The organism is Paenibacillus ehimensis NBRC 15659, from assembly GCF_004000785.1.
Classification (GTDB): domain Bacteria; phylum Bacillota; class Bacilli; order Paenibacillales; family NBRC-103111; genus Paenibacillus_G; species Paenibacillus_G ehimensis.
The window spans coordinates 172065-260719 of the sequence record NZ_BILX01000001.1 but is presented as its reverse complement, the minus strand read 5'-3'; the positions used below and the strand labels follow the sequence as shown (position 1 = coordinate 260719).

General features: G+C 56.9%; 80 protein-coding genes (1 of these 80 only partly in view). 41 read left to right on the top strand and 39 right to left on the bottom strand.

Annotated elements, in window-relative coordinates:
- Nucleotides 1-286: 286 nt before the first annotated feature.
- From tsaD to PEH01S_RS01145, 7 genes are all read right to left on the bottom strand, one after another.
- A complete protein-coding gene (gene tsaD, locus PEH01S_RS01175) occupies nucleotides 287-1354 on the bottom strand; it encodes a tRNA (adenosine(37)-N6)-threonylcarbamoyltransferase complex transferase subunit TsaD (RefSeq protein ID WP_025844584.1) in 1068 nt (355 codons plus the stop codon).
- A gap of 52 nt (nucleotides 1355-1406) precedes the next feature.
- On the bottom strand, nucleotides 1407-1910 hold the full coding sequence (rimI, locus tag PEH01S_RS01170; protein WP_127483639.1) for a ribosomal protein S18-alanine N-acetyltransferase: 504 nt from the start codon (nucleotides 1908-1910) through the stop codon (nucleotides 1407-1409).
- A gap of 16 nt (nucleotides 1911-1926) precedes the next feature.
- Nucleotides 1927-2790: a tRNA (adenosine(37)-N6)-threonylcarbamoyltransferase complex dimerization subunit type 1 TsaB gene (tsaB, locus tag PEH01S_RS01165; RefSeq protein ID WP_174807087.1), complete on the bottom strand. Its 864-nt coding sequence runs from the start codon at nucleotides 2788-2790 to the stop codon at nucleotides 1927-1929.
- The gene (tsaE, locus tag PEH01S_RS01160; RefSeq protein ID WP_127483638.1) at nucleotides 2787-3263 is read right to left on the bottom strand and encodes a tRNA (adenosine(37)-N6)-threonylcarbamoyltransferase complex ATPase subunit type 1 TsaE; all 477 of its coding nucleotides are present in this window, start codon (nucleotides 3261-3263) and stop codon (nucleotides 2787-2789) included. Before tsaE ends, tsaB begins: the two co-directional genes overlap by 4 nt.
- A 15-nt stretch (nucleotides 3264-3278) precedes the next feature.
- Entirely contained in the window at nucleotides 3279-4316 is a 1038-nt protein-coding gene (gene thiL / locus PEH01S_RS01155) for a thiamine-phosphate kinase (protein WP_127483637.1), read from the bottom strand.
- A gap of 295 nt (nucleotides 4317-4611) precedes the next feature.
- Complete coding sequence (locus tag PEH01S_RS01150) at nucleotides 4612-4794, bottom strand: H-type small acid-soluble spore protein (RefSeq protein ID WP_025844592.1); 183 nt, start codon at nucleotides 4792-4794, stop codon at nucleotides 4612-4614.
- Nucleotides 4791-5000 carry a hypothetical protein gene (locus tag PEH01S_RS01145; protein ID WP_127483636.1) on the bottom strand — a complete coding sequence of 70 codons (210 nt, stop codon included), beginning with the start codon at nucleotides 4998-5000 and terminating at the stop codon, nucleotides 4791-4793. The genes PEH01S_RS01150 and PEH01S_RS01145 overlap by 4 nt, the downstream gene beginning before the upstream one ends.
- Nucleotides 5001-5191: 191 nt before the next feature.
- Here PEH01S_RS01145 and ku point away from each other — a divergent pair, with 191 nt between their 5' ends.
- Nucleotides 5192-6052 (top strand): non-homologous end joining protein Ku, encoded by an 861-nt coding sequence (gene ku, locus PEH01S_RS01140; protein ID WP_025844596.1) that lies wholly within the window; start codon nucleotides 5192-5194, stop codon nucleotides 6050-6052.
- A gap of 48 nt (nucleotides 6053-6100) precedes the next feature.
- On the opposite strand, the gene PEH01S_RS01135 is transcribed toward ku, so the two are convergent.
- Both PEH01S_RS01135 and PEH01S_RS01130 read right to left on the bottom strand, forming a co-directional pair.
- On the bottom strand, nucleotides 6101-7636 hold the full coding sequence (locus PEH01S_RS01135) for an ABC-F family ATP-binding cassette domain-containing protein (RefSeq protein WP_127483635.1): 1536 nt from the start codon (nucleotides 7634-7636) through the stop codon (nucleotides 6101-6103).
- A 404-nt stretch (nucleotides 7637-8040) separates the two neighbouring features.
- Nucleotides 8041-8814: a TerC family protein gene (locus tag PEH01S_RS01130; RefSeq protein ID WP_127483634.1), complete on the bottom strand. Its 774-nt coding sequence runs from the start codon at nucleotides 8812-8814 to the stop codon at nucleotides 8041-8043.
- Between the two features lie 382 nt (nucleotides 8815-9196).
- Between PEH01S_RS01130 and PEH01S_RS01125 the strand changes: the two genes are divergently transcribed.
- Nucleotides 9197-10150, top strand: a complete 954-nt coding sequence (locus tag PEH01S_RS01125) for an ATP-dependent DNA ligase (protein WP_127483633.1) — start codon at nucleotides 9197-9199, stop codon at nucleotides 10148-10150.
- Between the two features lie 59 nt (nucleotides 10151-10209).
- Here the strand turns inward: PEH01S_RS01125 and PEH01S_RS01120 are convergent, their stop codons facing one another.
- Both PEH01S_RS01120 and PEH01S_RS01115 read right to left on the bottom strand, forming a co-directional pair.
- On the bottom strand, nucleotides 10210-11661 hold the full coding sequence (locus tag PEH01S_RS01120; protein WP_127483653.1) for a sensor histidine kinase: 1452 nt from the start codon (nucleotides 11659-11661) through the stop codon (nucleotides 10210-10212).
- Complete coding sequence (locus tag PEH01S_RS01115; protein ID WP_025844603.1) at nucleotides 11661-12344, bottom strand: response regulator transcription factor; 684 nt, start codon at nucleotides 12342-12344, stop codon at nucleotides 11661-11663. The genes PEH01S_RS01120 and PEH01S_RS01115 overlap by 1 nt, the downstream gene beginning before the upstream one ends.
- A gap of 180 nt (nucleotides 12345-12524) precedes the next feature.
- Here PEH01S_RS01115 and ligD point away from each other — a divergent pair, with 180 nt between their 5' ends.
- Complete coding sequence (gene ligD, locus PEH01S_RS01110) at nucleotides 12525-13430, top strand: non-homologous end-joining DNA ligase (protein ID WP_127483632.1); 906 nt, start codon at nucleotides 12525-12527, stop codon at nucleotides 13428-13430.
- A 143-nt stretch (nucleotides 13431-13573) separates the two neighbouring features.
- On the opposite strand, the gene cls is transcribed toward ligD, so the two are convergent.
- Complete coding sequence (gene cls / locus PEH01S_RS01105; RefSeq protein WP_025844605.1) at nucleotides 13574-15004, bottom strand: cardiolipin synthase; 1431 nt, start codon at nucleotides 15002-15004, stop codon at nucleotides 13574-13576.
- A 191-nt stretch (nucleotides 15005-15195) separates the two neighbouring features.
- On the opposite strand from cls, the gene PEH01S_RS01100 reads away from it, so the two are divergent.
- The 4 genes from PEH01S_RS01100 to PEH01S_RS01085 are packed head-to-tail and all read left to right on the top strand — an operon-like array spanning nucleotide 15196 to nucleotide 19684.
- A complete protein-coding gene (locus tag PEH01S_RS01100) occupies nucleotides 15196-16824 on the top strand; it encodes a spore germination protein (RefSeq protein WP_025844606.1) in 1629 nt (542 codons plus the stop codon).
- Nucleotides 16821-17993, top strand: a complete 1173-nt coding sequence (locus PEH01S_RS01095; protein WP_025844607.1) for a Ger(x)C family spore germination protein — start codon at nucleotides 16821-16823, stop codon at nucleotides 17991-17993. The genes PEH01S_RS01100 and PEH01S_RS01095 overlap by 4 nt, the downstream gene beginning before the upstream one ends.
- On the top strand, nucleotides 17990-18223 hold the full coding sequence (locus PEH01S_RS01090) for a hypothetical protein (protein WP_127483631.1): 234 nt from the start codon (nucleotides 17990-17992) through the stop codon (nucleotides 18221-18223). Before PEH01S_RS01095 ends, PEH01S_RS01090 begins: the two co-directional genes overlap by 4 nt.
- A gap of 30 nt (nucleotides 18224-18253) precedes the next feature.
- Nucleotides 18254-19684 carry a GerAB/ArcD/ProY family transporter gene (locus PEH01S_RS01085; RefSeq protein ID WP_127483630.1) on the top strand — a complete coding sequence of 477 codons (1431 nt, stop codon included), beginning with the start codon at nucleotides 18254-18256 and terminating at the stop codon, nucleotides 19682-19684.
- Here the strand turns inward: PEH01S_RS01085 and PEH01S_RS01080 are convergent.
- Nucleotides 19679-20059, bottom strand: a complete 381-nt coding sequence (locus PEH01S_RS01080; RefSeq protein ID WP_174807086.1) for a hypothetical protein — start codon at nucleotides 20057-20059, stop codon at nucleotides 19679-19681. The two genes, PEH01S_RS01085 and PEH01S_RS01080, sit on opposite strands and share 6 nt — an antisense overlap.
- A gap of 126 nt (nucleotides 20060-20185) precedes the next feature.
- Here PEH01S_RS01080 and PEH01S_RS01075 point away from each other — a divergent pair, with 126 nt between their 5' ends.
- The 6 genes from PEH01S_RS01075 (at nucleotide 20186) to PEH01S_RS01050 (ending at nucleotide 26777) form a co-directional block, all read left to right on the top strand.
- Nucleotides 20186-21190 (top strand): M23 family metallopeptidase, encoded by a 1005-nt coding sequence (locus tag PEH01S_RS01075; RefSeq protein ID WP_127483629.1) that lies wholly within the window; start codon nucleotides 20186-20188, stop codon nucleotides 21188-21190.
- On the top strand, nucleotides 21190-21591 hold the full coding sequence (locus PEH01S_RS01070; protein ID WP_025844613.1) for a bactofilin family protein: 402 nt from the start codon (nucleotides 21190-21192) through the stop codon (nucleotides 21589-21591). Before PEH01S_RS01075 ends, PEH01S_RS01070 begins: the two co-directional genes overlap by 1 nt.
- A gap of 244 nt (nucleotides 21592-21835) precedes the next feature.
- Nucleotides 21836-22594 carry an HAD family hydrolase gene (locus PEH01S_RS01065; RefSeq protein WP_127483628.1) on the top strand — a complete coding sequence of 253 codons (759 nt, stop codon included), beginning with the start codon at nucleotides 21836-21838 and terminating at the stop codon, nucleotides 22592-22594.
- A gap of 107 nt (nucleotides 22595-22701) precedes the next feature.
- The gene (shc, locus tag PEH01S_RS01060) at nucleotides 22702-24621 is read left to right on the top strand and encodes a squalene--hopene cyclase (protein WP_127483627.1); all 1920 of its coding nucleotides are present in this window, start codon (nucleotides 22702-22704) and stop codon (nucleotides 24619-24621) included.
- Between the two features lie 27 nt (nucleotides 24622-24648).
- The gene (locus PEH01S_RS01055) at nucleotides 24649-25338 is read left to right on the top strand and encodes a response regulator transcription factor (protein WP_216713069.1); all 690 of its coding nucleotides are present in this window, start codon (nucleotides 24649-24651) and stop codon (nucleotides 25336-25338) included.
- On the top strand, nucleotides 25335-26777 hold the full coding sequence (locus PEH01S_RS01050; RefSeq protein WP_127483626.1) for a sensor histidine kinase: 1443 nt from the start codon (nucleotides 25335-25337) through the stop codon (nucleotides 26775-26777). Before PEH01S_RS01055 ends, PEH01S_RS01050 begins: the two co-directional genes overlap by 4 nt.
- Before the next feature lie 23 nt (nucleotides 26778-26800).
- On the opposite strand, the gene PEH01S_RS01045 is transcribed toward PEH01S_RS01050, so the two are convergent.
- The 4 genes from PEH01S_RS01045 to PEH01S_RS01030 form a co-directional block, all read right to left on the bottom strand.
- Nucleotides 26801-28003, bottom strand: coding sequence for a DUF418 domain-containing protein (locus tag PEH01S_RS01045; RefSeq protein WP_246062748.1), 1203 nt, complete (start codon nucleotides 28001-28003; stop codon nucleotides 26801-26803).
- 154 nt (nucleotides 28004-28157) lie between these two features.
- Complete coding sequence (locus PEH01S_RS01040; RefSeq protein ID WP_164827609.1) at nucleotides 28158-31319, bottom strand: ATP-binding protein; 3162 nt, start codon at nucleotides 31317-31319, stop codon at nucleotides 28158-28160.
- Between the two features lie 77 nt (nucleotides 31320-31396).
- Nucleotides 31397-32926, bottom strand: a complete 1530-nt coding sequence (locus PEH01S_RS01035; protein ID WP_127483624.1) for a DUF4153 domain-containing protein — start codon at nucleotides 32924-32926, stop codon at nucleotides 31397-31399.
- A gap of 24 nt (nucleotides 32927-32950) precedes the next feature.
- Complete coding sequence (locus PEH01S_RS01030) at nucleotides 32951-33304, bottom strand: hypothetical protein (protein WP_025844626.1); 354 nt, start codon at nucleotides 33302-33304, stop codon at nucleotides 32951-32953.
- A gap of 154 nt (nucleotides 33305-33458) precedes the next feature.
- Here PEH01S_RS01030 and PEH01S_RS01025 point away from each other — a divergent pair, with 154 nt between their 5' ends.
- From PEH01S_RS01025 to PEH01S_RS01015, 3 genes are all read left to right on the top strand, one after another.
- Nucleotides 33459-35255: an ABC transporter substrate-binding protein gene (locus tag PEH01S_RS01025; protein WP_025844628.1), complete on the top strand. Its 1797-nt coding sequence runs from the start codon at nucleotides 33459-33461 to the stop codon at nucleotides 35253-35255.
- A gap of 105 nt (nucleotides 35256-35360) precedes the next feature.
- Nucleotides 35361-35912, top strand: coding sequence for a hypothetical protein (locus PEH01S_RS01020; RefSeq protein ID WP_025844630.1), 552 nt, complete (start codon nucleotides 35361-35363; stop codon nucleotides 35910-35912).
- A 183-nt stretch (nucleotides 35913-36095) separates the two neighbouring features.
- On the top strand, nucleotides 36096-36836 hold the full coding sequence (locus tag PEH01S_RS01015; protein WP_127483623.1) for a hypothetical protein: 741 nt from the start codon (nucleotides 36096-36098) through the stop codon (nucleotides 36834-36836).
- 59 nt (nucleotides 36837-36895) lie between these two features.
- Here PEH01S_RS01015 and PEH01S_RS01010 read toward each other — a convergent pair whose 3' ends face one another.
- The gene (locus PEH01S_RS01010; RefSeq protein WP_025844633.1) at nucleotides 36896-37291 is read right to left on the bottom strand and encodes a hypothetical protein; all 396 of its coding nucleotides are present in this window, start codon (nucleotides 37289-37291) and stop codon (nucleotides 36896-36898) included.
- A 412-nt stretch (nucleotides 37292-37703) separates the two neighbouring features.
- On the opposite strand from PEH01S_RS01010, the gene PEH01S_RS01005 reads away from it, so the two are divergent.
- A complete protein-coding gene (locus tag PEH01S_RS01005; RefSeq protein ID WP_025844635.1) occupies nucleotides 37704-39536 on the top strand; it encodes a PAS domain-containing sensor histidine kinase in 1833 nt (610 codons plus the stop codon).
- Between the two features lie 83 nt (nucleotides 39537-39619).
- Here PEH01S_RS01005 and PEH01S_RS01000 read toward each other — a convergent pair whose 3' ends face one another.
- Together PEH01S_RS01000 and PEH01S_RS00995 are read right to left on the bottom strand one after the other, a co-directional pair.
- Nucleotides 39620-40078, bottom strand: a complete 459-nt coding sequence (locus tag PEH01S_RS01000) for a GNAT family N-acetyltransferase (RefSeq protein ID WP_025844637.1) — start codon at nucleotides 40076-40078, stop codon at nucleotides 39620-39622.
- A gap of 103 nt (nucleotides 40079-40181) precedes the next feature.
- Nucleotides 40182-41954 carry a hypothetical protein gene (locus tag PEH01S_RS00995; protein WP_127483622.1) on the bottom strand — a complete coding sequence of 591 codons (1773 nt, stop codon included), beginning with the start codon at nucleotides 41952-41954 and terminating at the stop codon, nucleotides 40182-40184.
- 133 nt (nucleotides 41955-42087) lie between these two features.
- On the opposite strand from PEH01S_RS00995, the gene PEH01S_RS00990 reads away from it, so the two are divergent.
- Nucleotides 42088-42657: a thymidine kinase gene (locus tag PEH01S_RS00990; RefSeq protein WP_025844640.1), complete on the top strand. Its 570-nt coding sequence runs from the start codon at nucleotides 42088-42090 to the stop codon at nucleotides 42655-42657.
- A gap of 62 nt (nucleotides 42658-42719) precedes the next feature.
- Here PEH01S_RS00990 and PEH01S_RS00985 read toward each other — a convergent pair whose 3' ends face one another.
- The 3 genes from PEH01S_RS00985 to PEH01S_RS00975 all read right to left on the bottom strand — a co-directional run bounded on the left by PEH01S_RS00985 (nucleotide 42720) and on the right by PEH01S_RS00975 (nucleotide 47776).
- Entirely contained in the window at nucleotides 42720-43958 is a 1239-nt protein-coding gene (locus PEH01S_RS00985) for an aminopeptidase (protein ID WP_127483621.1), read from the bottom strand.
- A gap of 301 nt (nucleotides 43959-44259) precedes the next feature.
- Nucleotides 44260-45288: a phosphotransferase family protein gene (locus tag PEH01S_RS00980; protein WP_127483620.1), complete on the bottom strand. Its 1029-nt coding sequence runs from the start codon at nucleotides 45286-45288 to the stop codon at nucleotides 44260-44262.
- 49 nt (nucleotides 45289-45337) lie between these two features.
- Nucleotides 45338-47776 (bottom strand): O-antigen ligase family protein, encoded by a 2439-nt coding sequence (locus tag PEH01S_RS00975; protein ID WP_127483619.1) that lies wholly within the window; start codon nucleotides 47774-47776, stop codon nucleotides 45338-45340.
- Nucleotides 47777-47952: 176 nt separating this feature from the next.
- Between PEH01S_RS00975 and PEH01S_RS00970 the strand changes: the two genes are divergently transcribed.
- Entirely contained in the window at nucleotides 47953-48432 is a 480-nt protein-coding gene (locus PEH01S_RS00970; RefSeq protein WP_127483618.1) for a hypothetical protein, read from the top strand.
- 75 nt (nucleotides 48433-48507) lie between these two features.
- On the top strand, nucleotides 48508-49086 hold the full coding sequence (locus tag PEH01S_RS00965; protein ID WP_025844649.1) for a CatB-related O-acetyltransferase: 579 nt from the start codon (nucleotides 48508-48510) through the stop codon (nucleotides 49084-49086).
- Between the two features lie 11 nt (nucleotides 49087-49097).
- Here the strand turns inward: PEH01S_RS00965 and PEH01S_RS00960 are convergent, their stop codons facing one another.
- The 3 genes from PEH01S_RS00960 to PEH01S_RS00950 all read right to left on the bottom strand — a co-directional run bounded on the left by PEH01S_RS00960 (nucleotide 49098) and on the right by PEH01S_RS00950 (nucleotide 51858).
- Nucleotides 49098-50192, bottom strand: a complete 1095-nt coding sequence (locus PEH01S_RS00960) for a glycosyltransferase family 61 protein (RefSeq protein ID WP_025844651.1) — start codon at nucleotides 50190-50192, stop codon at nucleotides 49098-49100.
- A 45-nt stretch (nucleotides 50193-50237) separates the two neighbouring features.
- Nucleotides 50238-50915 carry a class I SAM-dependent methyltransferase gene (locus tag PEH01S_RS00955; RefSeq protein ID WP_025844652.1) on the bottom strand — a complete coding sequence of 226 codons (678 nt, stop codon included), beginning with the start codon at nucleotides 50913-50915 and terminating at the stop codon, nucleotides 50238-50240.
- A gap of 121 nt (nucleotides 50916-51036) precedes the next feature.
- Nucleotides 51037-51858 (bottom strand): hypothetical protein, encoded by an 822-nt coding sequence (locus tag PEH01S_RS00950; RefSeq protein WP_127483617.1) that lies wholly within the window; start codon nucleotides 51856-51858, stop codon nucleotides 51037-51039.
- A gap of 168 nt (nucleotides 51859-52026) precedes the next feature.
- On the opposite strand from PEH01S_RS00950, the gene PEH01S_RS00945 reads away from it, so the two are divergent.
- Both PEH01S_RS00945 and PEH01S_RS00940 read left to right on the top strand, forming a co-directional pair.
- Entirely contained in the window at nucleotides 52027-52815 is a 789-nt protein-coding gene (locus PEH01S_RS00945) for an ABC transporter ATP-binding protein (protein ID WP_127483616.1), read from the top strand.
- 3 nt (nucleotides 52816-52818) lie between these two features.
- Nucleotides 52819-54468 carry a hypothetical protein gene (locus PEH01S_RS00940; RefSeq protein WP_127483615.1) on the top strand — a complete coding sequence of 550 codons (1650 nt, stop codon included), beginning with the start codon at nucleotides 52819-52821 and terminating at the stop codon, nucleotides 54466-54468.
- 485 nt (nucleotides 54469-54953) lie between these two features.
- On the opposite strand, the gene PEH01S_RS00935 is transcribed toward PEH01S_RS00940, so the two are convergent.
- Entirely contained in the window at nucleotides 54954-55964 is a 1011-nt protein-coding gene (locus tag PEH01S_RS00935) for a LacI family DNA-binding transcriptional regulator (RefSeq protein ID WP_025844658.1), read from the bottom strand.
- Between the two features lie 230 nt (nucleotides 55965-56194).
- On the opposite strand from PEH01S_RS00935, the gene PEH01S_RS00930 reads away from it, so the two are divergent.
- The 9 genes from PEH01S_RS00930 to PEH01S_RS00890 all read left to right on the top strand — a co-directional run bounded on the left by PEH01S_RS00930 (nucleotide 56195) and on the right by PEH01S_RS00890 (nucleotide 67986).
- Nucleotides 56195-58324, top strand: coding sequence for an amylo-alpha-1,6-glucosidase (locus PEH01S_RS00930; RefSeq protein WP_127483614.1), 2130 nt, complete (start codon nucleotides 56195-56197; stop codon nucleotides 58322-58324).
- Nucleotides 58321-59604 carry an ABC transporter substrate-binding protein gene (locus tag PEH01S_RS00925; protein ID WP_025844660.1) on the top strand — a complete coding sequence of 428 codons (1284 nt, stop codon included), beginning with the start codon at nucleotides 58321-58323 and terminating at the stop codon, nucleotides 59602-59604. The genes PEH01S_RS00930 and PEH01S_RS00925 overlap by 4 nt, the downstream gene beginning before the upstream one ends.
- 115 nt (nucleotides 59605-59719) lie before the next feature.
- A complete protein-coding gene (locus tag PEH01S_RS00920) occupies nucleotides 59720-60625 on the top strand; it encodes a carbohydrate ABC transporter permease (RefSeq protein WP_025844661.1) in 906 nt (301 codons plus the stop codon).
- A gap of 13 nt (nucleotides 60626-60638) precedes the next feature.
- A complete protein-coding gene (locus tag PEH01S_RS00915; protein WP_127483613.1) occupies nucleotides 60639-61469 on the top strand; it encodes a carbohydrate ABC transporter permease in 831 nt (276 codons plus the stop codon).
- Between the two features lie 288 nt (nucleotides 61470-61757).
- Nucleotides 61758-62621 carry an ABC transporter permease gene (locus PEH01S_RS00910; protein WP_246062751.1) on the top strand — a complete coding sequence of 288 codons (864 nt, stop codon included), beginning with the start codon at nucleotides 61758-61760 and terminating at the stop codon, nucleotides 62619-62621.
- A gap of 12 nt (nucleotides 62622-62633) precedes the next feature.
- Nucleotides 62634-63521, top strand: a complete 888-nt coding sequence (locus PEH01S_RS00905) for a carbohydrate ABC transporter permease (protein ID WP_407669401.1) — start codon at nucleotides 62634-62636, stop codon at nucleotides 63519-63521.
- A 68-nt stretch (nucleotides 63522-63589) separates the two neighbouring features.
- Nucleotides 63590-65257, top strand: coding sequence for an extracellular solute-binding protein (locus tag PEH01S_RS00900; protein ID WP_025844667.1), 1668 nt, complete (start codon nucleotides 63590-63592; stop codon nucleotides 65255-65257).
- A gap of 82 nt (nucleotides 65258-65339) precedes the next feature.
- Entirely contained in the window at nucleotides 65340-66143 is an 804-nt protein-coding gene (locus PEH01S_RS00895) for a response regulator transcription factor (RefSeq protein ID WP_127483612.1), read from the top strand.
- The gene (locus PEH01S_RS00890) at nucleotides 66133-67986 is read left to right on the top strand and encodes a sensor histidine kinase (RefSeq protein WP_036712210.1); all 1854 of its coding nucleotides are present in this window, start codon (nucleotides 66133-66135) and stop codon (nucleotides 67984-67986) included. The genes PEH01S_RS00895 and PEH01S_RS00890 overlap by 11 nt, the downstream gene beginning before the upstream one ends.
- Nucleotides 67987-68028: 42 nt before the next feature.
- Here the strand turns inward: PEH01S_RS00890 and PEH01S_RS35740 are convergent, their stop codons facing one another.
- A complete protein-coding gene (locus tag PEH01S_RS35740; protein ID WP_127483611.1) occupies nucleotides 68029-68439 on the bottom strand; it encodes an AbrB/MazE/SpoVT family DNA-binding domain-containing protein in 411 nt (136 codons plus the stop codon).
- 387 nt (nucleotides 68440-68826) lie between these two features.
- On the opposite strand from PEH01S_RS35740, the gene PEH01S_RS00880 reads away from it, so the two are divergent.
- Entirely contained in the window at nucleotides 68827-69411 is a 585-nt protein-coding gene (locus tag PEH01S_RS00880) for an RNA polymerase sigma factor (RefSeq protein ID WP_127483610.1), read from the top strand.
- A complete protein-coding gene (locus PEH01S_RS00875; protein WP_127483609.1) occupies nucleotides 69392-70177 on the top strand; it encodes a DUF4367 domain-containing protein in 786 nt (261 codons plus the stop codon). The genes PEH01S_RS00880 and PEH01S_RS00875 overlap by 20 nt, the downstream gene beginning before the upstream one ends.
- A 36-nt stretch (nucleotides 70178-70213) precedes the next feature.
- Here PEH01S_RS00875 and PEH01S_RS00870 read toward each other — a convergent pair whose 3' ends face one another.
- The 3 genes from PEH01S_RS00870 to PEH01S_RS00860 form a co-directional block, all read right to left on the bottom strand.
- Nucleotides 70214-70675 carry a hypothetical protein gene (locus PEH01S_RS00870; RefSeq protein WP_025844677.1) on the bottom strand — a complete coding sequence of 154 codons (462 nt, stop codon included), beginning with the start codon at nucleotides 70673-70675 and terminating at the stop codon, nucleotides 70214-70216.
- A 210-nt stretch (nucleotides 70676-70885) separates the two neighbouring features.
- The gene (locus PEH01S_RS00865) at nucleotides 70886-72619 is read right to left on the bottom strand and encodes a DUF4179 domain-containing protein (RefSeq protein WP_127483650.1); all 1734 of its coding nucleotides are present in this window, start codon (nucleotides 72617-72619) and stop codon (nucleotides 70886-70888) included.
- Complete coding sequence (locus PEH01S_RS00860) at nucleotides 72600-73169, bottom strand: RNA polymerase sigma factor (protein ID WP_025844680.1); 570 nt, start codon at nucleotides 73167-73169, stop codon at nucleotides 72600-72602. Before PEH01S_RS00860 ends, PEH01S_RS00865 begins: the two co-directional genes overlap by 20 nt.
- A 192-nt stretch (nucleotides 73170-73361) precedes the next feature.
- Between PEH01S_RS00860 and PEH01S_RS00855 the strand changes: the two genes are divergently transcribed.
- The 5 genes from PEH01S_RS00855 (at nucleotide 73362) to PEH01S_RS00835 (ending at nucleotide 77158) form a co-directional block, all read left to right on the top strand.
- Complete coding sequence (locus PEH01S_RS00855; RefSeq protein ID WP_025844682.1) at nucleotides 73362-74690, top strand: phytoene desaturase family protein; 1329 nt, start codon at nucleotides 73362-73364, stop codon at nucleotides 74688-74690.
- A gap of 40 nt (nucleotides 74691-74730) precedes the next feature.
- Nucleotides 74731-75651: an RNA polymerase sigma-70 factor gene (locus PEH01S_RS00850; RefSeq protein ID WP_025844683.1), complete on the top strand. Its 921-nt coding sequence runs from the start codon at nucleotides 74731-74733 to the stop codon at nucleotides 75649-75651.
- A gap of 144 nt (nucleotides 75652-75795) precedes the next feature.
- Nucleotides 75796-76224 carry a DUF1284 domain-containing protein gene (locus PEH01S_RS00845; RefSeq protein ID WP_127483608.1) on the top strand — a complete coding sequence of 143 codons (429 nt, stop codon included), beginning with the start codon at nucleotides 75796-75798 and terminating at the stop codon, nucleotides 76222-76224.
- 119 nt (nucleotides 76225-76343) lie between these two features.
- Nucleotides 76344-76880 carry a histidine phosphatase family protein gene (locus tag PEH01S_RS00840; RefSeq protein ID WP_025844686.1) on the top strand — a complete coding sequence of 179 codons (537 nt, stop codon included), beginning with the start codon at nucleotides 76344-76346 and terminating at the stop codon, nucleotides 76878-76880.
- A 17-nt stretch (nucleotides 76881-76897) separates the two neighbouring features.
- Complete coding sequence (locus PEH01S_RS00835; RefSeq protein ID WP_025844688.1) at nucleotides 76898-77158, top strand: YqkE family protein; 261 nt, start codon at nucleotides 76898-76900, stop codon at nucleotides 77156-77158.
- Between the two features lie 272 nt (nucleotides 77159-77430).
- On the opposite strand, the gene PEH01S_RS00830 is transcribed toward PEH01S_RS00835, so the two are convergent.
- From PEH01S_RS00830 to PEH01S_RS00805, 6 genes are all read right to left on the bottom strand, one after another.
- Nucleotides 77431-79308, bottom strand: coding sequence for a sigma-54-dependent Fis family transcriptional regulator (locus tag PEH01S_RS00830; RefSeq protein WP_025844689.1), 1878 nt, complete (start codon nucleotides 79306-79308; stop codon nucleotides 77431-77433).
- 149 nt (nucleotides 79309-79457) lie between these two features.
- A complete protein-coding gene (locus tag PEH01S_RS00825; protein WP_127483607.1) occupies nucleotides 79458-80510 on the bottom strand; it encodes a 2,3-butanediol dehydrogenase in 1053 nt (350 codons plus the stop codon).
- Nucleotides 80511-80522: 12 nt separating this feature from the next.
- Complete coding sequence (gene lpdA / locus PEH01S_RS00820) at nucleotides 80523-81902, bottom strand: dihydrolipoyl dehydrogenase (RefSeq protein WP_025844694.1); 1380 nt, start codon at nucleotides 81900-81902, stop codon at nucleotides 80523-80525.
- Between the two features lie 18 nt (nucleotides 81903-81920).
- Nucleotides 81921-83222 (bottom strand): dihydrolipoamide acetyltransferase family protein, encoded by a 1302-nt coding sequence (locus tag PEH01S_RS00815; RefSeq protein ID WP_025844696.1) that lies wholly within the window; start codon nucleotides 83220-83222, stop codon nucleotides 81921-81923.
- Between the two features lie 34 nt (nucleotides 83223-83256).
- Complete coding sequence (locus tag PEH01S_RS00810) at nucleotides 83257-84291, bottom strand: alpha-ketoacid dehydrogenase subunit beta (RefSeq protein WP_025844697.1); 1035 nt, start codon at nucleotides 84289-84291, stop codon at nucleotides 83257-83259.
- A 22-nt stretch (nucleotides 84292-84313) separates the two neighbouring features.
- Nucleotides 84314-85309, bottom strand: a complete 996-nt coding sequence (locus PEH01S_RS00805) for a thiamine pyrophosphate-dependent dehydrogenase E1 component subunit alpha (RefSeq protein WP_025844698.1) — start codon at nucleotides 85307-85309, stop codon at nucleotides 84314-84316.
- A gap of 305 nt (nucleotides 85310-85614) precedes the next feature.
- Between PEH01S_RS00805 and PEH01S_RS00800 the strand changes: the two genes are divergently transcribed.
- Nucleotides 85615-85800: a hypothetical protein gene (locus PEH01S_RS00800; RefSeq protein WP_127483606.1), complete on the top strand. Its 186-nt coding sequence runs from the start codon at nucleotides 85615-85617 to the stop codon at nucleotides 85798-85800.
- Between the two features lie 22 nt (nucleotides 85801-85822).
- On the opposite strand, the gene PEH01S_RS00795 is transcribed toward PEH01S_RS00800, so the two are convergent.
- Nucleotides 85823-86503 carry an LrgB family protein gene (locus PEH01S_RS00795; RefSeq protein ID WP_127483605.1) on the bottom strand — a complete coding sequence of 227 codons (681 nt, stop codon included), beginning with the start codon at nucleotides 86501-86503 and terminating at the stop codon, nucleotides 85823-85825.
- The gene (locus PEH01S_RS00790) at nucleotides 86500-86871 is read right to left on the bottom strand and encodes a CidA/LrgA family holin-like protein (protein WP_127483604.1); all 372 of its coding nucleotides are present in this window, start codon (nucleotides 86869-86871) and stop codon (nucleotides 86500-86502) included. Before PEH01S_RS00790 ends, PEH01S_RS00795 begins: the two co-directional genes overlap by 4 nt.
- Before the next feature lie 109 nt (nucleotides 86872-86980).
- Between PEH01S_RS00790 and PEH01S_RS00785 the strand changes: the two genes are divergently transcribed.
- Together PEH01S_RS00785 and PEH01S_RS00780 are read left to right on the top strand one after the other, a co-directional pair.
- On the top strand, nucleotides 86981-87883 hold the full coding sequence (locus PEH01S_RS00785) for a LysR family transcriptional regulator (RefSeq protein ID WP_025850776.1): 903 nt from the start codon (nucleotides 86981-86983) through the stop codon (nucleotides 87881-87883).
- 26 nt (nucleotides 87884-87909) lie between these two features.
- Nucleotides 87910-88655: the 5' portion of an acrylyl-CoA reductase family protein gene (locus tag PEH01S_RS00780; protein WP_025850777.1), read on the top strand. Its footprint extends 247 nt past the window's final position; the window shows 746 of its 993 coding nt (coding positions 1-746); its start codon is at nucleotides 87910-87912; the stop codon falls past the right edge of the window.

The window sequence follows — 88655 nt, the reverse complement described above, 5'->3', positions numbered from 1 at the left end:
CATTTCCCAGCATTCCGATCGGCCAACTTCACCTCTCGAAAGCGACTTTTATATAATATCACATCTGCTCTATCAATACAAGCTTTTATTTTTTTCAAGATTCGAAAGTCTCTAGTTCTAAAAGCCCGCCGCAGAAGCGACAAGGAGTAATATATCAAATCTACAAACGGAAAGCAACCCTTTTTTGCATTGAATTTTTTTCCACTAGAATACATAGGACTCTAAATGATAAAAAAGCGGCGGCCATCCGGAACGACGGAGGCAGCCGCTTTGCAAAGAAATCATGTTAAACCGACCACGCTTCGAGCTTCAGCAGCGGCTCGGCTTTCATATCGAACGGGGCGAATTGCCCGCGCCGGTATTTCAAAAAAGCGGCGGCGGCGATCATCGCCGCATTGTCGGTGCACAGGCTGAGCGGCGGCGCCAGCAGCGGCACGCCCGCTTCCGCGCAGCGAGCCTCGAGCTCCGCGCGCAAGCCCTTGTTGGCGGCGACCCCGCCGGCAAGGATGAGCTGCTTCGCGCCGTAAGCGCGCACGGCGCGAAGAGCCTTCTCCACCAGGACGTCGATGACCGAGTCCTGGAAGCCTTTCGCCACGGCCTCCGGGGCCAGCGGCTGGCCTTTCATGGCGGCCTGATTCAGGGCCGCCAGCACCGCCGACTTCAGCCCGCTGAAGCTGAAGTCGTACGAATCCGGCTCCAGCCAGGCGCGGGGAAGCGTGACCGCTTCCCGGGCCTCATGCGCAAGCCGGTCGATATGCGGGCCGCCGGGATAAGGCAGCTTGAGCGCCCGCGCGACTTTGTCGTAAGCTTCGCCCACCGCGTCGTCCCGGGTCTGCCCGATGATGCGGAAGCGACCTTCGGCTTCCACAAAGACGAGCTCGGTGTGGCCTCCGGACACGACCAGCGCAACAAACGGGTATTCCAGCTCGTTCACGAGCTGATTGGCATAAATATGTCCGGCGATATGATGCACGCCGATCAGCGGCAGCTCCAGCGCGCAGGCCAGCGCCTTGGCCGCTACCATTCCGACCAGCAAGGAGCCAACCAGGCCGGGCCCTTGCGTCACGGCGACGGCAGCCAGTTCGGCAGGCTTCACATTCGCTTTGTCCAGAGCCTCTTCGATAATCCACGTGATGGACTCCACATGCTTGCGCGAGGCGACCTCGGGCACGACGCCGCCGAATCGTTGATGCGTCTCAATCTGGCTGGATACGACGTTCGCCAGAATGTCTTTGCCGTCGCGGACAATAGCTACGGACGTCTCGTCGCAGCTTGTTTCCACGGCCAATATATAAACGGGTCCGCCGTCCCGATCCGGGCGAACGGACACCGCTTCGTTCGATTGTTCGTTCATCGTCAATAAACCTCTCGTTTGTTATGAACCGCTCGCAGGCAGCCGTTTTCTTTTATTGGGAGAGCCGTTCCGATTTGGGCAGGTCCGCCCACATAATAATCGCATCTTCTTTATTGTCGGTATAATAGCCCCGTCGAATACCTACGGAACGAAATCCCATCTTCTCATACAAGCGCTGGGCAATCAAATTGGACGGGCGCACCTCCAGCGTCATGCGCAGCGCCCCATAAAAAACGGCCGTCTGCTGCATTTCCACAAGCAGCCGCTCCCCGAGCTTGCGTCCGCGGTATTTCTCGCGAATCGCGATATTGGTGACGTGCGCTTCCTCCATAATCAGCCACATGCCGCCGTAGCCCACAATTTCGCCTTCGTACTCCAACACGAGATATTTGGCGAAATTATTGCTGGTCAGCTCGTTGTAAAACGCCCCGGCCGTCCAAGGCGTCGCGAACGATTCCTGCTCGATCTCGCATATCACGGGGATGTCGTCCGTGTGCATAGGGCGAAAAAGCATAGCTCCGTCATAGACAGGTTGCGCTTCTCGTTTAGGTTCCATATCGGACAGGCCTCCCCTAAGATTTCTTGGCGAGAAGTTTGGCTTCCGCTTCCGCCAATTGCGTATAGTTCGGAACCAACCCGTGAACATCCTCCGTCTCCCCTCGCTTCCACCGCATCAGGCCAAGCTCGGCGGCATGGCGGGCACGCAGTTCGTGTGGAGCTTCCGTGACAGGTCCGTCCCACCGGGAGGCGAACGAACGAATCGCTTCCTGATGCAGCTCCAGCTCGCCCGTAAATACGACGCGGCCGGGTCCGGCTTCCGCCGAAGCAGCCAACAGAAGAAGCTCGTCCGTCCAAGAGGCGGTCAGGCGAATCCCGTCCGGCACCCGGCACTTCCAGCCCTCGGGCGAAACGGCGTACAGTGCCGTAAACGCCTGTCCTCTGCGGGCGTCGATCAGCGGAACGACCCATGTCGTTTCCCCTGTCACGCGCGCCGCGTCAAGCAAGAAATCCATCGCCTGAAGCGCCCCGCCCCGCACGGTTTCCCCGTCTTGAAGCGCGGTGTATTCTGAGGCGGAGCCGGCTCCGCCGAGTGCCAACGCTTCGAGCGTAGAGACGCCGAGCAAAGCCAGTTTCCGCGTCCAGGCAAAGGTTTTGGCCACCGTCACGCCGATGCGCACGCCGGTATAGGAACCGGGCCCGACGCCGACGGCGAACGCCGACAGCTCGTCCGGCCGGACGCCGCACTCCGCCATGAGCCGCTGCAAGGTCGGTACGAGGTAAAGCGAATGGTTCCGCTCCGCTTTCGAAGTAATTTCCCCGAGGATTTCCCGCCCCCGGGTCAACGCGGTCGTCATTGACACGGTTGACGTATCGACCGACAGCATAAGCTTGCCGTCGCCATATAAAGTCGAATCTGATGCCGTATTCTGAATCATTTTAACCATCCGTTCTGTTGTAGCTTCACGCACCATGCTTCATAAGGTTCACCTGACGGTTGGAGCGTAAAGCTTCGCCCGTTTTCTCCGTCGGACTCAATCCGGATCTCCAGCCGCTGCGGAGGCAAAATCTCTTCGATCAGCGAACCCCATTCGATAAGCGTAATGCCGTTTCCGTAAAAGTATTCGTCCAGCCCCAAGTCATCCGCTTCCTCCAAAGACAGCCGGTACACGTCCATATGGTAGAAAGGGAATTCCGATCCCTCGTATTCTTTGATGATCGTAAACGTAGGACTGTTCACAATGTCCTTGACGCCTATCGCCTTGGCTACCGCCTGCGAGAATGTTGTCTTGCCCGCCCCAAGGTCGCCGTCAAGCGTAATGACGGTTCCCGGGATAAACAACGAGGCCAAGCGTTCCGCCAATACGGAAGTATCGGCGACATGACGGGCTTGAAATGCATAAGTGGCCATGTCAGGATCGTCCCTTCATCCGGTAAAATGATTGTAGCCGCGCTTGGCGAGCGGCACCGCACCGCCGTCGCTTCGCACAAGCCGCACGCCGGAATGCGCCCCGTGGACATATCCGATCAGATAAAGCGGCAGCCCCGCTTCCTTAAACTGCATCTGCAGCTCGACGGCATGCTCGGCGGGCGCCGTTCCGATTAATTGATAATCTTCGCCGCCGTAGAGAATATAATCCAGCGGGTCCTTCCCTTGCCCTGAAGCAAACTCCAGCAATTCGTTCGACACGGGAATCCGGTCTTCGATCAGATCGATTCCGATATTCGACGCAGCGGCAATTTCCCACGCTTCGCTGGCGATCCCGTCGCTGACATCGTTAAGCGCATGGCAGAAGCCGGACCGCCGCAGCAGCTCGCCCGCCTCAATCTGCGGCTCGGGACGGCAGTGCGCCCGGATCAGTCCGGGATACCGCTTCAGCTCCGGATCGGCGTCCCATTCCTCCGACGGCCTGCTTTTCGATAGAAGCCATTCCAGTCCGGCCGCGGACTCTCCGGTAAACCCGGTAAGAAATACGACATCTCCCAGTCTGGCTGCCGAGCGGAGCAGCGCCTTGTCCGGTTCCGTCTCTCCGATGACCGTTACGGTCAGCGTCACGCCCCCGATACACGAGGTCGTATCTCCGCCCGCAACAACGACGCGGTAGCGATTCGCGCATTCGTACAACCCGTCGTACATCGCGCGCACACGCTCCACCGGCGTCGACTTCGGCATGCTCAGCGCCACGAGGGCATACCGCGGGGTCCCTCCCATCGCAGCGATATCGCTGACGGCGGAAGCCATCGCTTTGTACCCGATATCCGCATCGCGCATCGTCACTCGCTTGAAATGAATGTCTTCCGTCATCGTATCGCAAGTGAGGATCCACCGGCTATCCGAAGAGGCGCGAACGACGGCCGCGTCGTCCCCGATCCCTGTCTCTACACCGCCGGCCCGTTGAAAAGCGATCGTTTGCTTCCCGCCGTTCAGCAGGTCGATCAGCGTAAATTCGTCGACCGAGCTCACATCTACCCGCCTCCGCTTTCGTATTGACAACTATTATAGCCGTTCCTTTGTATCTAGACAAACATGCCGTTTTGCTATTATTCGAAGTGCGGGGTATCGTTCGAAACGCTCCATTGCTCCCCGATCTCTTGGTTATATCATACCACCGATCCTCTATGACTGACTATCCGCTCTGCCGGTTGCTTGAGCCCCGAAGCCGCTTTTCCGCAGCAAAAAAAGCTTCCCCAAGCCATGGGCCGTCTCGGCCTGTACGCTTTCGGAAAGCTTTTGCTAAAAACACGTTCCATTTCGGGAGCTATTGGACTTCCTGAAGCTCGCCGACCGGAACGACGCGGGTATCGGCAGGACGGTCTTCCACATGCACCTTGGCCAGTTCCTGCTCGGGGTCTACGCTGTCGATCCATACGGATACGCCGTTCAACTCCACGTTGATCTTTTCTTCGGCTTGTATAATTTCTTGAGCACGGTACACTTTCATTGCCCGTCTTCCCCCCTGCTGATGACCGATTCCGGATGATCCATCGTATCGGTCGTCGATTCCTCGATCAGTCCGTTATGGATCGTCACGTTGCCGCCGCCAAGACCTTCGTTGATCATCCGGTCGATATCCATAAAATTGGAGTCTCGCCCTTCATGGGCCGCATCATCCGTGAACTTGCCGCCGGACGTGTTTGCTTCGCTCATGATTCCTTTCCTCCTCTGATCGAAATGTTCGGGCCGGCATGACGATGCTTTTGGGCGATCCATGCAGCCTTCTTCTGTAGCATGTCCCAATTTCTTACGCCAACATTCGTGCGCGGTGTAATGGGACGCTTCCATTTTGCGTATACTGTATAGAAAGTAGACGGCCAGCTCAGGCCCCGGGAGGTACAGCCATGCATACGGTTTGGAAAGGCGCCATCAGCTTCGGCTTGGTGCACGTGCCCGTCAAGATGTTCTCGGCGACGGAAGACAAGGACATTTCGATGCGCATGATTCACAAGGACTGCAACACGCCGCTGAATTTCGTCCGCAAATGCCAGCACTGCGATCGCGAAGTGGAATGGGGGGAAATCGTCCGAGGCTATGAATACGAGCCGGGCTCGTTCGTGCTGTTCGAGAAGGACGAGCTGGAGAAGCTGACCGGCGAGATCACCAAAGAAATCAAGATTCTTGATTTCGTCGACCTGTCGGACATCGATCCGGTTTATTTTCAGAAAACGTACTACCTCGCTCCGAACGAAACCGGCGCCGGCGCGTACAGTCTCCTTCTCGAAGCGATGCGGCAAACGGGCAAAATCGGGATCGCCAAGGTGTCCATCCGGTCCAAAAGCAGCTTGGCCGCCATTCGCATCATCGACCGGTGCATTGCGATGGAGACGATTTTTTATCCGGACGAAATCCGTTCGGTGGAGCATGTGCCGAACCTCCCGGAGCAGAGCAACGTCAACGAGAAGGAGCTCGAGATGGCGAAGCTGCTGATCGGCCAGCTGGCGACGAAGTTCGAGCCGGAGAAATACAAGGACGATTACCGATCGGCCGTACTGCAAGCGATCGAGTCGAAGGTTTCCGGCCGGCAGGTCCGCGTCGCGCCGGAGCCGCATAAAGCGAACGTCATCGATCTGATGGCCGCGCTGCAGGCAAGCCTCGAGGCGGTCAAACCGGTCGTGACCGAGCCGACGCCGGGAAAGACCGAGAAAGCCAAAGCCGCGAAAACAAGAAAAGGCAAAGCGAAAACGAAAGAAACGATCGGCTAAGCGCCGATCGTTTCTTTGTGCCGGACAGGGATCTTTCTCGCCCCGGCCTTACTTCCTCCAGTCCTGCATGCGCCAAACCTGAGTAATCCAATCTCCGTAAAACTCCGGCTCATGGGAAACAAGCAGAATGGTCCCTTTGTATTCCTTCAGCGCTTCCTTGAACGCTTCCTTCGCCCGGACGTCCAAATGGTTCGTCGGTTCGTCCAGCACGAGAAGATTGCTGTCCGTCAGCATGAGTTCGCATAGGCGAACCTTCGCCTGCTCCCCGCCGCTAAGCGAGCTAAGGGGCTGACGGATATGCTTTTCGGTCAGGCCGGCCATGCCGAGCGTCTGCCGGATTTCCTTCTGCGTCTTTTCCGGCCGCAGCGACCACAGCCGCTCCAGCGCCGTTTCGTCCGAAAGCCATTGCTCCTGGGCGAAATAAGCCGGTTTGACCCGTTCGCCGAGCTGTACCGTCCCGCTTAACGGCGGGAGGAGGCCCAGCATCGTTTTGAGCATGGTCGATTTCCCGATGCCGTTGTACCCGACGACCGCCACTTTTTCCCCGCGCTTCAATTGCAGGTTTACGGGGACGGACAACGGCTCCGTATAGCCGAATTGCAGCTCTATCGCCGCCATCATCCGGCTCTCGGGCTCCACGTGAACATGAAACCGGTAGCGCGGCCGCGGTCCGGACGTCGGTTTCTCGATCCGCTCCAATCTTTCCAGCGCTTTTTCCCGGCTTTTCGCTTGCTTGGCTTTCCGGTTCCGGTTCTTTTGGATGAAGCTCTCCAGCCGGTCGATTTCCTTCTGCTGGCGTTCATACGCGTCCTGCCACTGCAGTCGGCTTAGTTCGTAATTTTTGACGAATGCGGCATAGTTTCCGGCATAGCGCTTGATGGTCTGATGCTCCAAATGAAAGATCGTCGTTGTAATTTCATTCAGGAAGGCTTCGTCATGCGAGACGACGAGATAGGCCTGCTCGTAACGCTTCAAATAGCCGGTCAGCCATTCGATATGCACGTCGTCCAAATAGTTGGTCGGCTCGTCGAGCAATAACACGTGCGGCTCCTCCAGCAGCAGCTTCCCAAGCAGCAGCTTCGTCCGCTGCCCCCCGCTCAGCTTGTCGACCTCCCGGTCTTTGCCCAGCTCAAGAATGCCTAATCCGGCAGCGACCTCTTCGATCTTGGCATCGATGCCATAAAAATCGGCATGCTCGAGCCGGCTCTGCAGCTCGCCGTACCGGATTAACAGCGCTTCGAGGTCGGCGTCCGCCGCGGCCATCTGCTCTGCGACCAGATGCAAGGTCCGTTCCAGCTCATAAAGATGTGCGAAAGCGCCCCGCAAGTAGTCCATAATCGTCATTCCCGCCTGCAGATCGGCATGCTGCTCCAAATAACCGAGCCGCGCTTGCGGAAGCCATTCGATCCTGCCCGCATCGGGAAGCAGTTGCCCCGCCAAAACGCGCAGCAAGGTCGATTTCCCGGCCCCGTTGCTTCCGACGAGTCCCGCATGCTCTCCCCGGAGCAACCGGAATTGGATATTTTGGAATATTTTTTTATCCCCATACGTATGGGTAAGCTGTTCGACGTTCAACATACTCATGAAAGCTCTCTCCTTTTCGCTTCGGGTTCGAAGCCAACCGGAGAAACAGCCGGACAAAGCTCTATTCAATTAGCTTAGGTTGTATGGAAAACAAAAAACGGGCAAGGCGAACACGCCCTGACCCGTTGCAAATTTTATCATTTGAACGAAAGGAATCGAGTTCTTTATCTACTGTTCTTCGGTTGGCTTAGGGTGAAAAATGGGCAGACTTCTCCCGTTTAAGCCAAATTCCGAATCAGAACAGTCGATAAGAAAAACATTTCCTTTCCACCTCGTTTACCAAAGTTAATCGTATTTCATCTTCAACTATACCGAGCCGCTGCCTGTGATGTCAAGCGCCATTCTCCGATGATCATCACCTGCGGCAGCTCATCAGGATGTTAACTATTCAGCACGATTATTTATTAGGCATTGCCTGCTTTAGAAGGTTTGTTGCGGGGTGCAAACCACCCTAGCAGCGCTATCGCCACCAAGACACCATAGAAGACGAAAGTCCAGCCCGTGCTATGAGGAAAATGAGGATCCAGAACCCCGATATCCTCATGGGCAAGCGTAATGACAGCAAGCTTTACCCCAACCCAGGCAACGATTGCATAAGCCGTTGTCTCAAGCGCCGGGCGTTGGCCAAGCAGCTTTACAAACCAAGTAGCCGCATATTTGATTAAAATTAAGCCAGCAATTCCGCCAAGCACTACTATAATAAATTGTCCGCCGTCCATACCGCCGAAATCGCCAAGCGGCGAGTCTGGCAGTCCAAGCGCAAGCGCTACCGCAGCGAGAATGGAATCAATTGCAAAGGCGAGATCTGCCAGCGCAATTTTTCCTACTGTAGGCCAAAAACCTTTTCCTGCCGATTCTTGCTTGAGGTCCTTGCGAATATTCTCATTCTTCTTACCGAAACGCGCTTGAATGATGTGCTTTAAACCCAGGTATAAAAGATAGGCTGCGCCGATGGCCTGCACCTGCCAAACATTCGCAATGAAAGAAATCGCAAAAAGAGCTGCAAACCGGAAAGCAAACGCCATAATGATACCGTAGTTGATTGCCTTTTTTTTCTGCTCATCCGGCAAATGCTTCGCGATCACCGCCAGCACTAGCGCATTGTCAGCCGACAACAACCCTTCCAACCCAATAAGGATTAGCAATGTCCACGCATATTCCAGCCAAAGCGATTCCACCTGAATACCCCCCCTTACCATGCTGAATATAGCCAATAAAAGTATCGTTTTGTAGATAATGTTTGCTTGTCCGGCAATAAGTATACCTATTATTTTCGCCGATGGACATCCTTCAACGAATCATGCCCTCCAAATTTTTATTGCCTTTATGCAAATCGAACAATCCCGCGCCTAAGAACTTTCAGAATCATTATTTCATGAAGATCGGTAATAGTTAGTATACTACACTTATTTATTTATAGATTTAGGGAAATCATTATATATAAAGCAAATGAGATCACTGCCCTTTGTGTATTAGGGGTTGGAGTAAACGATGCGAATTCCTCAAGGTTGTTGGAATATGATTCTGAGAACAAAACAATATTTAGGGGTTGCTTAATAGATGCAATTAAAACCAATATCCCCCTTTGAGCCAATAAGCACATCTTCACAGCCTGCAGGCGGCAATTGGGTCGTGCAAATAAAGTGGGACGGAGTTAGGGTGTTGCTCTACAATGATGGATCGCAAATACGATTGTTCAATCGTAAAAAGAACGAACGCACGAACCAATATCCCGAATTTCATGATAGCAAGTCCTTCTGCCATGCTAATTCCGTTATACTGGACGGAGAGATCATCGCTTTTGATCAAAGTAAACCTTCGTTTCATGAAGTGATGAGAAGAGATAGTTTGAAGCAACCTTTGAGGATTAAACAAGCTATAAACCAGGTTCCCGTAACTTATATGATTTTTGACATATTGTTTTATAACGGTGAATGGGTTACCGATGAACCTTTAAATAATAGGCAAAAGCTTCTTGAATCGATAATCACCCCTCGGCCGAACGTTCAGATCGTACAAAACTTTGACGATGGGGCAACTCTGTTCAATTTGATGAAACAACACCAAATGGAAGGAGTTATTTATAAGGACCTGAGTAGTACCTATAGCGTCAATGGAAAAGACGGCCGTTGGAAAAAACATAAGGTGATGAACGATTTATTCGCAGTTGTTGGCGGGGTTACATACAGAGGAAAGATTGTGAACTCCTTGCTGCTTGGAGTTTATACAAAGGAACAGGACCTGGTTTACATCGGCCATGCAGGTACCGGGAAACTAACCCAAAAAGATTGGGGATTCATAACGGAAGAGGTAACGAAAATGCAAATCGCTCAAAGACCCTTCATAAATGAACCCGAAAGATCAAAAGATGCTTTTTGGGTGAAGCCTGAACTTACTGTAAAAGTGGAATACCTGGAGTTTACCCCTGGCGGAACCATGCGACACCCAAGTATTCAAGCCGTTGTTTATGCGGATAAAAACGAATGTACGGTTGATCAGATTAAGTGCCTGTAGTGTCCTCGCATACCTTCATTACCTAAGTGACCACGAAACAAGCTCAGCAAGCGAACGATTTAATCGTCCGCTTGCGGGCCTCCATTCCTCGGAAGGCGAATGGTAAAGCTGGAGCCTTCGCCGACCCGGCTATCCACCTCAATCGTTCCGCCGTGAAGCTCGACGATGGATTTCGTAATCGACAGTCCCAGCCCGGCCCCTCCGTGAATGCGGGCGCGCGACGAGTCGATCCGGTAAAACCGCTCAAACAAGCGCGGCACATGCTCCTCCGGGATGCCGCTTCCGTTGTCGCGGACCGTCAGCAGGACCTCCTCCTGCAGTGGCTCCAGCGCAATGCGGATGGTGCCGCCGGCGGGATCGGTATGCTGCACGGCGTTGTGGAACAAATTGAGCAGCACCTGTTTGATTTTGTCTTTGTCGATGCGGGCCAACACGTCAGGCTGAACGGAAAACAGCACGTTCCTGGCACCGGCAAGCAGCCGCAGCTGCGGCTCCATTTCATGGACGATACCGCTCAGCGATTCCTCCTTCAAGTCGACGGTCGGGTGACGGTCCAAGCGGGCCAGGAGCAGCAGGTCCCGAACCAGCTTGTTCAACCGTTCCGACTCGCCGTACATGCTTCTAAGCGCTTTATCCAGCTGATCCGGCTTCTGGGCGGCTCCGCGAAGCAGCACCTCCAGAAAGCCGTGAATCGACGTAAGCGGCGTCCGCAGCTCGTGCGAGGCGTCCGCGATGAAACGCCGCATCTGCTCCTTCGCTTCCTTCTCCGCTTCGAACGAGGCTTCCAGCCGCTCCAGCATCCGGTTGAACGACCGGGAGAGCCGGTCGATCTCCAGCTGGCCTTGATGCGCCGGCAGCCGCTCATCCAGCTTTCCCGCATCGATCTGCTCGACGGTTTCGATCATGTTCGATAGCGGGACGAGGGTTCTGCGCAGAACGGGAAGAAATGCGGCAATCCCCATTCCTAAAGCCGCTGCGGCCAAAGCCAGAAACGTCCACAGCTGACTAAGCAGCACATCCCGAATCGGCTCCATGCTCGTGCTGATCTGCGCAAGACGCCCGCGCGGAGCGATCCGCTGCAGAACGACCAGCTGGTCCATCCCCTTGTCGTCCTTGACGATCCGATAGTGCGGCGGCCTCTGTTCCCGGGCAAGGACCTGCCGATACTCTTCGGCGGAAAGCCGCGGCACCGATCCGGCCCGGGGATTGCTCGTTATGACCCGGAAGCTGTCGCCCGGACCGACGAACGCCAGCGAAGCTTCGGGCAGAAAGGGGCCTCTTGCCCGGCCGTTGTCGAAGTTCGGATTCGCCCACACATCCAGCGGAATGGAAAAAAATTGGCTTTGCACGCTGGCGACCTTATTTTTAATTAAAAACTGCTCCATGAACACATATTGCAGAATGCCGATCAACAGCAGCAGACCCGCCAAAATAAACAAGGAACGGGACAGGAGCTGAAGACGAAGCGAGCGAGGGGCGAAAACACGGCGGAGCCGGCGCCACCCCCGCATCATCCGAGATCCACCCGGTAGCCCGACCCCCGCAGGGTCCGAATGATCCGATGCTCCTTGTCGTTCAATTTATCGCGGAGCGAGCGGATGTACACTTCGACGATATTGTCCTCCCCGCCGAAATCGTACCCCCACACCTTGTCCAAAATGACCGTTTTGCTCAGGACCAGTCCGTGATTGACGACCATAAAAGACAACAGCTCGTATTCCGTCGGCGAAAGCTCCAGCACCCGCTCGTCGTAGCGGATTTCTTTGCGCCGGTCGTCGATGCGAAACGGCCCGTACGCCACCTCCGCGAACAAATGGGGAAACTGGTTGCGCAGCCGCGCATAAATCCGGGCCAACAGCTCCTCGAAGCTGAACGGCTTGACCATATAGTCGTCGGCCCCGAGCGTCAGTCCCTTGACCCGGTCTTCGACTTCTTCCTTGGCCGTCAGCATGATGATGGCGACGTGCTCGGTTTTCTTCAGCATCCGGCATACCTCGAACCCGTCCATGCCGGGCATCATGACGTCCAGAATGACGATATGCGGCCGCACCTGCTTGGCTAACGTAACGGCCGTAAACCCGTCCGGCGCGGTATAAACCTCGAAGCCTTCGTTTTGCAGGCCCAGCTCCAAAAACTGGGCAATATTCGGTTCGTCGTCGACGATTAAAATTTTGACGCCTTTGATTGGCTGCATGGTGTCCACCTCCCCTCCATTGTACACCAATCGCGGCGTCTTGACCGTTCGCTCCGGCAGCATTCAGCGAACTTTCAGCTTGCCCTCCGCGTCTCCACAACGTATTTTGCCCGGCCCTTATGAAAAGGGGCGCGCGAGTATATACTAAGGAATATATTTCAGGAACAGGAGGGGTGGCCGATGCCCGCACCCGCCAACTATCCGAAAACGAAAGGCACGCTGATCGTCGAAGGCCGGGAGCTGACGGTGACGAATCCGGATAAGCCGCTGTGGCCGGAGAAGAAGATCACGAAAGCGATGTATTTGCAAAAGCTCGCCGAGCTGTCCCCCTACCTGCTGACGTATTGCCGTGACCGCTATCTGACGACCATCCGGTTTCCCCATGGCTGGAACGACAAGTCGTTTTACCAGAAAAACGCTCCCGAGCCGACACCGGATTTCGTCAAGACGGCGATGCTGGAATCGATCCGCTACGTTCATCTGGATTCCCTGCCGACACTGCTGTGGCTGGGGAATTTGGCTTGTCTGGAATTCCATCCCTCGTTTCACCGGATCGGCGAGACGCTGCCCGTCGAATGGGTGATCGATATTGACCCGAGCGTCGATCCCGAGCCGCGCATTATGGAGGCGGCCCATATTATCGGCGGCATTCTGGATAGCATGAACATCCGGTCCGTACCGAAAACGTCAGGCGCCACGGGCGTGCAAATCTACGTCCCGATCGCCCGGGAGCGCGGCTACACGTTCGAGCAGCTCCGGCGGATCGGACAGTTTGTCGCTGCGTTCGCGGTGCAAAAATATCCGAAGCTGTTCACAGTCGAACGGCTCAAAAAAGACCGCGGCACCTTGATTTACATCGATTACCTGCAGCACTGGTACGGCAAAACGCTGTCCGCTCCCTACACGCCGCGGGCCCGCAAGGATGCCACGGTGTCGACCCCGCTGACATGGGAGGAAGTGGCGCTCCGCCCCGATCCCCGGGACTTTCACCTGCTGAATATCATGCAGCGGTTGCAGCAAAAAGGAGACCTGATCGCTCAAGTCCCCCCGCAGCAGCTGGACCACGTGCTGTCCTTTATTCGTTAACCCATGAAACCGGCCTTCGCCCGCTTGTAAGAAAAACTTCTATCGAAGTCTATTCACGGATGAGCGACCGCGGTTTAGCGGAAGTTTTTCTTGTGATATAGAATTTGTTCAGCTTCGCTGAAAATTTATAAATTCTATATCGTTCAGAAGAGCGGCGAAAGGAGCCGCGCCATGACTTCCTTGCCCTTCTGCCAGCGGGAGCGCTTCTCGAACGACTCCAGCTTGACCTCCCGGCTTTCCTTCAAATCAAGAATAAAATCGGTTTCCAGCCGGTGAATCGTCTCTTTGTCGAACAATACGGCGTTCAGCTCGAAGTTGTTATAGAAGCTGCGCAGATCCATATTCGCGGTACCGACCGAAGCGAGCAGATCGTCGATCAGAATGACCTTGGCGTGGATAAAGCCTTTCTGATAGGCATAGAAGCGGACTCCGGCTTGCATCAGCTCCTCCAGATAGGACAGGGAAGCGTAGTTCACGATGCGCGAATCCGCTTTTTGCGGAAAAATGATCCGGACGTCCACTCCGCTGATCGCCGCCGTCTTCAGTCCCATGGTGATGCTCGGATCGGGGATGAAGTAAGGGGTAGTTATGTAAATTCTTCGTTTGGCCGCCGTGATCGATGCGAAAAACATCTCCAGAACGGCATCCCAATGCGCGTCCGGTCCGCTTGAAATAATCTGTACAGGCTTGCGCCCCCCGCAATCGTGCTCGGGAAAAAATTCCGAATCCGCGAGCCGCTTTCTACTCACAAACAGCCAATCGCTCAAAAACGTATGTTGCAGCGAATACACCGCATCGCCTTCCAGCTCCAAATGCGTATCCCGCCAATACCCCAGCTTGGGATTGGCCCCCAGGTATTCGTCCCCGATGTTCATTCCCCCGAGAAAGCCGCGGAGTCCGTCAATGACGACGATTTTGCGGTGATTCCGGTAATTCATCCGCTTGTCGAAAAAAGCAATCGCCGCCGGCAAAAAGAAGTACACCTCGCACCCGGCCTGCTTCAGCTCTTGAACGAACCGGGTGTCAAGCTGGTAGCTGCCGATGCCGTCGAAGATGCAGCGCACCTTCACGCCTTCCCGCGCTTTGCGGATCAGCACTTCATGAAACTGCCGGCCGATGCCGTCGTTACGTATGGTGTAGAACTCAAAATGAATATGCCCCTTCGCCTGCTCCATGGCCGCCAGCATCGCCGGATATGCTGCGGTGGCATCGGTCAGCACGCGCACCTCGTTATGCATCGTAATGAGGGCGCCGGGAATGTTGTTGAGCAGCGAAAACAGCCTCGGCTCGTACCGCCAGCCGCGCAAGCGGTCCTCCTCGGGCTGAACCTCCGCCGAACGCTGCTTTTTGCCGAGATGCCGGATATCGTTCACGAGCCGCAGCCCGTTGCGCTTCACTTTTTTCCGCTGCGTATATTCTTTGGCCAAAAAGTAATACATCACAAAGCCGATGACCGGAATGAGAAACAATATGAAAAGCCACGCCATCGCCTTGGCCGGGCGCCGAAACTCCCCGACCAGAATCGTGAGAATCTGAATGATGAATAAGGTCAGCGCGATGACGAGCCACAGCACGTCGTAATTCCCCCTTTTGAAACAACAGGCGCATTCCTATCTGTTCTAGCTTTTACCTCCATCTGCCCGCATATTCCTCATTATGGCACAGGAGCCCAACGATTTGTCATAAAATTTCGCAAATGGTGGAAAATATACAAGACACGCTCCGGCAATGCTTGGATAAGATGCCGCGAGCAGGAAGGAGTGTCATGATCCACCTGAAAAACCGCAAGAAAAAAGGACAGGACGACACGGAAAACCCGCTGCGGAAAGCGGAATACCGTTTTATCGACGAGCTGCGCTCCGTGCCTGTCTTTATGAGCCTCGAAGAAAACAAAAGTTATTTGGAGGAGCTGTTCAAGGACTGCTCCGATTTCGTCATTCGCGAGTTCCGCATCGAGCAAAGCCTGCCCGCGATTTTGTTTTTCGTCGACGGCATGGCCAAGACGGAGCTGGTGAACGAAACGATGAAATCGCTGATGATTCTGGAAGGCGGAGAGGCACTGATCGACAACATCTCCGATATGACGCTGCCCGTCTCCCAGATTCAGAAGGCGGACAATTATGCGGATATGCTGCTTTCCGTCCTCGGCGGCGACACGGGGCTGATCGTCGAGCGCAACAACAAGGCGCTGCTGCTCGGCATGAGGGGGATGGAAAAACGATCCATTAACGAGCCCGATACCGAATCGGTCGTACGCGGCCCCCGCGAAGGCTTCGTGGAAAATATCCGGACGAACACGTCCATGATCCGCCGCAAGCTGAAAACGCCGCACTTAAAAATGAAGCCGATGACGCTCGGCCGGGAAAGCAACACCAATGTGGTCGTCACCTATCTGGACGATCTGGCGGACCCGAGCGTCGTCCATGAAGTGGTAGAACGTCTCGAAAAAATAAAGATCGATGCGGTTCTGGAATCGGGCTATATCGAAGAGCTCATTCAAGATTCGACGTATTCGCCCTTTCCGCAGCTTCAATATACCGAACGGCCGGATGTCGTCGCGGCCGCCCTGCTGCAGGGGCGCGTCGGCATTATGGTGGACGGGACGCCGTTTACGCTGATCGTGCCGTTCGTTTTCGCCGAAATTATGCAGGCCAGCGAGGACTACTACGAGCGGTACCAGGTGGCTACGCTGATCCGCTGGCTGCGGTATACGTTCATGGTGCTGTCGCTGCTGACGCCCGCCTTATACGTCGCTATTACGACCTACCATCAGGACTTGCTCCCTACGTCTCTGCTGCTGTCGGTCGCGGCCGCCCGGGAAGCGATCCCATTCCCGGCCGTCATCGAAGCGCTGATTATGGAAGTAACCTTCGAGGCGCTTAGGGAAGCCGGCGTCCGGCTGCCTAAAGCGATCGGTTCGGCCGTCAGTATCCTGGGCGCGCTCGTTGTCGGACAAGCCGCGGTGCAAGCGGGCATCGTATCCGCGCCGATGGTGATCGTGGTATCGCTCACCGGGATCGCCTCGTTTACGATCCCGCGGTTTAACGGAGCGATCGCGATACGGATGCTGCGTTTTCCGATCCTGATCGCCGCTTCGCTGTTCGGGATGTACGGGATCTTGATTACGATCATGCTTATCATGGGGCATCTGGCCAACCTCCGCTCCTTCGGCATTCCTTACTTATCGCCGGTCGGACCGCTATCCTCCGGCGATCTGAAGGATATTCTCTTCCGCGCGCCTTGGTGGGCGATGGGGCAGCGTCCCTCCTTTATGCCCCTGAAAGACAGCCGGAGGCTCGACGATTCGCTGCCCCAGGAAATTGCGGAGCAATCCGGCCAGCGCGGCAAAACCATCGACCATACGGTCGAGGAAGGAAAGGAGCCTGTGGAATGAGACTGCGACGGACCCGCCTATCCCTCGCTCTGCTTTCCCTGCTCTGCTTAACCGGCTGCTGGGACCGGGTGGAGATCAACGACCTTGCTTTTATTTTGACGACCGCGGTGGATGTGGAACCAGACGGGAAGATCCGGTACAGCGTGCTGCTGCCGCTTCCCGGCAATATGGGCGGAGCCTCCGGAGGCGGGGGTGGAACGGCCGGAACCAAAAGCTACTACATCGATTCCGAGACCGGCACCACGTTCCGGGAGGCGCAGGCCCGGCTGCAGCAGCGGATGTCCCGCCGCATGTTTCTCGCCCACCGCAGAACGGTGTTGATCAGCGAGGATTTTGCCAAACGGGGGATTCGAGACATCTTCGATGCGACACCGCGCTCCCCCGAAAGCCGGATGACGATTTATATGATCGTCACCCAAGGAAAGGCTTACGAGCTGCTGCAAGCGACGCCGCAGTTCGAACGTTTCCCGTCGGAAGCGATTCGGGAGCTCGCAAAGGCCCGGACTACCATCAGCATCAACATGAAAGAGGTTGCCCTTGCGCTCAGCAGTCCCGGCAGCGATGCCGTAACGGTCTACATGGGCGTCAAAGAATCGGAGAAAAACTCGAAGAAATCGAAGGAGCTTGAGCTGCTCGGCTACGCGCAATTTCGCGAAGATAAAATGACCGGCGTGTTCAAGAATGCGGAGGCCAGCGGGCTCGCCTGGCTGAAAAACCTGCCGGTTCACTCGACCGCTACCGTAAAAGTCGAGGACCGGCATATGATCACGCTGAGCATCCACGATACCAAATGCCGGATTCGGTCCCGTCCGGTGCGCGGGAAGCTTCAATTTGACATCGTCGTGGAAGCCAAGGCCAAGGTCATCGAAAGCCTGGGCATGTACGACCTCAGCCAGACCGGCAAGATCCGGAAAGTGGAGGCAGCGATGAACCGCTATATCGAACGGGCCATTAAGGAAGCGATCCGCAAAATGATCGCCAACCGCGCCGATTCCGCACAGTTCGGGTCCTATTTGTGGCGGGCGCATCCGAGGCTGTGGGAGAAGAAGTACGCACCGCGCTGGCCGGCCGGGATGAAGGACGCCGATTACCGCATACAGGTCAAAAGCGTGCTCACGGAAACGGGTCTGATCTACGAAAACGTGACGAAAGCGGGGCGCACCCGATGAACCCCCAGTTTCTGGTATGGTTCTTAGTGCTGATGGCGTATCATTTATTTTTGAACTTGAAGCATTGGACGAGACAACCCAAAGCAACGGCGCGGATGTCCACGTTCATCTATATTCTGACGCTGGGACTCTTCCTCTGCGTGGCCTTCGGCTATCGGCCTCCGATGCCGACACGTTTTTTTATCGATCGGGTATCGCCGTGGATTTTCTCAATTATCCATCCTCAGTAAACGAAGCGATGGAGGAAAGCGGGTGAACGCATGCCTGGCAACACGCAAGTCATTAATCAAAGACAGCTCTGCTGGCTGGTCGGCTCGCTTCTGATCGGCGGCGGGTTGCTCAGCATTCAGCACGAGCTGGTCCGGGTCGCTCATATGGATACCTGGTTCGTCTATTTGCTGCCCACCGTTTATATCCTTTTCATCGCATACGTTTTTGCGCAGCTCAGTATGCGGTTTCCCGGAATGCATCTTTTCGAGATCAATTTTATTTTATTTGGCCGCTGGTTCGGGATGCTCGCGAACGCGCTGCTGTTGATCCACCTATGGTTTATTCTGCTGCGCGATCTGCGGATGTTCGGCAAATTCATCGGCACGATTCTCCTCCCGAATACCCCCGAGGAAATGCTCGTTCTGCTCCTCGTCGTGATGCTTATGTTTTACGGCCGGGCCAGTGCGGAAGTGATTTCCCGGGTCAACGACTTGTTTTTTCCTGTTTTTTTCGCGCTCACGTTATTGCTGCCTTTCCTGTTGTCCAACGAAATAAGCTTCCGTTTGCTGCAGCCGATACTGACGACATCGCCTTTGCGGCTTGGATATGGAGGCCTTCTCAGTGTGGGCTGGTATGGGGATATCATCATTGCAGGGGCGTTTTTGCATATGATCTGGAATTCCAGACAAATTCACTCCGCCCTTCGGCACGGTTCGCTGATGGCTACGGCGCTGCTGTCGCTTTTCCTCTTTTTGGAGGTGGCCGTCCTCGGACCGAACATTCCCGCCAACCTGCTTTACCCGAATTACAGCTTGGTACAGCACATTCAGATTACGGACTTTCTGGACCGGATGGATTTGCTTATTCTGAGCATCTGGTTTCCGATTATCGTGGGCAAAATGATCTTCATCTATCTGGCCTTCCTGATCGGGATCGCCAGCCTGATCCGACAAAGGGATTACACGCTTATCAGTTCCCCGGCCGGCTTGTTTTTGCTGCTGACCACGATTCTCGCTTTCAAGAGCACGCCGGAGGTATTCAGCTTCGGCAACTACAGCTCGCCCGTGATTGTGCTCAGCTACCAGCCGGTGCTGCTGGCGGCTATGCTGCTGCTCATGCGAAGATTCCCGAAGCGAAATCCCGAGCACCATGAGGAAGGCTCTTCAGAGAAAAAGCAGGGACATGACCGGACCGGAATGTCCAAAGGGGGAAATCGCCATCCCGGGAAACGGCTCGGCACGCGTCTGGGGGCGGTATCAAGCCGCACTTGGCTGCGGACTGGCAATGTGCTGCTTGCCCTCGGATTTGTTTTCGTCGGCGCGGGCCTTCTCTTCAGCAGGAACTATGCGGTCATCGGCACGCTGGCGGGCTTCGGCTATGCGCTCGTCCTGGCGCTGCTGCTGTTCGTCACGCACATGGAGATGCGGAAAGCCAAGGACCTCGCAGCGAGGAGCGCGCCCAATTCGGCGCGGACGTCATGACTTTACCCGCTCGATCCCAACGATCCGGCTCAGGGGGATAAGAATGACCAGCTCCTCCTCTTCTTCGGCCCGGTTTACGCGCAGCTCGACAAAATCGGTTCCGGTGCGGAGCAGAACCGCCTCGAATGGGCCGGCATAGGCTGTCCGGACATTTACTCGGGGACCTGCCCCCTTCTTCCGGATATCGAAGAGAACGATTTCCTGCATGGAGGAGGGCACGAAGTAGCGCTCGCCCATCCGGATAAACCGTTTGTCGACCTGATGCAGCACGCCCGCTCCGCTCTCGAAGCCTTCGGCCTGCAGAGCGATATCCCGCTTCAAATGAAGCGTCAAACGTTCCAGTAAATCCATGCGGGTTGTATGTAAAAATGACACGCAAATCCCTCCATCATGCACAAATCTTTTTCTATTAAGGATGTGTATGAGAAAGAAGGACATTTCTTGACCGGCCTCGCCGAATAACCTTCTCGGGCCGAGGCCGATCTACCGAAAGGAGCCGTCATGAAGTTCACGTGGTTTCAAAGCAAGCTGACGTTCGTCATCATTCCCGAGGCGAACGGAAGCGTCGTTCGCCTCAAGCTGTCCCGCGCCGCGCTGTGGAGTACAATCTTCCTTATGCTGCTGCTGATCGGAACGATTTGCATTCTCACGATTCGCAGTCTGCATTCCACGGTCGCCGTTTCGCTGAAATCGGTGGAAATGAAGGGGCGGACGGCGCAGCTGGAGCAAGATTTACACCGGAAAAACGCAGCCATCGAACAGCTGCAAAACGATATTTATGCGCTTTCGAAGCAAGCTGCGGAAGTCCGGAGCCAAATGGAGCGGATGAAGCGGCTCGAGCAGGATTTGCACAAGCTGGCTCCCGGCAGCGCCGAGCGCCGGAAACCGGGCGGACAGCCGGTATCCGCAGCGGTTGGCGCAGGAGGAATGGGCGGCGAGGCGTTCCCCGTGACCGAGGGGCAGACGCACGAGCTGGCCGCGGCGACGGGAGCCCGTTACACGGCGCTGCACGCCGAGATGAAGGAGCTCGCCTCCCGGCTCGGCCAAACGAAACGGCAGCTGCAAGAGAAGCAGGAGAGGCAGCAGCGCACGCCCGATATATGGCCTACGCTCTCCAAGATCGTTACCTCACCGTACGGCTACCGCAAAGACCCGTTTACGAAAAAGCTCAGCTTCCATCGCGGTATCGACATTGCGGGCAAGCTGGGCGATCCGGTCTATGCGGTCGCGGGCGGCGTCGTCCAATCGGTCGGCTATGACAAGCTGCACGGGCATAATGTCGTCATCGAGCACGACAATAAGCTGCGGACGTGGTACATGCATCTGAACCGCACGCAGGTGAATCGGGGCGACCGGGTCGATAAAGGACAGACGATCGGTCAACTGGGAACAACAGGCCGCAGCACCGGTCCCCATCTTCACTACGAGGTGCTGCTCAGCGGCAAAAGCACCGACCCTGCGCCCTACATGCCAAGCCATAACCGAAAAAAGGAGAGGAAAAAGTGATGTTTCGAATGAACGGTTTGCGAAGCCGCTCTTCGCGTTCCGGGCGCTCCGTCTCGTTGATCGGCGAAGGCACCGTCCTCGAAGGAACGTTCCGCTCGGAAGCCGACGTCCGTATCGAAGGCGAGTTTCAAGGAATGCTTCAAGCCGCAGGCGAAGTGGCGGTCGGGGAGAAAGGAATCGTTCGCTCCACCGATCTGCGCGCCCGCGACGTTGTCATCGCCGGGACGCTGGACGGACGCGTAGAGGCGGAGGGCATCGTCCGCATCACCCCGACGGGCCGCTTGGTCGGCACCGTCCGCGCCGCTACGCTGATTATCGAACCGGGGGCCGTGTTCCAAGGCCAGAGCGAGATGGGCCAAGCGCCGCAGGAGGATGCGTCTCTCATGATAGCCATGCTATAATGAAGAGAAAAGCTTTTTGTTGTTAAGGTTGACTGCCCTTGCTTCGGCTGTACCCGGCCTGCGAGAAAAAAGGCTCGCCTTCACTCAGACACGTTTTTCACGAATCCTTTGATTCTACTTTAAGCTGGTGGGATTCGTGAAAAAAACTCGCGGCGATCCTTTTTTCTCTACGGCCTCCAGGCCTATGCAGGAACAGGGCATGCAAAAAACAACAAAAAGCTTAGAGAGAGTAGGAGAAATCGCTATGACGAAAGAACAACAAACGATCTTGTTTGATATGGACGATACGCTTCTGTACTGCAACAAATTTTTCGATATGGTGATCGACCAATTCGCGGACCAAATGGAAGCGTGGTTTCACGGCCACCACCTGTCCATTGAGGAAATCAAGAAAAAACAATCGGAAATCGATTTGGAGCGGGTGCTCGTGAGCGGCTTTGCCCCCGATCACTTCCCCCAATCGTTCGTCGATACGTACGAATATTACACCGATTTGACCGGCCGGTCCAAAAATGACGTGGAAGTCAAACGGCTGATCGAGCTCGGCGCCTCCGTTTACGGCCACAGCATCGAGCCGTATCCTTATATGGAAGAGACGCTCCGCATGCTGCAGGAGGACGGCCATTCGCTTCATTTGTATACCGGAGGGGACCCGACGGTTCAGATGCGCAAAGTGAAAGAAGCGGAGCTGGAACGGTTCTTCGGCAATCGGATCTACGTCACGCGCCATAAAAACGCCGAGTACCTCGACGGACTCATCCGTGCGAACGGCTTCGACCGGAACAACACCTGGATGATCGGCAATTCGCTTCGCACCGATATTATCCCGGCGCTTAAGGCTGGCATTCACGCCATCTTCATGCCGGCGGAGCTGGAATGGGCCTACAATCAGGTCGAAGTGGACGTGGAGCCGTCCGGCGCCTATTTCACGTTGTCTTCCTTGCGGTACATCCCCGAAACCATTCGCAACTATACGGCTGCGAAAATCGCCGCGGGCTCCTGACCGCTGCCGAATATCGGGCCGGAGCCGCATGCCCGTCCCGCTTCTTCCCGAACCCGCGCATGATTTGCCGGGTGCCCCCATACAATGTTGGGGAAAGGATGATGAGCATGAGCAGCCTCCACCGGATTGTCGAAACCGCCACCGATCGTTTGATGCAGATGCTGCTGACGCGGCAATCGCAGGACGGGACGTGGCGTTTTTGCTTTGAAAACGGGATCGTGACGGACGGTTATCTGATTCTGCTATTAAGATCGTTAAACATCAAGGACGAATACCTCATACGGCGTTTAGCAAACCGGATTGTATCGAAGCAGGAAGCGGACGGCGCGTGGAAATGGTTTCATGACGACGGCGACGGGCATTTGTCCGCGACGGTTGAAGCTTATGCGGCGCTGCGGTACGCCGGCCTCCCCTCCTCCGACGAGGCGCTGCGGCGGGCGAGACGGTTTATTTTGTCCAAGGGCGGCGTGCGGAACGTCAGCGGCGTGTTGACCAAGATGATACTGGCCGTCATCGGTCAGTACCCGTGGCCGCAGCCGTTCCCCTTTCCGCCGGAACTGCTTCTGCTTCCCCGGTCGTTCCCGCTGAGCTTTTACCGCTTCTCCAATTACGCGCGCGTGCATCTGGCGCCCGCTGCGATACTGGGCGTCCGGCAGTTCACGGTCAAACCGGCGGGGACGCCCGACTTGTCCGAGCTGCTGCCGGCCCGCGAGCGCTGGTCGGCGCATGCGGAGGGAAGCGATTTCGGGGAAGACCGGCGCCTCTCCGGCTGGTGGAACGATATTCAACGCGCCCTGCATCAGCTGCCTTACCTGCCGCAGGAGCTCCGCCGGCTGGCGCTCCGGCATGCCGAGCGCTATATGCTGGAGCGGATCGAACCGAACGGGACGCTGTACAGCTATGCGTCCTGCACTTTCCTGATGGTCTATGCACTGCTGGCGCTCGGGTACGACAAGCGGCATCCCGTCATCACCCAAGCGGTGCAAGGACTGATCTCGCTCGCCTGCGAATCCGAAGGGCAGCTTCACGTGCAAAATTCGCCCTCCACCGTCTGGGATACGGCGCTCCTTAGCCATGCGCTGCAGGAGGCGGGGCTGCCGGCGTCGCATCCGGCGATCCGGCGGGCGGATGCCTACCTGCTCTCGCGCCAGCACACGAAGCTCGGCGATTGGAGCGCCGATGTCGCGAACCCCGTTCCCGGCGGATGGGGGTTCTCCGACGTCAATACGATCGTGCCGGATGTGGACGATACGACCGCCGCGCTGCGGGCGCTGCGCCGAAGTCCGGGGCGGCCCGAGGCCGGGTACCGCGAAGCAAGAAGCCGCGGTCTTCATTGGGTGCTGTCGCTGCAGAACGACGACGGCGGCTGGCCGGCCTTCGAGCGAAACAAAAATTCCCCGCTGCTCGCCGCTCTTCCCGTCGACGGCGCGGAGGCGGCGGCGCTCGACGCTTCGGCCGCGGACCTGACCGGGCGCACGCTGGAATATCTGGGCACCTGGGCGGGACTCGGCCAAGAGCAGCCGTTCATCCGGCGCGCCGTCCAGTGGCTGCTCGGCCGTCAGGAGCGGAACGGCTCCTGGTACGGCCGTTGGGGCATCTGCTATATTTACGGCACATGGGCCGCCGTAACCGGACTCGCAGCCGCCGGGGTTCCGCCCGATCAGCCGGAGCTGCAACAAGCGGTGCGGTGGCTCGCCGGTATCCAAAACCCCGACGGCGGCTTCGGCGAGTCGTGCCGCAGCGACCGGGCCAAGCTCTACATCCCGCTGGGCGCCAGCACGCCCTCGCAGACCGCCTGGGCGCTCGATACGCTGATCGCGGTGCACCCGGCGCCGACCGACGCCATCAACCGGGCCGCGCATGCGCTGTCGGGCATGGTGGAGGCCGGGGACGCCTCGTGGCCGGCCAAGTATCCTACCGGCGCGGCGCTGCCCGGGGATTTTTACGTGCGCTATCACAGCTACAACGCGATCTGGCCGCTGCTGGCGCTGGCGCATTACAGGAGCAAATACGGCTCCAGACCGTAGGGAAGCCAACGAACAGGAGACACAATCATGGAAAAAATCCTAATCGCAGACGACGAACGGGACATTCTGACGTTCATGGAGGACGCCCTGACGGACGAAGGCTATACCGTGCTGACCGCCTCGGGAGGCGAGGAAGTCTTCGCGCTTTTGAAGGAACAGCCGGATCTGATCATTCTCGACGTGATGATGCCGGGAATTGACGGCTGGGAGGTATGCCGCTCCATTCGCCCGTTGGTGACGTGCCCGATTCTGTTTCTGAGCGCGCGCGGAAGCGAAACGGACCGCATTCAAGGGCTGATGGTCGGCGGAGACGATTATTTGGTGAAGCCGTTCAGCATCAAAGAATTGAAAGCGCGCGTCCAGGCTCATTTGCGGCGGGAGCGCCGGAGCGAGACCCGGGCAAGCCGGTCGATCCTGCACTTCGGCGAGCTGATGCTGGATTTGGACGCCTATCAGCTTCATTACCGGAACCGGACGATTCCTTTAACCGCGCGGGAGTTCGAGATCGTGCAACTGCTGATGATGCACCCGAATCAGGTGCTGTCGAGGGACCGCATCTACGAGAAGGTCTGGGGCCTTGAAGCGGAAGGCGATTCGGCCACGGTGACCGAGCACATCAAGAAGATCCGATCCAAGCTGGCGGAGGCGGACCCGGATACGGAGTATATCGCCACGGTCTGGGGAGTCGGCTATAAAATGGGAGCAAGCGCGTCATGAACAAGCTGACGTTCCGCAGTCAATTCGGCGTCGCTTTTCTGCTCGTGCTGCTCCTGAGCGTCGTCTGCTCCATTGCCGTCTGGGGCGCAAGCACTTATTATATTTTCACGAACGAGAAGACCGTTCGCCCGGCCAACTACTACGAAAAGCAAATTCCGGAAATTGCCGAATACGCCCTCGGGCTCAAGGAAGCGCTCTTGACACCCGACGCCCGGACCGCTCTGGAGAAGCGTATCCCTGCGGCCGGCATTCAATACCAGGTCCTCGATGCCCAAGGCAAATTTCGGTACGGGACGATGAATAAAAGCTACATCTCCTCCAAAGAAGAGCTGCTGTCGAAGCTGAATACAAACGAGCGTGTCAACGGGAAAATCGTGCTGTTCTATCCCGTAACGGATGCTCAAGGCGGGCTGGCCGGCGTGTTCGTCCTCCGCTACGATTTAAGTCTGGTGACGAGCAACGCGGACCAGCCGATGGCTACGTTTTTGCTCATCGTAACGAATTTGGCCGCTCCGTTCGTGTTTATTATGCTGTTCACGTTTCTGTTCGCCCGCAGGCTTGGAACCCGGTTGAAGCCTCCGGTCAGCCGATTGACCGACGGAGCCCGACGGATTCAGCAGGGCGATTTGGATTTTACGTTAGCGGATGTCGGCGGTTCCAAGGAACTGGCCGAGCTCGCCTCCGCTTTTGAAGAGATGCGGCGCGCCCTGCACGATTCGCTCACGGCCCAATGGAACATGGAGCAGCATCGCCGGGATATGGTGGCCGCGATCACACACGACCTGCGCACGCCGCTGACGATCATTCAGGGGCACGTGGACAATCTGCTTGAGGGGGCGGCTCAACGTCCGGACCGGCTCCCCCGCTATTTGCGGACGATTCAGGGGAATACGGAGCGGGCGGCCCGCCTGCTGGACGAGCTGACGACGATATCGGATATCGAACGTCCGGATTTCACGTTATCTCCCGCCGCCTCCAACCCCCTTCCGTTCTTCGAGCGCAAACGCGATGACTACAAGCTGCTGTGCGAGAGCAAGCAGGTTGCCCTGCTCCTGGACACCGACGGCTTGCTGCCCGATCAACCGCTGCGGATCGATTTTCTCCGGCTGGAGCAAATCATGGACAACCTGATGGCCAACAGTCTCCGCTTCACCCCGGAAGGCGGGGAAATCCGTTGGCGGATCGGCTATCGGGACGGGCGGCTGCACTTCGAGGTAGAGGATACGGGACGGGGCTTCAGCGTGAACGACCTTGCGCATCTGTTCGAGCAATTTTACCAGGGGGATACGTCGCGCTCCGAAGAAAAAGGCCACGCGGGACTCGGACTGTATATCGTAAAGAAGCTGGCAGAGAAGCACGGCGGCGATGTCGCCGCGTTCAACCGCCCGGAAGGCGGCGCGCGGATTTGCGTCACGCTAAAAGAGATGGCCTCCGCCTAACGTAACGGAGCCATCTCTTTTCGTTATCCTGCTGATTTTGTTGCCGAAGCGGAAGGGTTGTTCCAGTATGTAAACCCTCTCCAGAGCCATTCGAGCGGACCGATCGAGAACCGCTTGAACCATAAGCGGCTCCACACCATCTGCGCCCCAAACACGGCCAATGCCAGCAGCAAGCCTGCCGCAGGTCCGACCTTCCCGTACCAACCCAGCCCATACCCGTAAAACAGCAGCGTACAAACGAGCGACTGCAGGATATAATTGGTAAATGCCATCCGCCCGACCGGAGCAAAGAGCGACAATGGGCTATGCTGCGGAGAGCGCTTGAACCACAAAGCGACCAAAGCGATGTAACCCAGACCGAGCAGCGGCGAGCCCAGGAGCACCCCGAGCACGGTAAACAAGCTTTTCGCTCCGGCAAATGCGGGTTGATCCGGCAGCGAGACCGCCGCGATATTCGTGATCAGCCCGAAGCCGCCCGCCCACCAGCACAGCTTGCGCAGCAAGCCGGCATGAGCCCGGATGTCGTGAAGCACGCGGCGTTTGGCAAAATAAGCGCCGAGCAAGAACAGGCCAAGAATCTGCGGATAAAACGTAATCTGGTTAAAAAAGCTCATCACCCAGTCTCCGAATCGCTGCCGGCCAATGTCGGCAAACGTGCCGCTGCCGTAGATCAGTTGATCGCGCGCGATCATTTTTTGTACGCGTGCGGCCGTTTCCGGCGAGAGCTTGGGCGTGGCCGGCGCTCCCGTCGCCACCAGGACGGCCGGAAGCAGCAGCAGGAGGGCAATGGCCCAGATCAGCAGCGTCCTCGGCCGGCGTTTATGAAACAAGAGCAAAATAAATCCGAGCAGCGCGTAATGCACCAGAATGTCCCCGAACCAGATCAGAATTCCGTGGATCAGCCCGAAGACAAGAAGCGCCAGCAGCCTTCTGGCGTACAGCCGGCCGAACCGGTTCCCTTTCTGCTCCGCCCGTTCCTTAAACAGAATCATCCCGTACCCGAACAGGAAGGAAAACATGGCCATAAATTTTCCGTCGACAAAAATTCTTTGCAGCATCTTTACCGCTTGGTCCCAGATCCCCGGCCACTGCTCGATCTGCATTTGAATGGCCTGCAGCGAGCTGCTGTAAAAGGTCATATTGACCAACAGGATGCCGAGAATGGCGATCCCCCGCACGATATCGAGAAAAACGATTCGTTCGTTGGCTGAAGTTGGTTTCATCATGATAAGGCTCCTTTCGTAGGTCCGATCGTTCTGCCGGATAGCCGGCTTGCTCTTATCATAGCGGCCAATTCTAAGAAATTTATAAAGCCGGACGAAAGGAAACCATGGAAAACCCCCGAATCGCAAGAGCGACTCGGGGGGTCGGGAAATAGCGTTAGTTAAAAAGTACGGATGCGGGCTTTTCGGGCTTGGTCCCGCCCTGCCCTTCCCGGTCCGGGAGCGCGAACGATACCGTCGTGCCTTCGCCGGGGCTGCTTTGGATGGAGAGACCTTTCCCATATCGCTGTTTCAGCCGCCGGTTCGTATTGGACAGCCCGATTCCGCCTTTGCTTTTCATCGTCAGATTCAGCAGCTGATCGGCCCGTTCTTGTTCCATCCCGATGCCGTTATCCTTGAATTCAATAAGCACGGAGCCTTCGCGGCGGACAATCCGGATCACTACCGTACCGCCCTTCCCTTGACGAAGGAGACCGTGCTTGACCGCATTTTCGACAAGGGGCTGGATCGTCAGCGGAGGAAGCATCAAATCCATGTCCGGCTCAACCTCCCATATAATGGTTAACCTGTCGCCAAACCGTTCCTGTTCGATATACAGGAACGCTCGAACAAGCTCCAGCTCATGGGCAAGCTCCACCAGATTGCCCGAATTCAGAAAATCGAAGCTGATCCGCAAATACGACGCAAAGGCGTCGATTAAATTGCGCATTTTGTCCGTATCCACGTCGCTTAGCACCATAATCGAGTTAAGCGTGTTGAACAGAAAATGAGGATGAATTTGCGCCTGCAAATAAGCGGCTTCCATGCGCAGCCGTTCGTTGACGGATTGCTTCAGCGTGGTTAACGACCAGATGCGGTATTTCAGCTCGAGCGCGTCGACCGGCTTGGTCACGTAATCGTTGGCCCCGGACAAAAATCCGGTGTAGATGTCCGCAAGCTGGCTTCGGGCGGTCAGCAGCAGCACCGGAAGCTCCGAAATGGAGAAATGCGCCCTCACCCTCCGTGTCAGCTCGTAGCCGGACATATGCGGCATCATGACGTCGGCAATCAGCAAGTCCCACGGCTCCGCGTCGAGCAGTTCCAGCGCCTCCCTGCCCGACGAAACGGTCCTGATCTTGTACTGCTCCGTAGAGAGGATGCCGACGAGCACCTTCAGGTTGACCGGATCGTCATCGACCGCGAGAATGTTCATTTTTTCGCCGGCAAAGGACGGCGCTGCGGACGGCAGGTCAGGCCACACGCCGCTTAGGTTCCCGGACAGAATCAAGCCGCCCCCCGCTTTCTCCTCTTCGGCAGTCTGCGGTTGCGGAGTATGCTCCGGCGGGAGGCTCGCCGCAACGGCGATCGGAAGCGCAAAGCTGAACACGGAGCCACGGCCCGGTTCGGAGCGGACCGTCAGCTCGCCGCCGTGCAATTCGACCAGCTGCTTGCAGATGCTTAAGCCAAGGCCGATTCCCCCGCTGTCGCTTCTCCCGTGAGGCCCTTGCTCATACGGCAAAAAGATGCGCGCCCGCGTCTCCTCATCCATGCCGATTCCGCTATCGGAGACCTGAACGACCACCAGCTCGCCGCTGCTTTCGGCGGAGATGACCACCGTTCCTTCGTCCGTATATTTCAGGGCGTTATGTACCAAATTGAACAAAATTTGCACAAGTCTTTTTTCATCCGCCAATACCGGGGGCACCGCATCCGCAATGGCTATCTCCAGCTGAACGGGCTTGGAATCGGTTATAAACCGGAGCATCCCGGCGACGCCGGAGGCGACCGCTTGAATCCGCAGCGGCTCCTTCTGCAGCACGATGCGCTTGTCCTGGAGCTGCGCCACGTCCAGCAGGTCGTCGAGCAGCTGCGACATCCGGCGGCTAATCGTGATCAACAGCTCCATGTTCTCGAAGCTGGCGCGGTCCATCGCATGCTTCTCTTTGGCCGCAACGGTTTGGGCGATATTCAAAATGCCGTGCAGCGGCGTTCTCAGCTCATGGGACGTATTCGCCAGGAATTGGTCCTTCAGCTTGTCGGACGCACGCAGCTGCTCGTTCAGCTTGGCGTTCTCCTCGGCGTTGCGGAAAAACCGCTTGAACCAGTAGGCCGAGAAGCAAATAATGGATCCGATAATGTCGATCGGAAAGTAAACGCTGCTCGCCGGGTTGAAAGGGGTAAATACGCCCCAGGCAATACTGGATACGATGCCCATCGCGGCAAACAGTAAAAACAAAGCGTCTTGATCGTTTCTGGCGACCTTACGGGCGAACAGATATAAAAACCAGACCCCGGGCAACAAATAAAGCAAAGAGAACACTCTGACGTGCATCGAATAGTAAATGAGCGGCGGGGGAGCGACAAGCACAAAGGCCGAGTAGATCCCGAGCAAGGCGCTGTAAACGCGAAACCATCGGATGCCGTCGGCATGATCCTCAAAGCTTCTGGCTAACAGCAGCACGAAGTAGGGCAGCCACAAGTAGGAAAGCAGCCTGATTTTCAGCGCCCATGCAAAATCTATCGGCAGCCAGATCAAAAGCAAGTTGTCATGATCGGAAACGATAGTAATGCCGGCATCCGCAAGCAGCAGAAAAAAGAGAAGCAGCACCTTATGCCGCGGGTTGAAAAAATATAAGATGACGGCGTATAAGCCATGCAGCAGCAGCACGATGAAGGTGACGAGCTGAAAACCGATGGAATACCAGCGTTCGTAGTCAATGGCCGCCTGAGAGCCGAAGCGAATGGACTTAACTATTCCTCCTTTTAACGGATTTTCGTAATTGGCTGCGCGTACTAGCAGTTCGATTTCCTTCACATCGTCCTGCTCATAGGTTGCGGTATAAGAAACTTTTCGCGGCTTGTACTTATCCGCGCTCTCCGCAAGCCGGCCAAATTCGGCTGCCTTCCGGCCGTTAATTTCGATAGCGGACGAAGCCATGATCTCCTGAATCCAGAAGCCGTAAGGTTGGCTTAGCGGCTGATCGACCAAAATGCGAAGCCGGTAGGTCCCGTAGCCGTACGACGATTCCGAGCCTTCCGGCATCCCTCTGCCCCAATCCCCGGGAACCTCAACATAATTGGGATTGCCGGCAGGTTGGCTCCTCGCGTCTTCATGAGAGAGGAGGGCTCCGGGGTAAAATTCCCACTCGCCGTCCAATGCAAGGGAGCGGGAATGTTCCAGGTCCCAGCCTCGCAGATCCAACACGCCTTGAACCGCACTGGGATGATCCGGAGCGGCAAAAGTCCAAAACCAAAGCCACCGGAAGCCAAGGAGTACGAATAGAAACAATAAAATAACGGCACTTACTTTGAGGTATCTTTTATATGGTGTCTGCGTCATAGGTGTAAATTTCGACAAGCGTTCTTGCTTTCCTTTTGCCCGGTCCAATTAATTTCAAGGCCGCCGGGGCTTAAGCGCTAGGCCTCTTCCAACGCCTTCGCCGCTCTCCATTCGGACCAGTTGAATTCCGTCCACGAGGCGGGCTTCCCGCTCTCGATGCGGCTTTGGAAGCTCTGAAGCGCCTTGTCTATCCCCTCGGCCTCCGGATGCTTCCGTTTCAGCTCCAGCAGCAGCGGCACGACCTCGTAGCCCAGGCCGCCCAAATAAGCGGTATCGATCCTGCCCGTCGCCTCGTAGCGCTGAATGTTGCCCCGCGCCACCGCCGCATCGATGCCGAAGTAATTGACGATGACGTACGCGGTCACGGTGACGGCCGCATAGCATCGAAACAGCGGCAGCCGCTCCCGCCACAGCTTGACGAGAGCCAGCACGAACAGAACAAGCAGAAAGATCATGAACGCATGCACGAGCAGCCGTGCCACGGTATAGCCGTAGGCCTCCTCGTACATCGAAAGGCGCAAGTAGGCGGAGCTCAGCATAATGCCGGTGCAGCCGACAAGTACCCCGAGGAGCGCGCGCAGAAACCGCCAGGCGGCGAGTCCCGGACGCTTCACTCCGTACAGCATGATCATCAGAACGGTCAAGTTGATCAGCGTGACGACAACCAGCTCGGCAAAGCCTTTGCGCGCATAGGAAGCGTAGGTAATGCCTTCCGGCAGCTCGGCGGCGCCGCCTCCGAAGAAGTACGAAAACTGTACGAAGGCAAAAAGCAAGTAGACGGCGTTCAGCACTACCAGGATGGTGGCAGCGACGGTCGCATCGATGCGCGGCACCGCCGCCGATGGCGTAACAACGGCCGCCGAAGCGGCTGCCGGAGTTGTCGAACCGGCGGCTACGTCTTCCTCCGCAGCAGCCCGGGACGGCCAAGGCTTCGGTTGAAGCAAGCCTCGCACGTAAGCGAACAAACCCGCCGCGATGCAGGCGATCCATAAGGCGCGAAACAGCGTCAGGCCGAGCTGAAGGCCGCTTGTCAGCTCCGGCAGCCGGGCCAGTGTGCGGTCGAATATGGAATCGGCCGAAGCCAGCAAGGCGACGACTGCGAGCAGCAGCGGGATCGAAACGATCAGCCCGATCAGCACCTTTATCAGCTCTTGGGAGCGGCCTGCTTTCATTTTGAACGATACGGCACGAAAGGCGACGACGACCGCTTGAGGCACGTACCTGAGCGTTTGAACGAACACCTGATCGAGCAAGCGGAAGATGAACGGCGTCCTGAGCCGCCCCTCCGACATATGCCAAGTCGTGTGCGCCACGATCAGCAGCGGCACCGCCAAAGCGTTCAGAACGAGCAGAAGCAGGTTCGAGTGCACCGCATAGGTGAAGGACAGCAAAAGCACGGGAACGGCCAACGCCATGGACGGCTCCAGCCGGAGCTCCCGCTTCTCCCGGACAGCCCAGTAATAATAAACGTAAAATAACAGCACGAACAGCGGAAACGAGACGCCCCACGTTTTTTCGTAAAACAAATAGTGATGGACGACTGCGCAGCCGAGCGCGGCAAGCAGCAGCTTTCTTTCGCTCCGGACCGGAGCGGCTTCCGTCTTCATGAGCTTCCCGAGCCTCCTCTAAGCTTATTGCAGCACGGCGGTTTCTTGCCTGCTTTGCCGGATTTGCCGGCTCCATCGGTTAGCCCATTGCCGCAAGTCGTAAGAACTTGCTTGTTCTATATCATCGATATTCCCAGTGAGGTCGCGCAAAATTTCCTCGTCGTCCACCTGCAGCAGATCGAGCAGATCCTTGCCGTGAATACGCCCGTAAGCGAGCCGGGCCAGTGCGAAAACCGCCCTCCGCAATTCCTCGTCGGTATGCGCCGCATTCACGGCCGCTTCGGCCTCCGACAGCAGTTGATCGCCCCAGGCGACCGTAAGCGGAAGCCGCTTTACCCCTCGAATTTGCTCTTGATCGGACCATGAAGGACAGTACATCCGAATTCCTCCTCGTGATTGAACTATTTTCCAATTCGCTATAAATTTGTCGAATTGCCCATCCACGTTTATTGTAACTTGAAAAACACGAATAAAAAGAGTAAATTTTGAAATGTAAATTTCATATTTTTTCAGAACGCCCGGAGGTTGTCCTATGAAGCTGGCAAATCACTATATCCGCCTTCGCGAGCAGTATCCGCATATCGCCGAGCGGCAGCCGCACCTCGTGAATCTCGACGAACTGGCGGCCGTTCTCGGCTGCACGCACCGCAATGTCGTGCTGCTGCTCAAAAAAATGCAAAGCGAAGCCTGGCTCGATTGGCTGCCGAAGCGCGGGCGCGGTCAAAAGTCCGCCCTGACGTTCTACAAACCTGCCGAGGATCTCATACTCACGATCGCGCAAGAGCTTGTCGAGCGCAAAGATTTGCGTGGCGCGCTGGAGCAGCTGAACGTCTCTTCGCCCGAAGGCTCGCTACGGGACAGCTTCCACCGCTGGCTGGCTGGCTATTTCGGCTACAGCAGCGAGATGCAGGGCAGCAAGCGCTTCGATACGCTGCGGTTCCCGCTCACCCAGTCGCTGCTGTCGCTCGACCCCGCCACAACCAATTTCCGGACGGAAGCGCACCTCGTGCACCAGCTGTTCGATCCGCTTGTGCGCTACAACCGGCTGACCCAAACGATCGAGCCGCATATCGCTCACGCTTGGGAGGTGAACGAGGCGCGGACGGTCTGGACGTTCCATTTGCGCAAAGGCATTCAGTTCCATCACGGCAGGGAGTTGACCGCGGACGACGTAAAGTATACGTTCGAGAGGCTCAAGCGGCTGGCGGCCGGCTCGCTGTACAGCTGGGTGCACCGGCAGATTGACCGCGTGGAAGCGGCCGACCCGATTACGGTCAGCATCCGGCTCTCCGAGCCTTGCGAGCTGCTGCTGCAATACGCGGGCACGAACCGCGCCTCCATCGTCCCGGCCGAGGTATGCGAGGAGCTGGGGGACCGCTTTGCGCTCGCTCCTGTCGGCACAGGTCCGTTCAAGCTGACGCACTTGGATGCGTCCATGTGCGTGCTCGATGCTTTTCCCGCTTATTTCCAAGGGCGGGCGCATCTCGACCGCGTAGAGCTGTGGCATATTCCCGACATGCAGGTGCAGGGCAGCGAGCGGACGCTGGAAAGCTTTCAAATTATCCACAACTATCGTCTTCCCGACGAAGCTTCCGAAACCTGGCAGCAGGTACAGCAGCCGGGGGCTACGTGCCGGTTTCTGACCTTCAACCTGCTGAAGCAGGGGCCGCTCAGCGACCCTGCGCTGCGGGGCGCCGTATGCGCCGCCTTGAACCGCCGCAAGCTGCTTGAGCGGATCGGCGGCGACGCCATCTATACCGCCGACAGCTTTATCGGGCACGGACACGGAAGCACGGTGCCGGAAGCGGAGCCGCTTGCCCACGAGGCCGGCCGCATCCGCGCGCTGCTCAAGCGCTCCGCCTACGACGGCCAGCGGCTGACGCTGTGCACGATCACCCACTATGAGCCGGATGCGCTGCATGTGCAGGCGCTGCTGCAGGAAGCCGGGTTTGCCGTGGAGATCAAGCTGCTGACCGTGGAGGAGTTCAAGAGCGAGCAGCGGCTCCATGCCGATCTGCTGCTGTTCTCCATCATGCTCGACAACGATGCGGAGCTCCGGCTCATCGACTTGTACAAAAGCATGCAGCGGCATTTGGAGCCCGCGGTCAAAGCCAAGGTCTCCGCATTGATGGAGGACACGCTGCGCGAGCCGTCGTCCAGCCGCCGCTCGGCTCTGCTGCAAGCGATTGAAGCGCACTTGACCGCCAAGCAGGTGCTTCACTTTTTATATTTCAAACGGCTGAAAACGATCTACCATGAATCCGTCAAAGGGATTTCGCTGGATGCGCTGGATTGGGTGCAGTTCAAAAACATCTGGTTTAAGCCGTGACTGACGGGCGCGTTCCGGGGCTTTGACAACGCGGGGATTATAATTCGAGGCTTCCACGAATACAGTAGTAACACAACCTTAGGTTCGAAAGGGGACCCGAGCGACGTGAACAAGCCGAGCCATTTCGTGTATCGAAACGCGAGATACGGATTTACCCTCCGTTTCCCCGCGTGGTGGAGGACGTACGCGGTCATCGACCGGCACAGACGGAGCCGCGAAACGGAGTACGAGCTGCATTTCCGGTTCAGGTACAAAGGCAAAGTGTATGACGACGCGCTGGCCATTCTGGTGTTCCGCATGACGCGTAAGGAATGGAACCGCGAAGGCTACGGCGATTCTCCGCTCGTCTTCCTCGCGGAACACGGCGGCCGCGTGTTCGCCTATATGACGCCCGAGGAGCTTCCGGAAGCCTTCTACGATCCGAAGACGAACGACTACGATTACAAAACGTACGGAGCGGCCATCCGCCTGCTCAAGCGAATGGTCAATCAGGACGCTCCCCGCATCGCCGGTTCGATCCGCTTCCTTCCTCAGGCGAACACCGCCCGCTCGGTTCCTTACCGCGCCAAGCACGTTTGCGCCGCCGCAACCGGAACCGGGGCCCGAGGCAAGCAGCGCTGCCGAAACGGGAACAAGCGCTTCTCCTCTCGCTATTGAACGATTCGCCGGCCGGCGCCTTTCTTCCAAGGTCCCGGCCGGTTTTATTGTTGCCCCAGCCGGGTAAGGGTTTCGTAAGAGGACGCCTACGCTCTTGCCGCTGCGCAACTTTCTGACGAAGGCGTGCGTCCATTACGTTACACACACCCTGCCCGGTCAACCGGACGAAAGGAAGTGACGACGATGGTTTGGCGTTTGCTGCTCTGCCTGCTGCTGCTCGTACTGCCCGCCTGCAATGCCAAAACGGACCCATTGAAGACAGGAAATACCGTTATCGATTGGGTGGATTTCGTCAAGCTGAACGGAAAGGAATATCACGGGGTCTATGAAGCGGTGGCCGCCTCCCCGGACGCGGTGACAGATGAGGTTGTCGGCATCGTGAAGTTCAGGGTCGAGGGAGCCGTCACCAACCCGAGCTATAAGACGAAAGACGGGGATGCGGCGTTTTTGCAGGAAGGCACGCGCCTTTACGCCGTCAAAGGGTACCCGGACCACTCCCTGATTGCCGCCAAGGCGGACAACGAAGCGGGCGGCTACAAGCTGTACAGCGCAAGAAACGCGGATGGCAAGCTTGCCCGCACCTGGAGCTACAAGGACCTTCCGGCCGAGCGGGTGACGCGGATCGACGTGTATGTTTACTCCAAGCAAGCGAATGCCTGGCAGCGGTTCCGTTCGCTCGAAAGAGCCGACACCGGGCTGTTCATGGAGCTGCTCGGACACGGGCAAAAGAAAGAAAGCTACCGGCCGGCCGTAACCGGCGGAGACCCGAAAGAGTACCGCATCGTGTTTCAAACCGGGGAACCGGTCGCGCATAAGCAGAGCTTGTTCCGCGACGACAACAACTATTACTTCCATCCGTCGGATACGGAGGTGCTGCCGGAGGAAATCGGCCGGTTCCTGACGCCGCGGATGCCGCAGTCGTGATGGTTTTAAGCGGGTATCCCGTGCCCCGATATCGGCTGCAGACAACGGGCCTGCCTTCCCTAGGAACGGTCCCGCTTTTTGCGGCCGTACGTTCTCACCCGGGAAAGCGTCGGCTCCTCCGGCGCGGGCGGGCCCGTGACGGCTTTCGCGGCAGCGGCTTCCCGCCCATTCCATTCGCCCGCCGCGAATGCCTCGGGGACGCCGCCTTCGCGGCTGCCCGTCTCGTTCGCGAAGCGGCTTTCCAGCCGAAGCTCCAGCTGCTCCACCCGTTCGATAAGACGGGCGACCGTCAGGTCTAGCCGGGCCGTTTCGAGCCGCAGCCGCTCCAGCTCCGGCTCCATGACGCTTTCCGGCTCCGCACGCCCATCGATTCCCGATCCGTTTCCTTGAGGGCTATGCGTCAATGCTTCAAGCTCCTGTGGCGACAACAAGCTTTTCAGGTCCTTTCCTGTCATTTCACTTCCGCCTCCTTGGATTCACCTTAACGCGATTATACCTTTGGACGTGACGTGCCAAGCCAAGGTTACACCTAAATTTCCCATCGTTGTAAAAAGACTAAAAACGACATGTCCGACATAAAAACGACACCTTCCCTAAAGCTGCGAAAAGGGCGACTGCGTCCTTCGACGCCGTTCGCCCTTGATTTCGTTGTCTTTATGGCAGGTTGGTTGGTCATCTATAAAATTCCTGATGAAACCCTATATGTTATATTATCATCCCATTTTTATTATAGCAATTCAAAAATTAGGTAGACATTTCGCCCCATTTTTGCCGCTTGTAAAAAAACGGGACCTTCAAAAAAAGGAATTGTGTTGATTTTTGACGAATGTTAACTTTCAGCCTAAAAAAGTGGAGGGAGTCTCATTCATGAACGATTTGCTCGCATCGCCATTCGTCCCGGAGCAGTTGAAAACCAAAGCGGATGGGACTTTTTCACGAATGCTTGTCGATCTGGCGCTGAAAAGCTTCGCCAGCCCCCACACCGGCTCCCTCCTGCTCGATCAGGACTGCAACCTGCTGATGGCCGGCGAATCGCTCGGCAAGAAGCTCGGTTACAGGACCGAAGAACTGGAGCGGATGAATCTTCAGACCTTAGTGCATCCCGGGGAGCTTCTCCTGTGCATGCACCATATGAGCCAGCTCGTATCGGGCCAGCTCTCCCGCTACGAAACCGAGATGCGCTGGTTAAGCGCGGACGGACAAACCTTATGGATGAGCGTTTATGCGGTCGAGCTCAAGGACGGCAGCGGCGGACCAGCTTACATATACATGCAAACCCAGGATATCACCGCACAAAAAGAGGCCGAAGGAGCGCTTCAAGAATCGCTCATCCGCATGACCTCCATGCTCGAAACGATTGCCGACGCCTATATGATGCTGAACCGAAGCGGAGAGCTCGTCTATGTGAATCGGAACGCCGAGCAGCTTTTGCAGCTCAGCCGGGAGCATACGCTCGGACACGGCATTCGGGGCACGATACCGGAGTGGCTTGGAGCAGGCTTTTACAAAGCATGCTGGAGGGCGATAGAAGAAGCGGTTCCCGTCTTTTATCACGATTATTATCCACTGGTCAAAAAGTGGCTGGAAGTCAGCTGCTTTCCTTGCAAGCCCGGCTTGTCCGTCTTTATCCGGGATATTACCCGGCATAAGGAGCAGGAGGAGACGCTTCGCGCGACCAAGCAGCAGCTTGATTCCATGATTGAGCATGCTGCGGACACCATTGCGATTCTCGACGCGGACCTTCGGCTGACCAAGGTGAACAAAGCGTTCATCGCCTTGTTCGGCTATAGCGAAGCGGAGCTCATCGGCGAACGTCCGCCGAACATCCCGGAGGAGCTGTGGATCGAGTCGGAGCTGCTGTTCCGCAAAGCGCTGCAGGGCAAGCAAATCTCCAGCTTCGAAACGAAGCGCAAGCGCAAGGACGGCACGCCGATCGATATGAGCCTCACGATCTCGCCCGTTGTCGGCAAGGACCAGGATATTACCGGGATCTGCATTATTGGGCGGGACATCAGCGAAAGCAAGGCTACCGAGGAGCTGCTGCGCAACTCGGAGAAGCTGTCGGTCGCCGGGCAGCTCGCCGCCGGCATTGCCCATGAAATCCGCAACCCGCTGACCTCGCTGAAAGGTTTTACGCAGTTTATGAAGACGGCCGGGCATTACAAGGAGCACTACTTGGACATCATGTCGTCGGAGCTGACGCGCATCGAGCACATCATCAGCGAAATGCTGCTGCTGGCCAAACCAAGAGCAGCCATCTTTCATTATAAGCGGATCGGCCCCATTCTCGCCGACGTCCTCTCGCTGCTGGAAGCGCAAGCGAATCTGAACAACGTCAGTTTCAAAACACGGATCAAGCCGGACCTGCCTGCGGTTCGGTGCGAGGAAAACCAATTGAAGCAGCTGTTCATCAATATCGTGAAAAACGCCGTCGAAGCGATGCCGCTGGGCGGAACCGTGGAGATTGTGGCGGCCTTGGCCGAGCCGGGCATGCTGGCGATCGCCTTCCGGGACGAGGGCGACGGCATTCCCGCCGAGCTGCTTCAGCGGATCAGCGAGCCCTTCTATACGACGAAAGAAAACGGCTCGGGACTCGGTCTGATGGTGAGCCAAAAAATCGTCACCGAGCACAAAGGCCGCATGGCCATCGCAAGCGAAGCCGGTGTGGGAACGACCGTGACGGTAACGTTACCGATTTAAAGCATGCAAGAACCGGCCGCAAGCAAAGGCTCCTTTATCTGACGATAAGGGAGCCTTTTTGTTCACGCGAGCGTTCGCTGTGCTCAGCTCAAAACCTTGTATCTCGCTTCCGTTTCCCCATCGATGATCCGGCCGGTCGTCACAAAGCCTACGCGCTCGTACAGCTTCCCGGCCGCCTCATTGTCCGGCTTATAGCTGATGACGATCTCGGGAGAGCAATCCTCCTGACGCATGATCAGCTCCAGTCCCAGCCGGATCGCAGCCTCGCCGTAGCCCCGGCCTTGAAACTTTTTGTCGATCATCAGCCGCACGATCCAGTACAGCCCGTCTTCCGGGTCCTTGCCGTACATGAAAAAGCCGACCATCGTATCTTCATGATAAATGGAGAGCGGCGTGTACGATTTATCGTAGGCGGCTTGAATAATCGAATACCAGTTGGGAGCCACCATCTTCCGCTGCTCCTCCTTCACCTCCAGCTTCACGCAATCTTCCCAATTGTCCTCATCAATGGCTTCGAATCTTACCTTCGTAGCGTTCGTCAAAAGCGTTTCCTCCTCGCGTTAGTCTACAAGACCCATCATACGGGAAACGTAGCCGGAAGCGTAGGGAAGGTTCGGTTATAAGCCGTTTTTTCAGTTTTACGGTCTATATTCCCAATTTATTGTAATATTTGGCTCGTAGGTTGTGCAGCTGCTTTTGCCTTTCCAATTGCTCGGCATAGCGTTCCATATTGCTGTCCATCAGCCCGCCAGGGCGAAAGGAGTCCTGCTCCGTTTCATCAGACCCGGGGATGGGGATCGGGGCAGAGCGGCGTATTCCCCTCGACTCTTCGTCCGATGCGATCCGGTCCAGCTGCTGCCGTTCCAACGCTACTGCGTACATTTGCTCCAATCGCCGGGGGAGATTGCCGACGTTTTGCTTAGCCTGTTTTAAGTTATGCTCGTCTGTCCAATTCGCATAGACAAAGGCGGACAATTTCGTGAGTTCGCTTTCCATCTCTTGCTTGTATTGGCTGTCAAGATCGGTTTTCCCATCCAACCATCGACACGCTTCCAAAAGCCGCCCTTGCAGCTTGTTCATGATCAATAGCGGGATATTCTCATGTCCGTGCCTCTCGCCCAATCCGTACTCGCTTCGAAACGGGTTTTCCGTTCCCTGGATATTAATGTACTCCTCCATATTGGACCATGCTTCCAAATGATCCTGATCGTCGATATATTCCATTAACTCGCTTGCGCTATCCGTTTTCGTGCCCTGCTGCATATGAAAAGCATGACCGAGCTCGTGAGTTAACGTGGAGAACGCGGGAGCAATCAGCTCCTTTCCCCCGGTATCGATGAGCCGATTCCCGTAGTAATAAGAAGATTCCTTTAAGTCGGACGGCATCGTCACCTTCACATCGGTACCTTGGCCGAAAGCATAGTACTGCTCAGGCTTCCCTTGCAAAATCAGCTTCACGCCCACCTGATCCGGCCTTTCCCGCCGCATATTGTCCAGAGCGGAAATCCGCTCCTGCTTGGTCAAGCCGTCAAGCCTGATCTCCTTGTACTTGTCCCTGTCTTTCGGCTGTCCGGACAGCCTCTTCAGCTTGGCCTGTTCCGTATGATCGCCTGCCGGCGAGGCGGCCGCAGATGCTCCAACGTCTTTGGCAACGGAAAAAGGGGAAATTTCAATTTTTTTATCCGATTCGTTGATTCGTTCCAGCAACCCCCGGCCGAAATGGCTTTCCAGCATTCGCGAGAATTCCGTGAGCATGCGCATCCTAAAGCCTCCGTGGCCCTCCTTCTCCACGATGCGGACACTTCCGCGGTCTTGGATTAACTTGCCCCACATCCCGCGCACCTTTCGTTGGGCTTCCTCGTCGAGCCGATCAAATCCGGCAATGGGGAGATCGCTGTCTTCGGCTGCAGCATGGCCGCCCGTCACCGATTGCTGAACCAAAGCATGCCGTTCGCCGTGAAGCAGGTCCATGAGCGTTCTCATAGGGGGGGCTTCCGGGTCTTCTTCGAGATCGTCCGATTGCCGATTCATAAACCAACGAAAGCAGGCCCGTTCAATTTCGGAGAGCGTGTTGATTTTAGTGGAAAGAGGGGCATCCTCTGCTAATTCGTTATACTCGGCAATGCGCTCTGTGAACTCGTCGTCCAAGGTGATGATCATCGGGGAAATGTTGATTTTGCATTGGACCGGCGGATGGTCATGGGTAGGCCGGGAACCGGTCAAATAACGGATCGTCGCCTGATTTCCACAACGCCGCTGCATCTGCGCGACGAAGGCGGGAGCCGAAGCAAGCTGCCGCGCCGTGTTAGCGCTGCCCGGGCGCTGCGCAGAAAGAGGCTCTGGCGGAGGGGAAAGCCGCGCCGTTTTTTCAAGCCCCGGCGCTAATTTCCGAACATGGCTTCCTGTGCTTTTCATCAAGATCACCGCTTCTCCAAGCTTTGTAGCCCTCATTGTACCATATTTAACCAGCATAAAGGGATAACCTGTACCTCCCCTTCAACTTATGCTATGATAAACTTCGTGATTTCTCAGGGAGAGGCGGACTAGAGGCGTGGCCAAGCTATATTTTCGTTACGGAACGATGAACAGCGGCAAGTCGATCGAAGTACTGCGCGTCGCACACAATTACGAGGAGCAAGGCAAGAAAGTGCTGCTCTTCACCCCTGCGGTGGATGACCGGGACGGCGTGGGCGTCGTCGCTTCCCGCATCGGGATGAAGAAGGACGGCATCGTCATTGACGATAGCCTCGACATGATCGGAATGGCGGCGGCCGAGCGGCCGAACTGCATTCTGATCGACGAAGCGCAGTTTCTGAACAAGCAGCAGGTGCTGCAGCTCACGGAAATCGCGGATACGCTCGGCATTCCCGTCATCGCGTACGGGCTGCGGGCGGATTTTCTCGGCCAGCTGTTCGAGGGCAGCTATCATCTGTTTGCGCTGGCGGACAAAATCGAAGAGATCAAGACGGTCTGCTGGTACTGCGACCGCAAAGCGACGATGAATATGCGCCTTGCCGACGGCAAGCCGGTATTTGAGGGCGCGCAGATTCACATCGGCGGCAACGAAAGCTATTTGCCGGTATGCCGCAAATGCTACTCCATGCAAAAAAACCAAACGTAAAGTCTATCCACTGCATACAAAAACGGAGCGAAGCGCCTCGGCGCCTTGCTCCGTTTTCCGTTTTAGACGGGCAGCGCCCAGTTGCCGGCGCGGAATACCGGCTCCCGTACGCCGTCCTGCGTAATCCCGTCGATGTTCATGTCGGCCGAGCCGATCATGAAATCGACGTGCACGAGACTGCTGTTCGCCCCGTGTTGGGACAGCTCCTCTTCCTTCATCTCCGTGCCGCCGTCCAGATTGACCGGATACGCTTGCCCGAGGGCCAGATGGCTCGATGCGTTCTCGTCGAACAGCGTGTTGTAGAAGATCAGATTCGTATTCGAGATCGGCGATTCGTGCGGAACCAAGGCGACTTCGCCAAGCTTGCGCGCTCCCTCGTCCGTGTCAAGCAGCCGCTTCAGCATCTCGTAGCCTTGATCCGCCGAGAAATCGACGACTTTGCCGTCCTTGAACGTCAGGCTGAACCCGTCGATAAGCTGGCCTCCGTGATTAAGCGGCTTCGTGCTGCGGACCACGCCGTTGACGCCGTCCTGCCGGGGCATCGTAAATACTTCCTCCGTCGGCAGGTTCGGGTTGAAGAGGATGCCCTTGGCGTTCTCTTTCGCGCCGCCGAGCCAGACGTGCTTCTCCGGCAGGTCCACGGTCAGGCTCGTGCCCGATGCTTCGTAGACGAGCTGCTTGTACCGTTTCTCGTTCAAGTAGCTCACGGTCCGGGCCAGGCGGGCATTATGCTCCTTCCAGGCCTCGACGGGGTCGTCCGCGTTCACGCGGGTCGCTTCAAAAATACGCTCCCACAGAGCATCGAGAGCGGCCTCCGGCGAGAGATCGGGAAATATTTTCACAGCCCATTCCGGGGTGGCGTAAGCCATCAGCGTCCAGGACGCGCGGTGCGCCATCAGCTGGCTGCGGTACCCTTTCAACGCGGTAGAAGCTGTCTTGTTCGCCGTAGAGACCCGCTCCGGGTCGACGTCCTTGAGCAGGTCCGGATTCGGCCCGTAAAATTGAATAAAGGCCGCATCGTTCTCCGCCAGCTCCTGAAGGCCTTGCGCCTTCCACATCGGAAATTCGTGAAACGCTTCCATCGGCGCCATCTTGTATTTGATCCGCGTCAGTTCCTCGTCGTTCCACTCCACCATGACATTCTTCGCGCCGGCCTCATAAGCCTTGACGGCGACAAGCCGGACCAGCTCCGCGGCGGCGACCGGGGCCATTACGACCACCGTTTGTCCCTGCTGTACATTGGCGCCTACCCGAACGGCCAGCGTTGCATATTTCTCCAGTTTTTGGGCAAATGTGCTCATTAAGATTCCTCCAAAAATGAAAGGTTGTCCTACGTTCCCAGTATAACGGTTTACGCTCCATTTTACCAAATGATGTATACCGAAATAAACCCAAAAAAACCAGCCGCGAACGGCTGGCTGCGAATTCCCGTTATTTTTTCGTTTTGGACTCTGCCACTTCCGAGTCTCGGTTGTTGCCGGGCTGCGACTTTTTGCCGTTGTTGTTGGCATTGTCTCGGGACATTGGGACGCCTCCTTCCGGGAATTGGGATTCGCCCGTAGTGTGTCCGATCGGCCGAGCCGCCATACACGAAAACGTACTCTATGCCCACTCCGCCAACAAGCGGTCAATTAACCGCACGAGATCGGCGGCCCGGTTCGGCGCATCCGCCGCCCCGTTCAGCAGATCGAGCAGCGCGATCAGATCGGCCAGCCTGGACTTCAGCTCCCACCGCTCGGGCAGCGCGCCGCCCTCCTGCACGTAGCCGCGAATGAAATGACGCCCGAACTCGGAGCCCGGCGGTTCATAGCGAAGCATATTGCCGATGTCCACCAGCGGCGGACCGGCAAAGGCAAACTCCCAATCCAGCACAGCCGTTACCTCATACCCTCCGGAGCCATCCGGCGCCAGCAGCACGTTCCATCCGTTAAAGTCGGAATGAATCAAGGCGTACACCTTCGGCTGCTCCTCCAGCAGCCCGCCATGACGCTTGCATAGCGCCCACAGCGCTTCGGTCCGGCGGGGACCGAGCAGACGGCCGGCCTCGCCGTGCATCAAGCTCTGCTCCGCGAAGCCGACGAACATCGCTTCGTCCAGCCGTATCGGCGTGCGGATCTCAAGCTCCGGGCCGAAGAGACCCGCGGCCGAAAACGGGAAGGCATGCACGCGCGCCAGCGTTCTCCCGAGCGCTGCCGCCGCGGAAGCGAGCTCTTCTTGGGCAGCGGTCAGCCGCAGGGACGACAGCAGCTCCCCGTCATGCCACTCAAGCAGCGCCCAAGGCCGCGGGAAGCGGGAGCATGAGGCATCCGTGTAGAGGAAGGCTGGAACCGGAACCGCGGGCCGGACCAGCCGGGCAATAGCCTCCTCCTTGCGGAGCACGTCCGCATCGTCCCGATAAATGCGGAGCACATAGGACCGATCTTCCCCGCGCATGCGGATTTTATAATTCGAATTGCTCAGCCCTGCGCCGAGCGTTTGCGCGAATTCGACGGACCTTCCGGGGAACGCCGGCTCCAGCAGCCCGTTCAGCTCCGCCAGACTTAAGCGTACGAACGGCTCCCCCCGCTCCCAGCCGGCTTTCTCCCGCCATCGCTCCTCTCCCGGCGCAGCGTTCTGCCGCGAGTCTTCCATGCCGCCACGGCTCCTCTCCCCTTAAGTGCTCCGGCGCGGACCGGCTGCCTTAGGCTCCCGCCAGCTTCTTGAGCTCCTCGGCTTCGTTCGGATCTTTGGCGACCAGCTTGTCCACCCACGCCTGATCCGTCTTGCCCTGCTTCTGCAGCGACGCCACGTACCAGCGCGCGATATACCGATGCACTGAGGAATCCATGTTGTCCGACAAGGCCGGCCGCAGGATGTCCGCCGCTTCGGCATACTTGCCTTGGTCGTAGGAAATTCTCCCCAACACCAACAACATCGGTTTCGAGATCTCGAAAGGAGGCACGCTGATCGAAGACGGGATTGATTTCAGCGACTCCCGTTTTTCCTGCACGTGCTGATAAATGCCGACGGCTTTTTGATAATACGCATCTCGTTCCGCCGTTTTATTCGCCTCTCCCGCAGCGTATCCCAGCTCGTACGAAAGCACCATCGCCCGTTCGTACCACATCATATCCCACGGGTATTTCGGGATCGACTCGCTCGCAATCGCCAGCGCCTGCTGGGCATTGTCCTGCACCGCCCATTGGTACCGGTTCTCGTGGATGCCGTGCGCATTAGGCTCGTTTTCCATAAACCGGGCGGCGAGCTGCTGCGCTTCCTGCAGATACTGCTTGTCCTTCGTCTGATTGTACACGTCGTTCAGGATCCGAATCTTCAGCAGCGCATAATCCGCATTGGTCGAATGAAGCTCCATGGCGTTATCGATGAAGCCGATAAACTTTTCCAATTGGACGGACTCCTGCGAAAGCTCGTGATACGCCTTGCCCGCTTCGGTGTTCGCTTTCAGCAGTCGAATCGATACGACTAGCATGCACAAGCTCAGCAGCAGGATGAACCCCGGGTAAATCCATTTCGCTTTTCCCGATGCGATCGGCAGCTCTTGATCCTTATTTCCCGGCAGGGCAGCGCCCGCCAGCAGTCCTCCCAAGCTTATAAAGACAAGCGCGGACAAGTAACCGTAGCTTAAATCGAAGTCCATGAAGCTGTGGGCAAGGATGGACGCCAGCACGATGAAATAAACGAAATGACGCCTTCCGTCTTCCGTCTCATGCTGCTTGATATAATGACGCACGTAAAAGTACGCGATGCAGCCGATAAAAGCGAACAGCAGCAGCGCGCCGACCCAACCGATATCCGTCAAGGTCTGGAACAAAAAGTTATGAGCCTGGTTCGAAGCATAGCCGTAGCTTTGGTGCGATTGATACAGCGCGGCCCATGCCCCGCCGCCCTTCCCGAACAACGGCGCTTCGTTTACGATTTGCATCGCATCTTTATAAAAATACCCCCGCTCCTGCACGCTGTGCTGCTGGAAGTTGATGCTGGCAATCCGCTGCTGCAGGTTCTCCGGCAGCAGGTTCAGCACCCACTGGCTGTTCAGCACGACCGCAATGCCGATGCCGCCGACCAGCACGATCACCAGCGGGAACCAGAGCCGGGCATACCGAAGCTTGAACTTTTCCTCCAGCTTCCCGACCGCCGGAGGCACGTATTTGTGAATGACCGCCGACAGCAGCGCTACCACAACCGACCCGGCCGCCAATTGAAGCCAAGCCTGCGCGGACAGCGCTGCGTTCGAGGTCTTGAACAATTCCGCTCCGATCCGCGTACTGGGCCCGGACAGGATGAAGGCGGCCGCCGCCGCTACGCCCAGATTGAGAATCATGACGATTTGCCCGGACAAGCGGATGAAAGGCAGCAGCGCGAGCAGCACGACCGGAAGCAGCACGAGACCGCCGCGGGACAAGGTCAGGATGAGCGACAGCAAAGCCGGCGCCAAAATCAAGGCGTTTCCTGCGGCTGCGGCCCATTTGGAGGAAGATGCGATCATATACAGCGCGCCCAGGATGATGGCAATCAGATAGGCGGCATAAGAGTTGGCGTAAGTAAAGGAAGACGTTAAGCGCATGCCGTTGCTGTCGGCTATGATGACGCCTGGAGCCTGAATGTTGCCATACCAGACCAGCAGCCCATAGATGACGAGCGCGTACCCCGAATACAGAATGCCGTACTGAACGAGAGCCGCCCCTTTCTTGTTCCGGGCCAGCACCCAGCTGATCACAAAAAACGCCGCATACATGATCTCGGCATACAATCCTTGAAGGGCCAGGTACAGGGATGCCGGACGGGTCAGCACGGGTATGAGATAAGCGAGCGGAATAAGCCATACCGCCAGCACCAGCATGTCCCGCTTGCCGGTCGCTTTAAACGAAGTCATCAAAAACAGCGAAGTCAGAAACAAGGCGATGTAAACAAAAATGTAGGAGCTGTACAGCGGGAAGTTGTAGAAGATGTTGTTCCCCGGCTTGGCTTCGTAGGAAAACATCAGAAACAATCCCTGGTGAAACGGGGCGATGAACAGAAACAAAAGGACGAATCCGAGCACCGAGTAGAAAAGCAATGACCCCTTTTCCTGCTCCCGGCTTTCCAGCCATTGCTTTCTTGAAACATAAGGCGTGTTCATTACGATAATTCAACTCCGTCTGTATGATGGGAAAAGGCGGCAAGGGCCCGTTCTCCCCCATTCATTAGACGCACCGGAACTGGATAATGTTTCTATCCGATCCCCGCATTTCATCATTTTCCGGGACAGCGCATAGGTTGAACTAGAAGAAGTTGCAAGCGAAAGGGGCGGGAGCCATGATGACCCGGGAACATGGGTTCAAGCTCGGAGTGCTCGTTTATTTGCTGATTTGGTTCGTCGGGAGCTTCTGGATGACGGGCGCCATCCGCAGCGGCAGCGTCACGCATTGGCTTGGAGTCAAGCTTCTTCCCCCCGTCGCGGAGTACGCTTACTATGCGCTTGCCGGAGCGATCGGAGGCACCATGTACGGAATGCGCTTGTTCTTCGAATATTACGACAGCATGACTCCGCGCTGGTACTGGTGGTACCTGCTTCGTCCGATCAAGTGCGCCGGGGCGGCCATGATGACGATAGTCTTGTTCAAGAGCGGCATTATGCTGCTCCAGACGGGCGCCTCGATGGAAGCGAAGATCGGCATCGCGTTTCTCGTCGGCTTCGGCTACGGCAAGCTGATGGATAAGCTGCGGACACTGACAGAGGCGCTGTTTAACGGAAACGGCAGCGGCGGCAAACCGGGGGAAGACTCGCCCAAATAAGCTCCTCCGGTGTGCCAAGGGCCGCGGAGAATGAATATCCTAGCATATCACGACCCGGAAGGAGGTGCCTGAGCGATGGATAGCCAATCTCCGATCGAGTCGCTGCGAACTCAACTGCCTTCGAGAACGGTAGAGAACAAAATTTATATCGGGGAGTTCACCTACGGCCATCCGGATATCCGGTCTTGGGGCGAGAGCAGCATCCTGATCATCGGCAAGTTTTGCTCCATTGCGGACAAAGTGACGATTTTTCTCGGTGGAGAGCATCGGCCCGATTGGGTGACGACGTACCCGTTCAACTCCTTGATGCCCAAGTACTCCTTCATTACGGGCCATCCGAAGAGCAAAGGAAATGTAACGATCGGGCACGACGTATGGCTTGCCTCGGGAGCGACGATTTTGTCGGGGGTTACGGTCGGGCACGGAGCGGTCGTCGGAGCGGGCGCCGTTGTCAGCAAGGACGTTCCTCCCTATGCTATCGTGGCGGGAAACCCGGCCAAGGTTATTAAGTACCGGTTTCCCGAAGCGACGATTCAGCGCTTGCTCCGCATCGAATGGTGGAACTGGCCGCTGGACCAAATCGAACGGGCCGTCCCCTTGCTGCTGTCGACCGACATGGATGCTTTTTTCCGCTATTGCGATACGGTCGGCTAGCCGCTTGCGGGTCAGAGCCCGGCCAGCTTGAGCACGTTCAGCAGCTTGTCGATATCGACGACGATATTGTCGGCGCCTACCGCGGGCTTGGGCGGGTATTCGATGTCGCACACGACTTCGTAATAATCGACGCCGGCATGGCCGCATATTTTCCAGAAATAGTTGTCCACGACCGTACGCGGCGACAGCTCGATAAGCTTCGCTCCGGGATTGCAGAAGGTGATGTTGATGTTGCTGCTGCCGAACGGAGCGACAACCACGCTGGCGGAGGAGTAGATCGCGATCTTTTCCTGCATCGTCAGCGGCGTCGGAACAATCTTCGTAAACCCTTTCCCCCTCAGAACGCTCATCACTTCGTCCTCGTTGACGACAAACCTCGCCGCCGCGTCCTGCCGGCTGACGTAGATCCGTTCATACCCGCCGGCCTGCCCGGCCGGCTGTCCGTTTCCCAGCCGCTGGCGGAGAAACTGGTATGCCCACCGCGGACTTTTGCCAACCATCAAGGGAACCGCAGGCACGACCAGCTTGCTGGCCATCAGGTGAAAATCGCTGCGGTCGACCTGAATCAGCTTCTGCATCGGAAAGCCGAGCATGCTGAGCGACTCGTATTGAAACGGATGATGCAGCATGCCAATCAAGTATTTGTCGATCGGGATGCCGCTTTGCTCGAGCAAATGAATGCGCGGCAGGATATCGTAAAACCAATGACCGTACACGGCTTGGGTAAAAATGCCTTTCTCGGGCATATTCCATCCCCAGATCAAGGTAGCCACCGTTTCCGCCACGTATACCGGAGGCGGCAGCAGCCTTCCGTCATGATCCGGGCAATACAGCTCCACATCGAGCAGCCGCTTGTTGTTCGGGGTGACCACGTAGCCGTTCCCGGTCATGACGCGCCCGTTCGGGACGACGGCCACGAAGGCCGGATCGAAATGACACTCGCTCGCCCAGCGCGGAGGATCGAATCCGCCAGGGGCCTCAAGATGAAGCGTCTCCCCGGGATAGATCGTCTTGTAAAATTCCGGCATGAGGCTTCGGTCGAAGGCCGTGCAGTCCATCACCCAATCGATGGTTTTGTTGTAGACTTGATCGGGGATTGCATACATCTTTTCTCACCTCCCATTCCTCATCAAAATGCGAATCCCGGCTCATCAGGTCCCGTGGATATAATGCGCGACAAGCTCATCCTTATGCTCCAGCACCGCCCGGAATGCCGGCGGACACCCCTTCGGGAAGAGGACGCCGAGACCGTTGGAGTGGGGAAATTCGAGATGCGGGTGTTCGCTGAGCCTTTCCCACAAACGGTACACGCCGAAATCGCCCAGCCTGACCACGATATCGTGAAACAAGACGATGCCGTTCTCCGCCAGCTTCGGGTACCATGTCGTATAGTCGTGCAGCACCGCTTCATACGTATGGTAGCCGTCAATGTGCAGCAAATCGACCGAGCCGTCGGGAAAACCGGCAAGGGCCTGGTCGAAATTGCTGCGAACCAGATAGCCGATGCCCGGAAATTCCCGGAGCGTCACGGTTTGGACGGCCTCATAGATATGGTCGCCGCCATAATAACCGGTATGCGGATCGCCCTGCCACGTATCGACGGCGAAGCAGCGGGCGGGCAAATTCCCGTCCTTGACCGCCTGGCAAAAGCTGAAAAAGGAGGTACCGTAAAGCGTGCCGAGCTCCGCAATCAGGCGCGGCTTGGCAAAGCGCACAAGATCGTAAGCGAAACGGCGGTGGCCGGACCATGCGCCGTTCGTCATATAGGTTAACGGCAGCTCGGGGGCGTGATCCGCGGCAAACCGCACAGGATGATATTCCCAATCCATCGAATAAACCACCGCCTTGAGGAAAATCCCGTTACAAACCAGCGGGTATGCCTTATTCTATGTCCAATTCGCCGGTACGGGATGGGCAGGTAAATACGGGGAAAGGCACATTTTATGGCGGCTACTTGCCATACCAAATTTTGATGAATGCGGGCAAGCCGATGAACCGGAGATAGAGACGCTCATCCGAGGCCAAGCCGCCCGAAATGTTAATCAAATCGTCTCCGCTCGTAAAATAATCGAAGTTGCGCGATGGCAGGCCGCCGTTGAAAAACCGGATGATCTGCTGCCCGCTACCGTCAGTAATGTGAAACGTCGTTCCAAGCAAATCGTCCTTGTTGACCCATCCGATCGTCGTGCCATTCTGGTCGCTTACTGCGATTTGCGCCTTCAGCATGCCTTCTTTATAGACGGCAAGCTTCGAGCCGTCGGGGAGAAAAGCTTCAATCGGCGGGTTGATGCCCGCCTTTTGCCTGTAGATCACCCAGGGCCGTCCAAGCCGGTCCGTCAGCACGAAGCTTCGGCTCATAAAGCGGCGCAGCCCCAGAAGCTCGGCCAGCAACAGCAGCCTGCCGCCGGTCTCCCTGAATTCCAGCAGCACCTCTCCGTCCACGGAAAAATAGCGCAAAACCGGATGCAGCGACGCTGCTTTCTTGAGCATCATTTCCGAATGCGGAAAAGTGCGCAGCCCCTCTTCTCCTGTCTTCGTCAGCCCGGCAGCTCCGGGCTTCATGGCGGCTTTGCGCTTTTGCGCGAAACCTATGCCGAGGAACAACAGCCCAAACAGCGAGCATTCCGCCATAAACATGATGCGCCCGGCCATGTCTTTCGCCCAATGAAAATGCAAATCCAGCAACCCGAACCCTGCCGCTCCGACGATCGTGACGATGCCGAGCGTCCAGCACCGCTTGGCGTTTTTCAGATGATGCTCCTGCCAGTTCATGCTTCTCCCCCTTTGCACCGTATTGGCAATAACCATCTTATCATAAGCCCCTCTTTCGATTGACTTGAAACGGACCGTATCATACAATGAGGTTGCATGACCGAACCGGCCGAAGCCTGGAAGCGGCCATGCTTTTTTATTTTCAGTTGTGGGACGAGAGGTGTGCCGATGGAAACCGCAAGAGAAGCGATCCTGTCCATTCGCGGCTTGCGAATGAGGTATGGGGACCGCTACGTACTCAGAGGAATCGATCTTGACGTGTATCCGGGACAAATCATCGGGTATATCGGACCGAACGGCGCGGGCAAGAGCACCACGATCAAAACGATGCTCGGCCTCGTAGAGGGCTACACCGGAGAAATCCGCATTTTCGGCAAAGACATTTCGGACGACAGCGTGGACTATAAACAGCGGATCGGGTATGTGCCCGAAACGGCCGAGGTGTACGACGCTCTGACGGCCAAGGAGTATTTGACCTTCATCGGCAATCTGTATGGAATGGAGGACGAACAGGCGGAATGGAAAGCCAAGCGGCTGATCGACCTGTTCGGGCTGGAGGAGACGTATAACGCGCGGATCGTCTCGTATTCCAAAGGCATGCGCCAAAAGGTGCTGCTTATCTCCAGCCTGCTGCACAACCCGGACATTTTGTTTTTGGACGAGCCCTTAAGCGGGCTGGATGCCAACAGCGTCATGGTGGTGAAAGAAATTTTGGCGCAGCTGGCCGCGCAGGGCAAAACGATCTTCTATTCCTCGCACATCATGGATGTGGTCGAAAAGATCAGCAACCGCATCGTGCTGCTAGACGGCGGGGAGATCGTGGCGGACGGAAGCTTCGACGAGCTGAAGGCGCAGAGCCGGGAAGGATCGCTCGAAGAGATCTTCAACCGGTTGACGGGCTTCCATGAGCATAAAGCGATTGCGGAACGATTCGTCTCCGTCGTGCAAGAGGTGTAGGCGATGAGGGAATTCGTATCGCTTAAGGTGCTGGACCGGTTCCAGGCCCTGTTCGAGAGGCTGGGCGTCGACTACCCGATGATGCGCAAAATTTTGCAGATCAAGCTGACGATCGACGGACGGCGGATGCCCACCATTTTCAACCAGAGCGGCAAGAGAAGCGGGGCGGGCGATCAGAACATTTTCGCGAAGTCCCTCGGCTTGTACGCTTTGATGGGGCTGGTCACGGTTCCCTTCGTCGTGATGGGCGACAACTATATGTTCCAGATGAGCTTTGTGTTCGGCCTGCTGATGTTCCTGGTCATGACTTCCTTGATCTCCGACTTTTCTACCGTTCTGCTCGATATCCGGGACCGGAATATTATCGCCTCGAAGCCGGTCAACCGGCGGACGGTCGGCATGGCGAAGACGCTGCATATTTTGATTTATTTGTTCTTTTTGACCGGGGCGCTCTGCGCTGCGCCGATGATTGCGGCATTTGCCAAGCATGGCGTGTTGTTTTTTCTGCTGTTTGTGGTCGAAATTGTACTGACGGACGTGCTGATTGTTGTTCTGACGGCCTTTTTGTATATGCTGATTCTGAAGTTTTTCGACGGGGAAAAGCTGAAGGACATGATCAATAACGTGCAAATCATGCTGTCCGTCGCGATTACCGTCGGCTATCAATTCATCGGACGGTCGTTCGACCTTATGCAGCTTCAGGTCGTGTTCGAGCCGAGATGGTGGCAGGCGTTTATTCCTCCCTTGTGGTTCGGTGCAACGTACGAATGGCTCTTGCGCGGTCAGGCGGCTCCGCATTTCATCGTCTTTTCGCTGCTGGCGTTCGTCACGCCGATCGTTTCGATTCTGCTCTATACGAGACTGGTGCCCTTCTTCGAGCGCAGCTTGCAGAAGCTGGCGAACGACAGCGCGAAAAAAAGCAGGGAGCACAGCCGATGGCTGGATGTCGTTTCCAGGTTTGTTTGCTCCGGCCGGGAAGAGCGCACGTTTTTCCGGTTCGGATCGCTGATGATGGGCAACGAAAGGGAGTTCAAGCTCAAGGTGTACCCTTCGCTGGGCTTCTCGATCGTGTTCCCGTTCATTTTCTTTTTCAACGTGCTGCGGAACCAGTCCTTCGGCGAGATCGCGGCGAGCAAGTGGTATTTGAACATATATTTCTGCGCGCTGCTCATTCCGACCGTCATCATGATGCTTCGGTATTCCGGCAAGCACAAGGGCTCGTGGCTCTACAAAACGATGCCGCTGCCAAGCCCGGCGCCGATTTTCCGGGGGACGATCAAAGCGTTCCTCGTCCGGCTGTTTATGCCGGTGTACCTGCTGGAGAGCGTTATTTTTATCGCGCTGTTCGGGACGCGAATCGTTCCGGATTTAATCGTCGTCGCTTTGAGCGTGCTGCTGTACGCGGTCCTTTGCTTCCTTGTTTTCCGCAAGGCGCTGCCGTTCTCGGAGTCCTTCGAGGCGGTGAAGCAAAATGACAGCCTCATCATCATTCCGCTTCTGCTGCTCCTCGCGTTGTTCGCCGGCGTTCATCTGGCCAGCACGCTCGTTACCGGCGGGGTCTACGCGTATATGGCGCTGCTGGTCGTGCTGAATGTCGTGGTCTGGCGGAAAGGCTTTGCCATTTCGTGGGATGACTTACGGGGCAAGGAATGAGCGCAAGCCGGATTTCACGTATAGAAAAGAACCTCCGTCTCCACATGATTAGTGGATTTGGAGGTTTTTCCGCTTCTGTTCTTGCTGTAGCTGCTGCGTGAATTGTGGAGCTTTCCCGGTTCCGGGACACGTAGGAAATTAGAGGAACTGAGATGCGTTATCCTGTCCAATCAGCCGCCCGCCCAAACCATAGAGAATCTGAGATGCGCTAATCGCGCCTCCCAGGGCAGCACGAACATTTTTCGACACGGTTAAGTCACTTTTTGTTCCGCTATGCTTCGATGATGAGTCCAAAAACGTCGCATTACTAATCGTAGTTCCTCTATGCTCGAATAGAGGCCGCCTAATGATCCAGAGCTTCGCCGACTGCCCGCTGACCCAGCCGTCCTGATTCTGCGAAGGATTAAGCTATCGAGATTCGTTTGCGTGATTCTGCGAAGGATTAATCCATGCGCCTCACTCGCCTGATTCTGCAAAGGGTCTCCTTACCGCGCACTCACGCTTTCCCGTATGATCAGCTCCGTGTCCAGCACGAGCCGATGGCTCACCTTGCGGCCTTCAAGCAGATCGATCAGCATCTGGGCGGCCTGATACCCCATCTCGTACTTGTTCTGGTTGACGGTCGTGAGCGCGGGCGAACAGTACGCCGTCACATCGATATTGTCGAAGCCGACGACGGAAACTTGTCCGGGCACTTGAAGCCCCAGCCCGCGGACGGCCTGCAATGCCCCGAGCGCCATCAGGTCGCTGATGCAGAACAGCGCCGTGATGTCCGGCTGCTGCGCAAGCAGCCTGTACACCGCTTCTTTCGCTCCCGCTTCGGAGAAGGAGCCGTCCATGACGAGCGACTCGTCGAACGGGATGCCGAAGCGCTCAAGCGCCTGCTTGTACCCTTTCAGACGCTGCACGCTGACGTCCGCCTGGGAATGGCCGTTGACAACGCCGATTTTGCGGTGACCCGCTTCCAGCAAATAGCTGACGGCACGGTACGCGCCGCCGACGTTATCGGAGGTCACATACCCGACGTTCGGCCCCTCCAGCGGAATGTCGATAAGCACGCAAGGAATTTGCGAGGAAACGACTTCCTTCAAGTAGGCGTCGTCCAAGCGGATGCCCATAATAATGACGCCGTCCACGCCGCGCTCCTGACACAGCGTTTTGTACGATTTGATTTTTTGCTTTTGCGGCGTCGTGCTGAACAGCACGAGGTCGTAATCGAGCTCGCCCGCCCGGTCGTTCATGCCGCACAAAATTTCAAAGGCGATATTGTCCTTCGAGCTGGCCCGCGTCACGTTGGACAGCAGCAGACCGAGCGTCTTCGTTTTCTTCGAGATCAGCGAGCGGGCAGCCATATTCGGGCTGTACCCGAGCCCTTGCGCAATATCCTTGATTTTCTGGCGCGTATCTTCATTGACGTCGTCGTATCCGTTCAACGCCCGCGATACGGTCGTGACGGATACCCCGGCCGCCTTGGCGATATCTTTGATCGTAACCATGTTCTCTCCTCCGAAACGTTTTCAATCTATATTTTTATCTTGTTGGCAGCCGCAAAAAAATATTTGCTAAAAAAAGCAGTTGTAAATGCTTACAGCTTGCAATATAATCAAGTATATCGTATCCAAAACGTTTTGGAAAGAGGTTTTCCCTTTCTTTTGCAAGGAAGAAATATTTTTTTAGCCGTTTTCCGAAACGTTTCGGATAACCTTTATACAGTGAGGTGACCGCATTGGATTATCGAATCATCAAAGAAAACGATCTATTTCTCTACACCGACAAGAACGGCGATATTCCGCAAGGTCATCCGTCCGGCTTCGGGCTTTATACCAAGGATACCCGGTTTCTGAGCCGGCTGGAAATCGCCATTAACGGGCAGAAGCCGGTGCTTCTGTCCTCCGCGGCGGATGCGAATTACATATCCGTGATCCGGCTGACGAATCCGCATATGGAGCGCAGCGGCGAGCTGATTCTGTGGAGGGAATCCGTCGAGATCGAGCGCACCCGGTTTATTTACGAAGGCGGGCTCTACGAAACCTTCCGTCTGACCAGCTATTATCCGAAACCGATCGAGTTCGACTTCTCGGTGCTGGCCGACGCCGACTTCGCCGATATGTTCACGGTGCGCGGCTTTCAGCACGGCGAGACGGGCCATAAGACGGGAACGCAGAGGCAAAGCGGCGGGCTGACGATCGGCTATGCCGGCGCGGACCATGTCGCCCGGGAAACCCGCATCGCGTGGCAGCCGCAGGAAAGCTTCATCGATGAGGTGACGAACACCGTCGGCTTCCGGGTTCGTCTCGATCACCGCGAGAGCCGGGAAATCACGTTCTTCGTCGCGCCGTTCGTGAACGGGGAAGGCCCCCGGTTTTACGACCCGCAGGTGGCGAAGGCGAAGCTCGAAGCGAGCTATGCCGGCTGGAACGCCGGATCGACCGCCGTCCGCAGCGACAACGCCGCGTTCGACAAGCTGTTTCACCGGGGGGTTCAGGACCTGCGCGTGCTGCTGACCGATGTCGGCTACGGCCCGTTCCCGGTCGCCGGGCTTCCGTGGTACTCGGTCCCGTTCGGCCGCGACAGCCTGATCGCCGCGCTGCAGATGCTTTCGCTGAACCCGGAGGCGGCGAAAGGCACCCTGCTCACGATGGCCGCTTACCAAGGGCAGCGCGAAGATCCTTGGCGCGACGAAACGCCGGGCAAAATCATGCACGAAATCCGCTACGGCGAGCTGGCGGGCGCCGGGATGGTGCCGTTCACCCCGTATTACGGAACGATTGACGCGACGCCGCTCTTCCTGCTGCTGGCCGCGGAATACTACCACTGGACGAGCGACCTTGCCCTGATTGAGCAGCTGATGCCGAACCTCGAAGCGGCGCTCGCCTGGATCGAGCGTTACGGCGACCGGGATGGCGACGGCTTCGTGGAATATTTCCAGGAGTCCTCCAAAGGCATCGCCAACCAAGGCTGGAAGGATTCGGCCGACTCCGTCGTCCACCGCAGCGGGGATTACGGCCAAGCGCCGATTGCGCTCGTCGAAGTGCAGGGGTACGTATATCAGGCAAAAACGCGCCTGGCTCCGATCTTCCGTACCCTCGGCCGCAGCGGGGATGCCGACCGTCTGGAACATGAAGCGGCCGTGCTCCGGGAGCGGTTCGAGCAGGCCTTCTGGATGGAAGACGAGCAGTATTACGCCATTGCGCTGGACCGGGACAAACGGCAGGTGCAGTCGGTGACCTCGAATACCGGGCATATTCTGATGTCCGGCATCGCGTCGCCGGAGCGGGCCCGCGCCGTCGCGTCGCGGCTCGTCGCGGACGACATGTTCGGCGGGTACGGCATCCGCACGATGAGCACCGGCTCCTCCGGGTACAACCCGATGAGCTACCATAACGGCAGCGTGTGGCCGCACGACAATTCCCTTTGCCTGCTCGGACTTAGTCTCGGCGGCTTCGAGGCGGAAGCGTTGAAGGTCATGCAGGGGCTGCTGAAAGCGGCGGAAGGCTTCGAATATGCCAGACTGCCCGAGCTGTTCTGCGGCTATACCGAAGAGCTCGGGTATCCGGTGCCTTATCCGGTCGCCTGCTCGCCGCAGGCATGGGCCGCGGGCACGCCGCTGACGTTCGTCCAGACGATGCTGGGCCTCCGTCCGAATGCGCTGACCGCGACGGTCGAGCTGCGGCCGCTGCTGCTCCCCGGCATGAACGAGCTGGAAGTGGCGAACCTGCGCATCGGTCAAGGAACGCTGCACGTGCGGGTCCGCAGAAACGGAGGCGGCGACGCGCCGTATCAAGTGGACATTTTGGAAAATCATACGGGATATCAAGTTCTTATTCAACCATTAGAGGAGGGTGTTGTGCAATGAAAAAGTCGCTATCCGTCATTCTCTCCGTAGGTTTGGCTTCCGGCATGGTGCTGGCGGGCTGCGCCAAAGAAGAAGCCAAGCCGGCCCCGGCCGGCGATGCGCCGAAAGGCGGCGAGCCCGTCACCGTGACGCTGGCCGGCTGGGGATCGACGCCGGAAGAGCAGGATCTGCTCAAGCAGACGATTCAAGAGTTCGAAAGCAAGCATCCGAACGTCAAAGTCAAATACGAAGTGATCGCCGACCAGTACATGGACGTCATCAAGACGCGGCTCATCGGCGGCGAAGGCCCGGACGTATTTTATCTGGACGCGTTCGAAGCTCCGGCCCTGATCGAGAAAGGCGTGATCGAGCCGCTCGACGGCTACGTGAAGCCCGAATTCGACGTAGCCGACTTCGAAGAGCCGCTGCTGAACGCGTTCAAGGTCGGCGGCAAAACGTACGGCTTCCCGAAAGACTCCTCGACGCTCGCCATGTTCTATAACAAGAAGCATTTCGAAGAGGCGGGCATTGCCAAGCCGCCGGCGACGTGGGAAGAGCTGCAGGAGGCCGCGAAAAAGCTGACCAAAACCGAAGGCGGCAAAACCGTCCGCTTCGGCTTCGGCGTCGCTCCCGAGCTGGCGCGGCAAATGTTCATGGCGCAGGCGTTCGGCGGCAAAGTGTCCGACGACAAAGGCAACGCCGCCTTCGCTTCCCCGGAAGCGCTCAAAGGGCTGCAGCTCGTCGTCGACCTGCATAACAAGGACAAATCGTCCGGCGAGCCGAAGGAAGTCGGCGCAGGCTGGGGCGGCGAGATGTTCGGCCAAGGCAAAGCGTCCATCGTCTTCGAAGGCAACTGGGCGATTCCGTTCCTGAACAACAACTATAAGGATCTTCAATACGCCACCGCCGAGCTGCCGACGGTGAACGGCAAGAAAGGCACGATGGCCTTCACGGTCGCTTACGTCATGAACAAAGCGTCCAAGAAAAAAGAAGCTTCCTGGGAGCTGATTTCGTACCTGACCGGCAAGGAAGGCATGAAAACGTGGACCAGCAAAGGGTTCGCCCTGCCGACGCGCAAATCCGTCGCGAAGGAGCTCGGCTACGACAAGGACCCGCTGCGCGGCGCTCTGGTTGCAGGCTCGGCTTATGCGACGCCATGGCAGGCCGGACCGACGCTGCCGACGGTCATGAACAACTTCAACAACCAGTTCCTCGACGCGTTCCTGGGCAAATCCTCGCTGGAAGAAGCGATGAAAAAAGCGCAGGATACCGCCAACAAAGAAATTGCCGCCGGCAAGTAAGCAAAGCTGAACCGGGAGGGGCCTCCCCTCCCTTCAATCACTTAAAAAGCGGGGGACATCATCCTGTTCAGACTGATACAGCTCCCCCGCCTCTTTTGGAAAGGGAGGTTTCCCTATGGCAAGCCGTTCTCGTTCGGGTTGGAAACGAAAGCTGAGAAGCACGGTAACGGGCTATTTGTTTTTGCTCCCTACCCTGCTGGTCATCGGCACGTTTTTGTTTTTACCCGTCTTTTATTCGCTTTTCCTGTCGTTTCATAAAGTGAATTTGCTGGGTGACGTCAGCTATAAAATGATCGGCTTCAGCAACTTCGAGCGGATGGCGCAGGACGAGCGGGCATGGATCGCGCTGAAAAACACCGCCTCCTTCGCCCTCTTCGTCGTGCCGCTGCAAACGGCGCTGGCGCTCGGACTCGCGGCCATTTTGAATGCGAAGCTGAAATTCCGGAATTTTTTCCGCATCGTTTTTTTCATGCCGACCGTTACCTCGTCCGCGGTGCTGACGCTCATTTTCATGTGGATCTACAATTCCAACGGACTGCTCAATCAAGCGCTGCAGGCGATCGGGCTGCCCGGCTACAACTGGCTCGGCGATCCGGCAGTCGCTCTCAAAGGGATCATGCTGATGAACATCTGGTCGACGGCGCCGTTTTTCATGGTCGTCTTTCTGGCCGCGCTGCAGGACATCCCGGATGCGCTTTACGAGTCGGCGATGCTGGACGGAGCCGGAGCCTGGAAACGATTCACCGCCATCACGCTGCCGATGCTGAAGCCGGCGACCTTCTTTACCGTCGTCATGGGCATCATCGGAACGTTCCAGCTGTTCGACCAATCGTACATTTTCTCGGCGGGGTCCGGGGGGCCGAACAACTCCACGCTGACCGTGGCGCTGCTGATTTACCAGTACGCATTTAAAAATCTGGACTTCGGCTACGCCTCCGCGCTCGCCGTCGTGCTGGCTCTGGTCATCATGATCGCGACGCTGCTGCAGCGGAAGCTGTTCGCCGAAGAGAAGCTGAACTGAGGAGGCCGAGACGATGGCTAAACAGCCGAAACCGTGGGTCAAGTACGTCATTTACGCGCTGCTGTTCCTGTACGCCGCGGTGACGATGGTGCCGTTCCTGTGGGCGCTCTCCTCCTCGTTCAAGACGCTGGAAGAGATTGTCGCCGGAGGCATCAACTTTATTCCCAAGCAGTTTACGCTGCAAAACTACTACGATATTTTCGTCCGCGAGCCGCTGTTCATCCGCTGGATGTCCAACAGCGCCCTGATCGCGGTCGTGGCGACGGTCTGCAACATTTTGTTCAACTCGATGGCCGGCTATGCGCTGGCCCGCATCGATTTCATCGGCAACAAAGCGATGTTCTTCATCATCCTGGGCGTGCAGATGATTCCGGGCCAGCTCACGATCGTGCCCGCGTACTTGATCATGAAAGAGCTCGGATGGCTGAATTCGTACGCCGCGCTGACGGTGCCGATGATGGCCAACGCCACGTTCACGTTCATGATGCGCCAGTTCTTCATCAGCTTCCCGAAGGAGCTGGAGGAAGCGTCGCAGCTCGACGGGCTGAGCCGCTTCGGCATCTTCTTCCGCATCGCGCTGCCGCTGGCCGTTCCGGCGCTCGCCGCGCAGATGATCTTCGTGTTCATGGGCGCCTGGAACGAGTTCCTGAAGCCGCTCATGTTCGTCTCCGACAAGTCGATGTTTACGCTCACGCTCGGCTTGAACACCTTTAAGGGCCAGTATATCAGCTACTGGAACTACATCATGGCCGCGTCGATGGTGTTCACGCTGCCCGCGCTGCTCATCTACGCCTTTTTCAACCGGTTTTTCATCAAAGGCATTACGTTTACCGGCAGCAAGTAACACCACATACCACATACGCCGTCAAAACAGCGGTCTCCGGCCGGGACGATTCGGTTCCCGGGGAGGCCGCTGTTTTTGATCCTGATCATTGATTTATATAACATTTCATTGATTAGGCAAGTAGCCGCACGCCTCCTATCCCTTTTAAGATAAAGACAGATCGACAATATACTGGAAAGGGTGGTCAGCTTGAAAGAAACCGCGACAGCGGTCCCTGAGGATCATCCGGCGGTAAAGCCGGGGAAGACGAAGGTCGCGGCCTGGCTCCAGCAATGGGATTTGCAGCTTATGGTGCTGCCCGCGCTCGTCTTGATTTTAATTTTCAGCTATTTCCCGATGTACGGTGTGATCATCGCATTTCAGGATTACTCGGTGTTTAAAGGCTTCGCGGCCAGCCCGTGGGTAGGCTTCAAGCATTTCGTCGATTTCTTCCAAGCGCCCGAGCTTGGGGTCGTGATGCGAAACACCATAGTCATCAGCTTCCTGAAGCTTGCCATCGGCTTTCCGGCGCCGATCATTCTCGCGATCCTGCTGAACGAAGTGAAAAATATGTTCTTCAAGCGCGTCGTGCAGACGGTCAGCTACCTGCCTTATTTCCTGTCTTGGGTCATCGTCGCCAACTTCGTGATCTCTTTGCTTTCGACCGATAATGGAAGCGTAAACATTTTCCTGCAGAAGCTCGGAGTCATCGACGAACCGATTCCTTACTTATCGGTTACGGAATATTTCTGGACCATTCTCGTCACGACGAACGTATGGAAAGAGATTGGCTTTGCCTCGATCGTATACTTGGCTGCAATCGCTTCCATCGATCCTCACCTGTACGAATCCGCCGCCATCGACGGGGCGAGCCGTTTTCGCATGACTTATTTGATAACGTTTCCATGCATTTTGCCCGTCGTGATGATTTTCTCCATTCTGGCGATCGGCAACTTGCTGAACGCGGGCTTCGAGGACTTGCTGCTGCTGGGCGTCAACCCGGCGCTGCGCGACGTATCAGAAGTTCTGGACACATACGTGTACCGGATGGGAATTACGTTAAACCGCTACTCGTTCGCGACAGCCGTCGGCTTGTTTAAGGCCATCGTCAGCGTCGGACTGCTGACCCTGGCGAACTATCTCGCGAGAAGAACCGGCAACAGCTTGTGGTAAGGAGGAGTATTGATGAAGCTGGCATTGGAAGACCGCGTCTTTAGCATCGTTATCCATATTGCGCTGCTCTTTCTGGCCTTCGTAACGTTCTATCCGTTCTGGAACTCCGCGGTCATCTCGTTCAACCTCGGTTCGGATACGAGTCTCGGCGGCATCACGTTCTGGCCCAGAGTCTTCACCTTGGAAAATTACCAGGTCGTGTTAAATGACGCTAAAATATTGAAAGGCTTCGGCGTTTCCATCGCCCGGACGCTCGTCGGCACCTTCCTGACGATCGCGGCGACGTCCCTCTTCGCTTACGGCATGTCCCGCAAGGAGCTGATCGGGCGAGGCTATTACATGACCTTCTGCATCATTACGCTGTACTTCGGCGGCGGTCTGATTCCGACGTACCTGCTGATTCGCGGTCTCGGTCTGTTCGATTCGTTCTGGGTATTCGTCATTCCGTCGATCATCAGCGTATGGAGCATGATCATCTTCCGGACGTTCTTCCGCGAAATTCCGGCCGGTCTCGAGGACGCGGCACGGATTGACGGCTGCGGCTACTGGGGCACGTTCCTGCGCGTCGTGCTGCCGCTGTCCGGTCCGGTTGTCGCTACGCTCTCGCTGTTTACGGCCATCGCCCACTGGAACGACTGGTTCGTCGCTTCCATCTATATCAACAATCAGGACCTGCTGCCCGTTCAGGCGCTGCTGAAGCAGACGCTCGATTCCAATATCGCGTCCGAGCTGACTCAGGACTCCGCGGCCCAAAGCTTCCTCGCCAAGCGGCAATCGTATACGACCAAGTCGCTGACGATGGCTACCATGATGGTCACGACGGTTCCGATCATTCTCGTCTATCCGTTCTTGCAGCGGTATTTCGTCAAGGGCGTGCTGGTCGGCTCCCTGAAAGAATAGTCCGGCTTCAAAGCGCATCGCTTTAAGCATAGCTTGAAATTACAATAGGAAAGGGGCTATACACACAAATGAACAATTGGGTCAAAAAAGGAACGGGTCCGTTGGCAGCCGTGATGGCGCTCGGTACGGTCATCTCCGGATGCTCCGGCGGGGGCAGCGCTCCCGCCGACAACAAAGCGGCGGCGCCATCCGGGGCGCAGACGCCCGCCGCCTCGTCGTCCGAGCCGTGGAAAATCGGCAGCGAGCCGGTCAGCTTCACGCTCTTCGGCAACTACGGCTGGTACACGATGCCTCCTTGGGGCAAGGACGTATTCTCCAAGCACATCCAGGAGCAGTATAAAATCAACATTACCGCCATTAACGCCGGCGGCAACGCGGAAGCCAAGCTGAGCACGATGATCGTGAGCAAGGACCTGCCGGACGTCATCTGGGGCGACCGTGACAAGTTCGAGCGGCTGCGCGAGAACGGTGTCCTCGTGCCGCTTGATCCGTATCTGGACAAATACCCGAACCTGAAAAAATGGGCGGGCGACGAAATCCTGAACATGCTGCGCGCCAAAGACGGCAAGCTGTACATGTTTCCGAACTGGTACACAAATAAGCCGACAGGCAACGCCGGTTATGTCGTAAACAAGAAAATTTACGAAGAGCTCGGCAAACCGAAGCTGGAGACGACCGACGATCTGTATAACTACTTGAAGCTCGTCAAGGAGAAGTACCCGAACATCATTCCGTTCGAGCCGGGTCAGGCCAAGGAAGGCAAAGGCGTCGACCTGCTGTACTCCGCCTTCGCCGAGAACAACCCGGCGAGCTACGCGGGCACGCTGCGCGCCGTGCCGAAGGACGGCAAGTTCACTTCGCTCTTCGCCGATCCGGTATACAAGGAAGCGATGATCTACGTCAACCGGCTGCACCGCGAGAAGCTGATGACGCAGGACGCGCTGACGCAGACCGTCGATCAGGTCCGCGAGAAGCTCAATACGGGTCGTGTCGCCGTCTACGCTGACATCACCGCTATTGATTACGCTTCCAAAGCGCATGCCGAGCTGACCAAAACCGATCCGAATGCCGGCTACTTCATGATCTGGCCGATCCATAAACCGGGACTGGACAAGAACAAAATTACGGTAGCCCACTACGACCGTCTGGGCTGGAACGCCGCCGCGATTACGACGAAGGCCAAGGACCCCGAGAAAATTTTTGCGGTGCTGGACTGGATGACCAGCCCGGACGGCATGCGTCAAATCGTGTGGGGGCCGGAAGGCATGTATTGGAAAGGGCTGGATAGCGAAGGCTTGCCGAACTTGACGGACAAATTTTTCAGCGAGCCTGCGGAGCGCACGAAAAACATGAATGCGACGAACGACCTGCAATTCGTCGGCAACTCGACGTACAACGACAAAATCAAAGTGAAGGCCGAGCTCTCCTTGCCGGAAGAGAAGCGCTCCTGGGAGACGAAATATCAGGACTCCATCACCTGGAAGACGCATATGGACCTCACGGCGCTTCGCGGGATCGAGCCGCCGCAGGATAGCCCGGAAGGGATCATTCGCGAGCGGTGGATCGAATTGTATAAGAAAGTCCGCGCCCAAGCGATTCTGGCCAAAAGCGAGCAAGAAGTGATTGAGATTATCGACAAAGGCGAGAAAGATGCGCAAACGCTTGGCATTGAGAAGCTTAACGAGTATTTGACCAAGCGCTGGAAGGAAAACGAAGAGAAAATGAAGAAGAAATAATCCAGGAGGACAAGGCAGGGTGCGCTATCGGCGCACCTGCTTTTCCATTTCATTCGATGATCCAAGGCAGAGGAGGACCGACATGTACAAAGTGCTGATCGCAGACGATGAGACGCTGGATCTGGAAGGAATGAAGACGTTTATTCCCTGGGAGTCGCTCGGGATGGAGATTGTTGGCGCCGTGACGAACGGGTTCTCCGCTTGCGAGCTGATCGAAACCCAGAAGATCGACGTGCTGGTCACCGACGTCAATATGCCCAACATGTCCGGACTTGAGCTGGCGAAGCGCGTGAAGGAACGGTTCCACGACGTGCGGATCGTTTTTGTCAGCGGTTACAGAGATTTTCAGTATGTGAAGGAAGCCCTGACCTTGCAAGCTTACAGCTACGTGCTGAAGCCGATGAACGAGGATGAGCTCATTCAATCGCTTGAGCGTATTCGGCGCGATCTGGATGACGCCCGCAAGCGAGAGCAAGCGGAGCACGAGGTCCGGCAGATGCTTTCGGGCGGCGCAAGGCCCTCCCCGTCCGCCGCTATCGATGGCAAGGCCCCCGACGGGATGGGCAAAAACGGGAAGCTGATTCAAGAAATCATCGGCATGATGCGCAGCGGACTGGATCAGCCGCTCACGCTGAAGGAAGTGGCGGATCGATTCTCGTTTTCGCCGAATTACCTCGGACAAATCTTCAAGGAAGCGACGGGCCAGACGTTCCATGAATATCTTGTCGCGCTGCGCATGGAAAAAGCCGGGGAGCTGCTGCGCGATCCGAAGCTGCGCATTTACGAGGTGGCCTATCGGGTCGGCTACCGTTATATGCCTTATTTCAGCAAGCAATTCAAAGAAACGTACCGGATGACCCCGCTGGAATTCCGCAATGGCCAATAGTCGAATCCGGTCCGCCCTCCGTCGATTCCGGCGAAGCAGCGCTGCCGCTTCCGGGCCGGAAGCGCGGTACATGCCCTTCGGGTACAAGCTCATGCTGTCCTATATGCTGCTTACCTTGGTTCACGTAATCTTGTTCGGGTATTTGGCCAATTGGATCTTCGTGGATTCGGTCCGCAAGCAGACGAGCGAGAACGTTCGGGCGGCGCTGCGCCAGATGAAGGATAATATCGAGTACCGGATGAAGGATACGGTTCGTCTGTCGGATATGATCTATTACGACGAGACGGTCGCCTCCCGGCTGAGAAGATTGAATGAAGGCTACTACGGCTACGAATCGGTCACGCAGTATTTGGAGCCCAAGTTCGATAGCGTCATTAAGGCAACGAACCACCGCATCTGGCTCGTCGTTTACTTGCGCAACGAAACCTTGCCTGAAATCTACTCGTTTTATAACGATTCGGACCCGCTGGCCTATGCCGGCAAAAGCTATAACATGCTGTATCTGAAGCGGATCGCCGACAAATCCTGGTATCAAGATTTTCCCCCGGAGCGTTACGGGGTGACCATGCAGTGGCAGCAGATCGACCGGGACGCCGAGTTCGGCAATATTTCGCTCCTGCGGCGGCTCGTGGATCCGGCTTCCTTCAACCGCCAATTGGATTTCGGGTTCATGCGGCTCACCGTCAAGCTGACCGAGATGTTCGAGACCGTCTCCCCGGACTTCGGGGAAGGCACGTCGGTTCGGATCGAGGATGGGAAAGGACAGATTTTGTTCGAGCGGGGCGCCTGGACAAACGACCGGATTGCCCAAGCCGGGGAAAGCCATTACTTGACGATAACCGAGCCGTTCCAGGACTTGGACTGGAAGCTTGTGGCCAGCATCCCGAAGGAATGGGTCGAGAAGGATGCGAAGAAAGTGAAGGTGTTGACCGCCGTCATCGGATCGGCCAGCTTCCTGCTCTTTCTGTGCGTAAACGGCTTCCTGTCCCGCTACTTCTCCAAGCGGGTGTCGCGCATTGTGAGGGTGCTTGATTCGTTCCGCCACGGCAGCTTCCATAAGCGGATACGCTTCAAGGGGAGGGACGAGTTCTCGACGATCTCGCAATCCATCAACGCCATGGCGGAGCATATCGACGGGCTGATTCAACAGGTGTACGTAGCCAGCATCAAAAAGAAAGAAGCCGAGCTGGAATCGCTGCAGGCCCAGATCAATCCGCATTTTCTGTACAATACGCTGTCTTCGATCAGCTTGCTGGCCAAGTTCGGACAAGTCGAGCAGCTGCACCGGATGGTCAGCAATCTGGCGCTGTTCTACCGGCTTTCGCTGAACGAAGGACGCACCATTATTCCGGTGGCGAACGAGCTGGAGCAGGCGAAAGCCTATCTCGATATTCAAAAGGTGAAATATACCGACCGGCTGGACGTTCTGTTCGAGATCGATCCGGACCTGCTGCGCTACGAGATGGTCAAGCTTATTTTGCAGCCCTTTTTGGAAAATGTGCTGAAGCATGCCTGGACAGGCGACCGGGTGCATATCCGGGTGGCCGGACGCCGGATCGGCGACGATATCGAGTTCCGTATCATCGATGACGGCGTCGGGATGACGCCGGACACGCTGCGGCGCATCTCGCAGCTCGACGACGGCGAAGAAGCCGGGTACGGCATCCGCAACGTTCACCAGCGGATCGAGCTGCATTACGGCAAGCCGTACGGCGTGAGCATCTACAGCAAGCTGGGAATCGGAACGTCGGTGACGATCCGGCTGCCATGCGTGCCGCGGACGGCGCCATACGTCTCCAGCCGGGCGGAGCTGGATGCCGGACGCCGTCCGGAGGAGGCGTGAGGTTTGTTCGGCAATTGAATTGGCTTTCCCGTATGGGGAAGCTTATTTCAATTGCTTGAGCAATTGGCTGACCCAGCCCTGCGATATGCCGATCATACTCCCCCATTCGGTTTGCGAAGCGGATGGATACTGTTTCATCACCGCGGTCAGGCGGAGCATCGTATCCTTATTCCGTTTTCGTTTTATTTCCGTTCCCGGTTCATTCTTCCCGGCTGCCTCCTTTAAGCAGCCCCTACAGATAAAACGTCCGCGAAAAAAGACAAGCTGCTCCGTGGAGGAACAAAAAATACATTCCTCCGCCCGGTACTTCCGGATTAGCACCTGCCCTTTTTCGTCATCGACGAAAAATTCAATGGCATCACCAAATTCTATACTCAAAGTTCGTTGCAGTTCAATCGGCAGATTAAGACGTCCCAGATGGTCCACATGTCGGACGATGCCCGTTTTTTTCATTTTCCCGAACTCCCGTAACCTAGAATAAGCTCAAGTCGTGCGAATCATCGCCTGAAAAAGGATAAACATATCACCGTCAGCTTTTGGTGTTCCATTCCGTTATAGAAGTGAAGGACCGACCCTCTCTTTGGCTGCTCGCCATAAGCCGTTTCTTTCGAAAACAAAAATCCCCTTCCAGCAGAAAGGAATTCATGTTCATTTCAATTTTTTCTCCCGCAATTGAAGGATCGCTAAGCCAAGAAGCCCCCTGCAAGACACGCTTTCTACTACCTATAACGAGCTATCCCGAGCAAATTTGACGAAAAAATTTACTAAAATAAGAAACCTATTACATATCATGTTCGTTCTAACAATTGTATAGAAGAGAATGGTGTTGGAGGAATATAAATGGAGCAATGGCTCACGTTCTTACGTAACAATTTCCATCACCTGGACAACTCATCTCAAGAATTGATCTATCGTTCTTTTCGGGAATTGATCTATCACGACATATACTTTCTGTTCAGGGATCATGCCTTAGCCGAGGATGTTGTACAAGAATCATTCTTAAAAGTGATAGAGAAAGCGCCAAAGCTGGAAAACACTTCAAATATGAAGGCTTGGCTCAAAAAGGTTGCCCGGAATACAGCTTACGATTGTTTTAAAAAAAATAAAAAATATCGGCATGTATCCGACCTGCAGCTCGTTAAAGACAGTGAATACTTTTCTCCGGCCGAAGAACGTACAGTGGCCGATCAGGTGGAAGAAAAAATCCGTGACGAAATGCTCCATGAAGCCCTTCGTCAGTTGAATATCAAATACCGGCATGTGTTGCTTTTATTTTACATCGAAGAAAAATCCTACCGTGAAATCGCACAGGAATTACAGATATCGGAACAAGCCCTCGCTCAAATTCTTACAAGGGCCCGCAAGAAATTGTTTTATTATTTCTCGAGAAAATGGGTTGATCAAAATGAATCATTGGGACCATGATGATCACAAGCTGAAGGAAATGTTGAAACGCAACCATGCCCGCGCAGAAATCCCCGATGGCACGGCATCTTGGCAGCAAGTACAGCACAGGCTGCAAAAGATCGGCCGCCGTAAAAGGTTCGTCCGGCGCATGAAGCTAACTGCGGCGATTATCGCCTGTTCCTTTGTCATTAGCTTTTTTATGAATGACAATTTCCCTGTATCCTACGCGCAAATTGCCTCCCTGCTTAAAAAGGTTCAGGGTAGTATGATTGAAATATTTTATGAGGCCCCGCCGGGTCGGGAATCTACACACGCCAAAACAACTGTGCCTCCGGAAGAAAAACAGCCTGCTTCGAATCGCCCTGGCAGCAGCTTCGCTCCCGAGAAGACTAGCTTGGAAGAAGCAAAGAATCAATTGTCCTTCCCTCTCTTGACTCCATCCTATATACCTGAGAAATTCAGGCTAGATGCCGTATTCGTCACAAAGGAAACGAACGGAACGTACAATGATGCCTATCTTGAATACCTCGATGAAGACGGACAGCTCTTAAAAATCAGTCAACGAAAAATCGAAGGGAAGACAGGGGCGATTAAAACGGATATTCATAGCGATTCCGGGGAATTTTTTGATGTGCTTGTGGGAGAACACCCGGCGATCTTATTCGCAGATCGTAACGGCAGCATCACCAGCTTGGAATGGCTGACGAAGGACCGGATTAAAATCTATATCTCCGGTCCCATCGCCAAAGAGGACATTTTAAAGATTGGAGCATCATTAAAGTAAGCGAACAAGGGGAACTAACCCCTGTTCGCTTTTTCTTTAGTCCGGAATGAGCAGGGTTGAGGAATAACGAATCCCATCTTCCTTTGTACTGCCGTAAGTAATCCAATGGGCCGATTTCACCCGATAATAGTAGCCGCTGGAAACCGGCAAATTGTCGATGGTGTTATTACTGCGCGATGAATTGCTCATCTCCGCTTTCTCCCCTGTATATTCGTCAATCCATTCACTTCCCGTCCAACGCTGTAAAACCAACTGCACCCCAACATGATCCACTCTGCGAGTCGCAATCGTTTCCCCCCATACACTTGCCTTTCCTTTTCCAATATAACTGATGTACGCAGAACCGTTTTCGAGGTACTTATAATTGGGATCAAACGGAGTCATGGTAGTGACGACTTCCGGCGGTGGCGGCGTGTGAGCTGCCATAGCTTGTCCAGGTATCGCCAGGGCAATCGCGAGTACGGCCATGATGACAGTTTTTACAGCGAATGGTCTCAAAATGGATTCCCCCTTCAAATTCGATTCATTATTCTTAACGCCTTATCGGTTCAAAACCTAACGTTTTATATTCAACCATTGTGGCGAGAACGGCGTAGGCAAACTCCGAAAGCATCGGGCAAGCACCGGCTCATCCTAAGCAACGCATGAAAACATCAAAAAGCTCGCTCCCGGTCAAACCGGAGGCGAGCTTTTGCCTTGCTTTGTATTTTAAGGGTTCGCGACGATCGGCACTTCCCACTTCACATCACGGTGCTGCTTTTGCACGGCCTTATACGTCACCGTCAATTCTCTCGGCTCCTTCTCAAGCTGCGGGATCACCAGCACGCCCTGCTGGCTGACCGTGCCGTCCGGGTTATGGGTTGACGTTTTTTGCAGCATGGCATCGTACTCCTTGCCGGTCTCGTCCTTGACCTGCCAAATATCCAGTGCAACGACGTCCTTGGCCAGCTCCGCTTGAAGCTCGATCACCCCGCCGGTCCCGCTGACAGACTGATTCCCGATTTTGGTTTCCGCAGGGTCCTTCTTCATGACAAAATTGCTGAAGGTCAGCCGGTTTCCTTGGTCCTCCGCCTGAACCGGCTTTTGCTGCAGCTGGGCGGGCTTCAGCTTCGCGCTGAAATCGGCCAGCTCGTTCGTATATACGGAGTGCAGCCTGAACGTCAGCTTCCGGTCGCCGCTCATCGGCACAAACGTATGCCACAATTGCATGGCCTCGTCCGTCCCCGTGCCCGTAATCCCGTTCACAATCGTATTTTTGTCAATGCTCAAGTCCCTGTCGCGCAACATGCCGTCGTCCTGCGCCGCTACCACCTTCCCTTGCTCGTCGACAAGCTCGTAAGCGATTTTGTACTCCCGAATCGCTTGTTTAAGCTGGAAGGACTGGAAGCCGCCCGCGCCCGGGTTCATCTCCTCTGTCAGACCGTTCTGCTTCATGATTTGCATCTGCCGCTCGCGGGCTTCGGAAGTGAGCTGGGTCTCCAGTGACAGCAGCGTGGCGCTAGGTGCGAAATCGACCTTTTTGAAATCGATCTTCAGCCCCTGCGGCGACGTGTAATGCTGATTGACCGCTACCGTTTTCGTCGCCTGTTTCGCTTCGGCCATATCGATCGGAACCGTCAGCTTCCAGCTTCCTTCTTTGCCGTCGAGCTTCGCCCAATGCACCTCGGCGGTCAATTCGTCCGGCAGCGCCCTTCCCTTCGCCGTCAGCTCGGTCAATTCCTGGCGAATCATCATATAGTCGCCTTCTTTTTTGATCGTCCATCCTCCTTCCTCGGGCTTGAAGAGAGGCGTTCCGTTTTTGTCCTTGAGGACGAAGTCTTGCAGCCTGTTTTTCTGTTCTCCGGGCTTTAACATATCGAAGTCGACTTTATTGCCGTTCTGGTCCACCGCTTCGCACATGACCGCAATACGCAGCGTATCCGCCAATACCTCTTTAATCCTTAGCGTAACGCCCTGGTCCGTGACGTTGAGATCCAATTGCTTCACGAAGCCTTGCTTGACGGCCTCCTTGATCCCTTGATCCACGTCTTTGCTGCTGCTGAAAATGCTTTTCACATAATCCGCGAAGGTCGGCGATACGAAGGTGCCCAGCGATATGGCTACGGCCAATCCGGCCACAACAATAGTTACTTTTTTCAAAATGTCCACACTCCTCTTTTTCCAATCGATACGTTGGGGTGCGGAGTCCGGCGTTTCGGCCGCTTGCGGCTGCTCGCCCGGCACGTAAGGGTCCAAGCGGTCCAATATGGCCTGGGTAAATCCATCGTCAGGCTGCACCTCTTCGAGCGCCGGATCAAAGTCGTCCAGCGAAGTCAACAGCCGTTCCATTTCGTTCCGGCAATCGGCGCAGCTCTCCAAATGGCGTTCCAACTGCCTTGCTTCAAACGGAGAAAGGTCTCGGTTCAGTTCCGCGGCCAGCCGATCAGCTCTGACGCACTTCATAGATGAACTCCCCCTCTACTCCGGAATTGGACATGCTCTCCCGCAGCTTCTGCCTGGCGCGGTACAGACGCATCTGCACCGTGCTTATGGGAACCGAAAGCCGTTCCGCCATTTCCTGATAACTTAAATGCTGCACATATCTCATCACAAATACCGCGCGCTGGCTCTGATCGAGCTCCATAATCCGCTGCTCCAACGCCTGTCTCCGTTCCTTTTCCAGATAGGCGGTTTCCGGAGTTTCTCCCTGCATGAACTCAGCGTCGAAGCCGGTGATGTCGGGTCTGCGCTTGCGCTTGCGGAGCTCGTCGATACAGCGGTTGGCCGCGATCCGGTACAGCCACGCGGAAAAGCTGTGCCCCGGCGTATACTCGTTCAAATGATTATACGCTTTGATGAACACCTCTTGGGCAATATCCTGCATATCCGGCGAATGACCCAGCATGCGCCGAAGCAGGGAAAATACCCTTCCCTTGTATTTATCGATAATTCGAGCGAATGCCTGCTTGTCTCCATTCAGAATCCGCTCAACGATTTCGATGTCATTGTCCATCCTGGCCCTCCCTGTCCCAAAAGGTTCGCTGCGCAGCATCTGCCTTTTGCGGCAGTTACACTAAGTATGACGCTGCCGGATTGGAAAACTTTCTCTCCGGCCAAAAAATTTTTCTTTGACCTCCGTCCTCTGTCACAAAAGCGGCCCCCCGCCCGCCTTAATTGGCAGAAAGGCAAAAATGGAGGGGATAAGATGAATCGGAAACGGTACGATGCCGCCGTCATCGGCGGAGGACTTGCAGGTTGGATTGCCGCCATCGAGCTGGCACGGGCGGGCAAATCGGTCGTTCTATTGGAAAAATCGAACCGAATGGGCGGCCGGGCCAGAACCGCCGACAAACGCGGCGTGCTGTTCAATCTCGGCGGTCATGCGCTGTATCTCGGCGGAGAGCTGCACGCCGTGCTGCAGGAATGGGGCGTGCAGCTCGAAGGGGGCCGCGCTTCGTCCAGCCCGTTCGCCATCTGGCACAACCAGGTTTTTCCTATGCCGGCCGATCCGGTGAAGCTGCTGGCCTCCCCGCTGCTCTCGTGGCGCGGGAAAACGGAGCTGGTGCGGCTGCTGTTCAAGCTGGGCCGGATCGCGACGGATACGCTGGAGACGGCCAGCCTCCGGGAGTGGGCGGAGAAGGAAATCGGCGAGCCGATGGCGCGGCATATTTTCTACGCGCTGTGCCGGACGGCCACCTTCACCCAAGACCCCGACCTGCAGGCGGCCGGGCCGGTATTGAAGCAGGTGCAGCGCTCGCTGAAAAACGGCGTGCTGTATATCAACGGGGGATGGCAGACGATCGTCGACCGGCTTGAAGCCTTAGCCGTTTCGGCCGGCGTGCACATCCTATCCGGCAAAGCGGTAAGCGCCGTCGAGCAGACGGACGGAGCCGTAAGCCGGGTAACGTGCTCCGACGGCGAGACGTTCGAGCTGTCTCAGGTGATCAGCACGCTGCCGCCGGCGGATACGTACCGGTTGGTACGGAACGCGGAGCATACTATGCTGCGGCGCTGGAAAGAAGAAGCCCGGTCTTCCATGGCCGCTTGTCTGGACCTCGGGTTGAAGCGGCTTCCTATCCCGGGACGGAATCTCGCTTTCGGGCTGGACCAGCCGGTCTTTTTCAGCAATCAATCCGCGAGCGCCAAGCTAAGCGAGCATGGTACAATAGTCGTACATCTGCTCAAATATAACAATACCGGCGGGAGCGAGCCCAAGGCGGACGAGCGGATGCTGGAGCAGACGATGAGCCTGCTGCATCCGGGCTGGGAGCGCGAGGTGGTGGAGCGGCAGTATTTGCCTGCGATGCCGGTCGTTCACGATTATATGCACCTCGGGCGGACCAGCCGGTTTCCCGGGCCTGCCGTACCGGAAATTCGCGGTCTGTATGTCGCGGGAGACTGGGCGAGTCACGGAGAAATGCTGGCGGATGCCGCGGCAGCCAGCGCAAGAAGAGCAGCCCGGCAAGCCGCCGCGGAGCTGGACCGGATCGGCAGACGCGCGGGCGCCGAGCCGGTCTCGCTGCTAAGCGTCTAAAGGAAAACCGATGCCGGACATGGAAAAGGAGGCGCAGAAGATGGAACCTGCCGAATCGGCCGGAGAGCTGTACGTTTCCTACAAGCCCCTGCTGTTTTCCCTTGCCTATCGCATGCTGGGGAGCGTGATGGATGCGGAGGACATCGTGCAGGAGGCATTCCTGTATGTGAATGAAACGAAGCTGGATCACGTTCAAAATATGAAATCTTACCTATGCAAGCTGGTCACGAACCGCTGCATCGACCGGCTCCGCTCGGCAAGCAGGCAGCGCGAGGTTTATGTGGGGCCTTGGCTGCCCGAACCGTTAGTTGCCGAAAGGGACAGCGAAAGCGAGCCGTCCCTCCGTTACTTGCAGAAGGAGTCGATTTCCACCGCCTACCTGCTGCTGCTGCAGCAGCTCTCGTGGACGGAACGGGCGGTATTTCTGCTGCGCGAGGTGCTGCAGTATGAGTACGATGAGATTGCCGAGATCGTAGGCAAGAGCAGCACAAACTGCCGCCAAATCTTTCACCGTGCGAAGCGGGCGGTCAGCGGCTTGCCCGATCCCGGAGACGAACGGCAGCCCGTCATGCCGGCGGGGCGCAGGGAAGCGCATCTGTCAACGGAGCAGACCGGCGATTTGATCGAACGGTTCGTCCAAGCGCTGACCGCGGGTAATCTCGCGCAATTGATGGACGTCCTGTCCGCGGATGCCGTTCTGTACTCCGACGGAGGCGGCAAAGTTACCGCGGCGGTTCGTCCCATTCAGACCGCCGAACGGATCGCGCGCTTTCTGGAAGGAATTATGCACAAATTGGCGGGATCGTTATCGATTCGCTTCGCCGATGTCAACGGGCAGACCGGCCTTGTTTCTTATACGGACGGGCGGATTTCCAGCGTTATTTCGTTCCAGACCCGGCATAACCGGATTACCGGCATTTATCTCGTACTCAACCCGGATAAATTAAAGCATGTTCTATAGCTCGTCCGGCGTACCGGCAGAGGATCGACTCTTCTGCCGGTTTTTTGCCGTCTCATGGCATGGATGATTCGTTAACCCGAATATGCTATAATTAGTTAACAATAAATCATCCCAAACCTCTATGCGGAAATGGAGAGACGCCCTATGAACAGCATCCGGCTCCGCGGCCATCATCTGCTTTGTCTGCTCGGGTACCGTGGAATGGGGTACTCCGAATCGTTTTGCGACAATATGACGGCCGTGTACGAAACGCTCCGGAAGCATCCGGACACCCGAATCGAGCTTGTCGAAGGACCCGACGACATCTGCAGCGCGTTTCCCAAGGACCAGCCCCCGCATTGCGACGGTCATAGCGTATACGACCGGGACGATCGCGTGCTGGGCAAGCTTGGACTGCATACCGGCGCCACGATGACGTGGGCGGACATCTGCGCCGCCGTGTCCGCGTCCATGCGTCCGAACGACATCGGCCTGCTGTGCGAGACCTGTCCTTGGGAGCGTTACGGCGTCTGCAAGGACGGGGTCCGCCTGATCCGCAGCGGGAAACCGCTGCCTCCGGTTGCCAGCCGGTAACCGACAGGGCCGCAGCGGCCGAAAAAATCGATATAGGGAAACTGGCCCTTTAACATCGAGTCCATCCCGAGGTATGATAAAGAGACGGACTTCTGCGTGCGAGGATGGTTGGTACAGAAATGAAAGTCGGTTTGGTTCGGCATTATAAAGTCAAAAAAGAGTATCCGTCGCAATTTCTAATCTCGGCCAAGGAGCTCGACCAATGGTTCGCGGAGTACGATGAATCCGACATCGAGCTGGGTCAGACCGACTTGGGCGGCATCGAATGGAACCGGTGTTATGCCAGCGATATGCCCAGAGCGGCCCGCACGGCCGAGCATATTTTTGACGGGACGATTACGCAATGGAAAACGCTGCGCGAGGTTTCGCCTCCGTCGTTCCGGACGAAGGTACGGCTGCCGCTCATGATGTGGGCGGTGCTGATCAAAACCGCTTGGTTTATGGCCCCCCGGTCGATGCCCGAAAGCTTGGGCCATGTCAGAAAACGGGCCGACGCCGTCCTGGACGAGATTTTCCGGCAGGGCGACGGGAATGTGCTGATCGTCAGCCATGCCGCCTTGATGATGACGATGAGAAAAGCCTTGCTGGCGCGCGGTTTCCGGGGACCGAAGTACGGCACGCCGGAGAACGGCAAGCTGTATGTATTCGAAAATTAACGCGAAAGGTGAGTGCCATGGCGAAGAAAAACAAGCCGGCGGCTCCTCCGAGCGCCGCTTCCCATGACAAACCCGCTACGCTGAAGGATCTGTTGAATCCGGATGTTGTCAACAAGCTGAAAGCGCAGGCGGATCAGATGAAGGCCGAAGCCGAAATTCAGCGCGAGGAAGCGAGAAAGCAGGCGGAAGCCGCCCGCAAGGCCGAGCAGAAGCGGCTGGACAACGACTTCGAATATTTGCTGAACAACAGCGGCATGGACTGGAAGAAGTACAAGTAAGCCGGAAAGAACGATAAAACCTCCAAAATCACGGCAAAGCGTGATCCTGGAGGTTTTATTTTGTCTCTTAGGAGAACCCGAATCGGGTAAAAGGGTTACTTACCGGACTTGGTCGGCGTCTGCGAAATACAGCGAGGTAGCGCTTGCATTGCCCAGAGCGGTCTGTCCGGTGCCGTCGATACGGATTTTGTCGGTCGATGCCGAGTCCCTCAGTCCGAAAGAGCCCCGGATACAGTAAATCCAGCCGCGATGACCGCTAAGGGTGGGCGCTGCTATTTATTGAATTTTTGCAGCCTCTTGTAAAAGGTGCTCCGGGGGACGCCCAGCATTTGGGCCGCTGCGGTTACGTTGCCATTGGTCCGCTGCAGCGCGTCGGTCATTTGCTCCATTTGAATTTGCTCGCGCAGCGTCAACGCCATCGGGGGGGATGAAGGCTCGATTGGCGTCGAGACCGGCGGCGGACGGAACCCGTCGAACCGGCTCAGCGCTTCGCACGGGTCGGTATCCGCTCCCTGCGTCATAATATGCAGCCGTTCCAAGACGTTCATCAGCTCCCGAATGTTGCCCGGCCAATCGTATTGCATCAGTTGGTCGAAAAAGCGGTCCGGAAACGAGATCGCCCACGACTTCCGGCTGCAATAAAAGCGGACGAGATGCGGAATATCTTCTCTTCTTTCGCGCAGCGGCGGCGCCTTGACCGGATACACGTGAAGCCGGTAGTACAGGTCCTCGCGAAACTTCCCTTCCCGCACCAATTGACGCAGATCGCGGTGGGTCGCGGTAATCATCCGAAAATCGAGGGGGACCTCCTGCGTCCCCCCGACAGGCGTCACCTTCCGTTCCTGCAGCACTCTCAGCAGCGCCGCCTGCATGGAAAGCGGAATTTCCCCGATTTCATCGAGAAAAATCGTTCCGCCGTTCGCCTGCTCGAATTTTCCTTTGTACCCGTTCCGCCGGGCCCCGGTAAAAGCCCCTTCCGCATAGCCGAACAGCTCGCTTTCCATCAGCTCCTTGGGGATCGCGCCGCAGTTGACGGCCAGAAACGGCCCCGTCCGGCGGGGGCTGTTCTCGTGGATCGCTTGGGCGATCAGCTCCTTGCCCGTCCCGGTCTCCCCCAGAATGCAGACGCTGGCCTCCGTAGGCGCGACCCGCTTCAGGTCATCCAGCGTTTGCCGGAAAGCCGGGCTTGTGCCGGTCTCCCCTTGAAAGACAAAAGACTGCGAATCCTCCCCGACCGCCACCGGCTGCGGAAAAAATACCGACTTCGAGGCTGCCGATGTCGCTTCCTGCAAATAGACGCAGGTGCCGATCAGCCCCCCGTGCGAATCCGACAGGACCGGGACGGTGATCCGGGTGTCCAGCCCGAATCCGGCCAGCTCGTAAGCTTTCAAGCCGGCCCAGGCCGGGATACGCCGGCGGATCGCCCTGCTGGCGCAGACAATTGTCTGTTTGCTGCTGCAAACAACCACAAGCTGATCGGTTTCCAGCCGGTCCGCGGTTTGACGGACGAGCTCCATTTCGTCTTTATGCAGGCGGATGCTGAGATCGCGTTCGATCGCATACGCAACCGAAGTGACCATGCCGAGCATGTAAGGATGGGCGCGGTCCACGGGGCAGGAAACGTCCAGAACGCCGATGATCTGACCGTCGTCGCCGCGGATCGGGGCCGCCGAGCAGCTCCAGCGGTGGGAAGCGATCGAATAATGCTCCGATCCCGTCACCATCAGGGGCTCCCCGGCCAACAGGGCGGTGCCGATGGCATTTGTGCCGACCTCGCCCTCCGTCCAGCGGACGCCTTCGACAAAGTTGATTTTTCCCGCCTCTTGGCGGACATGCAGGTTCCCCGTCATCGACAACACGTAGCCTTCCGGGTCAATGAGAAGCGCGATCATGCCCAAGTCGTCGATGAAGCCGTTCATGCGCTCCAAATGCGGCTGCGCCATATCCCGAAGCAGGGCGTTCTTTTTCTTCTGGGAATGAAACCGGTCATTGGTTAACACAAGGCGGCCTTTATCCAGATGAGGATTCACGCGCGCATCCCGGGAACGGTACCAGGATTCCACGATTCGTTTGTTCAGCCGGGACGCATCCAGAACGCCTTCGTTGACGAAACGCTTCCATATGTTTAAACTCAATGCGGTTTCAAGCATAAGACCCTCTCCCCTGAATGTATATTGTGGAAATCATTCAAAGTCCGCTTAGGGCTGCACAAGCGTGAAACAGTTCACTTTGATTATAAACGAAAAAGATAGCGCTTACAATCAAGCTTCGGTCTCAGATGCGCCGCACTGGGTAAGCGTCAGGGCTTGGGAGAGACAAGAATTTTGATCTGTTCTTTGCTGCCGGCCAATTCCTCGAATCCGTCCGGGACTAAACGGTCCAGCCGGATCTTCTTCGTAATCAATTCGTCGACCCGAAGCCGGCCTTCCGAGATGAGCGAGATGACGGCCGGGAAAATATTCCGGTAAGCGAGCACGCCTTTCAGCTCCCGTTCCTTGAGCACGAGAGTATTCGGAGCGATCGACGCCGGGTTTTCCCAGATGCTTACAATCATCGTCTGGCCGTCGGTTTTCGCGCTCCGGATCGCATCGTTCAGGCAGACTTCGATGCCGGTGACTTCGAAGCTGACGTCGACGCCGCCGGGAACGAGCCGATGAATCGCTTCGACCGCATCGTCCTTTAGCGGCTGGATGACATGATGAGCACCCAGCGCGAGCGCCGTTCGCTGTCTCGCTTCGGAGATTTCGACGGCAATAATCCGGCTGGCGCCCGCCGCACGGGCGGCTTGAATGATGAGCAGGCCGATGGGACCCGCCCCGTAGACGACGCAGCTGTCGCCGGCCTTAAGCCTGCTCTGCCGGACGGCGTGAACGGCGACGGCCGCGGGCTCCACCATCGCGCCTTGCTCGTAGGTCATGGAATCCGGGAGCTTATGAACCATGCTCGCTTTGACCGAAGTGATCTCGCTGAACCCGCCTCCGCCTCCGCTCAGTCCGTGGAACCCGAGCGCATCGCACACGTTGTATAAGCCTTGCCGGCACGGAAGGCACGTCCCGCATGCGAGAATCGGCTCGACCGTTACCCGGTCCCCAACCTTCACCTTCGTCACGCCCAGACCAACCTCGACGACTTCGCCGGAAAACTCATGCCCCAGGATGACCGGAGCCTGTTCGTTCGTCAACGGATGGGGTTGACCGGGAATGAAGATCGGCCCGGCCAAATACTCGTGCAAATCCGTTCCGCATATGCCGCACCACTCGACGCGGATGTTGACCATGCCCGGCCGGACCGGCGGCACCGGCGTTTCCTCCGTACGCACATCGCGAATGCCATGCCAAAATGCAGCTTTCATCAGTGGACCTCCTTAAACGTGCACCGCGTGGCCGATCGCGCCCAGAATCGCTTCGTGAACCGCTTCGGACAATGTCGGATGGGCGGCGATAAAATGCTCCATCAGATCGGCGGTCATCTCGGTGTGCAGCAGGACCGCGCCTTGGCCGATCAGCTCCGTCGCCTTTGGACCGACAATGGAAATGCCGACAATTTCATGGTACTGCGGCTCCGTCAGCACCTTCACTCTGCCAACCGGTTCGTCCAGAATCAACGCTTTGCCGTTGGCGGCGAACGGAAATTCCCCAACGCGAATGTCGCCGTACCGCTCTCTGGCCTGCTTCTCGGTCAAGCCTACCCCGGCAATTTCCGGGGAGGTGTAGATGCAGCGCGGAACCGCCCGGTAATTGACCTTTGCATCGGCTCCGGCGGCGTGCAGCGCAGCGACGGTTCCCTCGTGAAAAGCGACATGCGCGAGCTGAATGCCGCCGATGACATCGCCGCAGGCATAAATATGGGGGACGCTGGTCTGCATATGCGCGTTGACCTCAATCCCTTGCTTCGTATAACGGACCCCGGCATTTTCCAAACCGAGCCCGTCTGTTCGCGGCTTTCTCCCGATCGCGACAAGCACCCGGTCGGCGGTGCCTTCGAAGACCCGGCTCTCGGTTTCGAAAACCGCCAGCTTCCCCTCCGGCTGCAGCCGCTTCACGGCAGTGGACGTATAGATCTTCACGCCCGCTTTCTCCAGCTCCCGCTGCAGGATGGCCGCCGTGTCCGCATCCTCGCCCGGAAGCAGCTGGTCTGCCATCTCGACCACGGTCACCCGGCTTCCGAGACGGCTGTAGATGCTCGCGAATTCGCAGCCGATGACGCCGCCGCCGATAATGAGCAGGGAAGCGGGAACCGCGGGCAGCGACATGGCCTGGCCGCTGTGGATGATCCATTCTCCGTCGAACGGCGCAAAGGGCAGAGCGACGGGCTCCGAGCCTGCGGCGATAATGAACCGGTCCGCTTCCACGGCCTCCTGCTTGTCTCCCTGTATGACTTGCAGCTTGCGGTCGGTAATGAAGCTTGCCTGCCCCCGAAGCACGCGGATTTTATTTTTTTTCATCAAATAGCCGATCCCCTGCACCAGCTTGTTCACAATCCCGTTCTTATAGCTCTGCACGGCGTTCCAATCGACCTCGACCTGATCCGCTGGCAGCACTACGCCGAACCGGTCGGCATGCCTGACTTTGTCCAGCGTATCCGCGGATTCCAGCAGCGATTTGGTCGGCATGCAGCCTTCGTTCAGGCACGTTCCCCCCAGCTCCTTCTGCTCGATCAACGTCACCCGCTTGCCCTGTCCGGCGGCGGCAATCGCCGCCACATACCCGGCAGGACCTCCTCCGATAATGGCTATCGTCTCCATGTATGATACTCCTTCCTGCTACAAAACGAGCCGGTACGGGTCTTCCAGCGCATCCTTCACCGCACGCAGGAACTCGGCGGCCGGCGCGCCGTCCAGTACCCGGTGGTCGAAGGTCAGGCTGAGCGGCAGCAAACTTCGGCGCTGCAATTCGTCGCCCCGGTAGACCGGCGTATCCGTCACGGCGCCGACGCCGAGAATGCCCGCTTCGGGCGTGTTCAGAATCGGCGTGAAATAATCGATGCCGTAAGCGCCGAGGTTCGTGATCGTAAACGTCGAGCCTTGAAGGGCGTCGCTGCCCAGTTGGCCGCTTCGCGCTTGCTGCGCCAGCGCCTTGATGTGGCGCGACAAGTCCAGTACGGAGTACTGGTCGGCATGACGGATGACCGGAACGACCAGGCCTTTGTCCAAAGCGACGGCGATGCCCAAATGCACGTGGTCGAACACGTGGATGCGGTCGCCGATATACGCGCTGTTCATCTGCTTATGCCGCTTGAGCGAAAGAACGACGGCGCGGGCGATGAAATCGGTCACCGTCAGCTTGACCTCGTGCTGCTTCTGCGCGGTTTCGCTCATCCGCTTCTGAAGCGCGAGCAGATCGGTGACGTCGGCCCGCAGCGTCAGCGTCAGCTGGGCGCTCTGCTGCAAGCTGTCTAGCATCCGCGCCGCGATGACCTTGCGGATGCCGGCGACCGGAATTTGCTCCGCATGCTCCACAAAGCCGGACGGGGCGGCAGCCAGCGCAGGATTGGTGGATCCAACGGAAGCCTGGCTGTCGGATGAAGCAGCAGCTTCCCCGGCAGAAGCAGGCGTGGATGCCGCGTTGGCGATTGCGTGCTCCACGTCCTCTTTCGTAATTCGCCCCTGCGGGCCCGTTCCCGTTATTTTCGCGATATCGAGCCCGGCCGCTTCCGCCATTTTGCGGGCGACGGGGGAAATTTTAATGTCCCTGCCGTGTGCGGGAGCCTCGGCAGGCGCACTCCCGCCCGCCGGAGCTGCGTCTGACGGAAGAGCAGCGTCCGCAGCCGCATTCTCCCCAGGCTTTGCGCCTGCCGCCCCTGCAGCGGCGGTGCCGACTTGTTCGCCGGGCTGGCCGATATAGCCGATGATCGTGCCCGGCGGCACGCCCTCCCCTTCGGGAACGGCGATCTTCAGCAGGACGCCGTCCGCAGGCGCTTCCAGATCCGTCTCGATTTTTTCCGAGCCAATATTGGCGATGATCTCCCCTTTAGTCACGGGGTCGCCCTCTTTTTTATGCCAAAGGGATACCGATCCTTCCTTCATTGCCATGCCCAGCTTGGGCATGACCACTTCTACAGCCATGGCGATCTCTCCTATCCGGTTAGTCTGAGTCCGTCTATACGGCAAGCAGCGATTTGTCGCCTAACAGCTCGGCAACGACTTCCAGCACCTTTTGCGGCGTCGGCAAATAAATGTCTTCCAGCGGCGGCGAGAACGGCACGGGCGTATGGGGCGCCGTGATCCGCTTGATCGGCGCATCCAGGCTGTCGAACGCCTTATCCGCGACGAGAGCGGCGATATCCGTCGCGATGCTGCAGCGCGGATTCGCCTCGTCGATGACGATCAGGCGGTTCGTCTTCGCGACCGATGCGAGAATCGTATCTTCATCGAGCGGGGACAAGCTGCGCGGATCGACGACTTCCGCTTCGATGCCTTTTTGCGAGAGCTGGCGGGCAGCCGTCAGCGCTGTCTGTACCTGCTTGCCGATCGCCACGATGGTCAGGTCCGAACCGGCCCGCTTAATATCGGCTTTTCCAAGCGGAATCGTGTAGTAGCCTTCGGGCACCTCGCCGGTCACGTTATACAGCGTTTTATCTTCGAAGAAAATGACGGGATCGTTATCCTCGATGGACGCGAGCAGCAGCCCTTTGGCATCGTAAGGCGTGGAAGGGACAACGACTTTAATGCCGGGAATGCTGGTGAACAGCGCATACAGGCTCTGCGAATGCTGGGCCGCCGCGCGGAAGCCGGCCCCGTGCGTCGTGCGGATCGTCACCGGCACCTGCGCCTTGCCCCCGAACATATAGCGGAATTTGGCCCCCTGGTTAAGCACCTGATCCAGACAGCTTCCGATAAAATCGTTAAACATCAGCTCCGCGATCGGACGCAGGCCCGTCGCAGCCGCAGTCATCGCCGCGCCGACATACCCCGCCTCGGTGATCGGCGTATCCAGCACCCGGTCGCGGCCGAATTCCTGCACGAGCCCTTTCGTGACGCCAAGCACTCCGCCCCACGCTTCATCGTCCTGCAAATGGTCTACGGCCGCCCCGCCGGCTACGTCCTCGCCCATCAGAATGACATTTTCGTCCTTGCGCATCGCCAGCTTCATCGCCTCGTTGATCGCTGCGGACATACTGATTTTTCTTGTCATGCCGGTTCCTCCTCCAATGAAATTAGTAAGATACGTACACATCCGTCAGCAGCTCGGATGCGTCCGGATACGGGCTGTTTTCCGAAAACTCGACGGCCTTCTCCACCGCTTGCTCCACCGAGGCTTTCATTTCTGTCAGCTCGGCTTCCGTGTATAGGCGCTCAGCCAGCAAATACGATTCGAACTGGGCAATCGCGTCTTTTTCCTGCAAATGCTCTTTTCGCTCGTTCTCTTTTTTATATTTTTGGGCATCGCCCTCAAAATGTCCGTAATTGCGGTAGGTGACGCACTCGATCAACGTCGGGCCCTCGCCTCTGCGCGCCCGCTGTACGGCCTGTTCCGCCGCTGCATACACGGCAAGCACGTCTTTGCCGTCCACCCGGATACCCGGAATATTGTAAGCGATTGCACGATCGGCGATCGTTTTGCAGCTTGAGGCGTATTCGAATGGCGTCGCTTCCCCGTACCCGTTATTTTCGGCAACGAAAATGACCGGCAGCTTCCAGATCGCGGCCAAATTAATACCTTCGTGGAACGTTCCCTGATTGTTCGCTCCGTCTCCGAAAAAGCATACGCTGACCGCATTCGTCTTCTTGTACTTGGCGGTCAAGGCGGAGCCGCAGGCCAGCGGATAGCCGCCGCCGACAATGCCGTTGGCGCCGAGCATGCCTTTGTTCAGGTCGGCGATATGCATCGATCCGCCTTTCCCTTTGCACAGCCCGGTTATTTTCCCGAACAGCTCCGCCATCATGCCGTCCAGCTCGCAGCCTTTGGCGATACAGTGCCCGTGCCCGCGGTGCGTGCTGGTGATGCTGTCTTTGTCGTCAAGATGCGCGCATACGCCGACGGCAACCGCTTCTTCCCCCGCGTACAGATGGACGAAGCCGGGAAGTCTGCCTTGAGCGAACAATTCGTGCACCTTATCCTCGAACTTACGGATTTCCAGCATCTTTTGAAACATCCATCCTGCTTTTTCCCGGCTCAAGGCCGTTCCCTTGTCCTGCGCGGCGTTAACCATACCGTATTCCTCCTTTTCGGATTCAAAAAAATGTCCCCACGCCCGTAATAATGCAAGTTTCGTGCCAACGCAAAAAAACGCCTGATCCACGCGAGAGTACGGCCCGCGGCCAGCCGAAGAAGTGGACACAAAGAGACGATAGTCTCGTTTTGTCCACTTTTGTTCACCTTTTAAACGGCATATAATTGGATTATAGTGGGTTAATATCCCAAAATTAGGGTTCATGAAGGAGGGATGCGATAGAAGCGGAATCCGGATCGAAAAAGTCATGTTCCGCTTTAGGGATGGACGGCTACGGGTTTGTAATGCTCAGCACGATGGTTGCGCCCGAGCTGCTGGAGCAAGCCGGGCTTGGAACTTTGGCGGATGCCGCGATCAGCCGCAGGATCGAAGACTTGGACGGCGAGGTTTCGAACGACAAGCAGCCGAAAGGCCGCATTTCCATAAAAAAAGGAAGAGCATGGGGCTCTTCCCTCGCATGTTTGCTGTAAGCGCGAATAATCTCCGGCGGGCTTACAGGAGCAGGACCAGCCAAGGGACAACGACCAGCGCCAAAAGCGCGGACATGAGCATCGAAATGCTCGATACCGTACCGGAGACGGCGCCGAACTCGAACGCCGTCGTCGTTCCGGCCGTATGGGCGCTCGTCCCGAGCATCACGCCCTGCGCTACCCCGCTGCGGATGCGGAACAGCCGGATAAGCGCCGGTCCGACGACCGTTCCGAGCAAGCCCGTGACCAGCACGAACAGCGCCGTCATCGCGGGGATGCCCCCGATCATATCCGTGATGGCGATGGCAATGGGCGTGGTCGTCGAGCGCAGCACCAGGCCGTCAATGAGCTGCACGTCGAGGCGCAGCCCCTTGGCGATCCACACCGATGTCGCCACTCCCGCCGCGGAACCGACAAGCACACTGGCCATGATCTCCACGGCATATTTGCGCAGCAGCGCGACATTTTTATAAAGCGGCACGGCCAAGGCAATCGTCGCGGGTCCGATCATGTCCGTCAGCCAATGCGCCCCGGCGTTGTAGGTTTCGTAAGGAATGTCCCCTTGCAGCAGCAGGACGATGACAACCGCCGGCGTCAGCAGCAGTGGTGACAGGTAGATTTTGGGTTTCCTGCGGTACAAGCTTTTGATGCCGTAATAGACGGCCATGGTGAACAGCAGCAACCCGAGCGAAAGCCAAGTCATGACGGGGTCCGCTCCTTCCGTTTCACGATCGCTTGCGCCATAAGCCCTGCCGAGAGCATGACGACGACAAGGCTGCACACCAGCACGAGCATGATGGGCAAGCCGTTATCCCGCAGCAGCGACTGATATTGAACCATCCCGGCCGCCGCAGGGATGAAAAACAGCAGCATTTCCGCCAAAAGCCATTTGGCCCCCAGATCGATCCATTCGATCCGGATGATTTTCAGTTGAAGTAATACAAATACCAAAACGATCCCGAGAATGCTCCCCGGGACCGGCAAATGAAGCAGGGCCGCCAGCCCGTTCAACAGCCAGGAAACGAGCACAAAAAAAAGCACCTGCCCCAAAGTTTTCACAAAAGCCGCCATTCTGCACAGCTCCTTTCCATCCAAAGTTTACACCCCTTTATTTCATAGGTAAAATGAATATATCGAATTTCTTTCATTCCAATCATCTATGCAAAGGAGGTGCCCGGGCATCGATATCCGGCAGTTGGAATATGTGCTGGAGATCATCCGCCGCAGCAGCTTTACCAAAGCGGCGGAAGCGCTGCACATTACCCAGCCCACCATCAGCAAGGCAGTCAAAAATCTGGAAGAGGAGCTGGGCGTTCCACTCTTCGTCCGTTCGGGCAAAACGCTGGAGCTGACCGACGCCGGCCAGCTTATTGCCGATCAGGCGCAGGATATCGTCCGTTCGTTCAAGCATCTGGAGCTGCAGCTCGGCGATTTGACGAATTTCAAAAAAGGGCATATCCGGATCGGACTGCCTCCGATGGCGGGCGCGAGGTTTTTCCCCGGTATTCTGAGCCGGTTTCGCGACACGTATCCCGGGCTGACGATCCAGCTGGAGGAGGACGGCTCGGTCAAGCTGGCGGAAAAGGTGGAGGACGGCTCGCTGGACGTCGGCGTGGTGCTTTTGCCGGTGGACGCGGGCGTATTCGAATCGTACTCGTTCGTGAACGAACGCTTGCGGGCCGTGCTCCCTCCTTCCCACCCGTTGGCGGGCAGAAAGGAAGTCCGGCTGGCCGAGCTGCAGGACGAGGCGTTCATCTTGTTCCGGGAAGACTTCGCGCTGCACGAGCGGATTATCGAGGCTTGCGACGGCGTCGGCTTCCGGCCCCGGATCTGGTACGAAAGCTCGCAGTGGGATTTTATCTATGAAATGGTCGCCGCAGGAATGGGCGTCGCCCTGCTGCCGGAAAGCATCTGCGGCATGCTCGACCTGAACCGCGTCGCCACGGTCAAGCTGACCGATCCGGCCATTCCATGGCATCTGGGCATGATTTGGCGGAAGGACCGCTATCTGTCGTTTGCCGCGCGGGAGTGGATCCGCTTCTCGAAGGCGCATTTGACGAATCAAGGCAGGCCGTCTCTTTAAATCCATTTCGGAAGGGGTACGTAACTATGGAACGATTTCGTGCACTCGTGGTGGACAAAACGGAGAATCAGTTTACGGTAGGCGTACAATCTCTCAGCTTGGACGATTTGTCGGAAGGCGAGGTGCTCATTCGGGTCGCCTATTCCGGCGTCAATTACAAGGACGGCTTGGCGGCCAGTCCGAAGGGCCGGGTGGTCCGCAGCTATCCTATCGTGCCGGGGATCGATCTCGCCGGGACGGTGGCCGCTTCGAGCGATCCGCGATTTCGCGAAGGCGACGAGGTGCTGGCGACGAGCTATGAGCTCGGCGTAGGGCATTCCGGCGGGTTCAGCGAATATGCGAGGGTTCCCGCCGCATGGGTGATCCCCCTGCCAAAAGGATTGTCCCACCGCGAAGCGATGATTCTCGGAACGTCGGGACTGACGGCGGCGCTGTCGGTCCACCGCATGGAAGAGAACGGCTTGCGCCCCGGGAACGGCCCCGTGCTCGTCGCCGGAGCGACCGGCGGCGTCGGAAGCCACGCCGTCTCGATGCTTGCGGCATTGGGGTACGAGGTCACGGCCAGCACGGGAAAAGCGCAGGAGCATGACTACCTGCGCGGGCTGGGGGCCGCTTCGATCCTCAACCGGGAAGAGCTGTATCCGGAAACGGTCAAGCCCTTGACCAAGGAACGGTGGGCGGGCGCCGTCGATCCGGTGGGCGGAGCTGCGCTGCCGCATATTCTTAGCGCCGTTCGCCGCGGCGGCTCCGTGGCGCTTAGCGGACTGACCGG

Coding starts and splice junctions, on each gene's coding strand:
- tsaD (WP_025844584.1), bottom strand. CDS start 1,354: ATGAACGAACAATCGAACGAAGCGGTGTCCGTTCGCCCGGATCGGGAC.
- rimI (WP_127483639.1), bottom strand. CDS start 1,910: ATGGAACCTAAACGAGAAGCGCAACCTGTCTATGACGGAGCTATGCTT.
- tsaB (WP_174807087.1), bottom strand. CDS start 2,790: ATGATTCAGAATACGGCATCAGATTCGACTTTATATGGCGACGGCAAG.
- tsaE (WP_127483638.1), bottom strand. CDS start 3,263: ATGGCCACTTATGCATTTCAAGCCCGTCATGTCGCCGATACTTCCGTA.
- PEH01S_RS01150 (WP_025844592.1), bottom strand. CDS start 4,794: ATGAAAGTGTACCGTGCTCAAGAAATTATACAAGCCGAAGAAAAGATC.
- PEH01S_RS01145 (WP_127483636.1), bottom strand. CDS start 5,000: ATGAGCGAAGCAAACACGTCCGGCGGCAAGTTCACGGATGATGCGGCC.
- ku (WP_025844596.1), top strand. CDS start 5,192: ATGCATACGGTTTGGAAAGGCGCCATCAGCTTCGGCTTGGTGCACGTG.
- PEH01S_RS01135 (WP_127483635.1), bottom strand. CDS start 7,636: ATGAGTATGTTGAACGTCGAACAGCTTACCCATACGTATGGGGATAAA.
- PEH01S_RS01125 (WP_127483633.1), top strand. CDS start 9,197: ATGCAATTAAAACCAATATCCCCCTTTGAGCCAATAAGCACATCTTCA.
- PEH01S_RS01120 (WP_127483653.1), bottom strand. CDS start 11,661: ATGCGGGGGTGGCGCCGGCTCCGCCGTGTTTTCGCCCCTCGCTCGCTT.
- PEH01S_RS01115 (WP_025844603.1), bottom strand. CDS start 12,344: ATGCAGCCAATCAAAGGCGTCAAAATTTTAATCGTCGACGACGAACCG.
- ligD (WP_127483632.1), top strand. CDS start 12,525: ATGCCCGCACCCGCCAACTATCCGAAAACGAAAGGCACGCTGATCGTC.
- PEH01S_RS01100 (WP_025844606.1), top strand. CDS start 15,196: ATGATCCACCTGAAAAACCGCAAGAAAAAAGGACAGGACGACACGGAA.
- PEH01S_RS01095 (WP_025844607.1), top strand. CDS start 16,821: ATGAGACTGCGACGGACCCGCCTATCCCTCGCTCTGCTTTCCCTGCTC.
- PEH01S_RS01090 (WP_127483631.1), top strand. CDS start 17,990: ATGAACCCCCAGTTTCTGGTATGGTTCTTAGTGCTGATGGCGTATCAT.
- PEH01S_RS01085 (WP_127483630.1), top strand. CDS start 18,254: ATGCCTGGCAACACGCAAGTCATTAATCAAAGACAGCTCTGCTGGCTG.
- PEH01S_RS01075 (WP_127483629.1), top strand. CDS start 20,186: ATGAAGTTCACGTGGTTTCAAAGCAAGCTGACGTTCGTCATCATTCCC.
- PEH01S_RS01070 (WP_025844613.1), top strand. CDS start 21,190: ATGTTTCGAATGAACGGTTTGCGAAGCCGCTCTTCGCGTTCCGGGCGC.
- PEH01S_RS01065 (WP_127483628.1), top strand. CDS start 21,836: ATGACGAAAGAACAACAAACGATCTTGTTTGATATGGACGATACGCTT.
- shc (WP_127483627.1), top strand. CDS start 22,702: ATGAGCAGCCTCCACCGGATTGTCGAAACCGCCACCGATCGTTTGATG.
- PEH01S_RS01055 (WP_216713069.1), top strand. CDS start 24,649: ATGGAAAAAATCCTAATCGCAGACGACGAACGGGACATTCTGACGTTC.
- PEH01S_RS01050 (WP_127483626.1), top strand. CDS start 25,335: ATGAACAAGCTGACGTTCCGCAGTCAATTCGGCGTCGCTTTTCTGCTC.
- PEH01S_RS01045 (WP_246062748.1), bottom strand. CDS start 28,003: ATGATGAAACCAACTTCAGCCAACGAACGAATCGTTTTTCTCGATATC.
- PEH01S_RS01040 (WP_164827609.1), bottom strand. CDS start 31,319: ATGACGCAGACACCATATAAAAGATACCTCAAAGTAAGTGCCGTTATT.
- PEH01S_RS01035 (WP_127483624.1), bottom strand. CDS start 32,926: ATGAAGACGGAAGCCGCTCCGGTCCGGAGCGAAAGAAAGCTGCTGCTT.
- PEH01S_RS01030 (WP_025844626.1), bottom strand. CDS start 33,304: ATGTACTGTCCTTCATGGTCCGATCAAGAGCAAATTCGAGGGGTAAAG.
- PEH01S_RS01025 (WP_025844628.1), top strand. CDS start 33,459: ATGAAGCTGGCAAATCACTATATCCGCCTTCGCGAGCAGTATCCGCAT.
- PEH01S_RS01015 (WP_127483623.1), top strand. CDS start 36,096: ATGGTTTGGCGTTTGCTGCTCTGCCTGCTGCTGCTCGTACTGCCCGCC.
- PEH01S_RS01010 (WP_025844633.1), bottom strand. CDS start 37,291: ATGACAGGAAAGGACCTGAAAAGCTTGTTGTCGCCACAGGAGCTTGAA.
- PEH01S_RS01005 (WP_025844635.1), top strand. CDS start 37,704: ATGAACGATTTGCTCGCATCGCCATTCGTCCCGGAGCAGTTGAAAACC.
- PEH01S_RS00985 (WP_127483621.1), bottom strand. CDS start 43,958: ATGAGCACATTTGCCCAAAAACTGGAGAAATATGCAACGCTGGCCGTT.
- PEH01S_RS00980 (WP_127483620.1), bottom strand. CDS start 45,288: ATGGAAGACTCGCGGCAGAACGCTGCGCCGGGAGAGGAGCGATGGCGG.
- PEH01S_RS00975 (WP_127483619.1), bottom strand. CDS start 47,776: ATGAACACGCCTTATGTTTCAAGAAAGCAATGGCTGGAAAGCCGGGAG.
- PEH01S_RS00970 (WP_127483618.1), top strand. CDS start 47,953: ATGATGACCCGGGAACATGGGTTCAAGCTCGGAGTGCTCGTTTATTTG.
- PEH01S_RS00965 (WP_025844649.1), top strand. CDS start 48,508: ATGGATAGCCAATCTCCGATCGAGTCGCTGCGAACTCAACTGCCTTCG.
- PEH01S_RS00960 (WP_025844651.1), bottom strand. CDS start 50,192: ATGTATGCAATCCCCGATCAAGTCTACAACAAAACCATCGATTGGGTG.
- PEH01S_RS00955 (WP_025844652.1), bottom strand. CDS start 50,915: ATGGATTGGGAATATCATCCTGTGCGGTTTGCCGCGGATCACGCCCCC.
- PEH01S_RS00950 (WP_127483617.1), bottom strand. CDS start 51,858: ATGAACTGGCAGGAGCATCATCTGAAAAACGCCAAGCGGTGCTGGACG.
- PEH01S_RS00945 (WP_127483616.1), top strand. CDS start 52,027: ATGGAAACCGCAAGAGAAGCGATCCTGTCCATTCGCGGCTTGCGAATG.
- PEH01S_RS00940 (WP_127483615.1), top strand. CDS start 52,819: ATGAGGGAATTCGTATCGCTTAAGGTGCTGGACCGGTTCCAGGCCCTG.
- PEH01S_RS00935 (WP_025844658.1), bottom strand. CDS start 55,964: ATGGTTACGATCAAAGATATCGCCAAGGCGGCCGGGGTATCCGTCACG.
- PEH01S_RS00925 (WP_025844660.1), top strand. CDS start 58,321: ATGAAAAAGTCGCTATCCGTCATTCTCTCCGTAGGTTTGGCTTCCGGC.
- PEH01S_RS00920 (WP_025844661.1), top strand. CDS start 59,720: ATGGCAAGCCGTTCTCGTTCGGGTTGGAAACGAAAGCTGAGAAGCACG.
- PEH01S_RS00915 (WP_127483613.1), top strand. CDS start 60,639: ATGGCTAAACAGCCGAAACCGTGGGTCAAGTACGTCATTTACGCGCTG.
- PEH01S_RS00910 (WP_246062751.1), top strand. CDS start 61,758: ATGGTGCTGCCCGCGCTCGTCTTGATTTTAATTTTCAGCTATTTCCCG.
- PEH01S_RS00905 (WP_407669401.1), top strand. CDS start 62,634: ATGAAGCTGGCATTGGAAGACCGCGTCTTTAGCATCGTTATCCATATT.
- PEH01S_RS00900 (WP_025844667.1), top strand. CDS start 63,590: ATGAACAATTGGGTCAAAAAAGGAACGGGTCCGTTGGCAGCCGTGATG.
- PEH01S_RS00895 (WP_127483612.1), top strand. CDS start 65,340: ATGTACAAAGTGCTGATCGCAGACGATGAGACGCTGGATCTGGAAGGA.
- PEH01S_RS00890 (WP_036712210.1), top strand. CDS start 66,133: ATGGCCAATAGTCGAATCCGGTCCGCCCTCCGTCGATTCCGGCGAAGC.
- PEH01S_RS35740 (WP_127483611.1), bottom strand. CDS start 68,439: ATGAAAAAAACGGGCATCGTCCGACATGTGGACCATCTGGGACGTCTT.
- PEH01S_RS00880 (WP_127483610.1), top strand. CDS start 68,827: ATGGAGCAATGGCTCACGTTCTTACGTAACAATTTCCATCACCTGGAC.
- PEH01S_RS00875 (WP_127483609.1), top strand. CDS start 69,392: ATGAATCATTGGGACCATGATGATCACAAGCTGAAGGAAATGTTGAAA.
- PEH01S_RS00865 (WP_127483650.1), bottom strand. CDS start 72,619: ATGAAGTGCGTCAGAGCTGATCGGCTGGCCGCGGAACTGAACCGAGAC.
- PEH01S_RS00860 (WP_025844680.1), bottom strand. CDS start 73,169: ATGGACAATGACATCGAAATCGTTGAGCGGATTCTGAATGGAGACAAG.
- PEH01S_RS00855 (WP_025844682.1), top strand. CDS start 73,362: ATGAATCGGAAACGGTACGATGCCGCCGTCATCGGCGGAGGACTTGCA.
- PEH01S_RS00850 (WP_025844683.1), top strand. CDS start 74,731: ATGGAACCTGCCGAATCGGCCGGAGAGCTGTACGTTTCCTACAAGCCC.
- PEH01S_RS00845 (WP_127483608.1), top strand. CDS start 75,796: ATGAACAGCATCCGGCTCCGCGGCCATCATCTGCTTTGTCTGCTCGGG.
- PEH01S_RS00840 (WP_025844686.1), top strand. CDS start 76,344: ATGAAAGTCGGTTTGGTTCGGCATTATAAAGTCAAAAAAGAGTATCCG.
- PEH01S_RS00835 (WP_025844688.1), top strand. CDS start 76,898: ATGGCGAAGAAAAACAAGCCGGCGGCTCCTCCGAGCGCCGCTTCCCAT.
- PEH01S_RS00830 (WP_025844689.1), bottom strand. CDS start 79,308: ATGCTTGAAACCGCATTGAGTTTAAACATATGGAAGCGTTTCGTCAAC.
- PEH01S_RS00825 (WP_127483607.1), bottom strand. CDS start 80,510: ATGAAAGCTGCATTTTGGCATGGCATTCGCGATGTGCGTACGGAGGAA.
- lpdA (WP_025844694.1), bottom strand. CDS start 81,902: ATGGAGACGATAGCCATTATCGGAGGAGGTCCTGCCGGGTATGTGGCG.
- PEH01S_RS00815 (WP_025844696.1), bottom strand. CDS start 83,222: ATGGCTGTAGAAGTGGTCATGCCCAAGCTGGGCATGGCAATGAAGGAA.
- PEH01S_RS00810 (WP_025844697.1), bottom strand. CDS start 84,291: ATGACAAGAAAAATCAGTATGTCCGCAGCGATCAACGAGGCGATGAAG.
- PEH01S_RS00805 (WP_025844698.1), bottom strand. CDS start 85,309: ATGGTTAACGCCGCGCAGGACAAGGGAACGGCCTTGAGCCGGGAAAAA.
- PEH01S_RS00800 (WP_127483606.1), top strand. CDS start 85,615: ATGCTCAGCACGATGGTTGCGCCCGAGCTGCTGGAGCAAGCCGGGCTT.
- PEH01S_RS00795 (WP_127483605.1), bottom strand. CDS start 86,503: ATGACTTGGCTTTCGCTCGGGTTGCTGCTGTTCACCATGGCCGTCTAT.
- PEH01S_RS00790 (WP_127483604.1), bottom strand. CDS start 86,871: ATGGCGGCTTTTGTGAAAACTTTGGGGCAGGTGCTTTTTTTTGTGCTC.